Raw genomic sequence first — 115,343 nt, forward strand, 5'->3', positions numbered from 1 at the left:
ATTCAACATTGATGTGACTGGTACACCGCTATCGTCGGAACGCCGCCCGCAGCAAGCCGGCTCCTACAGGGGGTCAGTGACCGGCGACGATGCGGGTCGAGCCTTCAGCCGGTTCGGCGTACACCGGGCCGAGGCGATCGAGGCGACCGCTCCATGCGGTCAGCGCCAGCGCCACCAACACCACCAGACCACCGATCCATGCGGTATGGATCAGACCCATGTGAGCAACGATCAAGCCACCGCCCCACGCGCCACCGGCAATGCCGAGGTTGAACGCCGCGATGTTCAGGCCGGAAGCCACGTCCACCGCATTCGGCGTGTGATGTTCGGCCTGGCGCACCACATACACCTGCAAGCCCGGCACGTTGCCGAAAGCGACCGCGCCCCAGACCAGTACGGTGGCCAGCGCCAGCCACGGATTGCCGGCGGTGAAGGTCAACACGAACAACACAGCAGCGAGCAGGGCGAAGATGATTTTCAGGGCTTTGATCGGGCCGCGTTTGTCGGCCAGTTTGCCGCCCCAGATGTTACCGACGGCCACCGAGATGCCGTACACCAGCAACACCAGGCTGACGGTGCCGGCGCTGAAACCAGAGATGTCTTGAAGAATCGGTGCAAGGAACGTGAAGGCGATGAACGAACCGCCGTAACCGACCGCCGTCATGGCATATACCAGCAGCAGGCGCGGTTGCTTGAGGACCTGCAACTGTTCCAGCAGCGAAGCCGGTTTGCTGTGGGTGATGTTTTTCGGCACGTAGAGCAGGCTGCCGATGAACGCAATCACACCCAAAGCAGACACAGCGAGGAAGGTTTCACGCCAGCCGAAATGCTGACCGATGAATGTCCCCAGCGGTACGCCGGTGACCAGCGCCACCGTCAGGCCGGTGAACATGATCGCAATCGCGCTGGCGGCTTTTTCCTTCGGCACCAGGCTGGTGGCGATGGTCGAGCCAATCGAGAAAAATACCCCGTGGGCCAGGCCGGTGACGATTCGCGCAATGATCAGCGATTCGTAACTCGGTGCTTTCCATGCCAGCAGGTTGCCAAGGGTGAACAGCACCATCAGCGACAACAGCAGCATTTTGCGCGGGACTTTGCCGGTGAGGGCGGTCAGCACCGGGGCACCGATGGCAACGCCCAGGGCATAGAGGCTGACCAGCAGACCGGCGGACGGCAGGCTGACGCCGAGGTCGGCGCCGATAGTGGGTAACAGGCCAACGATGACGAACTCGGTCGTCCCGATGGCGAAGGCGCTGAGGGTCAGCGCGAGCAAGGCAATGGGCATGGCTGCAACTCCGGTGGGTTGATTGATGGAGCGCAGTGTCGGGGATTGGGTTGTGCGGAAAAATAGAGGTATTGGCATTTGATATTTGCCCTGAACGCAAATATCACCTCGATGGAAACACACAGCCCCTTGTAGGAGCCGGCTTGCTGGCGAAGGCGGCCTCATATACGCCGCCGTTTTTGAGGGCCTCATCGCCAGCAAGCCGGCTCCTACAAGGGTTGCGTGTAATCCAGGGGTTTTATGTGGCACCGGACCTGTAGGAGCTGGCTTGCCAGCGATGGCGGCCTCAAATACGTCGCCGTTTTTGAGGGCCTCATCGCCAGCAAGCCGGCTCCTACAAGGGTTGCGTGTAATCCAGGGTTTTCATGGGGCACCGGACCTGTAGGAGCCGGCTTGCCGGCGAAGAGGCCGGCCCGGACAGCATCAGTGCCGGATCAGCTTGTTGCGTATTTCACTCGTCGATTCCACCCAGAAAACCTGCTGGCCAGCGATCTCGGCAGCCACCGGCAATCCATCGCGGTACACCAACCGATTACTCGCCAGTGCCGGTACTTTCGCACCGGGTAGCAGCGTGCCGGCGAGGTTCAGCGGATCAACCCCGCACACGGCAATCAGACTCCCGTCATGCGCCCGCCGTCGCACTTCGCGCAGCAACGGAATCGCCTCGGGCAAGGCGAACTGTTCACCGGCCAAACCACTGACAAACCGCCCGCCGCGAATCTCGCCGCGAGCCTCCAGCCGATGGAACGTGCGCAGCAATTCGCGCCAGCTCGGCAACCAGTCTGCTTCGCGTTCCAGCAGGCGCCAGAACACCACGCCGTAGCGGCGCAGCAAGGTCATGGCGATGTGTTCCAGGGTGGCGCTCGGCGTTGGATGTTTGTTATCCGCCACCGGCGCTGGCGCCCCGCGTCGAAGCAAGGCCCAGCGTCCGGCGTCATCCATGCCACCGATATACGCCCCGCGCCCGCGTCGGCTGCTGCGATTCTGCCGTTTACTGGCCGGCGTGATCAGCGCCCGTAAACCGGCAAAACTGTCGGCGTTCACCAGCCCGGCGCCGACCAGTTCCTGCAAGGCGATTTCCAGCTCCGAGCGCAGCAGATGAGCCTCGTGAATCAGCTCATCGAAAAACAGCGCGCCGTGTTGGCTGAGGGCTTGGTAAACCTTTTGGGTTTTGGGGGACAGTTCGCTGACCGGTGTCTGTTCGGTCAGACCGCTCCACAACCCGACCTGACTGCGCGGCAGCAACACAATCGGCGTGCTGCGCAGCGCCGTGCTGGCGCTTTTGTTGTGCGCGGTCAGGCGGGTCCAGACCAGTTTGCCGCTGCGGCACAGGTCATCCAGCCAACTCGCCGAATAGCCTTTGATCCGTGCCGCAAGAATGTCGCTGTCCCAGGCTGAAGCGGCGGCGGGATAGCCTTCGAACTGAGCGACGATGGCGGGCAACACCGCACTGCCCTGGCCTTGAGTCGAGGCAGAAAGATGCTGCCAGTCGAACAGGAATCGCATGAAATCCTGCAACGCCACCGGCTCGATTTCTCGCCGCAGACGCTTGACCGTGTAGCGATGAATTCGCGCCAGCAGATGCCGCTCGCACCATTCTTCCTGACCGGTGCCGGGGGTGAAGTGGCCGCGCAACACATACCCTTCGCGTTCCAGTTGCGCGAGTGACTGGGTGACGTGAGTCGCAGGTAATCCCAGAGGTTTGGCAATCGCGCTCAGCGGCAACGGACCAAAAGCGCTGAGCCGTGCGCGGATGACTTCCAGCACCGCTTCGCCTGCTTCCCAGGCGTCATCGAACCCCGGCAGCGCCTTCAGCGGTGGCGACAAATTTGCCTGTGGATAAATGGCGCGCAGGCACGTCAGCCGCTCCACCGCCAGCCACAGCGATTGCCCGGCATCGATCTGCAAACGACTGGCGCGACCGCTCTCGGCAAGGGCATTCAACCAATCAATCCACTGCGCATTGGCCTGCGCCTCGGCATCGGCAATGCACGCGAGGCTCATCAACGTCTCGTGCATTTCATCGGCATTGGTCGGCGTTGGCCAGGCCTCTTCGCGCACCGCTTGAATCGCCTCGGCATCCAGCGCGCCGAGGTCGTCGGTGGACTGCGGATCGGTCCAGCGCCGGTTGAGCACGGCTTGGGTGCGGCGCTCTTCCAGGGGCGCATCGTCGAGAAAGGTGTAAGGCCGGGCGCTGAGAATTTCGGCGGCCAGTGGCGAGGGCGCCGGCAGGTCGCGGCTGATCAGGCGAACGTCGCCGCGTTCCATGCGCCGCAACAACGTCAGCCAGCCTTCGCAGTCCATGGCTTCGTGGAGGCAGTCGTCGAGGGTCTGTTCCACCAGTGGATGATCGGGAATCTCCCGTTCGCCGGCGAGGTTTTCCACGCAGGCGATCTGGTCGGGAAACACGCTGGCGATCAGGTCTTCGCTTTTCATCCGCTGAATCTGCGGGGGGACCTTGCGCCCGCCGCTGTAGCGCGGCAACGCCAATGCAACGCCGGCATTCCAGCGCCAGCGCACGCCGAACAGCGGCGCATCGAGCACCGCTTGAATCAGCAGGTGTTCGGCGCTGTTGCTGTGCAGGTAGCGCCAGACCTCATCGAGCTCAAAGCTGTGGCTGGTGGACAGCGACAGCACAATCGCATCTTCGCTGGCGGCGGCCTGCAATTCGAAGTTGAAGGTACGGCAGAAACGCTTGCGCAGGGCCAGGCCCCAGGCGCGGTTGATGCGGCTGCCGAAGGGCGTGTGGATGATCAGTTGCGTGCCGCCGGATTCATCGAAAAAACGCTCCATCAGCAGCGTGTCCTGCGAGGGCAGGGCGCCCAATGTCAGGCGTGCGCGGGCGAGGTAATCCACCAGTTGTCCGGCGCTGTCGAGGTTCATTCCGAGGGTCTCGGTCAGCCAGTCGAGGGCCGGCTGCAAGTTGCCGGGCGTGGCGCCGAGCAGGTCGTCGAGTTGCGCTTGCAGGCGCGCCACGGCGAAGGACAATTCTGCGCTGCGCCCCGGCGCTTCACCGAGCCAGAACGGAATGGTCGGCGGCTGGCCCTGCGCGTCTTCGACCCGGACCTTGCCGGTTTCGACCCGCAGGATTCGGTACGAAGTGTTGCCCAACTGAAAGACATCACCGGCGATGCTTTCCACGGCGAAGTCTTCGTTGACGCTGCCGATGTTCAGCCCTTGCGGTTCCAGCAGCACGCTGTAGTCGGCGTTGTCCGGGATGGTGCCGCCGCTGGTCACGGCGGTCAATTTGCTGCCGCGCCGACCGCGCAACGTCCGCGTCACGGCGTCGCGGTGCAGGTACGCGCTGCGGATGCCCTGGCGACCGTTGTAGCCTTCGGCGAGCATCTGCAGCAGCGCCTGATAATGTGTTTCGTCGAGGTCAGCGTAGGGCGAGGCATTGCGGAACATCTGCAGCAGCGCGTGCTCCGGCCATTCCTGGCAACTGACCTCGGCGATGATCTGCTGGGCCAGCACGTCCAGCGGCGCTTGAGGAATCTGCAAGGTGTCGAGTTCACCCCGGCGCACGCAGTCGAGCAGGGCGGTGCATTCGATCAAATCGTCGGGGGTGGTGGCAAACAATCGGCCCTTGGGCGTGCCGCCGACCTGGTGGCCGGAGCGGCCGACACGTTGTAGGAATCCGGCAATCGAACGCGGCGACGATATCTGACAGACCAGATCGACATCACCGATATCGATCCCCAGTTCCAGCGACGCCGTGGCGATCAGCACTTGCAGGTCGCCGCACTTGAGTCGTTGTTCGGCATCGAGGCGAAACTCCTTGGCCAGGCTGCCGTGGTGGGCGGCGACTGCTTGCTTGCCGAGGCGTTCGCTCAAATGCCGGCTCAGGCGTTCGGCCAGCCGCCGGGTGTTGACGAAAATCAGTGTGGTGCGGTGTTCGCGAGCGAGGACGGCGAGGCGGTCGTAGACCAATTCCCACACATCGTTGGCCATTACCGCCGACAGCGGCACCGGCGGTACTTCGATGCCTAGATCCCTTGGACGGGCATGGCCGATGTCGATGATCTCGCATGCGCGATCACGACCGACCAGAAAGCGTGAAACCGCTTCGATGGGTTTTTGCGTGGCCGACAGGCCGATGCGCATCAACGGTGCTGCGCATAACGCCTGCAAACGCTCCAGGCTCAGGGCCAGATGGCTGCCGCGTTTGCTGGCGGCGATGGCGTGGATCTCATCGACGATCACCGTGCGCGTGGTGCCGAGCATTTGCCGGCCAGAGTCGGAGCCGAGCAGCACGTAAAGGGATTCCGGGGTGGTCACCAGAATGTGCGGCGCGGTCTTGCGCATCGCCGAGCGTTCTTTTTGCGGCGTGTCGCCGGTGCGCACGGCGGTGTTGATCTGCAACTCGGGCAGGCCCAGTGCGCGTAACTGTTCAGTGATGCCGGCCAGCGGGTTTTGCAGGTTGATCTGGATGTCGTTGGACAAGGCTTTGAGCGGCGAGACGTAGACCACCAGTGTTTCGTTGGGCAGCCCGTCTGCGGTTTCCAGGCCACGGTGGACCAGATCGTCGATGACGGCGAGAAACGCGGTGAGGGTTTTGCCGGAGCCGGTGGGCGCGGCGATCAGGGTCGAACGGCGCTGACGGATCAGCGGCCACGCCCGGGCCTGGGCGGCGGTGACCGTCGGGAAGGTGTTGCTGAACCAGGCGCTGACGGCGGGGTGGAAGCCTGCCATGGCCGCGTCCGTGGGGATGGGCAGATTCATGGAGTAATTTATGCGGGCGGGGTGAGGAAGATGCAAGTACCGCTCGGGATCTCTGCTGGCCTTCAGGGCCTCTTCGCGGGCAAGCCTCGCTCCTACAGGGGCGTGCGCGAGTTCTGTAGGAGCGAGGCGCTTGCCCGCGAAGAGGCCCGAAGCAGCACCACAAATCCCGGAGATCTACACTTTACGGATGACGGTTGCGCACTAAACCCGCAAAATGCAACGATTCCGGCAACTATCGACGGCACCGCCCGCGAGCGGTGCCGATAAAGCCATTGATCCAATCAGACTGGGCCTGCTGACTCTATGCGAATGCGCCTTATGTTACTGGGCGGCGGAAATGCCCTTGGGCAGGCGCTGATTCGCCTCGGTGCGGAGGAAGACATCGGTTTCCTCGCCCCCCGCCCACCGCAAGACGGCTGGGATGCCGCGAGCCTGACGCAACTGCTCGACGACACGCGTCCGGACGCGTTGATCAACCTCGCCTACTACTTCGACTGGTTCCAGGCGGAGACGGTCAGCGAATCGCGTCTGGCCGGGCAAGAGCGTGCAATCGAGCGTCTGGCCGAACTGTGCCAGCATCACAACATCGTTCTGCTGCAACCCTCGAGCTATCGGGTGTTCGACGGCTCGCGGGCGACCGCCTACAGCGAAAAAGACGAGCCGGTGCCGCTGGGCCTGCGTGGTCAGGCCTTGTGGCGCATCGAGCAAAGCGTGCGCGCGACCTGCCCGCAGCATGTGCTGCTGCGGTTCGGCTGGCTGCTCGACGACAGCCCCGACGGCACCCTCGGGCGTTTCCTGTCCCGTGCCGAAAAACCGGAAGAACTGTTGATGGCCGATGATCGTCGCGGCAACCCGACGCCGGTCGACGACGCGGCCCGGGTGATCATTTCGGTGCTCAAGCAACTCGATTGCGCGGCGCCACTGTGGGGCACCTACCACTACGCCGGGCACGAGGCGACCACGCCGCTGGCGCTGGGGCAGGCGATTCTCACCGAAGCCCGCGCACTGCATCCGCTGGCCATCGAAACGCCGACCGCCCAGGCTCACGCCGCACGCCCGGACGCTGCCGAAGAGCCGCAACACGCGGTGCTGGCCTGCAAGAAAATCCTTCACACCTTCGGGATCAAGCCCCGCGCCTGGCGTGCGGCACTCCCTGGCTTACTGGACAGGTTCTATCGCCATGGCTGACGGCCCTGTTTTAATCACCGGCGGCGCGGGTTTCATCGGCTCGCACCTGACCGACGCCTTGCTCGCCAAGGGCCATTCGGTACGGATACTCGACGACCTGTCCACCGGCAAGCGCAGCAACCTGGCGCTGGATAATCCTCGTGTCGAGCTGATAGTCGGCGACGTCGCCGATGCCGCCCTGGTCGCTCGCGCAATGGCCGGTTGCAGTGCGGTCGCGCATCTGGCGGCCGTGGCGTCGGTGCAGGCTTCGGTGGATGATCCGGTGAAGACTCACCAGAGCAATTTCATCGGCTCGCTGAATGTCTGCGAAGCCATGCGCCAGAGCGGCGTCAAACGTGTGCTGTTTGCCTCCAGCGCAGCGGTCTACGGCAACAATGGCGAAGGCCAGTCGATCGACGAAGACACGCCCAAGGAACCGCTGACGCCGTATGCGTCGGACAAGTTGGCCAGTGAACATTACTTCGATTTCTACCGTCGCCAGCATGCGCTGGAACCGGTGATTTTCCGCTTCTTCAACATCTTCGGCCCGCGCCAGGATCCGTCCTCGCCGTACTCCGGGGTGATCAGCATTTTCAGCGAGCGCGCGCAAAACGGCCTGCCGATCACGGTGTTTGGCGATGGCGAGCAGACGCGGGATTTTGTTTACGTCGAAGATCTGGTCGACGTGCTGGTGCAAGCCATCGAAAAACCGCAGGTTGAAGTCGGTGCGGTCAATGTCGGCTGGAACCAGGCAACCACGCTCAAGCAAATGCTGGAAGCGTTGAAAGTGGCGGTCGGTGAACTGCCGCCAGTGAGCTACGGCCCGGCGCGTTCGGGTGATATCCGCCATTCGCGGGCGAACAATCAGCGACTGCTGGAGCGGTTTTCCTGCCCGGCTCAGACGCCGATGAGTGTCGGTCTGGCGCGGTTGCTCGGTCGTTAGAACACTGTGATCAGCTAAGACTTTTGAACACCGCAAACTACTGTGGGAGCGAGCCTGCTCGCGATAACGGCAGATCAGTCAACATCTATGTCGACTGATAGACCGTAATCGCGAGCAGGCTCGCTCCCACAGGTTTTTCACCTTCATTGCCAGCGTTCAAACACCACCACATGTTTGCTCGTTAGAACTTGTAACCCAGGCCCACCATGTAGATGAACGGGTCCACGTCGACATCGACCTTGGCACGGGTGCCTTGTGCCACGGCGTTGTTTTCCACGGTGGCGGTGGTATCGATGTCGATGTAACGCACTTGGGCGTTGAGCATGATGTTGTCGGTGATCATGTAGTCGGCACCGACCTGAAACGCCATGCCCCAGGAGTTATCCGCCTTGAAGTTGCTGAAGCCGTTGGCGCTGGCCTCGCTGCCGACGTGCTCGTCGTAGATCCAGGTGTAGTTGATACCGGCGCCAACGTACGGTTGGAATGCAGACTTGCCGTCCAGTGGGTAGTAGACAACGCTCAAGGTCGGCGGCAGGTGTTTCAGGCTGCCGAGTTTGCCGTTGGCCGCGCCCAGGACGGTGCCTTTGAGCTTCACGTCATGTTCGAATGGCGTGGCCGCGAGCAGCTCGATGCCCCAGTGGCTGTTGAGCATGTAAGCGAAGTTCAGACCCAGTTGGGTGTCGCTGCTCATGGTGGCCTTGCCACCCAGATTGGTGCCTGCCAGTGGGCCTTGATCGACTTTGACGTCGGAGCTGTCGGCTTTCGGGTTGACGGTGATTGCACCGGCACGAAGGAGGATGTCGCCGGCTTCGTGGGCGTGGGCGAGCGGGGCTGCGAGCGCGAGGGCAAACAGCGAGGCGCTGAGCAAGGACTTGTGCATGGAGGCTCCAGAGGACGTTAAAAATGTTCGATGTCCAATGGTACGGAGCGGTCTGGTCCGGTCTTTTGACTCAGCTCAATGAAACAGTGATGGCACTAATTTTTGCGGAGCTTCGAGGGCCTCATCGCGAGCAGGCTCGCTCCCACAGGGGTTAGGTGATCCCTTGTGGGAGTGAGCCTGCTCGCGATTGCTATCGATCAAACAGCACAGAAGCGTCAGATTCACTCCGGCAATTCATAGATATAAATCTTGTCCGCCTCCATCTGATACCCGGCATCCGCCAACTCACTGGTCGACGCTTTAACCTGCAACGCCCCCTCGATCCAATAAGGCTGATACAGCTCGTCCAGCTTCACGCCGACTTCGCTTTTCACATGCACGATCTGGTTCGACGGCGGTGGCGGCACATGGATGCAGGCTCCGAAATACGGCACCAGCAGAAACTCCGTAGTGCGGCCTTCTTCACTCACTTCCAGCGGCACGATGTAGCCCGGCAGGCGGATGCTCTGACCGTCGAGGCTCTTCACCACCGGCGCATTGGGCATGTCCTGTTTCGCGGCTGGCGCCGACTCGGCGGACAGCGCGCTGCCCATCTGCGAGAGGTCGTGCAGGGGCGTCATGTTCGGCACTTCCGGCGCGGCGTCCGGCGGGATCATTTCCGACCAGGTCAGTTCTTTCGGCTCGGCGGCCCACAGCGGCAAGGCGACCAGCATCAACAGCGCAAGCAGAGCGCGGGGCATCATTAACGTCCTCATAGTCGGATCGACAGGCCATCGGCCAGGGATTGGCGATACGCGCGCCACGCCGGCACGCTGCCCATCAGCAGCGCGGCGATCAGGATGCCACCGAGCAGCGTCCATTCATATTCGCTGGGCCACGCCAGCGGCAGAAACAGGCCGTAATTGGCCTGCACGTAACCTTGCGCAGCGGCGATGCCCACATAAAGCAGGGCCACGCCGGCGATCACGCCCGACAGCGCCAGGGCGAACGCCTCCAGCACCAGCAACGTCGCGATGTGCCATGGCCGTGCGCCCACTGAACGCAGAATCGCCATCTCGCGCCGACGTTCATTGAGGCTGGTGAGAATCGCCGTGAGCATGCCGATCAACCCGGTCAGCACCACAAACAGCGAGACCACGAACAAGGCTTTTTCTGCGGTGCTCATCAAACTCCACAACTCTTGCAGCGCCACGCCCGGCAGGATCGCCAGCATCGGTTCGCCACGGAATTCGTTGATTTCGCGCTGCAGGGCAAAGGTCGAAATCTTGCTGTTGAGGCCCAGCATGAATGCGGTGATCGCTTGCGGCGTCAGGTCCATGTTGCGTGCCTGATCAGCACTGATCCGACCGTTGCCGCGCGCCGGCACGCCGTTGTGCCAGTCGATGTGAATCGCTTCCATGCCGCCGAGGCTGATGTGCAGCGTGCGGTCCACCGGTGTGCCGGTGCGTTTGAGAATGCCGACCACGGTGAACGGTTTGTCGTCGTGCTTGACCAGGCTGATCACCGCCACGCCGTGGGCCAGCACCAGTTTGTCGCCGAGTTTGTAGTGCAGTGCATCGGCCACTTCGGCGCCGAGCACCACTTCGAACGGATCGGTGGCGAAGGCGCGACCGTCAGCCAGTTCCAGGTGTTGTTGATGACCGTACTGGTAATGCTCGAAGTACGCCTCGGTGGTGCCCATCACCCGATACCCGCGATGGGAATCGCCCAGCGACATCGGGATTGCCCACTTCACTTTCGGGTTGTTGGCGAAGTGCTCGAAGCTTTCCCAGCGGATGTTGTTGGTGGCATTACCGATGCGGAACACCGAGTACAGCAGCAGGTTCACTGAACCGGAGCGGGCGCCGACGATCAGGTCGGTGCCGCTGATGGTGCTGGCAAAACTGGCCTTGGCTTCGGTGCGCACGCGTTCCACGGCCAACAGCAGGCAGACCGACAGGGCGATGGCGAATGCGGTGAGGATCGCGGTGAAGCGACGGTTAGCCAGGCTGGCCATGGCTAGACGAAACAAATACATCTCAAACCTCTGCAGGCGTGGCGGCGCGATTGAGTTCGGCCAGCGACAGGTTGCGATCGAACAACGGCGCGAGGCTTTGGTCGTGACTGACGAACAACAGGCTCGACCCCGCTTCGCGGCATTCGGCGAACAGCAGGCGAATGAAGTTTTCGCGGGCGTCGTAATCCAGCGCGGAAGTCGGTTCGTCGGCGATCACCAGTTCCGGCTGACCGATCAACGCACGGGCGGCGGCGACGCGTTGCTGTTGGCCGATGGACAGCGAGTCGGCGCGGCGACCGAGGATGCTTTCATCCTTCAAACCCAAATGAGCGAGCAAGGTTGCCGCCGCCTGATCGACGCTGCCATGGCGCTGGATCGCCCGTTCGGCGCGCAGGCTGGAGAAGTGGCAGGGCAGTTCGACGTTCTCGCGCACCGAGAGAAACGGCAGCAGGTTGAACTGCTGGAAGATGTAGCCGGTGTGATCGACGCGAAAGCGATCACGTGCGCCGGCACCGAGTTCGGTCAGTTCCTGGCCGAGCAGGCGAATGCTGCCACGATCGGGCTTTTGCACGCCACCGAGCAGGCCGAGCAGGGTGGTCTTGCCGCTGCCGCTGGGGCCTTTGAGGAACAGGGTTTCACCCGGTTCCAGGCGAAAGGCCGGGATGTCCAGCAGCGGCGGGTGACCGGGCCAGCTGAAGCCCAGGTCGGACAGTTCGATGAGTGCTTGGGTCATAACACCGGTTTCATGAATGCAGATGACCTGTAGGAGCCGGCTTGCTGGCGATTGCGTTTTATCATTCAACAAATGTGTTGGCTGATACACCGCAATCGCCAGCAAGCCGGCTCCTGCAGGGGGCGGTGGTGGGTTCAGAATTTCAGGGCGGCCGCCTTGGCCGTCACTTCTACCCCTTGCTGCCCGCTCGGGCTGATCAGTTGTACCTGAATTTTCTGGGTCGCCGGGAACGTGTTGAAAAGGTTTGCCAGATCCAGGGTTTTCAGTGCGCCCGGCGTTGCGCAGGTGAACTGGTAATGAGCGTGGATTTCGCTGTGGTCGTGGTGATGCTCGTCTTTGGCATCGTCGTCATGATCATCATCGGCATCCGGCTTGTCACCGAACAGCGGGCTTTCCAGTTCCTGAGTCGCGACCACGCAACCCGCCGCTTTCGGCAGGTTGAACAGGGCCAGCGGTTTTTCAAGTTGCGCACGGGCGGCGGCGATTTTGGCTTTGTCGGCGTCGCTGGTGGCCGCGTGTTCGAAACCCACCAGGTTCATCGCCGGGCTTTCCAGTTCCAGTTCCAGGGTCTGACCGTCCAGCGCTGCGTTCAGGCGACCGACACCGTGTTCGTGGGCACCGAGGCTGCCGTGTTCATGGTCGTGGTCATGCTCATCGGCGGCATGGGCGATGGCCAGCGGCAACAGGGCAAACGGCAAAGCGAGCAGCAGACGGCGCATGGCGGGTCTCCGAAAAGTAAAATGAAGAATTTGTTATGTAATCTTATAACGTAAGTGCGAGGAGTTTGACCGGCTACTTGGCGTTGCACAAGTCCCATGGGAGCATGCAGGTCAGAAATGTGCGGGAGCGAAACCATGTTGCGTATACGCGGAAGCATCGGCGACTGGCCGGTGGATTTGACCCTGGAGATGGATGACGCTGACTGGGCGCGGCTCGGCGCGCAGGTGCAGGTGGTCAAGCCAGAGGCCATCGCGACGCCGGCCAAACCGGTGAATCAGGATGATGCGCAGTGGCAGGTCGCAAAGGATCTGCTGCGCAATGCCGGGCAACTGAGCGGGCCGGATTTGCTGGAGCAATTGGAAGGTTTGACTGGCAGCGCAGCGTCGGGCAAGCGTCTGCTGGTGCGGTTGCGGCATAGCGCGGAAGTGAAAGTGTCGAGCGGCGGGGATACGCCGCTCTACAGCTGGATCGAATCGTAGGATCGGGTGTTCGGAAATTTTGTGATGATCTCGATCCTGTAGGAGCCGGCTTGCTGGCGATGAACGATGACGCGGTTTGTCAGTGACACCGCGTCGGGGCCATCGCCAGCAAGCCGGCTCCTACAGATCAATAAAGCGCAGCAAACAGTTTGCGGCGATACGTTGTCACCAACGGGTGATCATTGCCCAGCAACTCGAACACTTGCAGCAACGTCTTGTGCGGCAAGCCTTCGCTGTAGCTGCGGTTACGCACGAACAGCTTGAGCAACGCATCCAGCGCCGCGTCGTACTGCTGACGGGCCAGTTGCTGGATCGCCAGTTGATACACCGCTTCATCGTCCTGCGGATTCTTTGCCAGGCGCGCCTTCAGGTCGGCGGCATCCGGCAAGTCCTTGGCCTGGCCGAGAAACTGGATCTGCGCTTTTGCACCGGCCAATGCAGCCTTGTGTTCATCGCTTTTCACCGCGTCGAGCACGGTTTGCGCTTCACCCAGCTCACCCCGTTCAGTCAGGCAGCGGGCATATAGAATCAGCGCTTTGGCGTTGGTGTTGTCTTCGCCCAGCAGCACTTTGAGAATGGCTTCTGCGTCAGCGAAACGGCTTTCGTCAAACAGTGCCTGAGCCTGTTCGAACGGATCAGCCGCCGTCGGTGGCGGCATTTGTACATGAGGTTCCAGCAGGGCGCGAACGGCGGATTCCGGCTGCGCACCGGCAAAACCGTCCACCGGCTGGCCATCCTTGAACAACACCACGGTCGGCAAGCTGCGGATGCCGAAGCGGGCGACGATGTCTTGTTCCAGATCGCAGTTGACCTTGGCCAGCAGCAACTCGCCCTGATAGCTCTCGGCGATGGTTTGCAGCATCGGCATCAGCACTTTGCAGGGCGCACACCATTCGGCCCAGAAATCCACCAGCACCGGTTTGTGGAAAGAGTTCTCGATCACCGACTGGTCGAAATCGGTAGTCGTGGCGTCGAAGATGTACGGCGTTTGCTGACTCATGGGGGATCTCTTGGAAGCATGAATGGGGCAACTATACGGCTTGGTGGGGTGTGGCCGGAAGCGGGGTAGAGGTCGAGAGGTGTATCGCCTGTCAGGACGCCTTCGCGGGCAAGCCTCGCTCCCACAGGTTCAGCGTCGGCCTTCAGAGCACCGTTGAACCTGTGGGAGCGAGGCTTGCCCGCGAAGCTTTTAAGCGCGCCGCGCGTGATACAGGCTCACATACCGAAACTCTTCCGGCTCGGCCAGATCCGGCAAGGTCATCGCTTCGAGCATTTCGATGCGTTGATACAACGGATGACGAAAATCCCTCACCCGCGAATCCGCCACCAGCGCTTCCCGGCCGCGACTCAAAAATTCATCGAGCAGCGGCAGATTCTCCCGGTCGTACAGCACGTCGGCCACCAGGATCAGATCAAAGCGATCCTCCTCGGCGAAAAAATCCGTCGAGTAACTCAGCTCTACTTCATTGAGTTCGGCATTCGCCCGACAGGCGGCAATCGCCAGCGGGTCCAGGTCACACGCCACCACTTCCAGCGCCCCGGCCTTCACCGCGGCAATCCCCGCGACGCCGGAACCGGCACCAAAATCCAGCACGCGCTTGCCTTTGACCCACTCGGGGAATTCAGCGAGGTAGCGGGCCATCGACAACCCGCTGGCCCAGCAGAAACTCCAGTACGGCGGTTCATGCAGAATCCGCCGGGTTTCTTCCGGGCTGAAGGCGCGGTCCATGTTGTCGCCGTCGATCAGCCAGAGTTTCAGGGCGGTATCGGGCAAGGCGACCGGGACAAGTTGTGCATCGCCCAGCAACTCCCCCAACGCCTGTTGCAGGTCGAGCGGTGCAATCATGGCGCTTTGACGAATTGCAGTTGACCCAGGGCCTGGGTCGTCGGTTGGGTGATGACTTGCGACGGCAGGTGCAGAATCAGCTGGCCGGACTGGCTGGCGCGGCCCCGCAGTTCCACGCGGGCACCGGCCGGAAACGAATCCGGGTTGAAGCGCAGGTGGAACGGCAATACCTGATTGGTGCCGATCAGGCTGGAGCTGGCGAGCAATTGTTGCGGGCGATCCTTGTCATCGATCACCAGCAGCGCCAATTCGACTTCGGCACCGGCCGGCACGCCTTGCAAGGTGCCGCTCAATTCACGCTGATAAGCGGGCAACGGACCGAGGTTGGCGGACTCGCGGGCTTTTTTCTGCGCCGCTTGTGGCGCGGGGCCGGGCGTTGGCGGCTGGGGCTTGGGTGCATCGCTGCTGCAGGCCACCAACAGGCTGAAAAGGCTGAGCAATACGAGCGGTCTGAGTGACATTTGCGGCTCCAGCAAGGTGAAATCCATGGATCATTCTCTATAGCCAGTCTGTATACCGCAAACCCTATGGCTTGTCTTGCCACCGGGATGCGCTACCATGGCCCTCCCTTTTTTTGTTGCCTGCCACCATGCACTGTCCCTTCTGCGGTGCCAACGACACCAAGGTCATCGACTCGCGTCTGGTCGCCGAGGGCGAACAGGTGCGCCGCCGGCGCGAATGCCTGGCCTGCGGCGAGCGTTTCACGACGTTCGAAACCGCTGAACTGGTGTTGCCGCGCCTGATCAAAACCGACGGCAGCCGCCAGCCGTTCGACGAAGAAAAACTCCGCGCCGGCATGCAGCGCGCGCTGGAGAAGCGCCCGGTGAGTGTCGAGCGTCTCGAATCGTCGCTGGTGCACATCAAGCACAAGCTGCGCGCCACCGGCGAGCGCGAGGTCAAGTCCCTCGTGGTCGGTGAACTGGTGATGGCCGAGCTGCAAAAGCTCGATGAAGTCGCCTACATTCGTTTCGCCTCCGTGTATCGGCGCTTCCAGGACCTCAACGAGTTCCGCGAAGAGATCGATCGCCTGGCCCGTGAGCCGGTGAAAGAATGACCACCTCCACAGAGCTTGCCATCCTCGACGCCCATTACATGGCGCGCGCCCTGGAACTGGCGCGCAAAGGCCATTACACGACGCATCCCAACCCGCGTGTCGGCTGCGTGATCGTGAAGGACGGGCAGATTGTCGGCGAAGGCTGGCACGAGCGCACCGGCGAACCCCACGCCGAAGTCCACGCGCTGCGCGCTGCGGGCGACAAGGCCCGTGGTGCCACCGCTTACGTGACCCTCGAACCGTGCAGCCACCACGGCCGCACGCCGCCTTGCGCCGATGCGCTGGTGAATGCCGGCCTCGCACGCGTCGTCGCGGCGATGCAGGACCCGAACCCGTCGGTGGCCGGTCGTGGCATGCAGCGTCTGGCTCAGGCCGGCATTGCCATCGAAAGCGGTGTGCTGGAGGGCGAGGCACGCAAGCTCAATCAAGGCTTCCTTAAGCGCATGGAACATGGCTTGCCGTTCGTGCGGGTCAAGTTGGCCATGAGCCTCGACGGTCGCACGGCGATGGAAAGCGGCGAAAGCCAATGGATCACCGGCCCGGCTGCACGTTCGGCGGTACAACGCCTGCGCGCCCAGGCCAGCGTGGTGTTGACCGGCGCCGACACGGTGCTGGCGGACAACGCCCGTTTGACCGTGCGCGCTGACGAGTTGGGGCTGGACGCCGAGCAAACCGCGCTGGCAATGAGTCGTCCGCCGCTGCGCGTTTTAATCGATGGCCGCCTGCGCGTGCCGCTCGATGCGCCATTCTTCAAGGCCGGTCCGGCGCTGGTCGCCACCTGCATGGCGATCGAAGAGCAATACGCCAACGGCCCGGAATGCCTGATCGTGGCCGGCGACGATGGCTTGGTTGACCTGCGCAAGTTGCTGGTCGAACTCGCCAATCGCGGCGTCAACGAAGTGCTGGTCGAGGCCGGCCCGCGTCTGGCCGGGGCCTTTGCCCAGCAAGGTCTGGTGGACGAATTCCAGATTTTCATCGCCGGCAAGTTCCTTGGCTCTTCGGCCCGACCATTGCTCGACTGGCCGCTGGCGCAGATGAAAGACGCGCCCGAGCTCAAAATCACTGAAATCCGCGCGGTTGGCGATGACTGGCGAGTCATTGCCATTCCTGCGCCATCGGCGAGCGTATAATTCCGGGCCTGCGCCACGCGACGGCCCTGTTCTCGAGGAGGACTTCATGTTTACCGGCATCATCGAATCCATCGGCAGTATTCGTGCATTGACCCCAAAAGGCGGAGATGTGCGGGTCCATGTAGAAACCGGCAAGCTCGATCTGAGCGACGTCAAACTGGGCGACAGCATCGCAGTCAACGGCGTTTGCCTGACGGCCGTTGAGTTGCCAGGCAACGGCTTTGCCGCGGACGTCAGTCGCGAAACCCTCGACTGCACCGCCATGAACGACCTGAAAAGCGGCAGCCCGGTCAATCTGGAAAAAGCCCTGACCCCGACCACTCGCCTCGGCGGGCACCTGGTCAGCGGTCACGTCGATGGCGTGGGCGAAGTGGTTGCCCGCACCGAGAACGCACGTGCCGTGGAATTCCGCATCCGTGCACCGAAAGAACTGGCCAAGTACATTGCCCACAAAGGCTCGATCACCGTCGACGGCACCAGCCTGACCGTGAACGCGGTCGATGGCGCCGAGTTCCTGCTGACGATCATTCCGCACACCCTGAGCGAAACCATCATGGCGTCGTACCAGCCGGGTCGCCGGGTGAATCTGGAAGTGGACTTGCTGGCCCGTTACCTGGAGCGTCTGCTGCTGGGCGACAAGGCCGCAGAGCCAACCTCCAGTAACATTACCGAAAGCTTTCTGGCCGCCAACGGCTACCTCAAATCCTGACCCAAGGGGGTGCCTTGTGGCGCTCAATAGCATCGAAGAACTGGTTGAAGACATCCGCCAAGGCAAGATGGTCATCCTCATGGATGACGAAGACCGCGAGAACGAAGGCGACCTGATCATGGCCGCCGAGTGCTGCCAGGCCGAACACATCAATTTCATGGCCAAGCACGCCCGTGGCCTGATCTGCATGCCGATGAGCCGCGAGCGCTGCGAAACGCTGAAGCTGCCGCTGATGGCGCCACGTAACGGTTCCGGTTTCGGCACCAAGTTCACCGTGTCCATCGAAGCCGCCACCGGCGTGACCACCGGCATTTCCGCCGCCGACCGTGCGCGCACCGTGCAGGCCGCTGCCGCGAAAGACGCCAAGGCTGAAGACATCGTCAGCCCCGGCCACATCTTCCCGTTGATGGCCCAGGCCGGTGGCACCCTGGCTCGCGCCGGCCACACTGAAGCCGCCTGCGACCTCGCGCGCATGGCCGGTTTCGAGCCGAGCGGCGTGATCTGCGAAGTGATGAACGACGACGGCACCATGTCCCGTCGCGCCGAACTGGAAGCTTTCGCCGCCGAGCACAACATCAAGATCGGCACCATCGCCGACCTGATTCACTACCGGATGATCCACGAACGTACCGTTCAGCGGATTGCCGAGCAGCCGCTGGACAGCGAACTGGGCCAATTCAACCTGGTGACCTATCGTGATTCCGTGGAAGGCGACGTGCACATGGCCCTGACCCTGGGCACCGTGTGCGCCGAAGAACCGACCCTGGTTCGCGTGCACAACATGGACCCGCTGCGCGACCTGTTGATGGTCAAGCAACCGGGCCGCTGGAGCCTGCGCGCCGCCATGGCCGCGGTTGCCGAGGCTGGCAGCGGCGTGGTGCTGTTGCTCGGTCACCCGCTCGATGGCGACGTGTTGCTGGCGCACATCCGCGAAACCGCCGATCACGCCGCGGTGAAAAAACCGACCACCTACAGCATCGTCGGTGCCGGTTCGCAGATCCTTCGGGACCTGGGCGTGCGAAAAATGCGTTTGATGAGCGCGCCAATGAAATTTAATGCGATATCCGGTTTCGATCTGGAAGTTGTAGAATACGTGCCCTCCGAATAATGACCGGTTGTTCCCGGCCCTGTATTCGCGGTTCAAATATCACTGAGGGACGCGTAGAAGACGCGTCCCGGCTCTTTAAGAGAACTAACGAATGACCCTGAAGACCATCGAAGGTACCTTCATCGCCCCTAAAGGCCGCTACGCTTTGGTAGTGGGCCGTTTCAACAGCTTCGTTGTTGAAAGCCTGGTCAGCGGTGCAGTTGATGCCCTGGTTCGCCATGGCGTGAGCGAAAGCGACATCACCATCATCCGCGCACCTGGCGCCTTCGAAATCCCGCTGGTTGCGCAGAAAGTCGCTCAGAAGGGCGAGTTCGCAGCCATCATCGCTCTGGGCGCGGTCATTCGTGGCGGTACTCCGCACTTCGAATACGTGGCGGGCGAATGCACCAAGGGCCTGGCCCAGGTGTCCATGGAGTTCGGCGTTCCGGTTGCCTTCGGCGTCCTGACCGTTGATTCCATCGAGCAAGCCATCGAACGTTCCGGCACCAAGGCCGGTAACAAAGGTGCCGAAGCTGCCCTGTCCGCTCTGGAAATGGTCAGCCTGCTGGCGCAGTTGGAGGCCAAGTGATTAGCGACGAAAGCGATCGTTTCAACCCGCGCGATCCAAAGCCTGCGGATGCCGGCAAGCCATCGAAAAGCGTCAAGCGTCGCGAAGCCCGTCAGCTCGCGACTCAGGCGCTGTACCAATGGCACATGGCCAAGCAATCGCTGAACGAGATCGAAGCGCAGTTCCGGGTCGATAACGATTTCAGCGATGTCGACGGCGCCTACTTCCGTGAAATCCTGCATGGGGTTCCCGCGCAGAAAGACCGTATCGACGCAGCACTGACACCTTGCCTGGACCTGACCATCGAAGAGCTGGACCCGGTTGAACTGGCGGTATTGCGCCTGTCCACCTGGGAACTGCTCGAGCGCGTCGACGTGCCTTACCGCGTTGTGATCAACGAAGGTATCGAACTGGCGAAAGTCTTCGGTTCCACCGACGGCCACAAGTTCGTCAACGGTGTACTCGACAAGCTGGCCCCGCGTCTGCGTGAAGCTGAAGTGAAGGCGTTCAAGCGCTGATCCGCGCTTGTAACTGCTATGGGCGAGTTTGAGCTGATCCGCAATTTCTTCGCCGCCGCGCCTTGTGCGCAGGGCGGCGAAGGCGTTGCCCTGGGGATCGGCGATGACTGCGCCTTGCTCGCTGTTCCTCCCGGGGAGCAGCTGGCGATTTCCACCGACACGCTCGTGGCCGGTGTGCATTTCGCAGACCCCTGCGACCCGTTTCTGCTCGGTCAGCGTTCGCTGGCCGTGGCCGTCAGCGATCTGGCGGCCATGGGTGCCACCCCCGTTGCCTTTACCCTTGCCCTGACCTTGCCGACGGTAACCGCCGATTGGCTGGACGCCTATGCCCGTGGTTTGAACCGCATGGCGCAGAACTGCGGCATCGCGCTGGTGGGAGGCGACACTACCCGTGGGCCGCTGAGCCTGACCATGACCGTGTTCGGGCGTGTGCCAAGTGGTTTGGCGTTGACCCGCAGCGGTGCGCAACCAGGCGACCTGCTGTGTGTCGGCGGTGAGCTGGGCAACGCCGCCGGTGCCTTGCCGCTGGTGCTCGGTCAGCGCACGGCTGAAGCCGCCATCGCCGATCCGCTGCTGGCGCATTACTGGTCGCCACAGCCGCAACTCGCGCTGGGCCAGGCGTTGCGCGGTAAGGCCACCTCGGCGCTGGACATCTCCGATGGCTTGCTCGCCGACTGCGGGCACATCGCGCTCGCGTCGAGGGTCGGCATTCAGGTTGAGCGGGACCGCTTGCCGCTGTCGAAGGCCCTAGTGGCTTTCCTCGGTCAATCGGGCGCCGAAAACGCCGCCCAGAGCGGTGGTGACGATTACGTACTGGCCTTCACCTTACCGTCCGTCGAGTTGCCGGGGTTGCTGGCAGATGGTTGGCCAATCCATGTGATCGGGCGCGTGGTCACGGGGCAGGGCGTTGTGCTGCTGGATGCCGCCGGACAAGACATCACCCCGCAAGCACGGGGCTATCAACATTTTCGGGAGACACCGTGACAGATCATCCCAAACAGGTTCCGGCGGAATTCGTACCGCCGTCGGTCTGGCGCAATCCCTGGCATTTCCTGGCGTTCGGCTTCGGCTCGGGCACCTTGCCAAAGGCACCGGGCACCTGGGGTTCGTTAGTTGCGCTACCCTTTATTCCGTTGTGGCAGATGCTGCCCGACTGGGGTTACTGGCTGATGCTGGGCATCACCATGCTGTTCGGCTTCTGGCTGTGCGGCAAAGTGGCCGACGATCTGCGGGTGCACGACCACGAAGGCATCGTCTGGGACGAAATGGTCGGGATGTGGATCACCCTGTGGCTGGTGCCGGAAGGCTGGTACTGGTTGCTCGCGGGTTTTCTGGTGTTCCGCTTCTTCGACATCCTCAAGCCGTGGCCGATTCACTGGATTGACCGGCATGTGCATGGCGGCGTCGGGATCATGCTCGATGACGTATTGGCCGGAGTGTTCGCGTGGTTGGCGATGCAGGGGCTGGTATGGATTTTCGCCTGAGTGGCGGAACAGGGAACTAGGATGGCTCGACGCTGGTTGGCTGTGATGGGTTTCGCACTGTTTGCTTCGCTCGCCCTGGCGGGGGAGGCAGTGACAACGCCATCGGTGATTCATCTGGCCAGCGAAGACTGGGAGGACTACACCGCCGCCGATGGCCATGGCCTGGGTTGGGACGTGTTGCGCGAAGTCTTCGAACCGGTCGGCGTCAAACTGGACATCAGGACCGAACCCTACATTCGCGCCATCGGCCTGGCGCAGCGTGGCGAAGTGGACGCCTGTGTCGGTGGTTATCGGGATGACGTCAGCGACCTGCTGTATCCGCGCTGGAATTACGACACCGATCACATCTACGCCTTGGGGCTTGCCAGCAGTCCGGTGCCGACGCCGCAGACGCTGGGCAATTATCGACTGGCCTGGGTCCGGGGTTACACCTTCCAGGACTACCTGCCCAATGTACGTCGCTATAACGAGGTGATGCGGCGCACCGGCATTCTGTCGATGCTGACCCACAACCGTGCCGACTACTACATCGACGCGCTGGCCGAGGTGGATTACGTGCTCCGCTGGACCAAGGATCCGTCCCAGTTCCGGCGCACGCACATCGCGGAATTGCCGCTGTACCTGTGCTTTGCCAATACGCCCAAGGCGCGAAAACTGATGGCGCTGTTCGACCAGCGAATGGACGTGCTGGTCAAAAACGGCCAGTTGAAACCGATTTTCGAACGCTGGAAACAGCCGTATCCGTTCGACCCGAATTGAACACAAATTCCGCGGCACACCGCGAACATTGTAGGAGCCGGCTTGCTGGCGATGGCGTCCATTCAGGCGATAAATATGCAGGCTGAGCCTCCGCTATCGCCAGCAAGCCGGCTCCTACAGGTGTTGTAGCGCATTCGGTGATCAAACTTTTAGATCGTTATGCTCCATAATTCAGCCTAAGCGTCTGTAGGAACCTGCTGTTACAATGCCGCGTCTGCGAATCTCCAGTACTTATTGATCAGGAGCACACCGGTGCCTGTCGTTTTTGTCGCCGCTTCCAAGCTGCCAACGCCTTTTGCGCAATTCACCATGCATGGCTTTCTCGATGAAGAGAACGGGCGCGAGCACGTTGTACTGAGCCTCGGTGAGTTCGACGATGGTGCCCCGGTACTCGGCCGCTTGCACTCTGAATGCCTGACCGGCGATGCCTTGTTCAGCCAGCGCTGCGACTGCGGCTCGCAACTCGAGGCAGCCTTGCAGGCCATCGCCCGCGAAGGCCGTGGCGTATTGCTGTATTTGCGCCAGGAAGGCCGTGGCATTGGCCTGCTGAACAAAATCCGCGCCTATGAATTGCAGGACGGCGGCGCCGACACCGTTGAGGCCAACGAACGTCTGGGCTTCGCCGCCGATCAGCGCGACTACGCCATGTGCCTGCCGATGCTCGAGCACCTGGGGGTGAAATCCCTGCGCCTGATGACCAACAACCCGCGCAAGGTCAAAGCCTTGACCGACATGGGTATCGTCGTCGCCGAGCGCGTGCCGCTGCACACTGGCCACAATCCGCACAACAAACTCTACCTGGCCACCAAGGCCAGCAAGCTCGACCACATGATGGGCAACGAGCATCAGGGTGAGGTAGACCGGGCGTGACCCGCGGTCAAGTGCGGCGCCGACTGTCTGTCAGCTGGTGGCAATACCTGGCGCTGGCCCTGCTGCCGCTGTTCGTGATCAACGGCGTGTTTGGCCAAGGCGAGGCCATCCTGCCGGTGCTGGCGATGCCGCTGTTCATCGCCGGTGTGGCCTCGATGTTTGTCAGCCTGAAGTTTTTCGGTGGCTACAAACACGCACTGATCGCCACCCAGAAAGCCCTCGATACCCCTGAAGAGCCCGCCGCGTGGATTGTCCTGGCTGCCAAGCGCCGTACTGCGTTTCTGGCCGCCGGTTTACCGGCCTGGATCGGTGCGTTGGCTGTATTCGTCGGTCTTGAAGCGGTGCCGTTGGTGCTGTTGGCGCTGTCGACCACGGTGCTGTTCTACCTCTACCGTATCCCGCGTCAACTCGGCTGATGCGCCGCATCGGGCTGGCGGTTTTGCTGCTGGTCGTCAGCAACCTGACCTCTGCGGTCGAGCGCGTCGTCAGCCTCGCGCCGTCTCTCTCTGAAATCGTCGTTGAGCTGGGTTCTGCTGATCTTCTGGTCGGCGTACTGGATGCCGGCGATCGTCCTGCTGAACTCAAAGACCTGCCTTCCGTTGGCCGTTACGGCCAGTTGGACATGGAGCGGTTGCTCAGCCTCAAACCCGATTTGTTGCTGCTCTGGCCCGGCAGTGTCGGCTCGGCCCAGCGTGAACAACTCAAGCGCCTGAACATCCCCACGTACGTCGCCGACCCCCACACTCTTGACCAACTGACCGCGCAAATCGAGGCAATTGCCACGCAGCTTGGCCGGCCCGAGCGAGGCGTATCATTGGCCAGCGACCTGTGTCAGCGCCTCGATGCACTGCGCCAGCGCTATCGGCGGGATGAACCGCTGCGGGTGTTTTATCAGGTCTGGGATCGTCCGCTGTACACCGTGGGTGGCGGGCAGATCATCAGCGATGCGCTGGACGTGTGCGGCGCGCGCAATGTGTTTGCCGACCTGACATTGCCGGCGCCGCAAGTCAGCGTGGAGGCGGTGTTGCAGCGTAATCCCGAGATGATTCTGGCCAGTGATCAGGCGCAGCTGGAGGCGTGGAAGGCCTGGCCGCAAGTGGCGGCAGTGGCGCAGGGGCGATTGCGGATGGTGACGGATAAAGGGCTGGAGCGGCCGAGTGGGCAGATGATCGAAGCGACGGCCAAGCTCTGCCAATTGATAGCGCCCGATCGTTAAACCGCGGCGCGGCCTTCGCGGGCAAGCCTCGCTCCTACAGAGGATCACGGTGCTTTGTAGGAGCGAGGCTTGCCCGCGAAGAGGCCCGCCCGAACACCGCCAATGTCAGATCAGATCTCCGGCGTCCAGGTCACCCCAAACATCCACGCCCGACCTTCCTCGCGATACCCATACTGACTGCCGTCATGGCTGTACAACGCCCGGCTGTAACCCTTGTCCAGCAGGTTATCGACCTTCAGCTCAAGCTTGATCTCACGATTCAGCTCCCAACTGCTGCGCAGCCCCAGCAGCGCATACCCGCCTAACGGCTGCCGATTGTCCTCATCGTCAAAGCTGCTGCTCACCGCTTGCCAACTGGCGCCGAGACCCAGTCGATCAAACTGTCGATCCAGATCCAGGCTCAACGTCCGCCGTGCACGACGCGCCAGGGTGTGCCCACTGTCGCGATCCCGCGGGTCGATGAACGCCACGCCAAGGTTGCTCTGCCAACCGAACAGCTCCTGCTTCAACGCCGCTTCAAACCCGTTGATCCGCGCCGAGGCGACGTTTTGCGGGCGGTCGTTGCTGCCGAAGATAATCGCGTCCTTGAGATCGGTGCGATACAGCGAGGCTTCGAGGCGGCTGTTTTCGGTCAGTTGACTGCGCCATTGCAGCTCGTAGCTTTTCGAGGTTTCAGGCTTCAGGTCCGGATTGCTGAAATCCGGGTAATACAAGTCATTGAACGTCGGTGCGCGAAAGCCTTCGCTGTAGCTCAGCAGCACATCGTTGTCCGGGTTCAACGGCAGGGTGAAGGTGCCGCTCCAGCTGTTCTGGCTGCCGAACTGCTGGTTCTGGTCACGGCGCAGGCCCAGTTCCGTGGAGAAGCTGTCGGCCTGATAGCGATGCTGGATAAACGCCGCGCGGTTCCAGCGGCTGTCCTCGTCGAATGCGGTGCTGCTGTTGATGCGGTCTTCGTACCAATCACCGCCGAGGATCAGGCTGTTGCGTGCGTCGAGCGTCAGGTCGTTCTGCCAGTTCACCGAGTCTCGGTAGGTGTTGAACACGCTGCGTTCATCGCTGAGTTTGTCGAAGGTCTGTTCGCGGTTTTCGCTGTGGCCGAACTCAACGCGGGTTTTCCACCGGTCGTTGATGCGCGCATCGAGGTAACTGCTGAGGCTGCTCACCGTGAATTCGTTGTAAGGCTGCTGTTGGTAGAACGCTTTTGTCATTTCGTCGTAGCGCCCGAACGGACTATCGAACGCGCTTTTGCCTCGGTTATCCAGCAGGTTGGCGCCGATTTCGAGGTCATCGGTGAGGGCGTGACTCAGGCTCAGGCTCACCGACTTGTTGCGATACTCATCGTGATCACCATCGCTGGGGTACGACGCGTGGGTGCGATTGATCCCGGCGGTCTCATCGAGGCTGGCGCCCAGGTTGAAGCGGGTTTGCTCATCGCCACCGGACACGCCAAGGCTGCGCTCCCACGTCTGGTTGCTGCCAAAACCCATGTGCAGACGCGGTTGCAGACCTTGTTCGGCACCACGACGGGTGAAAATCTGGATCACCCCGCCAATCGCATCGCTGCCATAAATCACCGAGCGGGAGCCGCGCAGCACTTCCACGCGCTCGACTTGCTCGATGTTGATGTGTTGCAGGTTGCTGTCGCCGGAAGTCGAGTTGCCGATGCGTTGACCGTCCACCAGCACCAGGCTCTGAGCGGATTTGGTGCCGCGAATGTAAACCCCCGGCAAGCTGCCGCGCCCACCAGTCTGCCCGACTTGTACGCCCGGCACGCGACGCAGCAGGTCGGTGACGCTGCCCGGTTGCAGGCGGTCGATGTCGTCGCGGGTGAACACGGTGTTGGCGGCGCTGCTGTCGTTGCGCGCTTCGACCTGGCGGTTGGCGCTGATCAGCACGTCGGGCAGCTTCAGGGCTTGATCGCGTTCGAAGGTGTCGGCCAGGAGCGGGCCGGACGGCAGAAGGGTCAGCGTCAGGGCGAGGCGGAAGAGTTTCATGGGTAATCCGGGCGAACACACATTTTGAAAGACACAGAAAACCAATGTGGGAGCGAGCCTGCTCGCGATGACGGTGTGTCAGTCAATGAATAAGTTGACTGTCAGTCCGCTATCGCGAGCAGGCTCGCTCCCACAGGGTGTTGCATGCATCCAGAGATTTAGCTGTTGAGCAGTTGCAGGCGTTCGCGGATCGAGGCTTCGATCCCTGCCTCATCCAGTCCACACTCGGCCAGCATTTGCGCGGGCTTGGCGTGTTCGACGTAAAGGTCCGGCAAGCCCAGATGCAGCACCGACTTGAGGATGTTCTCGCGGGCGAGGAATTCGCTGACCGCGCCACCGGCACCGCCCATGATCGCGTTCTCTTCGATGGTCACCAGCAACTCGTGGCTGCCGGCGATTTCGCGAACCAGCTCTTCATCCAGCGGTTTGACGAAACGCATGTCGACCACGGTGGCATCCAGCGTCTCGGCGACTTTCAGCGCCTCGGCCAATTGCACGCCGAACACCAGCAGGGCGACTTTGCTGCCCTGACGGCGAACCACGCCTTTGCCGATTTCGATTGGTTGCAGGTCTTTCTCGATCGTTGCGTTCGGGCCGTTGCCGCGCGGGTAACGCACCGCCGCCGGGCCGTTGTACAGATGGCCCGTGGTGAGCATTTTGCGCAGTTCGTTTTCGTCGCTCGGGGTCATCACCAGCATGCCGGGGATGCAGCGCAGGAACGACAGGTCGAAACTGCCTGCGTGCGTAGGGCCGTCTTCGCCGACCAGACCGGCGCGGTCGATGGCGAACAAGACGTCGAGGTTTTGCACCGCCACATCGTGAACAAGCTGATCGTAGCCGCGTTGCAGGAACGTCGAGTAGATCGCCACCACCGGTTTCGCGCCTTCACAGGCCATGCCCGCCGCGAAGGTGACGGCGTGCTGTTCGGCAATCGCCACGTCGAAATAGCGCAGCGGGAAACGCTCGCTGAAGGCCACCAGGTCGGAGCCTTCTTTCATCGCCGGGGTAATGCCCACCAAGCGTGGATCGGTCGCGGCCATGTCGCACAGCCATTCGCCGAACACACCGGAATACTTCGGACCGCTGGCTTTTTTCGGCGCAGCGGCCGGAGCGTCCAGGGGTTCGAGTTTGGTGATGGCGTGGTAACCGATCGGGTCGACTTCCGCCGGGGCGAAGCCTTTGCCTTTCTTGGTGACGATGTGCAGGAACTGCGGGCCCTTGAGATCGCGCATGTTGCGCAGGGTGGCGATCAGGGTCGGCAGGTCGTGGCCATCGATCGGGCCGATGTAGTTCCAGCCCAGCTCTTCGAACAGCGTGCCGGGAACCAGCATGCCTTTGGCGTACTCTTCGGTGCGACGGGCGATTTCCCAGGCGCCGGGCAGGCGCGACAGGACCTTTTTGCTGCCTTCACGCATGCTCGCGTAGGTGCGGCTGGAAAGGATTTTCGCCAGATAGTTCGACAAACCGCCGACGTTGCGCGAGATCGACATGTCGTTGTCGTTGAGGATCACCAGCATGTTGGCGTCCACTTCCGGCGCGTGGTTCAGGGCTTCGAACGCCATGCCGGCGGTCAGTGCGCCGTCGCCGATCACGGCAATCGCCTTGCGATCACTGTTTTGCAGGCGGGCGGCAATGGCCATGCCCAGCGCTGCGCTGATCGACGTGCTGGAGTGGCCGACGCCAAAGGTGTCGTACTCGCTTTCGGAGCGGCGCGGGAAGGCGGCGACGCCATCCTTCTGGCGCAGGGTGCCCATGCGCTCGCGACGGCCGGTGAGGATTTTGTGCGGATAGGCCTGATGACCCACGTCCCACACCAGCCGGTCGTCCGGGGTGTCGAAGACGTAATGCAACGCGATGGTCAGCTCGATGACGCCCAGGCCGGCACCGAAATGCCCGCCGGTCTGACCGACCGTGTAGAGCAATTCCAGGCGCAACTCATCGGCCAGGGTTTCCAGCTCGGCTTCGCCTAACCGGCGCAGGCCGTCCGGCGTGTTGGCACGGTCGAGCAGGGGCGTGGTCGGGCGCTTGCGGGGAATCTCATGAAACGTCGTGGGCATCAGGCGAATCGTTATAGGTATAGAAGAGGCGGCAGTTTACCTGATGCATCGGCCCCTGCCCACGCGTTGCTCTTTTTTGGCGGATACGCTGTCAGCTGCGCCGTTCGACGATATACCGGGCCAAATCGCGCAATGGCTCGGCGGCCGCGTCAAACGGTCGCAGCGCATGCAGGGCCTGATCGCGCAGTTCCAGCGCGTAGGCTTTGGCCGCATCGAGGCCGAGCAGGGCCGGGTAGGTCGGTTTGTCGCGCGCGATGTCGGCGCCCTGGCGTTTGCCGAGGGTTTCGGTATCGCTTTCGACGTCGAGAATGTCGTCCTGCACCTGGAAGGCCAGGCCGATGGCCTGTGCATAAGTCTGCAAGGACTTCAGTTCGTCTTTCTCGGCCCGGCCGCTGGCGAGGGCGCCGAGTTTGACGCTGGCCTCGATCAGCGCGCCGGTCTTGTGCCGGTGCATGTATTCGAGGGCTTTCTGATCGAGCTTCAAGCCGACCGAACCGAGGTCGATAGCTTGACCGCCGACCATGCCGGCCGGTCCTGCCGCCAACGCCAGCGCGCTGACCATTTGCAGGCGGATCTCAGCGTCCGACGAGCTCAGGCGCGGGTCGAGCAGGGCGCTGAAGGCCAGGCTCTGCAAGCCGTCACCGGCGAGAATCGCGCAGGCTTCATCGAATTTTTTGTGGGTGGTCGGCTGGCCGCGACGCAGATCGTCGTCGTCCATCGCCGGCAAATCGTCGTGCACCAGCGAATAAGCGTGGATCAGTTCCACCGCGCAGGCAGCGCCGTTGGCTTGCTCGGGCTTGCCGCCCAGCGCTTCGCACGCTGCGTAGGCCAGCAGAGGGCGCACGCGCTTGCCGCCGTTCATCACGCTGTAGCGCATGGCTTCGTAGAGCCGCGCGAGTTCCGGGCTTGGTGCGTTGAACAGGGTTTCCAGTGCCGCGTTGACGCGGGCCTGGCTCGTCGCCGAATACGCTGCAATCATTCTGGTTGATCCGCGTCGAAGGGTTCCTCGGCGAGTTCGCCATCACGTTCGAGCAGCACTTGAACCTTCTGCTCGGCCTGGGCCAGCGCTGCCTGGCAATCACGGGTCAGACCGATGCCTTGCTCGAAAGCTGTCAGCGAGTCTTCCAGCGACAGTTCGCCGTTCTCCAGTCGCTCTACCAGCGTTTGCAGGTCGGCGAGGGATTGTTCGAAATCCAGTGCAGCTTTTTTGCGGGCCATGGCGGCGATTTCCGGTTGACGTTAAACCGGCGCGACACTAGCAGACATGGGGGTTATGGGCAAATGAGGGCATTGTCTGGTGTGCGGTTGGTTGGGGGGATATCCGTTTTTGCGGTAACGGCGGCTGACGGTTTCGCCCTTACGGCGAGTCACTTGGAAGAGCCCCAAGTAACCAAGGGCTTTTGCCCCTTTCGTTCGGTGCCTCGCCTAGGCTCGGCATGCCCTCGCTCCGGTCCTGCTCCGTGGGCCCGCCGCGATCGGCCATCCATGGCCGTGCGCGGCTAACCCGGCATCCATGCCGGGTTGCCCACTGCGCAGAACCTCCACTCGGCCTCTCGAGGGGGCGTGTACCTCAAGATCAAAAGCGGAAGGCGAGCTAACGCTCGGCCTGAAGAGTGGTGAGAATCAAAAGCGTACACGCCCCCTGTAGGAGCCGGCTTGCTGGCGATGGCGGTGGGTCAGGCAATGAGTGCGTGACTGAACGGACGCCATCGCCAGCAAGCCGGCTCCTACAGTAGTTGATCGTATTTATCCAAACGCATGTGCATTTCCCTTGTAGGAGCCAGCTTGCTGGCGATGGCGGTGGGTCAGGCAATGAATGCGTGACTGAATGGACGCCATCGCCGGCAAGCCGGCTCCTACAGGGGGATGCGTACGAACAAAGAGCCAGGTCGGCTGGCAGGCCGCCTCGCTTTGGCTTTTGCTTGGCTTTTGATCTTGATCTGCCCCGTCGGAAGGCCGAGTGGAGGTTCTGCGCAGTGGGCAACCCGGCATGGATGCCGGGTTAGCCGCCCCCGGCCAGGGATGGCCGATGGCGGCGGGCCCACGGAGCAGGACCGGAGCGAGGGTATGCCGAGCATTAGCGAGGCACCGTACGTCAGGGGCGCGGGCGCTTGGTTACTTGGCGCTCTTCCAAGTGACCCGCCGTAAGGGCGGAACCAATAGCCGCCGTTACCCCGGTAATGGATATGTTCACCATCAAAACCTAAATCGCCTGACGCAACGCCATCGCCGGTAAGCCGGTCTCGCTCCCACATTGGTCCGCAGGATTATTCGGCTCATTGTGTGAGCCGAATAAGGCCACTATTCGGCCCACACCCAACAATCATCGTGATCCCCCCCGCAATTCAAGATGTATCCGATTGTTAAAAACCCGCCAAATGGCTAACCTTCGCGCCTTCTACGACCCAATAGTCACGGGTCTTTCTGACGAAACGCAGTATTTGGATCTGTAACGCGCCGAGGATCAGGCGCAAGGTTTCGTTATGCATGGCAGGAGGCATCACATGCGTTCATTTCTTCTATTGCTGATGGGGTGGGTCTGCGCGACCGCCGCCTGGGCCGAGCCGGCAGCCGAACTGTCGGAACCGGTGGGCGGCTGGCGCTACAACGGCCTGCTCGATCGCAGCGAAAACCCGCAAGTCGCCTACCCGACGCCGCCCATCGACCGGGGCGTACAGCGCAATCGCACGATGATCGAAGGCCAACTCAAGGCCATCGGCACTCAGCGCGGGCCACACACGCTGGCGGTCAACGGCAATCCTCTGAACCTGTACACCGACGTCCAAGGGCGTTTCGCCCGGCCGTATGCGTTTGGCGCGGGCTCCAACAGTGTCGAAGTGCGCAGCGTCGAAGGCCAATCCCTCAAGCGCGTCCAATTCTATGAAGCCAACAACCTGCGTACCCCGGCGCGGATTCGTGTGGTGCTGGGTTGGGACGATCCGAAAGCCGAACTCGACCTGCACATCATTACCCCCGACGGCCAACATGCGTTCTGGGCTCGCCCGGCGATGAGCAACGGCGGCGGCCTCGACCCGGACGGCGTCGACGGTCCCGGCCCGGAAATGTTCACCATGACCGCGCCGCTGCATGGCACCTATCTGGTTTACGTGAACTATTGGGGCAACTTCGGCAGCGGCGGCTATAACTTCGATGAGACCAGCAACCAGAACGAGGTGATCACCTCGCAGATCAACCTGGTGCTGAACGAAAACACCGTCGACGAAAAACGCGAGACCTTCATCGTGCCCCTGCGCGCGATCGGTGACCTGCTGCTGGTCAAGACTTTCAACTATTAAGCATCCCGCTCCACGGATGAACTGGGCTTTGTGAACATGAGCGATAACACTGTTACCCCGGCTGCTGACGCACCTGCTGCCAAACCTTCCCGGCGTTGGCCGTTGCTGTTAGGCGGGCTGATCCTGGTGGCCGGCGTGGCGGGTGGATTGGGCTGGTTCATGCACAAACCCAAGGCGCCGGCGGCGGAGTTGGCCAGCGACAAACTGGGCATGAGCCGCCCGGACGGTCTGCTTGAAACCCGTTCCTTGAGTCAATTGCCCAAGGACTTGCTGGCGGTGCCGTTCCTCAAGGAAACCCTGACCGAAGATTTCGTCTTCTATTACGAAGCCCATGCCGATCGCCTCGGCTTGATCGGCAGTCTGCGACGGATCATCTATGAACATGACCTGAAGCTGCAGGACAGCCTGATCGAGCAGCTTTTCGATCAACCGGCGGATGTCGCGTTGTGGCGCGGGGCGGATGGTCGCCTGAAAGACTTTTTGTTGGTGATGGATCGCGGTGGTCTGGCCAAGGTGCTGGAGCCGCTGGCCAAAGTGGCGCTGGATGATTCGCAGCTGACGCAACTCGGTGACATCAAGGTCGCCGGCGATACGGTGCCGCTGTTTCAGCTCACCTACAACAACAGCAAGGCACTGCTGTTTGCTTCTCATGGCGACAAGCTGGTGGTGCTGTCCAATCCTTCGAAACTGTACGACAACAGTAATGGCCCGATCGATGAGCCTGGGATGGTTTCGACTCAATCGCTGGAAGCGCTGCTCGGTGGTCAGAAACTCTTCCCCGAAGCCTTCGGCCTGCCACTGCGCGCGCCGGAAGTGAAACAACGCCTGTCGGTCAATTCCAGCGTGCTGGCCATGGGTTACCAGCGGTTCATCCCGAACTTCGCCGGCCTGCGTTTCGACATGGACGACAAGGGCTGGCACAGCTTCCTCGCCATGGACGAACTGGAAAACCAGCCAGACTTCGATTTCAAACCGATCTGGCAAGCCATGCCGATGGGCGCCAGCGCTTGCGTGGCCTTGCCGCTCGCCGCCGAACAACAGAAACCGCTGCTGGTGAAACTCGGTGCCGAAGAAACCGTGGCCCAGGCGCTGACCGAACACATGGCCGGTGCCGCAGGCCTGTGCTGGTACGCCGATTCGCGGCTGTACACGCCACTGCTGGTGGCCAGTCTGAATGACGACGACAGCGCCAAACTCGACGGTGACCTGGGCAACTTGTTCAGCTCGATGGTCGGCGCCTACGAAGGCAACGTCGAAGAGCACGCGTTCCCGGTGGTCGAGAAGCAGGAAGGTGAAAACCACCAGTGGCAGCGTCAGGTCAGTTCCAATTTCGGTCCTTACAAAGCCAAGGACGCCGAGGACCCGAACGCCATCACCGGCAAGGCCTTCATGCGCGTGAGCCTGGCGCGCCACGGTTCGACGCTGCTGTTCTCCCTCGATGACAAGCTCGTGGACAAAGCCCTCGGCACCCTCGACAAACGCTTCCCGCCGATGGCCGACGTGGTGCCGAAAGACCTGCTGATGCCGGTCTACTTCGGCCCGGACTCCATGGCGCAGCTGATGCAACAGGAAACCCTCGACAGCCTGCCGCAGGACATGGAGCCGGTGTTCTACAACGCCGCGCAAACTTACCTGATCCCGAAACTGCGCAAGCTCGGCGGCTACGGCAAATACGCGCTGACGTTGCCGGAAGGCAGCGAGCCCGACGGCCATTGGCAATGGCTGCCGTTGGAATGGAAAGCCCTGTGACCGCACTTATCCGAGGCCTCGGCCTGCTGGCGATGTTGCTGGGCAGTCGGGTATTTGCCAGTGACGCCGCGCCGCTCGACGTGCAGCAATCCCAGGTGTTCCGCGCCTGGTTCGTGCGCATCGCCCAAGAACAACTGACCCAAGGTCCGAGCCCGCGCTGGTATCAGCAGGACTGCGCGGGGCTGGTGCGCTTTGCCGCCAACGAAGCGCTGAAAGTCCATGACGACAAATGGCTGCGCAGCAATGGCCTGTCCAACCGCTACCTGCCGCCGGAACTGCAATTGAGCGAGGCGCAACGCGGCCTCGCCCAGCAATGGCAGCAGGGCGGCGGCAAGGTCGGGCCGTACGTCAACGCGATCAAACTGATTCAGTTCAACAGCCATCTGGTTGGCCGCGACCTGGCGCAGGCCCGGCCCGGCGACCTGATGTTTTTCGATCAGGGCGACGACCAGCACCTGATGATCTGGATGGGCCGCTACATCGCCTATCACACCGGCACCACCACCCCCACTGACAACGGCATGCGTTCCGCGAGCCTGCAGCAACTCATGACATGGAAGGACACCCGATGGATACCCGACGCAGCCAACCCCAACTTCATCGGCGTCTATCGACTGAACTTTCTCTCCCAATGACCGGTGCCCGCATGCTGCGCTTTCTGTCTCTACTGTTGGTATTGGTCCTGCCTTTTTCGGCAGTGAATGCCGAAGACACCGTCGAACCGAGCGGCTACACGCCGGTGGCCGGTGAAAGCTTTTTCCTGCTGGCGGACAGCAGTTTTGCCAGCGACGAACAGGCAATGGTGCGCCTCGAAGCACCGGGCCGTGACTATCGTCGTTTCCGCATGGAGCCTTACGGCGGTGCGGACATTCGTGTGTACCGCATCGACAAACCGCTGGATTTCCTCAAGCGCCAGAAGAACCTGCACCGCGTGGTCAGCGACGGCCAGTTCAAGGGTGAAGGCCTGTCGAACACCCTCGCGTACCTGTGGGACAACTGGTATCGCAAATCCCGTCGGGTGATGCAGCGGGCGTTTTCCTACGAGTCGCGTAAACAAGTCACCGAGGAAGTGCCGGAACTGAAGATGGGCACTGCCATCGCCGCGCCAACGCCTTACGACGCGCAGCCGCAATTCGCACTGATCCCGGGCCTGCCGGTGGTCAGTCAGTTCCGTTATCCACTGTGGCAAGCCAAACCGATCCAGCCGCCTGAGGGCGTGAACCTCGCCGGTTCGTCCAGCGAGTTCGTCACTGTCGCGCCGGGCAACGTGTACATCCCGTTGGGCAATCTGAAGCCGGGCCTGTATCTGGTGGAAGCGCTGATCGGCAAGTACCGCGCGACCACCATGGTCTTCGTTTCCAACACCGTGGCCGTGAGCAAGATTGCCGGTGATGAACTGCTGGTCTGGGCGGCGCGTAAACACGAAGGCAGTTCGGTGCCGAAGGTCAATGTGTTGTGGACCGATGGCCTTGGCGTGATGAGCAGTGGCGCCACCGATGCCGATGGTTTGCTACGCCTGAAACACGTCAGCCCGGAGCGTTCGTTCGTGATCGGCGAGGACGAAGAGGGCGGGGTGTTTGTCTCCGAGAACTTCTATTACGACAGCGAAATCTACGACACCAAACTCTATGCGTTTACGGACCGGCCGCTGTATCGGCCGGGGGATTGGGTGTCGCTGAAAATCGTCGGTCGCGAGTTCAAGAACGCCCGTGACTCGGTGTTGCCGACGGCGGCTGATGTGAATGTCACGGTGCTCGATGCCACCGGCACCGCGCTGCAAACGCTGGCGCTGAAACTCGATTCCAAGGCCGGCACTCAAGGTCGTTTCCAGCTGCCGGACAACGCGGTCGCGGGTGGTTATGAACTGCGTTTCAGCTACAAGGATCAGGCCTACAGCAGCGCCTTCCGCGTGGCTGAATACATCAAGCCGCACTTCGAGATTTCGCTGAACCTGGCCAAGCAGGATTACCGCACCGGCGAACCGGTGAAAGGCAGTCTCGTGCTGTTGTACCCGGACGGCAAACCCGTCGCGAATGCCAAGTTGAGCCTGAGCCTGCGCGCCCAGCAACTGTCGATGGTCGATAACGAGCTGCAATACCTCGGGCAATTCCCGGTGGAGCTGACCAGCACCGAACTGACCACCGATTCCAAAGGCAACGCGACCCTCGACCTGCCCGCCGCCGAGAAACCGAGCCGTTACATGCTCACCGTTTTCGCCAGCGATGGCGCGGCGTATCGGGTCAAGACCACCAAGGAAATCCTCATCGACCGTGGCGCCGCGAGTTTCCGCTTGAACGCGCCGCAGCGCTTCAGTGCGGTGGGCGACAAGGTTGCGTTCAGCTACCTGAATGAAGGCGGCAGCGAGCAGAGCAAGGCGGTCACGCCGAGCGGCTACAGCTGGGTGCGTCTGGAAGATCAGACCACGGGCGAAGGCAAACTGGCGGCAAGCGATAAAGGCTTCACATTGGCCTTCGAACGTCCGGGGACTTACAACCTGACGTTGAAGGATGACCATGGTCGCGTGGTCGGTGCCACGGGGCATTCGGTCACTGGCGATGGCGTCAAAGCCGTGCCCGGCACCGTGGAAATCGTCCTCGATAAACCCGAGTACAAGGCAGGTGACGAAGCCCTCGCGCTGATCACTTTCCCCGAGCCTGTCAGCGATGCCTTGCTGTCGCTGGAACGCGACAAGGTCGAGGCCACGGCGTTGATGTCGAAGGGCGGCGACTGGCTGAAAATGGAAAAACTCAGCGACACCCAGTACCGCGCGCGCATTCCGGTGAAGGATAATTTCGCGCCGAACCTGACCTTCTCTGTGCTCTATACCAAGGGCGGTCAGTACAGCTTCCAGAACGCCGGCATCAAGGTGGTTGCGCCGCAAATCGACGTCGCCATCGTCACCGATAAAGAGGTGTATCAGCCGGGCGATACGGTGTCCGTGGACCTGACAACGCAGTTCGCCGGCAAGCCGATTCCGGCGCACCTGGCGGTCAGCGTCGTCGACGAAATGGTCTACGCGCTGCAACCGGAAGTGGCGCCGACCATCGACCAGTTTTTCTACCACCCGCGCCGCAACAACGTGCTCACCAGCGCCAGTCTGTCGTTCATCAGCTACGACGTCGCGTTGCCGGGCAGCCCCGGTGCACCGGGCAAAGCCAACCGCAGCGAGCGCGGTGTGAAAGTGCTGGAGCGGCCGCGTCGTGAAGACGTCGACACCGCCGCGTGGCAGCCGGAATTGATCACTGACGCCAATGGCAAAACCCGCTTCACCTTCAAGATGCCGGACTCGCTGACCCGCTGGCGCATCACTGCGCGTGCCATCGCCGATGACGGTCAGGTCGGGCAGAAAAAGCAATTCCTGCGCTCGGAAAAACCGCTGTACCTGAAGTGGAGCGGCCCGACCAAATTCCGCACCGGCGACAAACCGGCCCTCGGCGTGTTCGCCTTCAGTCAGGCGGAAAAACCGGTCAAGGCTGAGCTGGTGATTCATTTCGCCGGCGCCGAACAACGGGTGCCGGTGACGCTGAACAACGGCATCAACTACATCGCGCTGCCGGCGTTCGACTTGGCCAGTGGCGAGTGGACCGCCGAGCTGGTGCAGGACGGCAAAACCGCTGACGCTCTGGCCGTGCGTCTGACCGCGACCGGCGAAGGTTGGCTCGTTACGCAGACCCAAAGCCTGGACGTGGCCAGCGGTGATACGCCGCTGACCCTGCCGGCAGACGCAACGGACATTCGCTTGCGCCTGGATGACAGCCCGCAAGCGCTGTTCCGTTCGGCACTGGATGATTTGCTCAGCTATCCGTACGGCGGCGTCGAGCAGACGGCCAGTCGTTTGTTGCCGTTGAGCATTGCGTACCCGGCCTTGTCGTCGAACCCGCAGATCCGCGATCGCTTGCGCCTGATCATGCAAAATAGCCGTCTGCGCCTGGTGCAAATGGCCGGACCTTCGGCGAGCTTCACCTGGTGGGGCATGGACGGTGAGCCGGACGCGTTCCTCACCGCGTACGCCTATTACGCCGACTGGCACGCCAGCAAAGCGCTGGAACTGAGCCTGCCGCCGGAGCATTGGCAGCGGGTGCTGGAGGTGTATTCGAAGCAGGCGAAAAATACGCCGCTGTTGCAGCGTGCGTTGATCCTGTCGTTCGCCAAACAGATGCAATTGCCGGTCAACACGTTGCTCAGTGGTCTGATGGATGATCTGGCGAAAGCGGGCGAGGGCAATGCCGCGACGCTGATGGAGGATGGCGAAGACAGCATTGTCATGAGCGATCCGGATTCGGCGTTGGGTCTGGCGGCGGCGCGTGCGTTGACTGCTTCTTTGGCGAAGCAGTCGAAGGTCAATCTGCCGGATGCTTTCAACCGACAACTGGCCGACGCGCAACAGCGTCTGGCCGTCAGTTCGCAGCCGTTTGCCGAAGCCTTGAACCTGTCGCTGCAAAGCTTCGATCAGGCTCATGCGCAAGCGTTGTTGCGACGTTTGTTGCCACAGCAATCGACCCTGGAGCGCGCATTGGCGCTGACCTGGTTGCAACGCAGCATCGAGCAGGCTTCGCCCACCATCGCACTGGCACCGGGTGAAGGCTGGAAGAAAAATTACGGGGATACCGGTGAGATGTATTGGATGTGGCAGGGCACTTCGCTGGTGCCGGCAGTGCTGGCGCTGAGCGGGACGCAAGAGCGTCCGTTGCGTGCCGCGTTGAGTTTCCAGACCAAACAACCGCCGGTTGATCCGATGGCTGTGACCATCACCCGTCGCTTGTCGCGTCTGGTGCCGGGTGATGAAGCCTTCACCTTCAAACTGGAAGCGGTGGGCACCAAACCGTTATCCAGCGACAGCCTGTATCTGGACGAAGTGATCATCACCAGCAAAGCCGCGAAACCGCTGCGCTACGGCATGATCGAAGTGCCGCTGCCGCCGGGCGCGGATGTCGAGCGCACCACGTGGGGCATCAAGTTGATGGGCAAGGCGGGCACAGAACCGACGGCACTGGAGAAGGCGCGCTTCGAACCGGGGCAGATGGCTTACGCAATTCCGGTGGATGCCTTGAGCGGCGAATTGCGCCTGCGTCACCTGGTGCGCTTCTCACAGAAAGGCCAGTTCAACCTGCCGCCAGTGCGTTTCACTCAGGTCTACGCGCCGCAGCATCAGGCTCAGGAACAGAAACCGGCGCTTGGTCAGGTCACGGTCAACTGACATGACCCGGCGTTGGTTCTGGTGGCTGCTGTGTTTGATTCCTGCGCTGGCGACGGCGCAGGACGAGCCGCTGCGTCTGGGCTTCAAGGGTGAATTGCTGTCGCTGAGCCGGACTCAGGTGATTGCTCGCGAGCCGTTGCCTTCGGATTTGCAAACGCCATTGGGCAGTCTGTGGAAGTTGTTTGTGTACGGCTGGCTGGTGGATACCGGCGCCCGTGAGCCAGCGTATGAGTGTCGCGGGCAGTCGAAAGAAGAAGTCTATTGCTGCACCGCAGGCGGCAAGATTGAGCGTGATCAGGCGCTGGTGAAGTCCTGCGGCTTGTACTTCGAGCCTGCGCGGTTGGGCATTGCTGGCGCTGATTGGCGCACGTATTGGCAGGCACGGCAGGCGCCGGAGTGGTTGCTGGATTTGCCTTCATTGCAGCCATCCACGCGAGTGTCGGTGGTTGAATTGCTTAAAGTGCTGGCCGTGATGCCCGCGCAGGATCAGGCACGGCGAGTGTTGCTGGATGTGGTGTTGAATGCCGCCGACGGCAATGTCGTGGGTGAACTCGGAGGCCGGTTGCGGGTGAAAACCTGGAGCTGGTTGGGTGATCAGGACCCATCGTCGCGCCAAGGTGGGTTTGCCGGTTGGCTGGCCGATGGCACACCGATCTGGGCGGGTGGGCGCGGGACCAGTCAAATGGTGCTGCGCAATTATGGTGAGGCGTTGGCTTCGGTGTTGCCGGTTGATTGGCCTCTGGATGCGGGACGCTGCGTCGAAGTCGGTCTGTTTTCTCGTTATCCGATCGGGCGGGTTCTGGAGGGGGATCGTGTTGTTTCTTCCGGACCACTGCAGGGCGATTTTCGCGTCGAGTTTTCTAATGGCAACCAACTCGATATCCACAGCGACGGAGAACTGTTTTTGGTGGGCGATAAATTGATCGCCCGTCTGGATCGCGAAGAATATGTCGCTCGCGTCCTGCAACGAGAAGCCAAACCCGAACCTGCTGAAGCCGCCAAAGCGTTGGCCATCGCCATCCGCACCTACCTGCTGCAAAACGCCACCCGCAACGGCGACTGCCTGAGCATCGACGACAGCAGCAGCCGCCAACGCGTCGCCCCGCGCCCGGCCACCGCCGAATCACGCAACATCGCCGCATGGACCAGCGACCTGGTACTCGCCGGCAGCACCGTCACCTATCACTCCGACCAACCCGGCCCGGACAAACTCTCCTGGCAGCACGCCGTCGAACAAGCCAATGCCGGACAGCGCTACGACGCCATCCTGCTGCACGCCTACCCGCGCGCGAGCCTCAGCCGCTGGGACAACCCGGTCGCCTCCTGCGAAGCACTGCCCGCCGCCCAAGACTGGCTGCAAACCCAACGACGCGGCTGGCGCCAACGCCTCGAAAACGAAACCGGCTACAACGAAGTCAGCACTTTCGCCGTCTGCCGCCTGGCCTTCGGCCGTCCTTTTGTGGACCGCGAGCGTCAGCGCATTTACGTGCGCGGCGTGCTGTCGCTGCAAGACCGCCTCGACCTGACCCACGAATACCTGCACCTGGCCTTCGAAGCACACCCCAACGGCCAGGATGAAACCTACATCGAAGGGCTCGCCCGCCACCTCTTGCTGGAATAGGCCATGAAACTCCGTTATCCACAGGTCTTCCTGTTCCTTTGTTCTTTCTGCGTGTTGCCGACGGTTTTTGCGGCTGAAAGCGCCGTCAAACTCGACACCCCCGTCGGCGGCTGGCGCACGGGCGCGGCCGAGGGCGAAGGCGAAAACTTCCGCCAGACCGTCAACTACCCGGCCTCCTCAGTGAACACTCCGGTAGGACAGGCCAACACCGCACGCATCACCGGCCAGATCAAAGCCACCCCCAAGTCCACTGAACCGGGCCGGTTGATCGTCAACGGCGTCAGCATGCCGCTGAAGATCGATCCCGCTGGCCGCTTTGACCGACCGTTCTCCTTCCCCAACGGCAACAACAGCGTCGAAGTCCGCAGCCCCGATGGCCAGCAACGCCACCGCACACAGTTCCTCAACGCCAGCGGCGGAGCGACACCGGCGAAATTGCGGGTGTTGTTGGCGTGGGACAGCGACGGCACGGATCTGGATTTACACCTCATCACGCCCGATGGCGCGCACATCTGGTACGGCGATCGTGTTGCGCCCAATGGCGCGGCGCTGGATGTGGACGTCACCACCGGTTACGGCCCGGAAATCTTCGCCATGCCGGCGCCGATCAAAGGGCAGTATTTGGTGTATGTGAATTACTTTGGGGGCGGATATCGGAGTGATGAAGACGGGCAGGAGGATGCGGTTCAGCCGCTGACGACGGCGCAGGTGACGGTGATTACGGAGGAGGGGACGCCGAACGAGAAGATGGAGACTTTTCTGGTGCCGATGCGGGCGGTGGGGGAGTTGACGTTGGTTAAGGGGTTTAGTTATCCGTGAGGCTCAAACACCGCATTCGCAGTGTTTGTTCCCTCATTGCGCATCGTCCTCGAAGGATGAGCCCTCACTTGCCAGCTCGCGCTCGATCTGTTCAATGCTAGGCAGGCTGGTTTTCAACTCTGCCGGCAGGGATTCCACCAATTGGTATTCGGCCACGCCGATGGGGCGGGCGTTGTCACGCAAGGCGTATTCGGCCACTACCTTATTCTTGCTCTTGCATAGCAGAAGGCCGATGGTTGGGCCGTCCTGCGGGTGCTTGAGTTGAGCATCCACTGCGGTGAGGTAAAAACTCAGTTGACCCAGATGTTCGGGCTTGAACTTGCCGGACTTCAGCTCGATTACCACATAGCAACGTAGCTTGAGGTGATAAAACAGCAAGTCGACGAAAAATTCGTCACCACCTACATCCAGCAGCACTTGCTTGCCGACGAAGGCAAAGCCTGCACCCAGTTCCAGCAAGAAGTCGGTGACATGCTTAACCAGAGCGTTTTCGATCTCGCGCTCTTGGGCATCAAGAGTCAGGCCGAGGAAATCGAAACGGTAAGGGTCTTTCAATGATTCGCGAGCCAGATCGGACTGCGGTTTGGGCAAATGGCTATCGAAGTTACTGACTGCGTTGCCGCTGCGCTCCAGCAGACCCGTCTCGATCTGCATCACCAAAATATTGCGCGACCAGTTGTGCTTGATGGCCTGTGCGGCATACCAGTAGCGGGTTTTCTGGCTAGACAGTTTGTCCAGCAGTGCTATCTGGTGATACCAAGGCAATTGTGCAAGCACCTCTTGCACAAATTTTTCGTCCGGCCACGCTTCTGCAAAGGCGCGCATGTATTTGAGATTGCGTGGAGAAAACCCCTTCATGTCAGGAAAGGTTGCACGCAAATCCTGAGCCAAGCGGTCGATCACCTTGGCCCCCCAACCCTGCTGTGCTTGCCGGGACAAAATATCGTGACCGAGCTGCCAGTAGAGCAGCACCAGTTCGCGGTTCACCGCTAGAGTGGCGCGCTGTTGGGCGTAATGGATTCGGACTTTGAGGTCGGCCAGCCAATCACCATAACCTTCGGGTGGCATGCTCAGGCTGTCAGGGGTGTCGCTCATGCTTTTGTCCCCTGGTAATTTTTTCGGAGCGGCCTTCGTCGCGTGTGCCGCTATGTCGGTTTAGAGGTCAGTAGTGACGGTCGAAGATTAGTCAGCCCATTTGTCAGGCACAAGCAGGTTGGGCTTCCAAGGATCTTTCCTTCAAAAGAAAGCGAAGCTGCTTACTTTTAGGCCGTTATTGCTCAATGAACGGAAAAAAGGCTGGCAAAAGCAGAGAGATTAAGAAGTGCGAGTGATTTCCAGCAGGCATTAAAAAGCCGGCTTGTGGCCGGCTTCTCGGGGACTGGCTTGGTTCATTTTTGGTAAACCGCGCCAGCCTTCAAAACGTACATCCGGATCTTGCGTCCGGCTGTGGGACTCGGCGAGAAAATCATCTGCCTTGTCGGTGCGATCGGAGCCGCGGGGCGGGTCGATGCGCAAATGTGGGGCGCAGCATACTGATTTTTTTGGGGAATTCCCAGTGTGGTGTGCGGGGTAGAGCTGTTAGTTGCTTGGGATCGGATAGCTGATCCGGGTTTTGAGGTGAATGTTCCACCGCCTTCGCGGGCAAGCCCGCTCCCACAGGTTCTACGCAATCCCTGTGGGAGCGGGCTTGCTCGCGAAGGGGGCGGCGCGGTGTTACAGGAACGGAATGGGCGGGCGACGCTTGTTTAGCGTCGACCACCAAAACACCCAACCCAACACCCGGATGTTCTGCTCTTCTATTTGCGCGGCCCTGAAAGTCTCATCCGGGTACTCGGCGCTGTTGTGGCTGCGCATTCGCAATCCATTGCCCGGCATTCGGTGCAGGTACTTGATGCGCAGCATCCCGTCGTGTTCGATCGCGTAAATTTCTCCATCGACAATCTGGGTCAGGCCGCGATCGATGGCGATGGTTGAGCCGTCTTCAATTTTCTCGGCCATGCTGTTGCCGATCATGTAGGCGCAGATGGCATCCGCGTGGTTGATTTCCAGGGAATCGAGGTGGCTGCGGGGTAGGCGGATGGGGTGGCTGGTGTCCTCGACCACGTGGGTTTTGCTGGAGCCGGGAGCGACGGGCGTTTCTTTGTAAAAGGGCAATTCGACATCGGTGGGTTCGATGACGGTGTAGATGCCGCGGAGGGCCTGGGCGTCGAAGGTGTTGCCGGTGTCGCTGACCAGACGCAGGTGTTTGGCGTCTTTCGAGCCTTCGAGATATTTGAGCCACTCGCTGTTGACCGAGAGTTTTCTGGCGACGGCTTCCATGCAGTGATCGGGCACACCGCGGGTGTACCAGTTGTGGACGTTTTGCGGCGCCGTGCCGAGGTATTCGGCGAATCCGGTCGTCGTGATGTTCGCTACTTTGAGGAGCGCTTTAAACCGTGGACCGCTAGTGTTTTTTTTCTTCATGGGCACGAGTTTACGGGCGTATGGCGAGGCTTTGAATAAACGAACCGTTCAAAATACGAGGGAAATTTAAGACCGGATGTAAGACGTATCGAGTAAAAATTAAACAAGAAAAAACCGATTCACCGGATGGTTAAACGGCACGTTTAAAAGCTTATCTGCGGGCACAAAAAACCCCGGATAAACCGGGGTTTTTTCAAGTCGTCAGTGGCGCAAGGCCAGTGGCGTCTCAGCCTTTGTAGGCAGCAACCGACTTGGTGATCGCTTCGCGGGCGGCGTCTGCACCGGCCCAGCCTTCGATTTTCACCCATTTGCCTTTTTCGAGATCTTTGTAGTTCGCGAAGAAGTGCTCGATCTGCTGAATCAGCAGGGCTGGCAGGTCGGTGTATTCCTTCACGTCGACGTACAGCTGGGACAGCTTGTCGTGTGGGACTGCGATGACTTTGGCATCGCCGCCGCCGTCGTCGGTCATGTTCAGGATGCCGACCGGACGAGCGCGGATCACGGAACCTGGGGCAACCGGGTAAGGGGTCACGACCAGCACGTCGAGGGGATCACCGTCGTCAGCCAGAGTGTTCGGGATGTAACCGTAGTTGGCCGGGTAGAACATCGGGGTGGCCATGAAACGGTCAACGAACAGGCAATCGCTGTCTTTGTCGATTTCGTATTTGATCGGCGCGTGGTTGGCCGGAATCTCGATCGCGACGTAGATGTCGTTCGGCAGGTCTTTGCCAGCCGGAATCTTGCTGTAGCTCATTGGGCGGTGCCCCCGTTAGTTGACCAAAAACACTTGGCCGGATTGACCAAAAAGTGGCGGCGATTATAGGCATATTCCGCCGATCACGCTACGGATCAGAGGTCGTGTAGACCTTAGTCTCGTGCCTGATAGACCGGGTCTTCGGCCAGAAGTTGCCGCAGCCGGGTCAACGGGTCCTGCCGGTAAAACAGCTTCAACTGCTCATACACCTGTGGATAAGCCTCATGCAGCAAATCCGGGGCGCTGAAGAAGTATTCGCTGGTGACCGCGAAGAACTCGGCGGGGTTTTCCGCGGCGTAGGGGTCGATGGCGGTTTCGGCGTCCGGGTTGCGTTCCAGTTGCCGGTCGAGGTCGTCGTAGGCCTCTTGCATGACCCTGGCCCAGTCGCTGACGCGCATGTCGGCGTGCAGCGGTGGCAGGCCGTTGGCGTCGCCGTTGAGCATGTCGAGCTTGTGCGCGAGTTCGTGGATCACCAGGTTGTAGCCTTCCCAGCCACCACTGGCCATCACGCCGGGCCAGGCCAGAATGATCGGGCCTTGCTGCCAGGCTTCGCCGCTGTGTTCGCCGTCCCACTCGTGTTCAACGCCACTGGCGTCGCGATGGCGCTGCGGGCTGAGGAAGTCGTCGGGGTAGAGGACGATTTCGTGAAAACCCTGATACCAGTTCAGATCGCCCAGCTTCAGCAACGGTAATTGCGCCTGGGCGGCGAGCAGCAAACGCTGCTCCTGATGGAGTTCGACGCCGGGCAGGGCGGTCAGGTGTTTTTCGTCGAGAAACAGCACGCAGGCTTCGCGCAACCACTGGTCTTCAGCCGCGCTGATGCCGTCGAGAAAACTCAGGTGATGGCGCACCCGCTGCCACATATCGTCGGCAATCGGGTGCCTGGCCAGGATGCGCCGGCGACGCCAGGCGCTGAGCGACCACATCGTTCAGTGTGGTTCGGCTTTGGACGCGGCGCTGCCGAAGCGGCTGCGAATCACGCCGATGATCATCGGCACCAGTGACAGCAGAATGATGCCCACTACCAGCAGCGAGAGGTTTTTCTTGATGAACGGCACGTTGCCGAAGAAGTAACCGAGGGTCACCAGGCCGCCAACCCAGAGGATGGTGCCGAGGACGCTGAAAAAGAAGAAACGCGGGTAAGGCATTTTCGCCACGCCGGCGACGAACGGTGCAAAGGTGCGAATGATCGGCAGGAAGCGCGCCAGGGTCACGGTTTTGCCGCCGTGCTTGTCATAGAAGTCGTGGGTTTGTTGCAGGTAATCGCGGCGGAAAATTTTCGAGTTCGGGTTGCTGAACAGTCGCTCGCCCACCGTTCGTCCGATGATGTAGTTGGTGCTGTCCCCGAGGATCGCCGCCAGCATCAGCAGGCCACCGAGCAATACCGGGTCCATGCCGCCACCGGCCGCCACGGCGCCGGCGATGAAAAGAAGGGAATCGCCCGGCAGGAAAGGCATCACCACCAGGCCGGTCTCGCAGAAGATCACCAGAAACAGGATGGCGTAGATCCATGGCCCGTAGTTGTTTACCAGCAAGTCGAGGTAAACATCGAGATGCAGGATAAGGTCGAGCGGGTTGAAATCCATGGAGGCACCTGTGGTGACGGCCCGACTCGGCAGGCCTGTGCGGATGACTTCGCGTAAGCCTACAGACGGGTGTAGTTTTTCTTACAAGCCGGAAAGGACGGCATTATACGGGCTGAGAAGTGAAAAGCGCGTCGAGTTTGTAGCGAGGAGTGTCGCGCAAGACCGGCGGTGAGCGCGGTCTGTTTTTGTAGGAGCAGCCGGTCGACGCTCGATTGCTCGCGAAAGCGGTTTGTCATTCAGCATATTCGCCAGATGTCCGACCGCTTTCGCGAGCAAGCTTCGCTCCTACGAGGGCTCGGTGCGGATCAAAGCTCGTCGCTGATCGGCAGCACGTAGTTTTTGAACTCTGTGTCTTCCTTGAATCCGATGGATTCGTAGGTTTTCTGTGCGATTTTGTTGTCGCTGCTGGTGGAGACGCGCATGCGCACGGCATTGGTTTCCTTGGCCATTTTTTTCGCGGTGCGCATCAGGTTGTCAGCCACTAACTGCCGGCGGGCGTCTTCGGCGACATAAATGTCGTTGAGGATCCACACGCGTTTAAGTGAAAGCGACGAAAAGCTCGGGTACAGCTGACAGAAACCCATCAGCTTTTTGTCGTCGTCATCGGCCAGGGCCAGGTAGATCACCGACTCCTTGCGACGCAGGCGTTTCTCGAGGAACGCCCGGGACGAGTCCGGATACGGCAGGGAACCATAAAACTCGCGATATTTGACGAACAACGGGGTCAGCAGGTCCAGGTGTTCAAGGGTCGCTTGAATAATCCGCATCGATAAGTCTCGTCTTCAAGTGGCTGTCTTCACATGCTCTGACGGCGAACGGTTCTTCACTCGGGCAGCCGTGTTTCGATCCTGCCTGAAATTGAATCAGAAACGCAATGCGGAAACGGTTCAGGCATCCGGCAGGTTCAGTAGGAAATTACCTTTCATGTCTGCACCTGCGTCCGACTCCAGCGTCTGAAGTTGCGCTTCGTCCTTCAGGTTGACCCCCGACAACTGCCGCCGGCAGGCTTCGCGCATCAGATAAAGCAAGCGATGTGCCGCCATGCCATAACTCAAGCCTTCCAGTCGCACATTGGAGATGCAGTTGCGGTAAGCATCCGTCAGGCCGACCTTTGGATTGTAGGTGAAATATAATCCCAGACTGTCTGGCGAGCTGAGTCCAGGGCGTTCGCCGATCAGGATTACCACCATTTTTGCGCCCAGCAACTCGCCGATTTCGTCGCTTATCGCGACCCGGCCTTGTTCTACCAGAATCACCGGCGAAACCGTCCAGCCATCGACTTCGATCTGCTCTCGCATGCGCGAAAGGAAGGGCACGGTGTGACGGTGCACAGCCAGTGCCGACAAACCATCGGCCACGACAATCACCAGATCGACGCCGCCGGGATAGGCTGAAGCATGGTTGCGCAGGATTTGCGCGGACTCATCGCTCAATTTCCGCCCCAAGTCAGGGCGCTGCAAATAACTGTCGCGGTTTGTGGCGGCGCTGTGCAGGAGCACACTTTCGTATCCGCATTCGGCCAATTGCGCACTGAGCCCGGCATGGTCGAAGGGCAGGTGCACCGCGTCCCGAGCCTGGGCGTGGGCGTATTGGAAATCCAGCTGCGCGCTGGTCGGCATGCTGGTGCCGGTGCGGCCCAGGGCAATCCGTGCCGGGGTCAGACGCCGCAGTTCCAGCAATGGATTTTCTGAATCAACAGGCGGTTTATCTATCTCGACACTCATCCCAGTTGCCCCATCGCCTGGCGGAAGGCTGGCGGCAGGCGCTCGCCGAAATGAATCTTGCCATCGGCCTGAGTGAAAATGCCCATTTTGGCCAGCCACTGTTCGAACTCCGGCGCCGGTTTCAAGCCCAGGGTTTGTCGGGCGTAGAGCGCGTCGTGGAACGAAGTGGTCTGGTAGTTGAGCATGATGTCGTCGGAACCGGGGATGCCCATGATGAAGTTGATCCCGGCCACGCCCAGCAGGGTCAGCAGGGTGTCCATGTCGTCCTGGTCGGCCTCGGCGTGGTTGGTGTAACAGATGTCGCAGCCCATCGGCACGCCCAGCAATTTGCCGCAGAAGTGGTCTTCCAGACCGGCGCGGATGATCTGTTTGCCGTTATAGAGGTATTCCGGGCCGATAAATCCTACGACGGTGTTCACCAAGAACGGTTTGAAATGTCGGGCAACTGCGTAGGCGCGGGTTTCGCAGGTTTGTTGATCGATGCCGTGGTGGGCGTTGGCCGACAGGGCGCTGCCCTGGCCGGTCTCGAAATACATCAGATTTTGCCCAAGCGTGCCGCGATTCAGGCTCAAACCGGCGTCGTAACCTTCCTGCAACACGTTCAGGTTGATGCCGAAACTGGCATTGGCCGCTTCGGTGCCGGCGATCGACTGGAACACCAGGTCCAGCGGAACGCCGCGATTGATCGCTTCGATGGACGTGGTGACGTGGGTCAGCACGCAGGCTTGTGTAGGAATTTCGTAGCGCTGGATGATCGCGTCGAGCATTTCCAGCATCGCGCAAATCGAGGCAATGCTGTCGGTGGCCGGGTTGATGCCGATCATCGCGTCGCCGTTGCCGTACAGCAGGCCGTCGAGAATGCTCGCGGCGATACCGGCCGGTTCGTCGGTGGGGTGGTTGGGTTGCAGGCGGGTGGATAAGCGTCCCCGCAGGCCCATGGTGCCGCGAAAGTGCGTGATCACGCGGATTTTCTGTGCGACCAGCACCAGGTCCTGCACGCGCATGATTTTTGACACGGCCGCGGCCATTTCCGGCGTCAGGCCTGGTGCGAGGGCGCGCAGGCTCTGTTCGTCGGCGGCATCGCTGAGCAGCCAGTCGCGAAATCCGCCAACGGTGAGATGGCTGACCACGGCGAAGGCTTGTTTGTCGTGAGTGTCGATGATCAGTCGGGTGACTTCATCGGCCTCGTAAGGAATCAGCACTTCCTGCAGGAAGTGAGTCAGCGGGATGTCAGCCAGGGCCATTTGCGCGGCGACGCGCTCGCCATCGTTAAGGGCGGCGACGCCGGCCAGGAAATCGCCGGAGCGCGCCGGGCTGGCCTTGGCCATGACCTCTTTGAGGCTGGCAAAGCGGTAGGTCTGGGCGCCGATGGAATGGGCAAATGTGGCCACGGTGTCCTCCTGATGTGTAGAAGTCTTGATTACCCTGACATTCCCTTGTGGGAGCGGTGTGCACTTCAATAAAGCAGGCGCCGGGAAGTTAGCCCGGCGCCGGTGCAGTTCAGACGCCTTCAAGCATCGCATCCGCCGGCGCATCGAAGCGCTGTTTGGCGGTCAGTTGGAAATACAGATACCCGGCCGCCATGAAACCGAGGAACACACAGCCGATCAGCGGGTTGAACCACGCCATCGCCACCAGGCAGACCACCGCCAGGAGCAGCGCAATCCCCGGCACGATCGGGTAACCCGGCGCGCGGAAGCTGCGTTCCAGGTTCGGCTCGGTCTTACGCAGCTTGAACAGGCTCAGCATACTGATGATGTACATCACGATGGCACCGAATACCGACATGGTGATCATCGCTGCCGTCAGCGTCATGCCTTGCAGGTTGACCAGCCCGTCGCTGTAGATTGCCGCGATGCCGATCACGCCGCCGGCCAGGATGGCCCGGTGTGGGGTCTGGAAACGTGACAGTTTGGCCAGCGAACGTGGCAGGTAGCCGGCCCGGGCCAAGGCGAAGAACTGACGCGAGTAGCCGAGAATGATCCCGTGGAAACTCGCCACCAGCCCGAACAGGCCGATCCAGACCAGCATGTGCATCCAGGTCGAATTGTTGCCGACCACGGCTTTCATCGCCTGAGGCAGCGGGTCGTTGATGTTCGACAATTGGCGCCAGTCGCCCACGCCGCCGGCCATCACCATCACGCCGATCGCGAGGAACACCAACGTCAGAATGCCGCTGACGTACGCCTTGGGAATCGTGCGTTTCGGGTCCTTGGCTTCTTCAGCCGCCATCGCCGCACCTTCAATGGCGAGGAAAAACCAGATCGCGAACGGGATCGCCGCAAAGATGCCGGGGATTGAGGCGATGGTGAACTCGTTCGAGCCCGACCAGCCGTTGAGCACGAAATTGCTGAAACTGAAGCCCGGCGCGACCACGCCCATGAACACCAGCAACTCGGCGACGGCCAGCACGGTCACCACGAGTTCAAACGTGGCGGCGATGCTGACGCCGAGGATGTTGAGCGTCATGAACACGAAATAGGCGCCAACGGCGGCAATCTTGGGGTCAAGTTCCGGGTATTGAACGTTCAGGTAAGCGCCAATGGCCATGGCAATTGCCGGCGGCGCAAAGACGAATTCAATCAGCGTGGCAATGCCGGCAATCAAGCCGCCTTTCTCGCCGAAGGCCCGTCGGCTGTAGGCAAAGGGCCCGCCAGCGTGGGGAATGGCGGTAGTCAATTCGGTGAAACTGAAGATGAAACAGGTGTACATCGTCGCCACCATCAGGGCGGTGACGAGGAAACCCAGAGTGCCTGCGGTGCCCCAGCCGTAACTCCAGCCGAAGTACTCGCCGGAAATCACCAGGCCGACGGCAATGCCCCATAAGTGCAGGGTGCCGAGTGTGGGTTTGAGCTGTGTGGAAGAAGTCATAAGTCCTCGCTGTCTTTTTTATTGTTTGATCTGTTGGACTTTCGGAAACTGGTTTTTGGTGTGGAGCGGGCACGCAAAGCCCGTGCCAGAGCGGCAGGGCAGTGATTTACGGTGTGTTTGGGGGCGCCATCGCCAGCAAGCTGGCTCCTACAGGTCGTGCGTGATCCTGTAGGAGCGAAGCTTGCTCGCGAAGGCCGTTACGCGGTTTCGCGCGGGGTTAGAAGAAGCCCAACGGATTGATGTCGTAGCTCACCAGCAGGTTTTTGGTCTGCTGATAGTGATCGAGCATCATTTTGTGGGTTTCACGACCGACGCCGGACTTTTTGTAGCCACCGAACGCGGCGTGCGCCGGGTACAGGTGATAGCAGTTGGTCCACACGCGACCGGCCTTGATGGCGCGGCCCATGCGATAGGCGCGGTTGATGTCGCGGGTCCAGAGGCCGGCGCCGAGGCCGAACTCGGTGTCGTTGGCGATGGCCAGGGCTTCGGCTTCGTCCTTGAACGTGGTGATGCTCACCACCGGGCCAAAGATTTCTTCCTGGAACACACGCATTTTGTTGGTGCCCTTGAGCAGGGTTGGCTGGATGTAATAACCCGTCGCCAGACTGCCTTCGAGTTTTTCCACCTTGCCGCCGGTCAGCAGCTCGGCGCCTTCGCCCTTGGCGATTTCCAGGTACGAAAGGATTTTGTCGAATTGCTGCTCGGACGCCTGGGCGCCGACCATGGTGTCGGTGTCCAGCGGGTCGCCGCGTTTGATCGACAGGACTTTTTTCATCACCTCTTTCATGAAGTCGTCGTAGATCGATTCCTGAACCAGCGCGCGGGACGGGCAGGTGCAGACTTCGCCCTGGTTGAAGAATGCCAGCACGAGGCCTTCAGCGGCTTTCTCGATGAAGGACGGTTCGGCTTTCATGATGTCTTCGAAGAAGATGTTCGGCGATTTGCCACCCAGCTCCACGGTGGACGGGATGATGTTTTCGGCGGCGCATTTCATGATGTGCGAGCCGACCGGGGTCGAGCCAGTGAAGGCAATCTTGGCGATGCGTTTGCTGGTGGCGAGCGCTTCGCCGGCTTCTTTGCCGAAGCCTTGCACAATGTTGAGCACGCCCGGTGGCAACAGGTCGCCAATCAGCTCGACCAGAACGGTAATGCCCAGCGGCGTTTGTTCTGCTGGCTTGAGCACCACGCAGTTACCCGCCGCCAGCGCCGGGGCGAGTTTCCACGCGGCCATCAGGATCGGGAAGTTCCACGGGATGATCTGCCCGACCACGCCCAGCGGTTCATGGATGTGATAGGCCACGGTGTTGCCGTCGATCTCGGCAGCGCTGCCTTCCTGCGCACGGATGCAACCGGCGAAATAACGGAAGTGGTCGGCGGCCAGCGGGATGTCGGCGTTGAGGGTTTCGCGAACGGCTTTGCCGTTGTCCCAGGATTCGGTGATCGCCAGCAGTTCCAGGTTCTGCTCGATGCGGTCGGCGATTTTCAGCAGCACCAGCGAGCGCGCCTGGGCGGACGTGGCGCCCCAGGCATCGGCAGCGGCGTGGGCAGCGTCCAGGGCTTTGTCGATGTCTTCGGCCGTGGAGCGCGGGAATTCGGCAATCGGTTGGCCATTCACTGGCGAGGTATTGGTGAAGTACTGACCTTTGACAGGCGCGACGAACTCGCCGCCGATGTAGTTACCGTATTTGGCTTTGAACGAAACGATAGCGCCTTCAGTACCTGGGTGAGCGTAACGCATGGTGTTTTCTCCTTGGCTTTTGTACTTATTAGAGAGGCGCATGTGCGCTTGCTATAAGCGTAGAGCAAAGGTCGGGCCACTGCCCTGTGAGCTAGGCAAATCAAGGTCTTGCGCGTTTTTTGTCGGACGGATGGATGGCGGCTGTGACGCTTTCGGTACAGCCCCCGTGACAGTTTGTACCGCTTGTGGCACAAGCTGTGACTGACCGGTCTTGCCAGCATTGCAATGCGGGCCAGGCTGGAGGATGCTCGGGCATCACCTCAATACGGGTCACCGAGCCCCGGGGAGAATAATAAGAAATGCACGACAACCATTTGAGTCGCCATGCCCAGCAAGTGCTGACCGTGACCCAGGGGAAATCTCACCTGCACGGTCCCGGCAGCGATCCGTCCATCGCCCGTTCCTGGCTGCGTTGTCTTGAGGACTATCACCTCGACCCGGCCCTGACCATGGCGCCGACGGTGCTGGAGCACGGTCGTGTCCTCGAAAGCCGCGAACGCTTGCAGCAAGTGCTGCACATCGCCGGCAACGAAATGAGCAGTCTTCATCAGCAGCTGTCCGGCGCCGGTCATGCGGTGCTGCTGACGGATGCGCGCGGGGTGATCCTCAATTGTGTGACGGCACCCGCCGAGCGGAAGATTTTTGAACGCGCCGGCCTCTGGCTCGGTGCCGACTGGAGCGAAGCCTGCGAAGGCACCAACGGCATCGGCACCTGCCTGGTGGAGCGTCAGTCGCTGACCATTCACCAGGACGAACATTTTCGTGGTCGTCACACTGGCCTGACTTGCTCGGCGAGTCCGGTGTTCGATCCGCATGGCGAACTGCTGGCGGTGCTCGACGTGTCCTCGGCGCGGCACGAGGTGTCGCGGCAGAGTCAGTTCCACACCATGGCCCTGGTCAATCTGTCGGCGAAGATGATCGAGAGCTGCTATTTCCTGCGTTACTTCGACAATCAATGGTTGCTGCGTTTTCACCTGCAGGCGGAATCCGTCGGGCTGTTCAGCGAAGGGCTGCTGGCGTTCGACGGCGAAGGTCGGATCAGCGCGGTCAATCAGAGCGCGCTGAACCTGCTGGGGCATAGTCGTGGCGGGCTGTTGGGCAAACCGGTCGAGGCGTTTTTCGATTGCTCGCTGGATGAGTTGCTGGGCCGCGCTAGTGTGAATGCCAGCGCCAGTTGGCCGTTGCGCGCACGTGACGGGCGCGGCCTGTTTGCCGTGTTGCGCGGTCAGCCGCGCAGCATTCCGGTGCCGGTAGTGACCAGTCGGGTCGTTGCCGAACCTGCGCGCCTGTCGGGCATTTGTCTGGGCGATGCGGGTTTGCAGGAAGATTTCCGCAAATCCCTACGCGTGTTCGAACGGGATGTGCCGCTGTTGATCAACGGCGAAACCGGGTCCGGCAAGGAGGCCTTCGCCAAAGCGGTGCATCAGGCCAGTCAGCGGGCCGAAAAAGCCTTCGTCGCGCTCAACTGCGCGGCCATCCCGGAAAGCCTGATCGAGAGCGAGTTGTTCGGCTATCGCGGCGGCAGCTTTACCGGCGCACGCAAGGAAGGCATGCGCGGCAAGTTGCAGCAGGCGGATGGCGGGACCCTGTTTCTCGATGAAATCGGCGACATGCCGCTGGCGTTACAGACCCGGCTATTAAGAGTGCTGGAAGATCGGCAAGTGGTGCCGATTGGCGGCGAGCCGGAGGCGGTCAACGTGCGGATTATCAGCGCGACTCACCGTAATCTTCTGGAGCGGGTGCAGGACGGAAGCTTCCGCGAGGATTTGTATTACCGGCTCAATGGGTTGGAGATTGCGTTGCCGGCGTTGCGTGACCGCAGTGACAAATCGCAGTTGCTCGACTTTCTGCTGGCGGAAGAGGCGGGCGGGGAGACGGTGCTGATTGATGAGCCCGCCCGCCAGGCGTTGCTGGGGTTCGCCTGGCCGGGGAACGTGCGGCAGTTGCGTAACGTGCTGCGCACCTTGGCCGCGTTGTGTGATGGCGGGCGGATCGGGCTGGAGGATTTGCCGGCGATGATTCGACAGGCCAGGCCGGTGCCGGTTGTTGCCGTCGAACCGCCTTGCGAACATCCGCTGGATGATGCCGAGCGCCTGGCGTTGCTGAATGCGCTGGAGCAAACCCGTTGGCACATGACCCATACCGCCGAGCAGTTGGGTGTCAGCCGTAACACGCTCTATAGAAAGCTGCGTAAACACGGCATCGCCCGGTGAATGCAAACCTGTAGGAGCCGGCTTGCCGGCGATGGCGTCCTTGAAACCGCCATCGCCAGCAAGCCGGCTCCTACAAGAATGGGGGCGTTTCCCATTCTTCGGTTAAAACGCCGGACCTGTAAGAGCCCGGCTTGCCGGCGATAGCGGTTTCAAGGATGCCATCGCCAGCAAGCCGGGCTCCTACAGAGGCTGACACGAAACAAAGGTGCGATTTTCGCCTCCCTACGCTAACCTGCGGCCATGTTTTACGAGGTCGACTAATGCACATTCATATTCTTGGTATCTGCGGCACTTTCATGGGTTCGATGGCGGTTCTGGCCAAAGAGCTGGGCCATCACGTGACCGGCTCCGATGCCAACGTCTATCCGCCGATGAGCACTCAGCTCGAGGCGCAGGGCATTGAACTGACCCAAGGTTATGACCCCGCGCAGCTCGATCCGGCGCCGGACCTGGTGGTCATCGGCAACGCCATGTCCCGCGGCAACCCGGCTGTTGAATACGTACTGAACAAAGGCCTGCCTTACGTCTCCGGTCCGCAATGGCTGGCCGATCACGTGTTGCAAGGCCGCTGGGTGCTGGCCGTTGCCGGTACGCATGGCAAAACCACCACCAGCAGCATGCTGGCCTGGGTGCTGGAACACGCGGGCATGAGCCCCGGTTTCCTGATCGGCGGCGTGCCGCAGAATTTCTCGGTGTCGGCGCGTCTGGGCGGCACGCCGTTCTTCGTGATCGAAGCCGACGAGTACGACAGTGCGTTCTTCGACAAACGCTCCAAGTTCGTTCACTACCGCCCGCGCACGGCGATCCTGAACAACCTGGAGTTCGATCACGCTGACATCTTCCCCGATCTGCCGGCCATCGAGCGGCAGTTCCACCATTTGGTGCGGACCATCCCGAGCGAAGGCCTGGTGATCCATCCGACCACCGAGCCGGCGTTGCAGCGCGTGATCGAGATGGGCTGCTGGACCCCGGTGCAAACCACCGGTGCCGGTGGTCAGTGGCAGGTCAAGTTGCTGAGCGAAGACGGTTCGAAATTCGAAGTGATGTTCGAAGGCGTCGCTCAAGGCGTGGTCGAGTGGGACATGACCGGCCAGCATAACGTTGCCAACGCACTGGCCACCCTGGCAGCCGCGCGGCATGTCGGTGTTGTGCCGTCGATGGGCATTGCCGCGTTGAGCGCGTTCAAAAGCGTGAAGCGCCGGATGGAAAAGGTCGCCGAGGTCCGCGGCATTACCATCTATGACGACTTTGCCCATCACCCGACGGCCATCGCCACGACCCTCGACGGTCTGCGCAAACGCATCGGCGACGCGCCGCTGATCGCCATCATCGAGCCGCGCTCCAACTCCATGAAACTTGGCGCGCACCGCGACGGTTTGCCGGAAAGCGTGGTCGATGCCGATCAGGTGATCTGGTACGCACCGGCCAACCTCGGTTGGGATTTGGGCGCGACCGCCGCGCTGTGCAGTGTGCCGTCGATCGTCAGCGAGTCACTGGAAGGCATCATCGAGCGCGTGAAGAGCCAGGCGCAGCCCGGCACTCACGTGGTGATCATGAGCAACGGCGGCTTCGGCGGCCTGCACGGCAAACTCGCCGAGGCGCTGCAATGAACAACGGCCCGGAACGCATCACGCTGGCGATGACCGGTGCTTCGGGCGCCCAGTACGGTTTGCGCCTGCTGGACTGCCTGATCCGCGAAGACCGCGAGGTGCACTTCCTGATTTCCAAGGCTGCGCAACTGGTGATGGCCACCGAGACTGACGTCACGCTGCCGCCGAAAACCCAAATGATGCAGGCCTTCCTCACCGAGTACACCGGCGCTGCCGCCGGGCAGATTCGGGTGTACGGCAAGGAAGACTGGATGTCGCCGGTGGCCTCGGGCTCCGGTGCGCCGTCGGCGATGGTGGTCGTGCCGTGTTCGACCGGTACGCTGTCGGCCATTGCCACCGGTGCCTGCAACAACCTGATCGAGCGCGCCGCCGATGTCACGCTGAAGGAGCGTCGCCAGCTGATTCTGGTGCCGCGTGAAGCGCCGTATTCGAGTATTCATCTGGAACACATGCTCAAGTTGTCGAACATGGGCGTGACCATTTTGCCTGCGTCGCCGGGTTTCTATCATCAGCCGCAGACCATTGATGACCTGATCGACTTCGTGGTGGCGCGGATTCTCAACCTGCTGAACATTCCACAAGACATGCTGCCGCGATGGGGCGAACACCATCTGACCAGCGATGAATAAGCTGCTGACGATTGTGCTGGCGCTGCAACTGGCGGGTTGCGCCACGGCACGCACGCTGGATGCTGCCAAGCCGGGGGCACCAGTGGTGTATGCGGGGACACGCCTGGATTTGTACGCCCTGAATGGCGGTTGCTGTGCGATGGATCGTTTCGGGGCAGAGGCGCCGAGCTATCCGGGTGTCGATCTGCCGGCCAGCGCGTTGCTTGATACGCTGCTGTTGCCGTTGTCGGTGTTGACGGTGATCGGCGTGAGTTTTCAGGCGACGGGTGGGTTGTAGGAGAGCGCTTCGCGCTCTATCGCGAGCAGGCTCGCTCCCACATTGGATTTGTGAGCGACACAGATCAAATGTGGGAGCGAGCCTGCTCGCGATGGTTCATCCCTGACTCAACAAATTACTTGCCTAGCTTACGCAACTCATCCGATTCGACAATCCGTATCCCATCCTGTTCTTCCAGCGCCAGTCGCCACATCGCCCGGGCCAGCTGGCAAGCTTCGATGCCGCGGTATTTGCCGGGGATCAAGCGGGACAACGGACCGGCGACCTGCTCGGCCAGGCGCGGTTCGAGGCGCTCACCCAGCAACACCGAAGGTCGACAAATGGTCAGTTGTGGCCAGTTTTGTGCGCGCAATGCGTACTCCATCTCGCCTTTGACCCGGTTGTAGAAAACCGAGGACCTGCGATCGGCCCCCAGGGCGCTGATCACGATCAAGTGTCGAGCACCCATCTCCCGCGCCCGTTTGGCGAAGGCCACTACCATGTCGAGGTCGACCGCGCGGAACGCCGCTTCCGAGCCGGCCTGTTTGATCGTGGTGCCGAGGCAGCAGTAGGCGATGTCGACGCGACCGCTAAGTTGCGGCAGGAACATCGCCGGGTCGCCGACCGGGTTTTCAAGATGCGGATGCTCGGCCAGCGGCCGGCGTGAGGGGGCCAATACGCGCGTGATCGTGGGCTCGTTGAGCAGGCGATCAAGCAAGTGTTCACCGGTTAACCCGGTAGCTCCGGCAAGCAATACGTGCTGAGGCGTCAAGTACATAATATGTCCCCCTTGATACTGATCAGCTTAGTTGCTCTTTGCGTCCTTGCTGTCGATAGAGACACTTTGTAGCGCTTTTCGTGCCTGTTGTTTGCGTAACAGCTGCCAATGGGAGAGAACGGTTTTCGGCGCCCAGATTTGCGGTTCAGAGGCTTCGAAGCTGTCAGCCAGTTCACGCTCGGCCACGGAGGCCTTGGCCAGCTTGAAGGCTTGTTCCAGGTCGTCGGTCTGGTTCAGTGCCTGGGCGAACAGCGCGTCGCCGAAGTAGGTGAAGTTGGCTTCTTCCGAGCACCCGAAGGACACGCGATCGGCGCGCGACGCGGTCATGATCAGGGTGCGTTCGTCCTTGAGGGCGGGGATGAAACCACCGGAGTAGCAAGACGAAATCACGATGATCTTGTCGCGGTTTTTCAGCGGGGCGAGCACGGCGCCGAGTTCGTTGGCCGGCAGGTCGGACAGTTCCATGCGTGGCTGGTCGAGCACCAGTTCGTGTTCGCTGGTGCCGTGGCTGGTCAGGTAGATGAAGATCAGGTCTTCCGGGCCGCTGCGCTCGGCCAGCGTCAGCGCCGCACGGCGCAGGTTTTCCCGGGTGGCCATCGGCCGGTCGACGAGGTGGTCGCGATGGTTCACCAGGCGGATCTGGCCAAACGCACCGAAACGGCTGGTGAGCATGTTGCTGACGTAATCGGATTCACGCAGGAACACGCTTTGCTTGCCATCACCGCCGACGGTCAAGGTGTACAACTCGATCGCCGGGGTCGAAGCCGGCACATTGGCCAGCGCGTCTTCGAGCAAGCGGCCCTGGGCCAGCAAGCCGAGTTCAAGGCTGTCGGGCAACAGCTTGCCGTCGGCATCGCGTACTCGCTGGCCATTGGCCCACGTGCCGCTCTGCACGGTGCCATCGGTCAGCACCAGCGTGCCGCGCCCCTGATAACTGTCGCCGTCGAACTGGCCGATGTAGAAGCTGCCATCTGAAAGGTTCAGTCGGCCCTGACCGGTGAAGCGCCAGTCGCTGAACTGGCCGATGTAGTGGCTGCCATCCGCGCCGATCAACTCGCCTTTGCCATTCAGCGAGCCTTCCTTGAACTGGCCGAGCCAGACATCACCGTCGGCGTTCTCGTAGCGGCCCTTGCCGTGCAGTTGGTTGTTCTTGAAGCTGCCGACGTAAATGTCGCCTTCAGCGCTGTTGAATGTCCCGTTGCCTTCCAGCTGACCGTCCTTGAAATGCCCGGTGAACTGATTGCCGCTGGCGTCGCCACGCTGGCCTTCGCCGTTGGGTTTGCCATGGGCGAACAGGCCTTGATACGAGCTGCCGTCATCGAGTTCCAGACGGCCGAGCCCCGAATATTGATCGGCCTTGAATTCGCCGCGGTAGGTCATGCCGTTTTCTTTGAGGGTGCCTTCGCCTTCGCGCCGACCTGCCTTGAAGCCGCCGGTGTAGCTGCTGCCGCTGGTGGTCAGCGTGCCCTGGCCGTCGAACAGCCCCTGGTTGAAATTACCGCGATACAGCTCGCCGTTGCTGCCGTGCCATTCGCCCTGGCCGTGCCACTGGCCCTTGTCGAAACTGCCGGCGTACCAGCTGCCGTTCGGGTAATCGACGCGACCCTGGCCTTGCAGCAATCCGTTGACCAGGTCTCCGCGATAGCGGCCGCCGTCCGGCAGGCGCGCATCGGGCGGCAACAGCGATTCGCTGTCGCCGCAAGCGGTGAGCATCAGGGTCAAGGCAATGAGTGCAAATGAGCGCATAGCGGGATCCGGGCAATTAGGCGACCGAGTATGCCGCAGCTCTATGACTGAGATATAGAGAGAGGTCGCGAAACAGCGTGAGCTGCTTCGCATCCGGGAGCGTTTACACGAAGCAGAGCGACAGTGGCTCGGCGATATAGGCCGGTTTTTCCGAACCTTCGATCTCGAGCGTGGCGGTGGCCTTGAGCAACCATTGGCCGGGCTTCTTCTCGGTGACTTCGGTCAGATCGACCTTGAGGCGCACTTTCGAATTGACCTTGACCGGCTGAATGAACCGCACGCTGTCGAGGCCGTAATTGACCACCATCTTCAAGCCTTCAGGCAGGATGAGGATGTCTTCCATCAGTTTCGGGATCAGCGACAGCGACAGGAAACCGTGGGCAATGGTGCTGCCAAATGGCGTTTGCGCGGCTTTGACCGGGTCGACGTGGATGAACTGATAGTCTCCAGTGGCTTCGGCGAACAGGTTGATGCGCTCCTGATCGATAGTTAGCCATTCGGAACGTCCAAGTTCCTTGCCGACATAATCTTTGAGCTCTGCAACTGGAACATAGGGCATTGAGACTCTCCTTGGGTTCATCGGTTTTATAGTTTTGAGGTGGGGGGATTTGACCTCCCGGATTACCACTTTAGATCAACATGGCAAATTGCTCCGGTCAACTGACCATGCTTTTGGCGAATGCCGGTCTATAGCGTTGGCATGCTTATAATGCCGGGCGCGATTTTTCGGGGGAGAGGACGGATGTTGTTACGTGGCCTGACCTGGCTGGTGTTGTTCCAATTGCTGGGCACCGCCATCAACCATTTGTTTTTGCCGGTGCTGCCGGGGCCGATCATTGGCCTGCTGCTTCTGCTGGTGTTCCTGATCAGCCGTGGCCAGGTCGGCGAGCCGTTGAGCCTGGCGGCCGGCAGCCTGCTGCGTTACCTGCCATTGCTGCTGGTGCCGCCGGCCGTGGGCGTGATGGTTTACGCCAAGGACATTGCTGCGGACTTCTGGGCCATCGTCGGCGCACTGGTGTTGTCGCTGCTGCTGTCCATGGCGTTCGCCGGTGTGCTGATGCAGCGCATGGTCAAACGCCACGCGCACCGCGAGGACTCGCAATGATCTTCGACTGGCAGGGCGCCTGGGTGTCGGTGATTCATCATCCATTGTTCGGCATCGGCATCACCCTCGGCGCCTATCAGCTGGTGTTGGCGGCGTTCGAGAAAACCCGCTGGATTTTTCTGCAGCCGGTGCTGGTCTCCATGCTGTTGGTCATTGGCGTGCTGGTCGGCTGCGGCCTGACCTACGCCGAATACCGCAAGAGCACCGAGATTCTCAGTATTTTGCTCGGCCCGGCCACCGTTGCGCTGGCCGTGCCGCTTTACCTCAACCTGCGGCGGATTCGGCAGTTGTTCTGGCCGATATTTACTACGCTGGTGATAGGTGGCGTGATTGCCACCGGCATGGGCGTGTTGCTGGGGTGGTCGTTTGGTGCCGAGCACATGATCCTGATGACCATGGCGCCGAAGTCGGTGACCTCGCCGATTGCCATGCTGGTGGCCGAGCAGATCGGCGGTGTCGCGGCGCTGGCGGCGGTTTTTGTGTTGATCACCGGCGTGATCGGGGCGATCTTTGGGCCGAGCTTGCTGAACCGGCTCGGCGTCCACAGCCCCGAGGCGCGCGGCATGGCGCTGGGCATGACCGCCCATGCGGTGGGCACGGCCGTGGCGATGCAGGAAAGTGAAGAATGCGGCGCCTTCGCGGCGCTGGCGATGAGTCTGATGGGCGTGGCCACGGCGGTGTTCCTGCCGCTGGCGGTGTCGATGGTGGTGTAAGGAAATGTCTATGAGCCTGCCGCTTTTTCCGCTGAATACGGTGCTGTTTCCGGGCTGCATCCTCGACTTGCAGATCTTCGAGGCGCGCTACCTGGACATGATTGGTCGCTGCATGAAACAGGGCGGCGGCTTCGGCGTGGTGTGCATCCTTGAGGGTGAAGAGGTCGGCATCGCCCCGTCAGGTTATGCGCTGGTCGGGTGTGAGGCGCTGATCACCGATTTCAAGCAGCAGGACAATGGCCTGCTGGGCATTCGGGTGCAGGGCGGACGGCGCTTTCACGTGTTGCGCACCGAGGTTCAGCGCGATCAGTTGACCGTCGCCGAGGTCGAGTGGCTGGAGGACGAACCGGAGCAACCCTTGCAGGATGAGGATGCCGACCTCGTCGCACTGCTCAAGGCCCTGGCCGAACACCCGATGGTCGAAGCGCTGAACATGGGCACCGAAGCGACCGGGCAACAATCGTTGGCCAATCAGTTGGCATACCTGCTGCCATTCGCCGAGGTGGACAAGATCGACCTGCTGCAACTCGACGATCCGCAGCAACGACTGGATGCGATCCAGGCGCTGCTCGATGAATTGCAGGGTGAGTTGTTCGCCTGACGCTCGCAAAAAGATCGCAGCCTGCGGCAGCTCCTATTCGGAACGGCGTACTTCTGTAGGAGCTGCCGCAGGCTGCGATCTTTTGATCTTCAATAGGCATACCGCAACATCGCGTGCGGTAAATGCCGCAACGCAAAGAAGCCGAATAACACCACCATCGCCGGCAATACCAGCCACCAGACTTTGGGTGGCATGGCGTTGAGCGGTGTCTGGCGCTGACTCAACCCCAGGCTCGCCGCACACACGCACGCCGCCAGCATGGCGCCGGCCAGCACATCCGTTGGCCAGTGCGCGCCCAGGTACACGCGTGACAAGGCAATCGCCAGCGCCGGCAGGCAGCCCAGCAGCAACCAGGTCAGGCGCATCCTTGGCGGTTGTCCGCGACCGGCCAGCACGGCGAGGGTCAGAAACAGCGCGAAAGAGCCCGAGGCATGGCCGCTGGGCATGCTGTAGCTGGTAAGCGGGTCGCTCAGGACTTCCGGGCGCAACCGGGCGAAAAAGTGTTTGGTGAGCGTATTGCCGAGTGCGGTGACGAGCAGCGTGCTGCCGGCGAAAATCGCCTGGCGCCATTGCCGGGTCAGCAGCAGCAAAACGGTCAGCAGGGCGCTGAACAGCAGCATGTTGCGGAACTCGCCGATCAGCGTGAAAGTCACGGCGACTTCATCGAGCATCGGGCTGCGGTGTTCCTGCACCAGTGTCATCAAACCCTGGTCGAGAGCGGTGAGGTGCGGGTAGCCGATAAACAATCCGGCCAGAATCAACAAGCTCATGCTGGCGATCAGTATCGTTGCCTTGCGATGACGGCGCAGGCTGCTGGTTGCGCTCAGGCCGATCATCACGGCGATGCTGCCGGCGACGATCCCGGCCTCAGGCCAGAAACCTTCCGGTAATGGCAAGCGAATCGCCGCGCCCGTGGCCCAGCCGGGCAGCAGGTAGGCGACGCTCCAGCCGGCAGTGGCCAGCAGGCTGACGGCGACGAAGCGCGGGAACGGCATGTCGAACATCCCGGCGACCATCGGCAGCATCGGCCTTAGTGGCCCGATGAATCGTCCGACCAGCAGGCTGGCGATGCCATAGCGCTGGAAGTAAGCCTCGGCACCGGCGATCCACTCCGGGTGATGGCGCAGGCCGGGCAGGCGCCGGATGTTCTGATGGAAATGTCGCCCAACAAAGTAGGAAACGATATCGCCCAACACGCCGGCGACGAATCCCAGCAGCAAGGTTTCGCTCAACGACAGTGCACCGCTGCCGGCCAGTACGGCGACGGCAAACAGCAACACCGTGCCGGGTACGATCAGTCCGGCAATCGCCAGGCATTCCACGAAGGCCACGATGAACACCGCCGCAGCCAGCCATTGCGGGTTGACCGTCAGCCATCCGGTCACGCTATCGAGCCATGGGCCCATAAAAACAACTCCATTGAATAATCAATTGGCCCCAAAGGCCGAACGCAATCTTCAAAACACTACAGCCCCTTGTAGGAGCAAGCTTGCTCGCGATGGCGGAGTGTCAGGCCACATCTGCTTCGACTGTCAGACCGCTATCGCGAGCAGGCTCGCTCCTACAGGGGGGGCTCTATTATTCAGGTCAGCAAAAAATAATCGCGACCTTCGACTTGCCCCCGTCGCAGCGGGTTCCGCGTGCAATACGGCGCGTAAGCCGCATCGACGAAGCGGTACATCAGATGCTCATCGCGCCCATGGGGAATACCCAGGCGTGTGGTTTGAATAATGTGGCCCGGTGCCGGGCCGACATCCTCCACCAGCAACACTTCATGATCAAAACGCTTGGCGTCCCAGACCGGCACCTTCAAACCCAGCGCCTTGCACAACAGCGTTTGCCCGGCACAGAGTTTTTGCGACGGGCGAGGGCGGCCCTGGGCGTCGGGATTGTTCAGCAGCATCTGCGCCAGGCTTGCCGGGCCGCTCAATTCATCGACCCACGGATAAGCGGATTTGATCAAAACCGCATTGCCCGGACCTTGAGCGCTGAAATTCAGGGAGTCGCCGCCCCGGGCGTAATACATATAAATGTGGCCGCCATCCAGAAACAAAGCCTTACGCTTTTCTGTGTAGCCGAGAGAGGCATGGCTGCCTTTTTCTTCGAAGTAATAGGCTTCGGTCTCGATGATCCGGGCGCTGAGCCACAGTTCACCGACCCGATGCCGGATGACTTTGCCAAGTAAATCCCGGGCCAGCGTTTGCGCATCCCGGTCGAAAAATGCGTCCGGGAGCCCGATGGGCAGGCCCGCAGCGGTCGCACGAACAGTCAGGTTGGACATGATGAACGGCATTTATCAAAGCTGATTGAGTCGTGATGATAACAATTTGCAGCTTAATCACGGCTGAACGTCGGCAAATTGCCCTCCATTTCGACCATCCGCCCGTCACCGCTGTTAGTCAGGGGACGCGACAGCTATAATCTGCCGCTTTCATCTTTGCCAAGATCACAGCAGACAATGACTGAGTCCGTTCTCGACTACATGACCCGCCTGGGTCGCGCCGCCCGTGAAGCGTCGCGCATCATCGGCCGTGCCAGCACCGCGCAGAAAAACCGCGCCTTGCAGGCGGCTGCCAATGCGCTGGATGCCGCGCGTGCCGAGCTGACGGCCGCCAATGAGCTGGATCTGGCGGCTGGTCGAGCCAATGGTCTGAAACCTGCGTTGCTGGAACGTCTGGCGCTGACCCCGGAGCGTATCGACGGCATGATCGTTGGTTTGCGCCAGGTTGCAGCGTTGCCGGACCCGGTCGGCGCCATTCGCGACATGAGTTTCCGTCCGTCGGGGATTCAGGTCGGCAAGATGCGTGTGCCGCTGGGCGTAATCGGGATCATTTACGAATCCCGGCCCAACGTGACCATCGACGCCGCCAGCCTGTGCCTGAAGTCCGGCAACGCGACCATCCTGCGCGGCGGTTCCGAAGCGATTCATTCCAACCGTGCCATCGCCGCCTGCATCCAGCGCGGCCTGGCCGAAGCCGATCTGCCGGCCGCCGTGGTGCAAGTGGTCGAAACCACCGACCGTGCCGCCGTTGGCGCGCTGATCACCATGCCTGAATACGTCGACGTCATCGTGCCCCGTGGCGGCCGTGGCCTGATCGAACGCGTCAGCCGTGATGCGCGCGTGCCGGTGATCAAGCATCTGGACGGTATCTGCCACGTCTACGTCAGTGCCCACGCCGATCTGCCGAAGGCCCAGCGTATTGCCTTCAATGCCAAGACTTACCGTTATGGCATTTGCGGTGCGATGGAGACGCTGTTGGTGGATCAAACCGTTGCCAAAGATTTCCTGCCATCGATGGCTGCCCAGTTCCGCGAAAAAGGCGTTGAACTGCGGGGGTGCGAGCGCACTCGGGCGATCATTGATGCCGCAGTGGCCACAGAAGAAGACTGGCACACCGAGTACCTGGCACCGATCCTCTCGATCCGCGTGGTCGACGGGCTGGACCAGGCCATCGAGCACATTAATAAGTACGGCTCCCATCACACCGATTCGATCGTCAGCGAAAACCTTGCGGACACCCGGCGTTTCGTCGCGGAAGTCGATTCGTCGTCGGTGATGATCAACACTCCGACCTGCTTCGCTGATGGCTTCGAATACGGATTGGGTGCCGAGATTGGCATTTCTACTGATAAGCTGCACGCCCGCGGCCCGGTGGGTCTCGAAGGTCTGACCTGCGAGAAGTACATCGTGGTCGGTGATGGCCAGTTGCGCGGCCAGGCGTCGGTCTGACTTGGGCGACCTTAATCCGTCGGCCCCGGTAACCACCAGCGAACCTGCGCCTCGACGTATCGGCATGCTGGGCGGGACGTTCGACCCGGTGCACATCGGCCATTTGCGCGGTGCGCTGGAAGTCGCCGAAGCGCTGGCGCTCGACGAGTTACGCCTGACACCCAGTGCCAGGCCGCCGCATCGCGGTACGCCGCAGGTGTCGGCGAAGGACCGTCTGGCGATGGTCAAGTGCGCGGTGGCCGGTGTGGCGCCGTTGGTGGTGGATGCCCGCGAATTGCAGCGGGACAAGCCGTCCTACACCATCGACACCCTGGAACTGATGCGTGCCGAACTGGCCGCTGAAGACCAGGTTTTTCTACTTTTGGGCTGGGACGCATTTTGCGGCCTGCCCACTTGGCACCGCTGGGAAGAGTTGCTCCAGCATTGCCACATCCTGGTGCTGCAACGCCCGGATGCCGACAGCGAACCGCCGGATGCCTTGCGCAACCTGCTGGCAGCGCGCTCGGTGAGCGACCCGCTGGCCCTTAAAGGGCCGAGCGGACAGATTGCATTCGTCTGGCAGACGCCGCTCGCGGTATCCGCCACCCAGATCCGTCAACTGCTGGCCAGCGGTAAGTCGGTACGTTTCCTGGTGCCCGACGCGGTCCTGGCCTACATCGATGCGCACGGACTTTACCGTGCGTCGAACTGAAAAAGGGTGCGCTTCAAGGCACGTGAATGCGTGTAGCGAAGCGCCCGAACATACGAGCAAAACGAGTTTTATATGACTGACAAAGACGTAGCTAAAGTAAAGCGCAAAGGCACATTCAAGAGCGCCCCGCTGCCAGTAGAAGCTCCAACCGGCCCTGAGCTGGCTGGCGAAGCGCTGGTCAAGGTTGCCGTGGCAGCCCTGGAAGACGTGAAGGCCCAGGACATCCAGGTCATCGACGTTCGTGAAAAGCAGAGCATCACTGACTTCATGATCATCGCTACCGGTACGTCCAACCGCCAGATCGGCGCCATGCTGGACAAGGTCCGCGAGGCCGTCAAAGCCCAGGGCGTCAAGCCTTTGGGTGAAGAAGGCAAGGGCGACAGCGACTGGGTCCTGCTGGATATGGACGACGTCATCGTGCACATGATGACCGCCTCGGCTCGCCAGTTCTACGACCTGGAGCGCCTGTGGGCCGGTGCAGAGCAGAGCCGTTCGGCCAGCGCTGCGCATCACAGCCCGGAAAACACCCACGAGCATTTCACCAAGCTCAACAAAGACCAGCTGTAAGGGATTGCTGTGCGACTGCGACTGATCGCCGTCGGTTCACGCATGCCCAAGTGGGTGGAAGAAGGCTGGCATGAATATGCCAAGCGTCTTCCGTCCGAGCTGGCGCTGGAACTGGTGGAAATACCGCTCAACACCCGTGGCAAGAACGCCGACGTGGCACGCTTCATCCGTCAGGAAGGCGAAGCCATGCTGGCCAAGGTCGGGCCGAACGAGCGCGTTGTCACCCTCGAAGTCCATGGCAAGCCCTGGAGTACCGAGCAGTTGGCGGTCGAGCTCGATCGCTGGCGGCTGGACTCGCGCACGGTGAATTTCATGGTCGGCGGCCCCGAAGGGCTGGCGCCGGAAGTGTGTGCGCGGGCCGATCAGCGCTGGTCGTTGTCACCGTTGACGTTGCCGCACCCGCTGGTGCGGATTCTGATCGGCGAACAGCTGTACCGTGCCTGGACAGTTCTGTCCGGTCACCCTTACCACAAGTAGTTCTGCCTCATGTCCCAGCCGATCCGCATCAAGGACCACGAAAAAGACGCCCGTCTGGTGCGTGGCCGCGTCGTGTTCGGGGCTATTGCAGTGGTGGTGCTGATCGGCGTGCTGATCGCTCGCCTGTATTTCCTCCAGGTGATCCAGTACGAGTACCACTCGACCCTGTCGGAAAACAACCGCGTCCATGTGCAGCCGATTCCGCCGACCCGCGGATTGATCTTCGACCGCAATGGCGTGGTGGTGGCCGACAACCGGCCCAGCTTCAGCCTGAGCATGACCCGCGAGCGTTCCGGCGACTGGCAGCAAGTGCTCGACGTGATCGTCGAAGTGCTGGAGCTGACGCCCGAGGATAGGGTGATCTTCGAGAAACGCATGCGCCAGGGGCGTCGGCCATTCGAGCCGGTGCCGATTCTGTTCGAGCTGACCGAAGAGCAGATCGCCCGCATCGCCGTGAACCAGTTCCGCCTCCCGGGTGTGGAAGTGGTTGCGCAGCTGGTGCGGCATTACCCGCAGGGCGCGCACTTTGCGCACTCCGTGGGTTACATGGGGCGGATCAACGAGAAAGAGCTGAAGTCTCTCGATCCGGTCAATTACAGCGGCACCCACCACATCGGCAAGACCGGCATCGAGCGTTTCTATGAGCCCGAACTGCATGGCCAGGTGGGTTACGAAGAAGTCGAAACCAACGCACGAGGCCGCGTTCTGCGGGTGCTCAAGCGTACCGATCCGATTCCCGGCAAGGACATTGTCCTGAGCCTGGACATCAAATTGCAGGAAGCGGCCGAAGCGGCACTCGGCGGTCGCCGTGGTGCGGTGGTCGCGCTGGACCCGAAAACCGGTGAAGTGCTGGCAATGGTCAGTCAGCCGAGTTTCGACCCGAATCTGTTTGTGACCGGCATCAGCTTCAAGGCTTATTCCGAACTGCGTGATTCCATCGACCGGCCGCTGTTCAACCGCGTGCTGCGTGGTCTTTATCCACCGGGTTCGACCATCAAGCCTGCGGTGGCCATTGCGGGACTGGACTCGGGGGTTGTCACCGCGTCGACCCGGGTCTTCGACCCCGGCTACTACATGCTGCCCAATTACGATCACAAGTATCGCAACTGGAACCGTACCGGTGACGGCTACGTCGATCTGGACACGGCGATCATGCGGTCCAACGACACCTACTTCTATGACCTGGCCCACAAGCTGGGGATTGATCGCTTGTCGGCCTACATGGGCAAGTTCGGCATCGGCCAAAAGGTCTCGCTGGACATGTTCGAAGAGTCGCCGGGGTTGATGCCGTCCCGTGAGTGGAAGCGCGCGACCCGTCGCCAGGCCTGGTTCCCGGGTGAAACGCTGATTCTCGGGATCGGTCAGGGCTACATGCAATCCACGCCGCTGCAACTGGCCCAGGCCACGGCGCTGGTGGCCAACAAAGGTGTGTGGAACCGTCCGCACCTGGCCAAGACCGTCGAAGGCGAGCGGCCGAAGGATGACAATCCGATGCCGGACATCATCCTGCGCGATCCGTCCGACTGGACCCGGGTCAACCACGGCATGCAGCAAGTGATGCACGGAGCGCGCGGTACGGCGCGCAAGGCTTCGATCGGCGCGCAATACCGGATCGCCGGTAAAAGTGGTACCGCCCAGGTGGTCGCGATCAAGCAGGGCGAGAAGTACGACCGCTCGAAGGTTCAGGAACGTCATCGCGACCACGCCTTGTTTGTCGGCTTCGCGCCGGCCGACGCCCCGAAAATCGTGGTGTCGGTGATGGTCGAGAACGGCGAGTCCGGTTCCGGTGTCGCCGCACCTGTGGTGCGTCAAGTCATGGACGCCTGGCTCCTCGACCAGGACGGCCGACTGAAAGCCGAATACGCCAGCCCTATCAGTGCGGAGGCTACGGCCCGTGAAGAGTAATTTCGATCGCATCCTCTCCAGCGAGGATGTGATGCGTCGCCGTGCGACGCTGTTGCAACGCATGCACATCGACGGACCGCTGCTGATCCTGCTGCTGACCCTCGCCGCCGGCAGCCTGTTCGTGCTGTATTCGGCCAGCGGCAAGAGCTGGGACCTGCTGGCCAAGCAAGCCACTTCGTTCGGCATCGGCCTGGTGTCGATGATCGTCATCGCCCAGTTCGAGCCTCGCTTCATGGCCCGTTGGGTGCCGGTCGCTTATGTCGTCGGTGTTCTGTTGCTGGTGGTGGTGGACGTCATGGGCCACAACGCCATGGGCGCCACGCGCTGGATCAACATTCCGGGGGTGATCCGCTTCCAGCCTTCGGAGTTCATGAAGATCCTGATGCCGGCGACCATCGCCTGGTATTTGTCCAAGCGCACCTTGCCGCCGCAGCTCAAGCATGTGGGCGTCAGTCTGTTCCTGATCGGTTTGCCGTTCATTCTGATCGTGCGTCAGCCCGACCTCGGCACTTCGCTGCTGATCCTGGCGGGTGGCGCATTCGTTTTGTTCATGGGCGGGCTGCGCTGGCGCTGGATCATCAGCGTGCTGGCCGCCGCTGTGCCGGTGGCCGTGGCGATGTGGTTTTTCATCATGCACGACTACCAGAAGCAACGAATCCTGACGTTCCTCGACCCGGAAAGCGATCCGCTGGGTACCGGCTGGAACATCATTCAGTCAAAAGCCGCCATCGGTTCCGGCGGCGTGTTCGGCAAGGGTTGGCTGCTGGGCACGCAATCGCACCTCGACTTTCTGCCGGAAAGCCACACCGACTTCATTATTGCGGTGATGGGTGAAGAGTTCGGCCTGGTGGGCATCTGCGCACTGCTGCTGATTTACCTGTTGTTGATCGGTCGCGGGCTGGTGATTACCGCCCAGGCTCAGACATTGTTCGGCAAACTGCTCGCGGGCGCCCTGACCATGACGTTTTTTGTTTACGTTTTCGTCAACATCGGTATGGTCAGTGGCCTGTTGCCGGTTGTAGGGGTGCCGTTGCCGTTCATTAGCTACGGAGGAACTTCGCTGGTAACGCTGCTGTCAGCGTTTGGGGTTTTGATGTCGATCCATACCCATCGCAAGTGGATCGCACAGGTTTGAATAAGGTGAAGATTTCAATGCAAGTAATGCGTGGCTGGGCGACTCGATACGCGCCATGGGTCGGCCTGGTAAGCATCCTTGGCACAGCGCAGGACGCGTTGGCCGGCGATTACGAAGGCTCACCCCAGGTGGCCGGCTTCGTCGGTGAAATGACCCGCGACTACGGTTTTGCCGGTGAACAGCTGATGGGCGTGTTCCGCGAAGCCGAGCGCAAGCAGTCGATTCTGGACGCTATCTCCAAGCCCGCCGAACGGGTCAAGCAATGGAAAGAATATCGCCCGATGTTCATCACCGACGCGCGCATCGCACGCGGCGTGGATTTCTGGCGGCAGCACGAGGCGGTACTCGCCCGTGCCGAGCAGGAATATGGCGTGCCGGCCCAGGTGATTGTCTCGATCATCGGCGTTGAGACGTTTTTCGGTCGAAATACCGGCAATTACCGGGTTATCGACGCCTTGTCGACCCTGGGTTTCGACTATCCTCCCCGTGCTGAATTCTTCCGCAAGGAATTGCGTGAATTCCTGTTGCTGGCCCGGGAAGAGCAGGTCGATCCATTGACCCTTAAAGGCTCCTACGCCGGGGCGATGGGCTTGCCGCAGTTCATGCCGAGCAGCTTTCGCGCCTATGCGGTGGATTTCGACGGTGACGGCCACATTAATATCTGGACCAATCCGGACGATGCCATCGGCAGCGTCGCCAGTTACTTCAAGCGTCACGGCTGGGTGGCCGGCGAACCGGTGGTCAGCCGCGCCGATGTGCGTGGCGATCAGGTCGACGAAGGTTTGACCACCGGCATCGAACCGACTAAAACCGTCGGGGAGTTGCGGGCTCTAGGGTGGTCAAGTCATGATGCGCTGCGCGATGATATGCCGGTCACGGCATTCCGCCTGGAAGGTGACAATGGCCCTGAATACTGGATGGGCCTGACGAATTTTTACGCAATCACGCGTTATAACCGCAGCGTGATGTACGCCATGGCAGTACATCAACTGTCTGAACAGCTGGTCCAAGCACGGGGCGTCAAGTAATGCGGGCATTGCCTATGAATAAACCCCTGAAGCTGATGGCATTCGCCGCGTTGGCAGTGCTGGTCGCCAGTTGTTCGACCAGCCGCGCACCGTCACAGAAATCATCCACCGCCGTGCGCTCGGCGCCGGGGCTGGACATCAACCGCGCCCACAAAGATGGCGCACCGTGGTGGGACGTCGACGTATCGCGCATCCCGGATGCCACGCCGACCCTGCACACCGGCCCTTACAAGGCCAACCCGTACACTGTGCTGGGCAAGACTTACTTCCCGCTGCAAGAATCCAAGACCTACGTCGCCTCGGGCACGGCGTCCTGGTACGGCACCAAGTTCCACGGTCAGAACACCGCCAATGGCGAGGTTTACGACCTGTATGGCATGAGCGCCGCTCACAAGACCTTGCCACTGCCAAGTTACGTTCGGGTGACCAACCTCGACAACAACAAGTCAGTGATTTTGCGGGTCAACGATCGCGGGCCGTTTTACTCGGATCGCATCATCGACTTGTCCTACGCTGCCGCGAAGAAACTCGGCTACGCCGAAACCGGCACCGCACGGGTCAAGGTCGAAGGCATCGACCCGCAGCAATGGTGGGCGGCCAAAGGCCGTCCGGCGCCTTTGATGCTCAACGAGCCGCAAGTAGCGCAAAATGCCGCGCCGACGATTACCGCATCGGCCGGCACGGTCGAGCAATGGACGCCTCCGCCGCAGCAACACGCCGCGGCCGTTGTGCCCGTGCAGATCGATGCAAAAAAAAACGCTTCTGTACCAGCCTCTGGCCAGTATCTGCAGGTGGGCGCGTTCGCCAACCCGGACGCTGCAGAACTCCTGAGATCGAAGCTCAGCGGGATGGTGAGCGCTCCGGTGTTCATCAGCTCGATCGTGCGCAATCAACAGACACTGCATCGGGTGCGCCTGGGGCCGATCGGCTCGCCGGGTGAAATCCAGCAAGTGCAGAACAGCGTGCGCCTGGCCAATCTCGGTTCGCCGAGCGTGGTCACCGCCGAGTAATACGTAGTACTTGATTGACGGTTCACTTGCGGTTTTGAGGGGTGGACCAGGTTGTTGGCTCGTTGAAGAACAAAAGCCCGGCAAGGGTACTGAGTGAACGACTGAACACGCGATGGCCCGTCAGAAGGTCATCTAGATTAGTTTTGCCTTCGGGCAGTTTCCATTAGCGATTTCGAGAGACGGATGAACATCACCACCTTTGCCAAACGCCTGTGCCTTCTAGTCCCGCTGCTCCTCTCGCCTGCCGCTTTCGCGGTCGAGATGATGCCGTCGCCGCCACAACTGGCCGCCAAAGCCTATGTGCTCATGGATGCCAGCAGCGGCAACGTGCTGGTCGAGAACAACGGTGACCAGCGCCTGCCGCCTGCCAGCCTGACCAAGCTGATGACCGCGTACATCGCGACCCTGGAAATCCGTCGCGGCCAGATCGGCGAAAACGACCCGGTGACCGTCAGCGAAAACGCCTGGCGCACCGGCGGTTCGCGGATGTTCATCAAGGTCGGTTCGCAAGTGACCGTCAGCGACCTGCTGCACGGCATCATCATTCAGTCGGGTAACGACGCCAGTGTTGCGCTCTCCGAGCACATCGCCGGCAGCGAAGACGCGTTCGCCGACATGATGAACAAAACCGTGGCCGACCTGGGCATGACCAACAGCCACTTCATGAACCCGACCGGTCTGCCGAACCCTGAGCACTACTCGTCGGCTCACGACATGGCTGTGCTGGCTCGCGCGATCATCCACGAAGACCCGGCTCACTACGCGATCTACTCGCAGAAAGAGTTCTTCTGGAACGGCATCAAGCAACCTAACCGTAACCTGCTGCTGTGGCGCGACAAGACTGTCGACGGTCTGAAAACTGGCCACACCGACGAAGCCGGCTACTGCATGGTGTCTTCGGCCGTACGTGATGGCATGCGCCTGATCGCCGTGGTGTTCGGCACCAACAGCGAAGTGGCACGTGCGTCGGAAACCCAGAAGCTGCTGACCTACGGTTTCCGTTTCTTCGAAACCCAGACCTTCTATCAGAAAGGCGCCGAGCTGGCTCAGGCCCCTGTCTGGAAAGGCTCTACCAATCAAGTCAAGGCCGGCCTGGCTGAAGACCTGACCATGACCCTGCCAAAAGGCCAGCTGAAAAAGCTCGCTGCCAGCATGACCATGAACCCGCAACTGGTTGCGCCAATCGCCAAGGGCGACGTGATCGGTAAAGTCGAAGTCAAACTGGACGACAAGGTGGTGCACAGCGCTGACCTGATCGCTCTGGATGGCGTCGAAGAGGGTGGTATCTTCCGTCGCATGTGGGATAGCATCCGTCTATTCTTCTACGGCTTGTTCAACTGAATTAGTGTGCACCTGCAGGGTCCCGCGCTCATCCGGCGCGGGGTCATGCCCGTCGCCACGGCTTACGCTTACGAGGCCGTTACGCCATGACCGATACTGAAGTAAAGGCGCCCAAGATCGAATTCCCCAACGTTGATTACCCGGTTAAGGTGATCAGCGATACCGGTGTTGGCAACAAAGACAAGATCATCGAGATCGTCAAGAAACACGCGACGATCAACCATGACCGTGTGGATGAACGCCAAAGCACCAACGGCAAATACACCACGATTCAATTGCACATCGTCGCCACCGACCAGGACCAGCTGTACAACATCAACAGCGAACTGCGGGCTACCGGCTTCGTGCACATGGTGCTGTGATGTCTGGCACGCTGGGCTTTCGCGAGCTCGGCCAGATGGCGTACGAGCCGGTCTGGCATGCCATGCAACGCTTCACCAACGAACGCGGCAGCGATGCCGCGGACGAGATCTGGCTGGTTGAGCACCCACCGGTGTTCACCCAGGGCCAGGCCGGCAAGGCCGAGCACTTGTTGCTGCCGGGGGATATTCCGGTGGTGCAGGTCGATCGCGGTGGGCAGGTGACTTATCACGGTCCCGGCCAGTTGGTCGCCTATCTGTTGCTCGATGTACGCAAGCTGGGTTTTGGCGTGCGTGACCTGGTCACCCGCATGGAACTCTGCCTGATCGAGCTGCTGGCCAGCTACGGCGTGACGGCTGCGGCCAAGCCGGATGCACCGGGTGTCTACGTCGATGGGGCGAAAATCGCTTCCCTGGGTCTGCGGATCCGCCACGGTTGTTCCTTTCATGGCCTGGCCCTGAACGTGGACATGAACCTGGAACCGTTTCGACGGATTAATCCCTGCGGCTACGCCGGGCTGGCGATGACCCAGCTGAGCGATCACGCAGGATCGATTGAATTTGCCGAGGTAAGTGCCCGGCTGCGCGCGCAGCTCGTCAAACACCTCGACTATGCTGAGCAGACGACCCTAACGGGCGGAATCGACTGATATGACTACTGATGCAGTGCAAACCATGATCCCGACGCTGGATGTCACCGAGCGTCCGGCCCCGCGTGCCAAGGTTGAAGCCGGCGTCAAGCTGCGCGGCGCCGAGAAGGTTGCACGCATCCCGGTAAAGATCATTCCTACCACCGAACTGCCGAAGAAACCTGACTGGATCCGCGTGCGCATCCCGGTTTCCCCGGAAGTCGACCGCATCAAGGCGTTGCTGCGCAAACACAAGCTGCACAGCGTGTGCGAAGAAGCGTCCTGCCCGAACCTGGGCGAGTGCTTCTCCGGCGGCACCGCGACCTTCATGATCATGGGTGACATCTGCACCCGTCGCTGCCCGTTCTGCGACGTTGGCCACGGCCGTCCGAAACCACTGGACGTGAATGAGCCGGAAAGCCTGGCCATTGCCATCGCCGACCTGAAACTGAAATACGTAGTGATCACTTCGGTTGACCGCGATGACCTGCGTGACGGCGGTGCCCAGCACTTTGCCGACTGCATCCGCGAAATCCGCAAGCTGTCGCCGAACGTGCAGCTCGAAACCCTGGTCCCGGATTACCGTGGGCGCATGGACGTGGCGCTGGAAATCACCGCCGCCGAGCCACCAGATGTGTTCAACCACAACCTGGAAACCGTGCCGCGCCTGTACAAGGCTGCGCGTCCGGGTTCGGACTACCAGTGGTCGCTGACCCTGCTGCAACGCTTCAAGCAGATGATGCCGCACATTCCGACCAAGTCCGGCCTGATGCTGGGTCTGGGCGAGACCGACGAAGAAGTCATCGAAGTCATGAAGCGCATGCGCGAGCACGACATCGACATGCTGACCCTCGGCCAGTACCTGCAACCGTCCCGCAGCCATTTGCCGGTGCAACGTTTCGTGCACCCGGACACCTTCGCCTGGTTCGCCGAGGAAGGTTACAAGATGGGCTTCAAGAACGTCGCTTCCGGTCCGTTGGTACGTTCCTCGTACCACGCCGATGAGCAGGCGAAGCTGGTTAAAGCTGAACTGATCTCTTCGTTGTAACAAAACGCCCGCAAGGCTTTTCAGCCTTGCGGGCATTTTTTTGGCCGTGCTTACGGCAACTACAGTCTTTTCCTGCAAGCTGTGGGGCGACTGTCCCTCTTCTGTTTATTCCCGTTCCTGACTACTGTGTGCAGAAGCTTTCGCGCAGGGAGATTCATGGATGACCGTTCGACCGACTCACACTCTTTTTCCCCACAAACCCGTTCCGGCCTTGCCATCGCAAGGGCTGATCGGCATCATTGCGCCCGCAGGCCCCGCGGCACTGGACACCGATAAGGCCATCAGCTGGATGCGCGCGCGCGGTTACGCGTTGCGGATTTTCCCTGGTGTGTATGAGCAGGATGGCTATCTGGCCGGCAGTGACGACGTGCGGCTCAATGACCTGCACGCCGCGTTCGCGGACAGCGAGGTCGATGCGATCATTTGCCTGCGCGGTGGTTACGGCACGCCGCGGTTGCTCGATCGTATTGATTTCGAACTATTGCAGAACAACGCCAAGCCGTTCATCGGCTACAGCGACATCACCGCGTTGCACTTGGCGATCAGCCGTTATGCCGGGTTCGTGACTTTTCATGGCCCGCTGCTCAACGCTGATTTGTTGGGGGACAAGCAAAAGCCTACCGAGTCCTCGTTTTTCAACATGCTCAGGGGGCAGGTGAAGGCGGGCAGTGTGCTGACGCACCCGGTGGCTTACCCGTTGACCACAATCGAGCCTGGCATCGCTCACGGGCGCTTGCTGGGCGGTAACCTGTCGATGATTGCCGCGACCATGGGCACGCCTTATGAAATCGAGGCAGAGGGCGTCATCCTGTTTATCGAGGACATCAACGAGCCGTTGTACCGCATTGATCGGCTGCTGACTCATCTGCGTCTGGCCGGCACGCTGGGCAAGTTGCGCGGGGTTCTGGTGGGGGATGTGGCGGGGGTCGATTCGATTGCGCTGGAGCGGTTGCTCAAGCAGACGTTCGAGCCGTTGCGGATTCCGGTGTTGTCGGGGTGGCGTAGCGGGCATTGCGATCCGAACCTGACGTTGCCGATGGGGGCGTTGGTCCGGCTGGATGCGGGCAATAAGGAATTGGTGTTGGAGCAGGATGTAGTCATCAAGCGATAGTTCTACAGCGCCTGATAGTCAGTCTTCGCGGGCGAGCCTCGCTCCTACAGGGAACATGTAACTCCTGTAGGAGCGAGCGGTGCGGCGATCCGACTTGCCCGCGAAGCTTTTAGCGGTTACGCAGGCCTTCGAGCAGCTTATGCGTCGGATACCCGTCCGCCGGCCAGCCAAACGACTGCTGGGCGCTGCGGATCGCTTTGCGGGTGTTGGCGCCGATGATGCCGTCGGCGGTGCCCGCGTCATACTTCTGCGCGCTCAGCAGGTTTTGCAGCTCGATCCGTTCGGTACGGCTCAGCGGCAAATCATCCTTGGGCCAGGTGCCATTGATGAACCCCGCGCCGTTGAAGCGCTCGGACAACAAACTGACGGCCAGCGCATAGGACGACGAGTTGTTGTACTTGAGGATCGCACGGAAGTTGTCGAGCACCAGGAATGCCGGGCCACGATAGCCCGCCGGCAGCAGCAGGGCCGCCGACAGGTGTTCCGAGCCGGCCGGAACCTGGCCGCCGTTAGGCAGCGTGACGCCCAATTGCTGCCATTCGGCGACGCTCTTGCGAATCGAGCCATCGGCCAGCACGTAATTGAAGCTGCCCGGCAGCTGCACTTCAAAGCCCCATGGCTGGCCTTTCTGCCAGCCAGAGCTTTGCAGGTAGTGCGCGGTCGATGCCAGGGCGTCGGCGGAGCTGCCCCAGATGTCGCGACGGCCGTCGCCATCAAAGTCCACGGCGTGGGTGTTGTAGGTGGTCGGGATGAACTGGGTCTGGCCCATGGCGCCGGCCCAGGAACCGAGCATTTTCTCCGGCGCGATGTCGCCTTGTTGCAGGATCTGCAGGGCCGCGATCAATTGCGCGTGGGCGAAACCAGGGCGCCGGCCTTCGTAGGCCAGCGTCGCCAGGGAGTTGATCACCGACTTGCTGCCCTGAAACTGGCCGAAGTTACTTTCCATGCCCCACACCGCGACCAGTGCCTGACGATCGACGCCGTAGCGTTGTTCGATGCTTTGCAGGATGTCGGCGTATTGGCCGACCAGTGCCTGACCTTTGCGCACGCGCAACGGCGACAGGGCTCCATCGAGGTATTCCCACACCGGGCGGGAAAACTCCGGTTGGCTGCGGTCGGCACGAATCACGCTGGTGTCCAGGCTGACATTGGCGAAGGCGCGGTCGAACAGGTCGGCGCGGATGCCGGCGGCCAGCGCATCCTTGCGGAAACCCGCCTGCCATTCGGCGAAGGTCTGGGTCGGCTGGATGTCGAGATTTTCACCGGTCGGCACCACGGGCGGGATCACCGCTGGGGCTGTCGCGACGGGAAGGGTCTGAAGCGGTTGGGCGTCGGCGGCGGTCGGTTTTTCCGCGCAGGCGACAAGCAGAACGAGGCTGGAGGCAGCAATCAATTGGCGCAAATGCCAACGACGGGAAATACAAAGGGGCATGCACGGGTCCAGGGAATACGGATCAGGTGCAGACCTTAACATGTTGAGCGATGGCTTGCCTTTCAGGCCGCCAGAAAGTAAGAAGCCTCCCAGTTGTCAGACTGGAAGGCTTCGCGGCGGTAGCTGCCTTTACCCTTGCCGGCTCGTTCCTGACGGCTGCGGAACAGTGGCTGGGCGATGATGGATTTGGCCTTGTTGGGGCCATGTTTAGATGGCTTTTTGCTCATGATCGGATCTCTCGATTGAGTGGGGTTTTGCGGGGGGAAATAATCTGCCGAAGTTGGGGGTCTGTCTAGTCCCTACAATGTGCAAGATCTTACGACCGCCATCGCGAGCAGGCTCGCTCCCACAGGGTTGACGCCATCCCTGTGGGAGCGAGCCTGCTCGCGATGGCCGTGATGCGGTCGAACGCCTTACTCGGCAGGCAATGTCAGCCGCTGCCCGGCCATCAACAACGACAACCGACTCAAACTCATCCACGGCGAACCCGCCGCCTGACCTTTGATCTGTGCGTCGATGCGCTGCGCTTCCAACAACAACTGTGCCCAGCGTTGCGCCGAGTAGCGTTGCAAGGCTTTGCTCATCAGCGGTTTGCGTTTGTCCCAGACCGGCGGTCGGGCAGAGCTGAAAGCTTTGTCCAGCGGCACGCCCTGGCTGTATTGCAGCGAGAGGTTGGCCAGCAAGCGCAGTTCCCGGGCCAGCGCCCAGAGAATCACCGGCGGTTCGACGCCTTCACCGCGCAGCCCTTCGAGCATGCGCAGGGCGTGAGCGGCTTCGCCGTTGAGAATCGCGTCGGTCAGGCCGAAGACATCGAAGCGCGCGCTGTCGGCTACTGCGGCTTGCACGGTTTCGACGGTAATCTGCCCGCCTTCGGCCATCAGCTTGAGCTTTTCGATCTCTTGCGCGGCCGCCAGCAAGTTGCCCTCGACTCGCGCGGCGATCAGTTCCACGGCGTCCTGGCTGGCGGACAGGCCGGCCTGGGACAAGCGCTGCCGGATCCAGCCCGGCAACTGGCTGGCGTCCACCGGCCAGATTTGCACGAACTGAGTGTGCTGACCTTCAACCAGCGCCTTGCCCCACTTGGTTTTCTGCGCGCTGCCGTCGAGCTTCGGCAGGCTGATCAGCAGCACGGTGTCTTCGGCCGGTCGCGAGCAGTACTCGATGAATGCGGCTGCACCTTTGTCACCGGGTTTGCCGGACGGCAGACGCAGTTCCAGCAGGCGTTTTTCAGCGAACAACGACATGCTTGCGCCGGCTTGCAGCAGCGTTCCCCAGTCGAAACTGGCTTCGGCGGCGAACACCTGGCGTTCATCGAAGCCCTGTTGACGGGCGGCTGCGCGAATGGCGTCGGCGGCTTCCTGACACAGCAGTGGATCGTCGCCACTGATGATGTAGACCGGCGCGAGCGTACCTTGCAGGTGTTTGGCGAGTTGGGCGGGGGCGAGTTTCATAGGCGAGGGCAAACGGGGCGCCTGAGCGCCCCGTAAGTCTTATTGCTGCGGGATTTCGACAGGCGACTGACGCGGCGTTTCCGCTTCAGCCTTTTGCGCTGCTTCCAGTGCCGCGGCTTCAGCCTTGGCCCTGGCTTCGGCAGTCTCTTGCAACTGATCCAGCTGAGATGGCGTGAGCTGTTGCATGCGGATCATCATGCGTTGAACCATTTCACGACGCGTGTCCCTGCGGGCATCGGCGGCTTCCTGGTCGGAACCCACCAGGTTGTTGCCGTCGTGAATGAAGACTCGCTGCGTTTCAATCTTGTCGCTCACCAGCAGCAGGTCGTTCCGACCCAGGATGACGTAGTCGAGCACGGTATTCAGCTCATACTCGCCAGTACGGCCGGCGCCTGCGTAGCTGAGAATGCGCTGGGTTTCTTTTTCGTCGGCCAGCACCAGTTTGTAAGGTGCGCCGCTGTGGACCTTGATGCCGCTGTTTTCCATCACCTGACGCATGAGCGTCACGGTTTCACCGTAGGAATTGCGCGCGCTCAGGTCGATTTCCTTGATCGCCATTTCATAGGTGCCGGTGCCGCGCAGCTGGAAACCGCAGGCGCTCAACAGGACCGCGAGGCCTATCACCAGCAAATTGCGTTTGATCATCTTGTTGCTCCCCTTGAAACCATGTGGGCCGATCATGCGGCCCGAAAGGTTTTACTCGGCGCCAGGCTCACCTGGCGCCTGATCCAATTAGCTGGCGACGATATTGACCAGTTTCCCGGGCACTACGATCACTTTACGAATAGTCAGGCCGTCGACAAAACGCAGCACGTTTTCGTTGATGCGGGCAGCGGCTTCGATCTCTTCACGCGTCGCGCTGGCCGGCATTTCGATCTGGCCGCGCAGCTTGCCGTTGACCTGGATAACCAGTGTCAGGCTGTCCTGCACCAGTGCGCTGTCGTCCAGCACTGGCCAACCGGCGTCGATCACCGGATCGGCGTGACCCAGGCGATGCCACAGCTCATGGCTGATGTGCGGGGTGATCGGAGCCAGCAGCAGCGTCACGGTTTCCAGACCTTCGTGAACCAGCGCGCGATCCTGTTCGGTCGCTTGCGGGGCTTTTTCCAACACGTTCATCAGCGTCATCACCTGGGCGATGGCGGTGTTGAATTTGTGGTTCTGGCCAACGTCGTGGCTGGCCTGTTTGATGGCCTGGTGGATCGAACGGCGAATGACTTTCTGCTCGTCGTTCAGGCTGGCGATGTCCAGTTTGCCCGGCAGGCCCTGAGTCACGTGTGCTTGAGCCAGACGCCAGACGCGCTTGAGGAAGCGGTGCGAACCTTCTACCCCGGAGTCGGACCATTCCGCGCTCATGTCAGGCGGCGAGGCGAACATCATGAACAGGCGGCAGGTGTCTGCGCCGAACTGGTCAATCATCGACTGTGGGTCAACGCCGTTGTTCTTCGACTTGGCCATCTTCTCGGTGCCGCCGATTTCCACCGGCAGGCCGTCGGCGATCAACTTGGCGCTGATGACCTTGGCCTTGATGTCGCGTTCGAGTTCGACGTCCGCCGGGTTGAACCAGGTGTAAGCACCATTGGCTTCGCGACGATAGTAAGTCTCGGCGATCACCATGCCCTGGGTCAGCAGGTTCTTGAACGGCTCGTTGGAGCTCACCAGGCCTTCGTCGCGCATCAGCTTGTGGAAGAAGCGCGCGTAGAGCAGGTGAAGAATCGCGTGTTCGATACCGCCGATGTACTGATCCACCGGCAGCCAATGGTCGGCCGCGGATTTCTCCACCAGGCCGCCTTCATAGTGCGGCGAGGCGTAACGGGCGTAGTACCACGAGGACTCGACGAAGGTGTCCATGGTGTCGGTTTCACGCTTGGCCGGTGCGCCGCATTTCGGGCAAGTGCACTCGTAGAACTCGGGCATGCGGGCCAATGGCGAACCGGCGCCGTCCGGAACCACGTCTTCCGGCAGTACGACAGGCAGCTGATCTTCCGGGACCGGCACGTCACCGCAAGTGCCGCAGTGGATGATCGGGATCGGGCAGCCCCAGTAACGCTGACGACTGATGCCCCAGTCGCGCAGGCGGAACTGGGTACGCGAGGCGCCGAGGTTTTTCTTGATCAGCGCGACTTCGATGGCGTCGAAAGCGCCTGCGAAGTCGAGGCCGTCAAATTCGCCGGAGTTGATCAGCGTGCCGTGTTCGCCGTAGGCGTCTTGCCACGGCGCCGGGTTGGTGTCACCTGAACTGGTGCGCACCACCGATTTGACCGGCAGGTTGTACTTGTGGGCGAACTCGAAATCACGCTCGTCGTGCGCTGGAACCGCCATGACGGCGCCGTCGCCGTAGTGCATCAGCACATAGTTGGCGACCCACACCGGCAGTTTCTCGCCGGTCAGCGGGTGCTCGACGAACAGGCCGGTCGGCAGGCCTTTTTTCTCTTGGGTGGCGACGTCGGCTTCAGCGACGCTGCCGCCCTTGCATTCAGCGATGAACGCTTGCAGCTCGGGGTTGTTCTGTGCGGCCAGGGTGGCCAGGTGGTGTTCGGCGGCCACGGCGACGTAGGTCGCGCCCATCAGGGTGTCCGGACGGGTAGTGAAGACTTTCAGTGCGCCAGCTTCGCCGATGGAATCGACGTTGTACGGGAACTGCACTTCCATGCCGCGGGACTTGCCGATCCAGTTGCGCTGCATGGTCTTGACCTGTTCAGGCCAGCCCGGCAGATCGTCGAGACTCTCCAGCAGTTCATCCGCGTACGCGGTGATCTTGAAGTAGTACATCGGGATTTCGCGTTTTTCGATCAGCGCGCCGGAACGCCAGCCGCGACCGTCGATCACTTGCTCGTTGGCCAGGACGGTCTGGTCGACCGGGTCCCAGTTCACGGTGCCGCTCTTTTTGTAGATCACGCCTTTTTCGAACAGGCGAGTGAACAGCCATTGTTCCCAGCGGTAGTAATCGGGCTTGCAGGTGGTCACTTCACGCGACCAGTCCACCGCCAGGCCCAGGCTGCGCAGCTGGTTTTTCATGTAGGCGATGTTTTCGTAGGTCCACTTGGCGGGTGCTACGTTGTTCTTCATCGCGGCGTTTTCCGCCGGCATGCCGAAGGCGTCCCAACCCATGGGTTGCAGGACGTTCTTGCCTTGCATGCGCTGGTAGCGGGAGATCACGTCGCCGATGGTGTAGTTGCGCACATGCCCCATGTGTAGCTTGCCGCTGGGGTAAGGGAACATCGACAGGCAATAGAAAGTCTCCTTGCCTGGCTGTTCACTGACTTCAAAGGACTTTTGCTCGTCCCAGAACGACTGGGCGGCGGCTTCGATTTCACGGGGCTGATATTGTTCGTGCATGGCTACTTTTGAACTGAATAGGGGTGGCCTAATCCTCTTCAATGCGACGCTGGACGGTGATCACGCCAAATCGGCGTTTCGGTGCCCAGACGAGCTGGAAGTGGAGTTACAGGAAGCGCCGTAGCATACATGACCGCACTCTACCGAGGGAAACCCTGATTACTGCCGCGCGTCTCGCAGAAATGGCTGCGAGGGCCGTTGGTCGCGGCGTTCAGCCGGTTTGTTCATGGAAGCTAAGCTCTAAATGGGGAGTGAGTCTTATCTTCAATGAGGTGAGGGATGGTTGAGTCACAGCAAAAAGGTACAAAACCGGAGTTGTACGAAAGACTGATCGATCGTCTGGGATTGGCCTTGGACGCGGCAAAAACCGCTGGCCGGTTGCGCGATGAACGTCCCCAGGAGCTGGAACTGCGTGGCCTGAGCCCCGCAGAGTTTGCACTGGTCAAGGCGTATCTGGACCGCAGTGAACGTGAAACACACGGATGCTTGTCAGAAGCAGTGAAGCAACTCGACGCACCACGTTCGGCCAAGATCATCTGGCTCAAGGACAAGGCACCCGGCAAAGACGCGGTAAAGGTCCGGTCTCTGCAATTCAAGTAAGGGCACTTGAACCCATGGCGTATGGTTTTTTAAAGCTTAGTCCTTTCGCATTTGTTGTCGCATTGCGTCAACCCACTTAGGCTTCGGGCATCTTCAGGAGATGCTCGATGCCTTTTCGTTACTTCGTTAAACACCTTCTCATGCCGCCCGGCATTTTGTTGCTGTTGCTGGTGCTTGCCTGGTGGTTTCGCCGCTCAAGGCCGCGCCTTGCCGGTGTGTGCTTTGCGCTGGGGGCGGGCGGCTTCTGGCTGATGAGCCTGCCGGTGGCTGTGCAATGGGGCGCCAAAGCCCTGGAGCGCGAGCCGCCGCTGGTTCGCGAGGAGTGGGCAACCCTGGCTCAGCGCGCCGACGCGATCATCGTGCTCGGTGCGGGGCGCGAACGTGGCGACCTGGCCTGGGGCGCCGACCAGCCGACCGGTGTCGCGCTGGAGCGTGAGCGCTATGCGGCGCGGCTGGCGAAGGCGTCGGGCTTGCCGATCCTGACCAGCGGCGGATTGCATTACGGGACACCGCCGAGCGAAGCCAGGTTGATGGCCGATTCGTTGCGCGATGATTTCGGCGTGACCGTGCGCTGGCAGGAAGATCGCAGCCGCACCACGTGGGAGAACGCTCAATTCAGTGCTGAGGTGTTGTTACCGGAAGGGGTCAAGCGCGTGGTCGTTGTCACTCAGGCCTGGCACATGCCGCGAGCGGTCTGGAGTTTTCAGAAGGCGGGTTTTGAGGTGGTGGCCGCGCCGATGGGGTTTCTCGGGGTGGATAATGCCCGGCCGTTGGCTGGCTGGATCCCGGAATTCAAGTCGGTGTGGCAAAGCGGGATGTTGTTGAATGAGGCGGCGGGGCAGATCGGGTATTCGTTGTTTTACCGCTAAAAATCAAAAGATCGCAGCCTGCGGCAGCTCCTACAGGGTGTACACAATCCCATGTAGGAGCTGCCGCAGGCTGCGATCTCTTTGCAGGCTCCGCGATTAAACGGTTTTGGCCATCCGGTTCGCGACCAGCGCCCAGCCGAACAACAGCACGCACACGATGATCAGCGGCCACGAACGCCATTCAAGATACGGCGTCAGGTTGTGCATTGGCACCACTTCGCCATACAGAATGCCGCGTTCGAACTGTGGGATCTGGACAGTGATCTGCCCAAACGGGTTGATGAGGCCGGTGACGCCGTTGTTGGTGGCGCGGATCATCCAGCGACCGGCCTCAAGTGCGCGCATCTGCGCCATCTGCAAGTGTTGCAGCGGGCCGATGGAGGTGCCAAACCAAGTGTCGTTGCTGATGGTCAGCAACAGATCGCTGCGAGCGGCAAGGCTGGCGGCGAATTCCGGGTAAACCACCTCGTAGCAGATGAACGGCGCAATCTGATAACCCTTGGCTTGCAGCATCGCCTGATCGGCGGGGCCGCGGGCAAAGTCCGACATCGGCAAATCGAAGAAGGCGATCAGCCCGCGCAGCACTTCCTGCAACGGTACGTACTCGCCGAACGGCACCAGTTTTTGCTTGAGGTACGTGCCATCGCCTTCACCCACTACGGTAATGCCGTTGTAGAAGCGCTTCTGGTGGTGAACTTCTTCACGGATCGGTACGCCGGTAATCAGCGCGCTCTTACGTTCCGCAGCGAAGTTTCCCATCATGTTCAGGTAGCCCTGGGCGGACTCCTTGAGCACCGGGACGGCGGTTTCCGGCCAGATCAGCAGGTCGACCGGCTTGGAGCTGAAGCTCATGTCGCGGTACAGCGCCAGTTGTGCATTGAGCTGCGTCGGGTCCCACTTCATGCTTTGTTCGATATTGCCTTGAATCGCCGCGACGCTCAGCGGCTCGCCAGCCGGAGTGGTCCAGGCATGGCCCTTGAGTGCGATGCCGACGACCCAAGGGCCGAGCAACAGCAATACGCCGGCGGCGATGAAGGCTTTACGACCCGCTTTCACCAGGCGCAAGGCGTTGTAGATCAGTGCGGCGGTCAGGGCCAGGGTGAAGGAAATCAGCCACATCCCGCCCACAGGCGCGAGCCCGGCCAACGGGCCGTCGAGCTGGCTGTAACCGGAGTAGAGCCACGGGAAACCGGTCAGGAACCAGCCACGAAACGCTTCCTGGCCGACCCACAACGCCGCAAATGCCAGGGCATCGGCCAGCGGCGCCTCGTTGCGTCGCAGCCAGCGCGCCCAGATCCAGGCGGGCAGGGCGAAAAACCAGGCGATCGCTGCGGTGAAGAGCAGCATCAGGAACCCGGCCAGCAGCACGGAAGCGCCACCGAAGTTGTGAATGCTGTAGTAGATCCAGCTGGTGCCCGCGCCAAACAGACCAAAACCGAAACACCAGCCACGGCCCAGGGCCTGACGTGGGTTCAGTTCGCGCAAACCGGCATAAAAGAACCCGACCGCCAGCAGTGCCAGCGGCCAGATATCGAACGGCGCCAAGGCCAGGGTGGTGAGTGCACCGGCCGCCACGGCCAGCAGGTTACCGGGCCAGCCGGGGCGGGTTACGCGGAGCATGTCAGTCCTTAACGGGCAATAGGTGTCAGGCGCAGCAAATGAATCCGACGGCTGTCGGCGTTCAGGATGCGGAAGCGGTAAGGGCCGATTTCAGTGATTTCGTTGCGTTTTGGCAAGTGCCCGAACGCGCTCATCACCAGGCCGCCAACGGTGTCGAATTCGTCGTCGGAGAACTCGCTGTCGAAGAATTCGTTGAAGTTCTCGATCGGCGTCAGGGCCTTGACCAGGAAATCACCGCTGGGCAGCGGCTTGATGTAGCTGTCTTCCTCGACGTCATGCTCGTCTTCGATGTCGCCGACGATCTGTTCCAGCACGTCTTCGATGGTCACCAGGCCTGCCACGCCGCCGTATTCGTCGATGACGATGGCCATGTGGTTGTGGTTGGCGCGGAACTCGCGCAGCAGCACATTCAGGCGCTTGGACTCGGGCACGAAGGTGGCCGGGCGCAGCAGGTCCTTGATGTTGAAGCTGTCACCGTTCTCCCTGAGGATCAACGGCAGCAAGTCCTTGGCCAGCAACACGCCCATCACGTCATCGTGGCTTTCGCCAATGACCGGGTAACGGGAGTGGGCCGAGTCGACCACGGCGGGCAAAAACTCGCGGGGTGTCTGGGTCGCCTTGATGCTGATCATCTGCGAACGCGGGACCATGATGTCCCGTACTTGCAGGTCTGCAACCTGGATGGCGCCTTCGACAATGGCCAGCGCTTCGCTGTCCAGCAACTTGTTTTGATGTGCATCGCGCAGGAGCTCCAGCAGCTCCTGACGGTTCTTCGGCTCGTGGGCAAAAGCCTGGGTGAGCTTACCCAGCCATGACTTCTGCCCGTTGCTCGATCGATCTTCGCTCATAGCGATTACTCTGAATCCTTTGTTGTAACGATAGGGGATGTTTCTGTTTCGTCGTCCGCGTACGGGTCGGGGTAGCCCAACTCAGCAAGCAACGTTCGTTCCAGTGCTTCCATTTCTTCGGCTTCGTCGTCATCTATATGGTCGTAACCCAGCAGATGCAAGCAGCCGTGAATGACCAGATGTGCCCAGTGGGCCTTGGGTTCCTTGCCTTGTTCGGCGGCTTCGCGCTCGACCACCGCCACGCAGATCACCAGATCGCCCAGCAGCGGGATGTCGAGAAACTCGTCAGGCACATCGGCAGGAAACGACAGCACGTTGGTGGCGTAGTCCTTTTGCCGCCAGGTGTGATTCAGCTCGCGGCCTTCCGCTTCGTCGACCAGGCGAATGGTCATTTCGGAGTCGGCGGTGCGCTGGCGCAGGGCCAGTTCACACCATTGGCGGAACTCGGCTTCACTTGGCGCAGATGCTTCGGTGGCCAGTTGCAGATCAAGCTCAAGCATCGCGGCGGCTGTCCTTTGGTGTTTCGTCTGCCCCGCGATTCTCGAAGCGCTCGTAGGCTTCGACAATCCGCTGCACCAGTGGATGGCGCACGACGTCCTTGGGCATGAAATGGGTGAAGCTGATGCCCGGCACGTCTTTCAGCACTTCGATCACGTGGTGCAGCCCGGACTTGGTGCCTTTCGGCAGGTCGACCTGGGTGATGTCACCGGTGATGACCGCTGTGGAACCGAAGCCGATCCGGGTCAGGAACATCTTCATCTGCTCGACGGTGGTGTTCTGGCTTTCGTCGAGGATGATGAAGCTGTTGTTCAGCGTGCGACCGCGCATGTAGGCCAGCGGCGCGACTTCGATCACCTGGCGCTCGATCAGCTTGGCGACGTATTCGAAGCCGAGCATTTCGTAGAGTGCGTCGTAGAGCGGACGCAGGTACGGGTCGATCTTCTGCGACAGGTCGCCGGGCAGGAAACCGAGTTTTTCGCCCGCTTCAACCGCCGGGCGCACCAGCAGGATGCGGCGGATCTGCTCGCGCTCCAGCGCATCTACCGCGCAGGCAACGGCCAGGTAGGTCTTGCCGGTACCGGCCGGACCGATGCCGAAGTTGATGTCGTTGCCGAGGATTTCCTTCACGTAGCGCAGCTGATTCAAGCCGCGAGGGCGAATCATGCCTTTTTTGGTGCGCAGGGCCACGGAAGGTTCGGCCGGCGAAACGTTGTCCAGCTCTTCGACGGCCGATTCCTGCAGGAACAGGTGAACCATGTCCGGCGACAGCTCGGTACCCTTGGTTTCCCGGTACAGGCGGCGCAGGAGGTTTTCCGCGGAGGTGGTGTGTTTGGGGTCGCCGATCAGCTCGAACTGATTTCCGCGGTTGCGGATTTCGATGGTCAGGCGTTGCTCGATCAAGCGCAGGTGCTCGTCGAACATCCCGCACAGATTGGCAAAGCGGCGAGCCTCAAAGGGCTCGAGGATAAAACGATGTGGTTCTATGGGTGCGTTCAAGGTCGTATTTAGCCGCCCTGGGGCAATTAAGATGAAATCAAGGATAACGCCAGTGAGGCGGGTGCGAAAGCTCTTAAATATCTCGACCTGACACACCTCGATTCTGTAGGAGCCGGCTTGCTGGCGATGAACGATAACGCGGTCTCGCTGATCTACCGCGGTGTCCCCATCGCCAGCAAGCCGGCTCCTACAGTTAGATGATCAGCGAGCCGCGCAGCGAGTGCGGTTGTGCCGCATCGATATGCACGTCGGCAAACTGACCTATCAGGGTTGGATTGTCGCAGCGGAAGTTGACGATCCGGTTATTTTCGGTCCGGCCCTGCAGCTCGCCGGGGTCTTTTTTCGAGTAATCGGTCACCAGGATCCGCTGGACCGAACCGACCATTTGTCGGCTGATCTCGAAACCTTGCTGGTTCAGGCGATGTTGCAAGGCGTTCAAGCGTTCTTTTTTCAGTTCTTCCGGCGTTTCGTCGGCCAGATCGGCCGCCGGCGTGCCTGGGCGCTGGCTATAGACGAACGAATAGGAGAAGTCGAAACCGACGTCTTCGATCAGCTTCATGGTCTGTTCGAAGTCTTTTTCGGTCTCACCCGGGAAGCCGACGATGAAGTCCGAGCTGATGCAGATCCCCGGAACGGCGGCGCGCAGCTTGCGCAGTTTGGATTTGTATTCCAGCGCCGTGTGGTTGCGTTTCATCGCCGACAGAATGCGGTCCGAACCCGATTGCACCGGCAAGTGCAGGTGTTTCACCAGTTCCGGTACTTCAGCGTGGGCCTGGATCAGGCTGTCGGAGAACTCCAGCGGGTGGGAGGTGGTGTAACGAATCCGGTCGATGCCATCGACAGCGGCGACCACGCGGATCAGCTCGGCGAGGTCCGCCAGGCGACCATCGTGAGTGGTCCCGCGATAGCCGTTGACGTTCTGGCCCAGCAACGTCACTTCACGCACGCCGTTCTCGGCGAGGTGGATGATCTCGGCAATCACGTCATCGAACGGGCGGCTGACTTCTTCGCCGCGGGTGTAGGGCACCACGCAGAATGTGCAGTACTTGCTGCAACCTTCCATCACCGACACATAAGCGCTCGGGCCATCGATGCGCGGCTCGGGCAGGTGGTCGAATTTTTCGATTTCCGGGAACGAGACGTCGACTTGCGGCAGCTTGGTGGCACGTGCGGCGTCGATCATTTCTGGCAAACGGTGCAGGGTTTGTGGGCCGAACACCACGTCGACGTACGGTGCGCGATCGCGGATGGCGGCGCCTTCCTGGCTGGCGACGCAACCGCCGACGGCGATCACCATCTCCGGGTTCGCCAGTTTCAGTTCGCGCCAGCGGCCGAGCTGGGAATACACCCGGTCCTGGGCGCGTTCGCGGATCGAGCAGGTGTTGAGCAGGATCACGTCGGCGTCTTCAGCGCGAGCGGTGACTTCCAGGGCCTGATGTTCACCCAGCAGATCAACCATGCGCGAGCTGTCGTACTCGTTCATCTGGCAACCGTGGGTTTCGATGTATAGCTTCTTGGCCATGGATACAGTCATCACGTGATTCAAAGAACCGCGCATTATAGGGAACATGTCCCAAGGTTCCTACCGTTGCGCGTCCGGTGGCTATGCTATAGTTCGCGCCCTCATTTTTATCCCCCGATGTGTTGCTCGCCCACCATGACCAAACGTGAAGCTCCAATCTACAAGGTGATTTTCCTCAATCAGGGCCAGGTGTACGAAATGTACGCCAAGCAGATCTATCAAAGTGATCTGTGGGGCTTCCTGGAAGTGGAAGAGTTCGTCTTTGGCGAGCGCACGCAAGTGGTCGTCGACCCGAGCGAAGAGAAGCTCAAGGCTCAGTTCGAGGGCGTGGTGCGCAGTTTTGTGCCGATGCATTCGATCGTGCGCATCGACGAAGTCGAGCGTCTGGGCACCCCGAAAATCAGCGAAGCCCGTGGCGCGGTCGGCAATGTGATGCCGTTTCCGATGCCGATGCCTGAGAAGTAAGCCCCGAGACCGCGTTGCCCCCATCGCGAGCAGGCTCGCTCCCACAGTTAATCTCAAGTGTTCACAGATATTGTGTTCACTGAAGATCCAATGTGGGAGCGAGCCTGCTCGCGATGGGGCCAGTCAGAACAACGCAGAAATCAGGGAAGCGGCGAGAAAGGCGTACGCCCATCGGCGCTCTGCAATTCCATCAGGTACTTGCGGAAGATCTGCCCAAGCACCTGAGTCGCCACTTCAAGCTCTTCACGCGGCATCTTCTCGGCGACTTCATCCGCCGTATCCAGCGCTTCTTCCGCACCATTGACCGCCGCCATTTTCAGCACGATGTATGCCTGAACGTTATTGGCCGGTACACCTTCGCCGTGGAAAAACATGGTGCCGAGTTTGAATTGCGCCTGGGCATGGCCTTGCAGCGAGGCCTTTTCGAAGTAATCCAGGGCTTTCTTGAGATCGCGCGGGGTGTTTTTGCCGTCGTAGTAGAACTCACCCAACTCGTATTGCGCTTGCGCATCCCCTTCATCCGACGCTTTCTGACAGGCGGCGAGCGCCTGTGCCAGGTCTTGCGGCTGGGTATTGAGGGTGCAGCGACCCATCGCTGGGATTAACAACGAGTTGCCGCCTGCTTGTGCGAGCGCGAGCAGGGGCTGAAGGAGCAACAGGCAGCCCATTGCAAGGGCGCGGCCGGTGCGGTTCATGGGAATCGACTTACCTCTGAAGGGCGCGCGGACCCAACGAGGGGATCCAATAAGCGCGCATTATGAAATAAGCAGGGCCAACCTTACAAAGTCTTTACTCGTTTTTCTGCTGCACGGGGAATATATCGTCCACTTTGCGGGGGATTATCGGCAGATGAGTAGGAAAAGAGGCGGGAATGTAGGTGAAAGCTGACGCTGGCAATCGCCAACGTCAGCGGCACAGGGTTATTTCAATGCAGCGAAGGCGCGCTCGGCGGCATCCAGGGTCAGTTTCAACTCGGCTTCGCCGTGGGCGATCGAGGTGAAGCCGGCTTCGAATGCACTTGGCGCCAGGTACACGCCACCTTCGAGCATCAGGTGGAAGAAGCGGCCGAACAGTTTCGCGTCGCTGGCCATCACGTCATCGAAGGTGACGATGTCGTCGGCGCCGCTGAAGTACAAGCCGAACATGCCACCGGCCTGGGTGGTCACGAACGGAATGCCGGCAGCGTCGGCGCGCTGTTGCAGGCCATCGAGCAAGCGGCTGGTGTAGTCGCTCAGTTCGGCGTGGAAGCCTGGGCGGCTGATCAGGCGCAAGGTCGTCAGGCCGGCCGCCATTGCCAGCGGGTTACCCGACAAGGTGCCCGCTTGGTACACCGGGCCCAGTGGCGCGATGTGCGACATGATTGCGCGTTTGCCGCCGAAGCAGCCAACCGGCATGCCACCACCGATGATCTTGCCGAACGTGGTCAGGTCTGGCGTAACGCCGTAATGCGCTTGAGCACCGCCGAGGGCAACGCGGAAACCGGTCATCACTTCGTCGAAAATCAGCACCACGCCGTGCTTGTCGCACAGGGTCCGCAGGCCTTCGAGAAAGCCCGGTGCCGGCGGTACGCAGTTCATGTTGCCGGCCACCGGCTCGACAATGATGCAGGCCACGTCCTTGCCCACTTCAGCGAGCATGGTTTCCAGGGCGTCGATGTCGTTGAACGGCAGGGTCAGGGTGTGTTTGGCGAAGGCCGCCGGTACACCGGCCGAGCTCGGCACGCCTTGGGTCAGGGCGCCGGAACCTGCTTTAACCAGCAGGCTGTCGGAGTGACCGTGGTAGCAGCCTTCGAACTTGATGATGCTGTCGCGACCGGTGAAACCACGGGCCAGGCGAATCGCGCTCATGGTCGCTTCGGTGCCGGAGCTGACCATGCGCACCATTTCCATCGATGGCACGATCGAGCAGACCAGGTCCGCCATCTCGGTTTCCATCTCGGTCGGGGCGCCGTAGGACAAGCCGTGTTCCAGCTGCTTGCGCACCGCGTCCAGCACGTCCGGATGGCTGTGGCCGAGGATCATCGGCCCCCAGGAACCGACGTAATCCACATAACGCTTGTCGTCTTCGTCGGTGACGTAGGCGCCTTCCGCGTGTTTGAAAAACAGGGGGGTGCCGCCAACGCTCTTGAACGCGCGAACAGGCGAATTCACGCCACCGGGAATGTGTTTCTGGGCATTGGCAAACAGCGTTTCGGAACGAGACATGATGGGGCTCTCAAATCAGATTTTTAGTAATTCGTTGAATGCGCGGGCACGGCGGGTCACTTCAGCCGTGCTTTCGGCGCCAAACAGGCCTTGGACCACCGCCAGCAGATCGACCCCGTGGGCCACCAGCGGGGCGGCGTTTTCCAGGGTGATGCCGCCGATCGCGCAGATCGGCAGGTGCAATGTGCTGCGGGCCTGGTCGAGCAGTTCGAGGCTGCAAGTCGGTGCGCCGGGTTTGGTGCTGGAATTGAAGAAGCGGCCGAAGGCGACATAACTGGCGCCTTCCCTGGCCGCTTGTTCGGCGAGCTCGATTTGCGCGTGACAGGTCGAACCGATGATCGCCTGGCGACCGAGCAACGCGCGGGCCGGGGTCAGCGGGCCGTCGGTCTGGCCCAGGTGCACGCCGACGTTCAGGCGTGCGGCCAGTTCGGCATCGTCATTGATGATCAGATGGGTCTTGTAGCGTTCGCACAGATCGCGCAGGGCTTCGGCCTCGCGCAAGCGGCGGGCCTCGTCGCTGCTCTTGTCGCGGTATTGCAGCAGGGTGACGCCGCCTTCCAGCGCCGCCTCCACGTACGAAAGAAATTTACCGGCCAGCAGCTGGCTGTCGGTAATGGCGTACAGGCCACGTAGTTTCATCGGACAAGCCTCATGGCGTTACGAACAGAAATCCAGTGGCAGACGGCGCGGCACGAACTGGCCTTTGCCCAACTGCTCGGCATCGCGCAGGGTGCGCCACGTGTAGTTAAGCGCGCTCTGCACGGCGCTGACGAGGTTTTCACCCCGGGCCAGACGACCGGCGAGGGCGCTCGCCAATGTGCAACCCGAACCGTGGTAACTGCCGGGCAAGCGCTGGCAGGTATAGGTTTCGCGCAGACCGTCGCGGCCGTACAGGCGATTGTGTATCTCGTGTTCATCACCGTGGCCACCGGTGATCAGCAGGTGTTTGACGAACGGCAGGAGTTTTTCAGCGCACTCGTCGGCGGTGCCTTCTGGCAGTTCAGCGAGGATGCGGGCTTCGGGAAGGTTAGGGGTGGCGATGATGGCCAGGGGCAGCAGGCGTTCGCGCATGGCGTAGCCGACTTCGTCCTTGCCCAGTCGTCCGCCACCGCCGGCGCGCAGCACCGGGTCGCAGACCATCGGCAAATGCGGGTGCGCCTGAAGCAGTTCGACGACGGTGTCGACCATTTCCAGGGAACCGAGCATGCCCAGCTTGACGGCGGCGACTTCGGAGTCGTTGAGCACGGCGTTGGCCTGAGCCAGCACCCACTCACGGTCGAGGACGCGGAAATCCGTGACGTTGACCGTGTCTTGCACGGTCAGGGCGGTGACGGCCGGAGCCGCATGACATCCCTGGGCAAGCAGGGCTTCGATATCTGCCTGCAAGCCGGCGCCACCACTTGGGTCGTGGCCGGAGAGACAGAGGACAACGGGGCGAGAGCTGTAGATATTCATGGTGCGCGAGCTTACCACCAAACATCGATTTTCGGGTGCAGTGCCCGCCAGGTCTGCCGATAGAGTGTCATGGGCTGGAAATGCAGTCGTCCGGGATTGTCACAATCTGACCGAGCAAACAGCTCTGGCTCTATATTCTTCTCTGGAACACCCGTTCTAGAGCCTTTCCAAGAAAAATTTCAATGGTGTTCAATGGCCATCAACGGCTATGCTAGAGTGGATCCAAACCAATAACAGGTAATGCCGGTTTTACGTCTACTCAAAAGGAATGAGGGGCTTCCTGAGATAACCGGACAGGCCACGCTGGGGCTTAAATGCGCTATTTGCTGATGTTGCTGTTTTGCTTGCCCCTCATGGCAAGCGCAGTCGAGTTCGATGAGTTCACTCAAAGCCTGCCCTTGGGCCGAACCCTGCAAGTGTTCGAAGACACCGATGGTCAGGCGAGCATTGCCGATATCCGCGCGCAAGCCGCTGCCGGACATTTCAAGCCCCATGACAAGGCCACGCTCAACGCCGGTTACTCGCGTTCGGTGTTCTGGCTGAAAATCGACCTGCATTATCGCCCGACCAATCCCGCTGCACAGCGAACGTGGCTGCTGGAACTGGCCTATCCGCCCCTCGATCACCTTGATCTGTATTTGCCTGATGCCGGCGGTGGCTATCAATTGGCTCGTCAGACCGGCGACGCCTTGCCGTTCAGCAGCCGCGAGATTCGCCAGAACAACTACCTGTTCGATCTGAACTTCACGCCTGACCAAACGCAAACCGTGTACTTGCGCCTGCAAAGCGAAGGGTCGATCCAGGCGCCGGTCACGTTGTGGTCGAGCACTGCGTTCCTCGAAGAACAGCCGGTGCGGCTTTATGTGTTGGGCCTGATTTACGGCGTGTTGCTGGGGATGCTGGTCTACAACCTGTTCATCTACCTCAGCGTGCGCGACACCAGCTACCTCTATTACATCTTTTATATTGCCTCGTTCGGCCTGTATCAGCTGTCGGTGAATGGCGCGGCCGTAGAGTATTTCTGGCCAGACAACCCGTGGTGGGCCAACGCCGCAACGCCGTTCTTCATTGGTTGCGCTGGGTTGTTCGGCAGCCAGTTCGCCCGTAGCTTCCTGCAAACGGCGACCCTCAGCCGCTGGCTCGATCGCTTGCTGCTGGCGTTGATTGCGTTCAGTGCGGTCGTCGTCGGGTTGTCATTGATGACCAGTTACGCCCTGGCCCTGCGCCTGGCGACGACGCTGGCCCTGTCGTTCACCGTGGTGATTTTCGCCGCAGGGTTTTTCGCCTGGTGGCGCGGCTTGCGTGTGGCGCGCTATTTCATCATCGCCTGGTCGGCGTTTTTGCTCGGCGGCATCATCAATACGATGATGGTGCTGGGTTACCTGCCGAACGTATTCCTGACCATGTATTCCAGCCAGATCGGTTCGGCCATCGAGGTGGCGCTGCTGTCCCTGGCCCTGGCCGACCGCATCAACGCCATGCGCGAGCAACAGGCGCAAACCTTGTTTGATGCAGGGCAGAAGCTTGAAGTGCTCAACCAGCAACTGGCGCACAGTAACAAGCTCAAGGATGAATTCCTCGCCACGCTGACCCACGAATTGCGCACCCCCATGAACGGCGTGATCGGTTCGCTGGAATTGATGCAAACCGTCGAGATGGACCCGGAGCTGGAGCAATACCAGCAAACCGCCGCCGGTTCTGCACGCGACATGATGCGCATGGTCAACGGCATTCTTACCCTGACCGAATTGCAGGCCGGCAAGCTCAAGGCTTCGGCGTCCACCTTCAGTTTGCGCAGCGTGGTCGATACCTTGCGCGTGCAGTTCGAAGGCAACGCGTCGGGCAAGTCGCTGGACTTCAAGGTCGAGGTGACACCGGGCCTGCCAGACCGCTTGTACGGCGATAACGTCAAGTTGGCGCAATGCCTGGAATGCCTGCTGGATAACGCGATCAAGTTCACGCGAGTGGGCGGGGTGGCGCTGCGGGTCTCGGGTAAAAACGTGGAGCCCGGCAAACTGGCATTGTCCTTTGCGGTCATCGATACCGGCATCGGTTTCACCGATCTGGGCGAGGCGACGCTGTATCAGCGGTTCTTCCAGCTCGACGGCTCGATGACCCGTGAATATGGCGGCCTCGGTGTCGGCCTGGCGATCTGTCGACAACTGGTCGACCTGCTCGGCGGGAAACTCACGCACCGCTCCGAGCCAGGTCGCGGCAGCCGCTTCCAGCTTGACGTCGAGTTTGAATTGCCGGTGGTCGAGCGCGTGACAACGCCATTGATGACCCGGGAATTCCCGCGCCTGCGCTTGCCTCAGGACTGCACGGTGCTGCTGGTGGACGACAACAGCATCAATCAATTGGTGATGCGCGGCATGTTGCTCAAGCTCGGATTTCGGGTCCGCACGGCAGACAACGCAGTGACCGCGCTGGAAGTCCTGCAGCGTGAAACCTTCGACGCTGTACTCCTCGATTGTCAGCTACCGCCCCTCGACGGGGAGTCTGTCTGCTGCCAGATCCGGGACTTGCCGGGTTGTGCCGAATTGCCGGTGTTCATGATTGCCTTGAGCGCTGATCGGGAGCGCTGCCCAACCAGTGCCTTGATCGATTACCTGAGCAAACCGGTGAAATTCGAAGACTTGCAGGCCGCGTTGTATCGACGCGTGCTTTGTCCAAAACAAGGCGAAAGCGCCGACAGTTAGGCGGATATGCCACTTTGTTCGGCCTCGGGGCAGTGCTTAACTGAACTCCTTGGCTGACCTAAGGAGCCCCGTCATGAACCTGCATCAGTTCGCCGAAACCCACGAAGTCACCAACCAGCCGCCGTCGCTGGACGGCGCCAACCTGTATCGCATCGACCTGCCTTTGCAGGAGTGGTCGCGGCGTTTCGGGGCCGGGTGGGCCGAGTCGCGGATCGACACTTACGGCGCGTTGGCCGGCGGGCCGCTGATGGAAGCGGGGTTCCTGGCCAACCAGAACAAACCGGTGTTCAGCAGCCACGACCGTTACGGTCACCGCATCGATCTGGTGGAATTTCACCCGGCGTATCACGAGCTGATGCGCACGGCGATCGAGCACGGGTTGACCTCGCTGCCCTGGGCGCATCCACAGGACGGCGCCCATGTCGCCCGCGCTTCCATGACCTACCTGCACAGCCAGGCCGAAGCCGGCAGCGGTTGCCCGCTGACCATGACCTTCGCCAGTGTGCCGGCGATGCGCTTGCAAGCGGATCTGGCCAAACAGTGGCTGCCGAAAATCCTCGCCACCGAATACGACCCGCGCAATGTTGGCATGGCCCATAAGACCGGTGTCACCATTGGCATGGCGATGACCGAGAAACAGGGCGGCACCGATGTGCGGGCCAACACCACCAAGGCGTATCCGGTGGGTGCCAGCGGGCCGGGCCAGGCCTACGAACTGGTGGGCCACAAATGGTTCTGTTCTGCGCCGATGTGCGATGCCTTCCTCACGCTGGCCCAGACTGACAAAGGATTGACCTGCTTCCTGTTGCCACGCCATCGCCCCGACGACACACGCAATCAGTTCTACATCCAGCGCCTGAAAAACAAACTCGGCAATTGCTCCAACGCCTCCAGCGAAGTCGAGTTTCGCGGTGCACTGGCGTGGATGGTCGGTGAGGAGGGGCGCGGCGTTCCGACCATTATCGAAATGGTTGCCATGACCCGCTTCGATTGTATGGTCGGTTCCAGCGCCTTGATGCGTCAGGCGCTGACCCAGGCCAGTCATCACTGCGCCCATCGCAGCGTCGGCGGCAAGCTGCTCAGCGAACAACCGTTGATGCAGAACGTCCTCGCCGATCTGGCCCTGGAGAGCGAAGCCGCGCTGGCGTTGAGCCTGCGCATGGGCAAGGCGCTGGATCATCTGGATGACGGGCACGAAGCGAAATTCGCCCGCCTGGTGACCGCCGTGGGCAAGTACTGGATCTGCAAGCGCGCACCCGCGATGATCAACGAAGCCGCCGAATGCATGGGCGGTGCCGGGTATGTCGAAGACAGCATCCTGCCGCGCTTGTACCGCGAGGCACCGGTCAATTCGACGTGGGAAGGTTCCGGCAACGTGCAATGCCTGGATGTGTTGCGGGCGCTGTCGAAAGAGCCGGGCGTGCTGGATGTGCTGTTCAGCGAGTTGGGCGATGGTCACGGCGACAAGCGGCTAGCCGCGCACATCAGCCAATTGCAGGCGGCGTTCAAGGACACCAGCGATATTCAGTATCGTGCTCGGCAACTCACAGAGGACATTGCGTTGGGGCTGCAAGCCAAGCTGTTGCTGGAGGCCGGCAATTCGGCGGTCAGCGATGCGTTCATCGCCAGCCGTCTCGGCGACGCCGGTCGCGTATACGGTGCGTTGCCGCGTGGGCTGGATGTCGAAGCGATCGTCGCCCGCTCGACCCCATCTATGTAACCAACACCGAACCCCTGTGGGAGCGAGCCTGCTCGCGATAGCGGTTCAACATTCAGCAATTTTGTTGGCTGACAGTCCGTCATCGCCGGCAAGCCGGTCTCGCTCCCACATTGGATCTACTGTGGACTTGGCATTTGTGTAGCCACCACTGTTCCCGTGAAGCGACGATGCAGGCAAGATGAAGGCCTGCAAGTCAGAACACAGGATGCTGATCGTGACCGAAGCTTTTATTATCGTTCAAACCGCCGAGCAAGCCGTGGACCGGCTTGCTCACTTGCACAATCGCGCAACCACCGCACTGAGCCAGGCGCTCAAGCGTTACCTCAAGGATCGAGTTGAACCGGACGCCGAACAGCGTGCGATGTTTCGTTATCCTGAACTGCGTCTGACCTACCACTGCCAGGGCGAAGTCCCGCAAACCACCCGCGCCTACGCCAAGGTGCAGTTGCCGGGGACCTACAGCGTCACCGTCACCCATCCGGCAGCTTTCCGTAAATACCTGCTGGAACAGCTCGTGCCGTTGATGCACGACTTCACCGTGACCGTGGAAGTCGGCATCAGCCAGCAGAATATTCCTTATCCGTACGTGGTCGAGCAGGGCGATGAACTGGCCGGCTCCGGCGTCACCGCGGCCGTGCTGGCGCGGGTGTTCCCGAGTACCGATCTGTCCGCCGCCACCGATGGCATCGCCGACGGTTTGTACGATTGGGAAAACACCGACCCGCTGCCTCTGGCCCTGTTCGATGCCGCGCGGGTGGATTTCTCCCTGCGCCGCCTCGTGCACTACACCGGCAGCGACTGGCGTCATGTGCAGCCGTGGATTCTGCTGACCAACTACCACCGCTACGTTGACCAGTTCATTGTTCATGGCCTTGAGCAGTTGCGCAGTGATCCGCGTTTCGTGCGCATGGTGTTGCCGGGCAACGTGATCATCGAAAAGAGCATGGATCACGGCGAAGCGTCGGCGATTGCGGCCGGCGTGGTCTGGCATCGCTATCAAATGCCGGCCTATCACCTGATCGCCAGCGACGGTCATGGCGTGACTTTGGTGAACATCGGCGTCGGCCCGTCCAACGCCAAGAACATCACCGACCATTTGGCGGTATTGCGTCCGCATTGCTGGCTGATGATCGGTCACTGCGGCGGTCTGCGTCAGTCGCAGACCATTGGCGATTACGTGTTGGCTCACGCCTACATGCGCCGCGACGGGATTCTCGACCGGGTCGTGCCGCCGAACATTCCGATTCCGGCCCTGGCCGAAGTGCAGATGGCGTTGCAGCAAGCGGCGGCCAACATCACTGGCGAAAAGGGCGACGAGCTGAAGAAACGCCTGCGCACCGGCACCGTGCTGACTTACGACGACCGTAACTGGGAATTGCGCTGGGCCCAGGAACGCCCGCTGATCAACCTGTCCCGCGCTGTGGCGGTGGACATGGAAAGCGGCACCATCGCCGCGCAAGGTTATCGCTTGCGGGTGCCGTACGGCACATTGCTTTGCGTCTCGGACAAACCGCTGCACAGCGAAATCAAACTGCCGGGTTCGGCCAACGCCTTTTATGAGCGCGCGGTCAGCCAGCACTTGAAGATCGGTATCGAGGCGGTGGACTTGTTGCGCACCGAACTCAACTCGTTGCACTCGCGCAAACTGCGCAGCTTCGACGAGCCGCCGTTCCGCTGATTGAGAGTTGTCATGGTCATTTGGCGGTCAGGGCACTAGCATTAGCAGCCCTGACCGTTAGATGTTCTCTTCGCCATGTCCCGTCCCCAACGTCCTGTGTCCCGCCGCCCTGGCGCGAACACCCCGTCATCAGCCCTGCGCCGTGTCGCCAAAGCGCCCCCGGCCGAGCCGAAACTGATCCTGTTCAACAAACCGTTCGATGTGCTGACGCAATTCAGCGACGGCGAAGGGCGGGCGACGCTCAAGGATTTCATCGAGATTCCCGGGATTTACCCGGCAGGCCGTCTGGATCGCGACAGCGAAGGGTTGTTGCTGCTGACCAACGACGGCCAGCTCCAGGCGCGGATTGCCGACCCCAAGCACAAACTGGCCAAGACGTATTGGGTGCAAGTGGAAGGCGAGCCGAGTGCCGAGCAGTTACAGCGTTTGCGTGATGGCGTCGAGCTGAATGATGGCATGACCTTGCCCGCGCAAGCGCGGCAACTGGATGAGCCGCAACTGTGGCCCCGCAACCCGCCGGTGCGCTTTCGCAAAAGCGTGCCGACCAGTTGGCTGGAACTGGTGATTCGCGAGGGGCGTAACCGTCAGGTCCGGCGCATGACCGCAGCGGTCGGCTTGCCGACGTTGCGCCTGGTGCGGGTCAGGATCGGCGACTGGTCGATCGAAGGGCTCGATCAGGGCCAGTGGAAAGAAGTGCCGGCGCGCTTATAACGTGCCGGATTCGATCAGGCCGATCACCACGCTTTTGATCACGAACGCGGCCACGCCCAGGCCGAGCACGAAGAACAGGATGAACGAGCCGAAGCGCCCGGCCTTGGATTTCTTTGCCAGATCCCAGACGATGAAACCCATGAAAATGATCAGAATGCTGACCAGTCCGGTCATCATCCACTCTTCGAATACTGCAGGATCCATCGGACATCTCCAGCGGGGGCGGGGCTAAAAGGCGCTGGAGTATACGGCATGGGGGATTGGTGCGGCATTGACCTGCGGCAGCGTGTCGCAGCTATTCGTCGCCTTCGCGGGCCCTATCGCGGGCAAGCCTCGCTCCTACAGGTCCAAGTTGATCGAACGACGTGGACCTGTAGGAGCGAGGCTTGCCCGCGAAGGCGTCGTCAGCTACGCAGATGAGTCAGCGGCAACTCGGTGCTGTTGAGCACCTGGTTCAACACAAAACTCGATCGCACACTCGTCACCCCTTCAATCCTTGTCAGGTGCCCCAGCAGCAACTTCTGATAGTGATCCATGTCCGGCACCACCACCTTGAGCTGATAGTCCGCATCCATCCCCGTCACCAGGCTGCATTCAAGCACTTGCGGCAAGGTGCGAATCGCCGCTTCGAAATTCTCGAATCGCTCCGGTGTATGCCGGTCCATGCCGATCAGCACGTAAGCAGTCAGGCTCAGGCCAAGCATTTTGCGATCCAGCAGGGCCACCTGGCGGGTGATGTAGCCGTCGTCTTCCAGTTGCTTGACCCGGCGCGAGCACGGTGAAGGTGACAGGCCGATGCGTTCGGCCAGCTCCTGGTTGGAGATGCGCGCGTCGCGCTGCAATTCCGCCAAAATGCTCAGGTCGTATCGGTCGAGTTTGCTCATCAATCAGGCCTTTGTCATATCGATTGCGGCAGATTATCTATCCAGGGTTAAAAATTGCGCAAGTCATGTTTATTTGAGCAATCTTCGCAATCCTCTGCCGGCGCCCCAGGCCTATTCTTATCACCAGAATCACTGCTCGGACAAACAGTCCACAGCGGCTCGCCCAATCAGGCCAGTCGCGGCCGCCACCCCCACCGGGGATGTGCCGGCCCCCGAGCTGCACACTGTCCAGAAGACGGCGTGAGGTGAGCCGACGTCATAAGCGTCGAGCACGGACGAAGTTCTCAAAGGGAGGCCGACGGGTCTCCCTTTTCTTTTGCCCGCAATTTTTCACCCGCCCTCAATAAATAAGTTGCGCGACTGATAACCTGTTGCAGAACCGGCCTGTGCTTTCCCAGTCTTACGTACAGGCCCTAACCCGCAGTGAGGAAAAGCATGAAGTCGCGCATCTGGCGTTTGGCCGGTGTTGGTTTGCTGTGTGTCAGTGTCACTGCGCAATCGCTGGCCGATGAGCCGCAGAACCGGGGTCCCGACAATGGACAACGCGGTGACGGTCATCAGGGCAACAATCAGGGCCGTGGCGGCAACAATCAGCCGCGCCCGCAAAACAACGACATCATTCGTGGCGACAACAGCCGTCAGTTCGAGAACAACGGCCAGTCGCGCAATGGCGGGCAGTGGCAAAACAATCAGCCGCGAGACAACCCGCCGCGCGACTTCAACAGTCCCGTCCGGCCGCCACCGCCGCCGCCACAATTGCCGGCCAACGACTTGCCGATCCAGGGCCGGCCCGACACCGTGCGCCAGACCCAGCAGCCGCAACGTGGTTACTATCAGGACATCCCGCGAAACAATGGTTACAACCAGCAATGGCAGACCGGCGGGCCAGGCTCACGTCCCGATGATCATCATTGGGCCGGTCGCCCGAATGGCCACGGTAACGGCTGGGGCCCTGGCCCGCAGTACCGTCCGGGGCATGTGATCGACCGCTTCCCGGACCGCGACTACCGCGTGCCGTATCGTGGGCAGGATTATTTCTTCTCCGGCGGCTACTGGTATCGCCCGCTCGGCCCGCGTTATGTGGTGGTGCAGCCACCGCGCGGGATTCGCGTCAGCTACCTGCCTGATTACGCCCGTGAAGTGTGGATCGGCGGCGCGCTGTTGTTCCTGGCGGCGGGCTCGTACTACGCCTATCAGGAAAGCACTCAGGATTACGTGGTGGTCGAGCCGCCCGTGCAACCGCAACCGACCGGCAATGGCTATGACGTGGTGGCGTATCCCGCCAACGGGCAGTCGCCGCAGCAGGTCAATCAGGACGGCTACGAGTGTTATCAATACGCGGTGCAGCAGAGTGGCTTCGATCCGCGCACGGCCACCTACCAGCCGGATCCGTCGGTGGTGCAAGCCTACCGCCAGGCCCAGGGCAACTGCCTGAGCAGTCGCGGGTATCAGGTGAGTTTCTGATTTGCCCTGGCGGCCTTCACCACTTCCTGCGGGTCGGCGTGCACCAGCACCTCGGCTCGCGGGTACGCCGCATGAATTGCATCGGCCGCCTGATCGCTGATGCCGTGAGCGACTGACAGGGTCAGCTCCCCCGGCAATTCCAGGTGCAATTGCACGAACCACTGGTTGCCGGACACCCGTGTGCGCAGGTCATGCGCGCCCAGCACACCCGGTACGCTGCAGGCCAGTTCGAGCATGTGTTGGCTGACGTCTGGCGGCAGCTCCTCGTCCATCAGCACCTTAAAACTTTCCCGGGCGATTTGGATGGCGCTCCAGAAGATGTAAGCGGCGATCCCCAAGCCAAACCACGCGTCCATCTGATGCCAGCCAAACCCGGCCAGCACCAGCGCAACCAGAATGCTGCCATTGAGCAGCAAGTCCGAACGGTAATGCAGGGAATCGGCACGCACCGCGTTGGAGCTGGTGGCCTTGACGACCCGATGCTGCAACATCAGCAGGACCAATGTCAGCGCCAGGGAAAACACGATCACGCCGATGCTGATCCACGGAGCACCCACCGGTTCCGGATGCTTGAGCCGATCAAACGCCTGCAACGCAATCAGTACCGCACTGCCACCAATGAACAACGCCTGCGCCATGCCCGCCAGCGATTCGGCCTTGCCGTGCCCGTAACGGTGATCTTCATCGGCGGGGCGCAAGGCGTAATGCACTGCCAGCAGGTTGAGCAGCGAGGCGATACCGTCGAGGGCCGAGTCGGTCAACCCGGCGAGCATGCTCACCGAACCGCTCAACCACCACGCGATGGCTTTGGCGACGATCAACGTGCACGCCACCGCCACCGAGGCACGGGTCGCCAGCCGCAGCAGGCGGGCGTGTTCGGAGCTGGAAATCATAAGTGCGGCTATTCCTTTATGTGCACGGATTACGCGGCAGGTTGCAGGCCGAGCAAGGCCAGTTGCTGAGTGCTGCCTTTGTGTTGAATCAAACGTGGATCGTCCAGCGGGAAGCTGCGGCCCAGTTCGGTTTCAAGAATAGTCTGCAATTTGTGGGTATCGACCTTGCCATCGGCACCGATCGCTTCCTTGAGTTTTTCCGGTGCCACCTGCGCGGTCTCGCCCGGTGCGTAATAGATCGCGCCGGTGGCGAAGTCCACGGCAAACGCGATCAGGCCGGGGATGATGTAGAACAGCAGGCCCACGGCATCCAGCGCGGCGATAGCCGGGTCAATCTTGCCTTCGATCTGCCCGCGGCGATCAGGGTAGAAGATCGATCCGCAAGCGGTAATCTGGGTCAGCAGGGTTGCAATCAATACACCGCCAATCAGGCGAAAGGGAACACGCATATGAAATCTCCTGAGTCATCTGGAAAACGAAGCGTCGTCGATATGAATTAGGACCGCGACAAAGGTCCGGCAGTTCGCCGTTATACTCGGCCCTCTGTTTGGGAGCCAGCATGATTTCTTTGCCAATTGATGAAGTTTTACCCGCCCTGCGTGAAGCCTTGGCGACACGCCACGAAGCCGTGCTCGAAGCACCGCCCGGCGCCGGTAAAACCACCCGTGTTCCATTGGCCCTGCTCAATGAGCCGTGGCTGGCCGGGCAGACCATTCTGATGCTTGAGCCACGTCGGTTGGCTGCACGTGCGGCGGCGGAGCGCTTGGCCAGTGAGCTGGGCGAGAAGGTCGGTGAAACCGTCGGCTATCGCATTCGGCTGGACAGCAAAGTCGGGCCCAGGACGCGGATTGAAGTGGTCACCGAAGGCATTCTCACCCGGCGCTTGCAGGATGATCCGGCGCTGGAAGGCGTGGGCTTGCTGATCTTCGACGAATTTCATGAGCGCAGTCTTGATGCCGATCTGGCCTTGGCCCTCAGCCTGAATGGCCGGGAACTGTTCCGCGATGATCAGCCGCTGAAGATTCTTTTGATGTCGGCCACCCTTGAAGGCGAACGCCTGGCCGGGTTGCTCGATGACGCGCCGATCCTGCGCAGTGAAGGGCGCATGTACCCGGTGGCGATGCGCTGGGGCCGACCGTTCCAGCCCGGTGAATTCATCGAGCCGCGCCTGGTGCAAACCATCCTCGAAGCCTTGAACGATGAAACCGGCAGCCTCCTGGTGTTCCTGCCGGGGCAAGCGGAAATCCGCCGGGTGCATCAACAACTGGCCGATGCGCTGGGCGAAAACACACAGGTGTTGCTCTGCCCGTTGCACGGTGAACTGGACCTCGCCGCGCAACGCGCCGCGATTGATCCAGCCCCGGCGGGCAAACGCAAAGTGGTGCTGGCGACCAACATCGCCGAAACCAGCCTGACCATCGACGGCGTGCGTGTGGTGATCGATGCCGGGTTGGCACGAGTGCCGCGTTTCGATCCGGGCAGCGGCATGACTCGTCTCGACACGCAGCGCATCTCTCGCGCCAGCGCCACGCAACGTGCGGGGCGGGCAGGGCGGCTGGAGCCGGGCGTGTGTTATCGCTTGTGGTCGCAGGATCAACACGAGCAACTGGCGGCGTATGCCAGTGCGGAAATTCTTTCGGCGGACCTTGCCGGTCTGGCGTTGCAGCTCGGTCGCTGGGGTGTGACACCGACGCAACTGGTGTGGCTCGACGTGCCGCCCGCCGCCGCGTATGCCCAGGCTCAGGACTTGCTTGATCGCCTCGGCGCACTGGATGGCGAAGCGCTGACCCGCCACGGTCAGGCCATGGCCGAACTGCCGGCGCATCCGCGCATCGCTCATTTGCTGCTGCGCGGTCAGGCGCTGGGCTTGGCGGACATGGCGTGCGATGTCGCGGCGTTGCTCGGCGAGCGGGATATCTTGCGCGGTGCCGGCGCCGATCTGCACAGTCGACTGGTGCTGTTGTCCGGCGAAGAGCGTGCCGCACGCGGTGCTCAGGGCGGTGTTCAGCGAGCGCGGCAACTGGCGCGTCAATACCGTGGTTATCTGCGTGGCAAGGCGTCGGAACCGGTCAGCGATCCGGAGCACCCGCGCTGGCTCGGCGCCTTGCTGGCGCTGGCCTATCCCGACCGTGTTGCGCAACAACGTCGAGCGGGTGGCGCGGAATATCGCCTGGCCAACGGTCGTGCGGCGTTGTTCGCCGAAGCCGACAGCTTGATGAAACAACCGTGGCTGGTGATCGCCGATCTCGGCAGCCGTCAGGGGCAGCGCGAGGAACGGATTTATCTGGCGGCGGATTTCGATCCGGCGTTGTTCGATTCGGTGCTCGCCGAACAGGTGCGGGTGGTCGATCAGCTGGATTGGGACGAGCGCGAAGGCGTGTTACGCGCCGAGCGTCAGCGCAAGGTTGGCGAGTTGATCCTCAGCCGTGAACCGTTGACCGGGCTCGATGAAACAGCGCGCAGTCAGGCGTTGGTGAATCTGGTGCGGCGCAAGGGGCTGGAGCTGTTGCCGTGGACGCCGGAGTTGCGTCAGTGGCAGGCGCGGGTGGCGTTGTTGCGGCAGTTGGACCTTGGTAGCAAAGGCGAGAGTGAGTGGCCGGATGTCAGTGATGCTGCGCTGCTCAAAAGCCTTGAGCACTGGTTGATGCCGTATCTGGGGAAGGTCTCGCGGCTCAGTCATTTTGCCAATCTGGATCTCTCAAGCATTGTTCATAACCTATTGCCGTGGCCGCTGCCGCAACGGCTCGATGAGCTGGCGCCGCATCATTTGAGCGTGCCGTCGGGGTCGTCGATTCGTCTGGATTACAGCGAGCAGCCGCCGATTCTTGCGGTGCGGTTGCAGGAGTTGTTCGGCTTGGCCGAAACCCCGCGCATTGCCGGTGGCCGGCAGGTGGTCAAACTGCATTTGCTGTCCCCGGCGCGGCGGCCGGTGCAGGTGACGCAGGATCTGGCGAACTTCTGGCGCAGCACGTATGCCGAGGTGAAAAAGGATCTGAAGGGGCGGTATCCGAAGCATTACTGGCCGGATGATCCGTTGGTGGCTGAAGCCACCGCACGAATCAAACCCCGCAAGTAAGGACGTACGTGCCCGGCCTCAGCCGGGCGACATGTCGTCCGAGATTTGCAATCGTTCAGGCCTCCCCGTAGAGAGCCTGCGAAACACTGCGTTTGTGCTTGATGCCATGGCAGATCCACATCAACGCAACCCATATCGGTATCGCATACACCGCCATCTGATAGATGGGGTCCAGCAGCATGACGCCCAATATGAACACCACGAATGCCAGGCAAACATAGTTGCCGTAGGGGTACCACAGCGCCTTGAACCGCGATGTCTGTCGGGTGTTGTTCATGTGTTGGCGAAATTTGATGTGGGACAGGCTGATCATCGCCCAATTGATCACCAGCGTCGCAACTACCAGAGACAACAGCAATTCCAGGGCATGCTGCGGGATCATGTAGTTCATCAGCACCGCGATCAGGGTCACGGCCGCCGACGCGAGGATGGAGCGCACGGGGACGCCGCGCCTGTCGATCCTGACCAGGCTTTGCGGGGCGTCACCTTGCTCGGCCAGGCCCAGCAATATGCGGCTGTTGCAGTAGGTGCCGCTGTTATAGACCGACAGGGCGGCGGTCAGAACCACGAAGTTGAGAATATGCGCAGCGATGGCACTGTCGAGCATCGAGGCCGCCTGGACGAATGGGCTTGCACTGTAGCTATCGCCCGACGCATTGAGTGATATCAACAGACTGTCCCACGGCGTCAGCGACAGCAGCACCACGAGCACTCCGATGTAGAAAATCAGAATGCGGTAGATCACCTGGTTGATGGCTTTGGGGATCACTGTGCGAGGTTTTTCCGCCTCGGCAGCGGTGAAACCGAGCATTTCCAGGCCGCCAAAAGACAGCATGATGATTGCCATGGACATCGCCAGCCCGCCCAGCCCATGGGGGAAAAAACCGCCGTGTTGCCACAGGTTGCTCACCGAGGCTTGTGGCCCTGCGTTGCCGCTGACCAGGAGATAGCTGCCCATGGCAATCATGCCGATCACGGCCAGGACCTTGATGATTGCAAACCAGAATTCGGCCTCGCCAAATATTTTGACGTTTGTCAGGTTGATTGCATTGATCAGCACGAAGAAGACTGCGGCCGATACCCAGGTCGGAATCTCTGGCCACCAGTAGTGCACGTATTTGCCGACGGCTGTCAGTTCGGACATGCCAACCAGGATGTACAAGATCCAGCAGTTCCATCCCGACAGGAAGCCGGCAAACCCGCCCCAGTACTTGTGGGCGAAATGGCTGAAAGAGCCGGCAACGGGTTCTTCAACAATCATTTCGCCCAGTTGTCGCATGATCATGAAGGCGATGAAACCGCAAATCGCGTATCCCAGGATGATTGAGGGGCCGGCGGACTTGAGTGCTCCCGCCGAGCCCAGGAACAGGCCGGTACCCACTGCCCCACCCAGGGCGATCAGTTGAATGTGTCGATTTTTCAGGCTGCGCTTCAGCTCGCCCGGGCGCGCATTGGGTCCACTCATGAGAAGGGGCTCACGTAAGGTTTGATGGGGAGCGTTGCAGGGGGCTTGTGGCGGCAATCACTCAGTAGCGATGAAGTGCCTGCGTATGCAGCGAGTGATTGCGGCTTTTCCATGGTCATACAGTCTTCGAATCCTTGAATTATTTTCATATATATCAACCAGTTGGGTTGTTTTTGCGGCACGAGCTGCGGCGAGTTCGCGCGTGCAGCTGCAAAACATCTAGCGGAAGAAACATATTTCTATTTGTTGAATTTGTAAATGGGGAGTGGTATTCAATGCATCGCAGACGGAGATGCCGACGATTCCAGGGAAGTGAGGAGTGATGAAAGTGAAGGGCAGTGATACACAAGGGACATTCGATTTCGTGGCCAGCGGATACGCTGATCCGCACCGCTATTTTTCAGATGCCGCGAACGACATCCATGCACACCTGCTGAATGACGGGGCCGTTGTCATTCGCGGCGCCGGTCAGTGTCGTGACCCTGGCGTGTTTGAAAAGGCCATTGGCGCACTGGGCTTCCAGACCCGGGATTACGTCGGCGGGAGCTCTCCACGCTCGACTATTCAGGGCAAGGTCATGGAAGCGACCCGCACACCTCCCGCGTGGTCAGTCATCCTCCATCAGGAAATGGCCTATGTGAAAAGTCCGCCCGAGATCATCGCTTTCGTATGCGTTGAGCCTGCCGGGAAGGGCGGCGAATCTGTCATCGGGGACATGCGCAAGCTGGAGCATCTGGTTGATCAAGTGACATTGAAACGACTGACCGATCGCGGCCTTAAATTGCGCAGGACCTTACCCTGCGAGGCGCGGGTCAATCTCAAGCCCGGGGTCAAGAAGAGCTGGCAGGAGACGTTCTCCACCAACTGCGAGGCCGAAGCAGAAGTGCTCTGCCGAGCGCGGGGTTGGGACTTCGAATGGAGCGACAAAGACTTGGTCCTTTGGCAGGACTGTATCGCTCCGATGCGTCAGCATCCTCGTAAAACGGCAAGCATCTGGTGCAATCAAGCGCACTTCTGGGGTGCTGCAGCCATGATCGAATGGGCGCGTATCGATGGTCGAGAGCAGGACGCCAGTGAACTGATAAACGCGCGCAGCAAGAGCCCGGAACTGCTGGAAGCCATGTGTTTTGGCGATGGTGAACCGCTACCGGAAGATCTCACCCTCGAGCTGTTCCACACCGTCAGAGGGTTGGAACGAGATGTCGATCTGGGGGAGGGCGATCTTTTATTGCTCGATAATCTTCAGTTCGCTCACGGCCGGCGCGCATTTTCGGGCAATCGAAAAATCAACGTGATCATCGCCGATTGGGCTGATGGTCAGTCACATGTAGCTCAGGGATGAAAAGATGACGATTCAGGAAAAAAACTTCACGTCGGATAGCACGTTTGTACTGACTCCCGGCGTCGATGTCTGCCTCAAGGACCTGATCAGGTTTGCCGCGCCCGGAAAAAAAGTGGTCGCGTCGCTAGCCACCCGGCAAAGGGTCCAGGCGTCGAGAGAAGCCTTGGAAAACCTCGTCGCGCAAGGGGCGGTCATCTATGGTGTGAATACTGGAATGGGGGGCTTCGTTGACCACCTTGTGCCAATCGAGAAAGCCCATGAACTCCAGTCCAATCTGATTCAGGGTGTCTCGACAAACGTCGGCGAGCGCTTTCCGGACAGCGTCGCCCGCGCAACGATGTTTGCGCGAATCGTATCCTTGTCGCGCGGAAACTCGGCGATCTCGCTGGAGAATTTTGATCGCTACATTGCCATCTATAACGCCGGTCTCATTCCCGAAATTCCGAGCAAGGGCTCTCTCGGTACCAGCGGCGACCTGGGGCCGCTGGCGGCTGTCGCGCGGATGCTGACCGGGGACGGATATGCCTATCTCGAGGGTGCCCGCATCCCTGCGGCGCAGGCGCTTGAGCAGTTGGGCCTGGCACCGCTTCACCTGAGTTACAAAGAAGGGCTGGCGCTGATCAACGGCACTTCCTGCATGGTCGCGGTCGCAGCGATGAATGTGGTCGAGTCCAGGGACTTGCTTGAGCAATACACCTCGATTTCCGCTTTCTCTTTCGAAGCGTTGCAGGCTCGCGTGCGTCCGTTCCACCCTGACGTTCATCAGTTGAAACCGCATCTGGGCCAGCAAAAGATTGCCCAGGCCATCTGGGACGATCTTCAAGGGTCGGAACTGGCGATCGACGATATTGAATTGTCGTCGCAACTGAGCGCGCTGCGTACAGACCAGGTTCGCCAGGAAGATATGCCCATCGAGGATGCATACTCCATTCGCTGCACCCCGCAGATTCTGGGTCCGGTTCTGGAGACCATCGAATTCGTCGAACGCGTGGTCACCAACGAACTGAACTCATCGAACGACAATCCATTGATCACGCCCGAGAATGGCCAGGTTTTTCACAATGGCCACTTTCACGGGCAGTACATCGCCTCGGTCATGGACTATCTGACGATCTCCATGATCACGATGTGCAACCTCTCCGATCGCCGAATCGATCGCTTCCTGAAGAAAGCAAACAGCAACGGTCTCCCGTCATTCCTGTGTGCGGAAAATGGCGGCCTGCGTTTCGGCCTCATGGGGGGGCAATTCATGTCCGCTTCCCTGACGGCAGAAAACCGTTCCCTGGCTACGCCGGTCTCGATCCAGACCTTGACCACCACGGGGGATTTCCAGGACGTGGTTTCATTCGGCCTTGTGGCTGCGCGGCGTGTGGCCGAGGTGCTTCAGAACACGCGCTATGTCATTGCCTTCGAGTTGATATGTGCTGCCCAGGCCGCGGATATCAGAGGTTGCACGAAACTGGGACCCCAGGGCCGCTCCTGGCACGGGCGAGTGCGTGAACTTATCCCTTATCTGGATCGGGATGTCGCCTTGACCGGGTATCTGGAAAAAATTGTCGCCCAGGTTTTGGGAGGGCAGGGCCGATGAGTTCGTCAGTCAAGGAGTCTGTGCTCGCGGGCAGGGAGCCGTCGGCAGTGGGCGCCAATAGTGTCCGACTGCATGCCAACGAAAATCCGCTGGGCGCGTCTGGCCTGGCACTGCATCTGTGCGTGTCGATGCCGTCGTTGTTGAGCGAATACCCTGAGGTGACTTACAAGTCTCTTCGCTCGGCAATCGGAGAGCGCTGGAGTGTTGATTCCGAGCGGGTGGTTGTAGGGGCAGGTTCTGATGAATTGATCGATATTTCTTTGCGTGGCTTGTTGAAACCAGGCAGCCGCATCGTGGCTCTGCACCACAGTTTCAAAATGTACAAAATCAGATCAGCGTTACTGGGGGCCGAATACAGTGAGATTTTTCCAGCCGCTGGTCAGGGCTATGAAACAGCGCTGAAAATCGCCCTTGAGAAAAAGCCGGATGTGGTTGTGCTGGTAAATCCATCCAACCCTCTGGGTGACTATTTACCGCCATCTGAACTGTTGGCGCTTGTGGCCGCCATTCCGAAAAGTACCACGGTCATTATCGATGAAGCGTACGCGGAGTTCGCGCCGGATCGGGAAAACTCCGCAGGCGTTCAGATAGTGAACACTCGGGAAAACTCGATATGCCTGCGGACGTTTTCAAAAGCGTACGGCATTGCGGGATTACGTCTTGGTTGGGCTTTTGCCAGCGCGGACCTGGTCCCGGTACTTCAATCGCGGCGCGCGCCCTACAACGTCAGCTCGTTTTCTGCCCTTGCGGGAGAATACGTGCTCCAGGACTCTGATCATCTGGACAAGACTGCGGCGCATTGTCTTGCCTGGGGGCAGGAAATTGTGAGCCTGTTCAAGGCCTATGGCATTCAAGCCAGAAGCCAGTACGTCAACTTTGTATTCGTGGAGTGCGTCAGCCAACACAACTGCCAGGATTTGCATGGCTATCTGGAAGGCGAAGGCTTCCTGACTTCGCAGTTGACCGATTATGGCCTGGATACATGCCTCAGGATCTCGTTCGGGAGTGAGGAACAGATGACAAGACTGTGTAATGTCCTGAGGAAAAAACTGGAAACCCATGAGCGCCACTGAGGCCAACAGGCCATGGAAGCCCTCGATGATTCGCGAGGGCTTCCAGCGCAACCCGGTAAGACTTTACTCGAGGTAAAAATGAGCGAAACGCAGCCTTTATTTCACGAAAAACCGTATCTGAAGCAACTGGAATGTCGAGTCGACTTGCTTGAACGCGACGACGCGGGTCTTCCTTTTGCGCTCCTTGGCGAGACAGTTTTCTACCCGCAAGGAGGCGGACAGCTCGGAGATCGAGGCGTGTTGAATATCCCGGGCCCAGGGAAGGATGAGGCATTGCGCGCGTTGGAGATTGTGTCGACCAAGAAAAGGGATGATCAGATCAGGCATTACTTGAGCGTTGACGATGAGGCGTTCACGCTGCTGAGAGAGCGCGCGATTGGCCAGCAGGCTACGGCAACGCTTGATTGGCCATTGCGATATCATCAGATGCGTCTTCATTCGGCCATGCATTTGATGCACTGCATGCTGGAGCAGACGCTTGGGCGGTCGATTCCACACCCGGTACGTTCTCCGTTGAGTGACGACGGTGGGGAGAATCAATACGAGTTTATCGCAGAGTTCGACGAAGATAGTCTGAGGCGGGCGACGGATGCCTTGAACGAGTTTTGCTCTGCAAGTCATGAGATTCGTACGGAAGCGGATACGAGCAAAGGACATGGATTTCGTTGGTGGCAATGCGAAGACTGGTCAATTCCCTGTGGGGGAGTTCATGTGCGTAATACGCAGGAAATAGGCGTGGTAACTTCCAGTATGAAAATCAAGAAAAACACGACCAGAGTGGTTGTCACTCTGTCGGCAGAGGCTGAAGAGCTTGGATAGTAAACGAGCGTTTGGTGCGTTTCTCATGCAGTTGCGGATCGAAAAGGGACATCTGAAGGTTTCAACGTTTCTCGATGAGGTCAATATTCCATTTTCGGCCAATTACTATCGTGACGTTGAGGCAGGAAGGAAATACCTGAGTATTGATGCCGCAGTGGAGTTGCATGACCATCTTGGTATCGACGCCTCAAGCAAAGTCAGTTTTGATTATTTTTGGCATTACTTCAGAGACTTGCTGCCCGCTAACGTCCACGAGATGTTGTTTGGCAAAGGTGTCGAAGTCACGGATCTTTCCTCCAGGCTTGAGCTGAGAGAGCATGATTCGAAAATTTTACGTCGGGCGCTGAGTTTAAGTCGGTATGAGCGTGAGTTCATCATCACCGAAGAGGTGATCGCAGCATTCGAAGCGAACTTTGAACTGCTGCCATTGATGACTTATCTCTATATGGTGGACAGTGCCTCCGTTGCTGAAATCCAGTTGGTGTGCCAGCAAATTGGCCTTGCCTACGATCAACAGACGGAAGCTTTCTTGAGCCTTGTCTCAAAAGAACGAACAGCACCTGAAGATCCCTTTGTTCGTCATGCACCAACGCTGAGGATGCCCAGAACAGTTGATGCGTTGAGGTTAAAGGATCAGTTCCTGCGCCATGAAGTGGAAAGGTCGCTGCTCAAGCCTGAAAAAAGTGAATACTTTGATGTTTCAGGTTCTTTCAAATACAGCTCGATGGTGACACTGAAAGACGCGGAAATAGAACAGATTCAAGACCGTCTTGTGGATCTTTTCTCTCTCATTGAAGTGCATAACAAGTCAGGGCATCAGCTCGAGGACTCAGGCGCCCAGCCTTATTTCTTCGGGTTAATTGTTTCTGGCCGTTCGGAGTACGACGGGCGTGCGGCCCGAAAGACCAAAAGTACCAAGGAATGAACATACAGGAGGCGGGTGTCATCGCCTTCTTTGTTCGCTGATTCGCGACCGTCGACCGCTCACAGGAGTGCGCGGGATAGCGCGGTGATCCGGCAGATAAAAAGAAACCTGGCAGTGATCAGTCAGAACAGGGATGAGACTAATGAATACTCTGGTTGTTGAAAAACTCCGTCAGCTGTTTGGCGAACGTTTAAGGCTACAACAAGGCATCAGGCAACAATTCTGTCAGGCCCCCCCTGGTATCGATCTGAGCCCTCCCGATGCCGTCGTTACCGTGCGCAGCGAGGAGGAAATCGTTCAGGTTGTACGGCTCTGTCGTGAATATGGCGTTGCGGTGATCCCGGTGGGCGCCCGCTCATCCCTCGAGGGGCAAATCAACGCGCCATGTGGTGGCGTATGTGTCGATTGTTCAGAGATGAACGCGATCCTCGGCGTAAACGTTACCGACATGAGCGCAACTGTTCAGCCGGGTGTCACCCGTGAACAGCTGAACAGCTATTTGCGTGATACGGGGCTGTTCTTTTCAGTCGATCCCGGCGCCAACGCTTCCATGGGGGGAATGGCGGCGACACGTGCGTCGGGTACCAACTCCGTTCGTTACGGGACGATGGCTGCCAATGTCAAAGCCGCACGCTGGATCATGGCGGATGGGGCAGTGGCTGAAATTGGCTCCAGAGCGCCCAAGTCAGCCATGGGATTGGACCTGCTGGCGATCGCTGTGGGATCGGAGGGAACCCTTGGCGTATTCAGTGAGCTGGAAGTCAGGTTACATCCATTGCCGGAGGCCATCGTCGCAGGCGTCTGTTCGTTTGACTCTGTCGACAGCGCGGTACAGACGGTGGCAAGTGCGCTCGGGCAAGGCCTCTTGATTGCACGGATCGAGTTGTTGGATGTCACCGCTGTTCGCGCGTGCAACGCCTATTCCCCCTCTTTGTGCTTGCCACAAACACCCCATCTTTTCCTGGAGTTCCACGGGGATAAGTCCTC

Annotated in this window: 104 protein-coding genes (1 of these 104 running past the window's edge); 56 read left to right on the forward strand and 48 right to left on the reverse strand. The window is 60.7% G+C overall.

The window, feature by feature from the left end:
• Positions 1-73: 73 nt before the first annotated feature.
• Entirely contained in the window at positions 74-1,285 is a 1,212-nt protein-coding gene (locus tag IB254_RS18865; RefSeq protein WP_008044054.1) for an MFS transporter, read from the reverse strand.
• Positions 1,286-1,708: 423 nt separating this feature from the next.
• A complete protein-coding gene (locus IB254_RS18870; RefSeq protein ID WP_192418761.1) occupies positions 1,709-6,007 on the reverse strand; it encodes a DEAD/DEAH box helicase in 4,299 nt (1,432 codons plus the stop codon).
• A gap of 303 nt (positions 6,008-6,310) precedes the next feature.
• Between IB254_RS18870 and IB254_RS18875 the strand changes: the two genes are divergently transcribed.
• Positions 6,311-7,195 carry a sugar nucleotide-binding protein gene (locus IB254_RS18875; protein WP_192418763.1) on the forward strand — a complete coding sequence of 295 codons (885 nt, stop codon included), beginning with the start codon at positions 6,311-6,313 and terminating at the stop codon, positions 7,193-7,195.
• Complete coding sequence (locus IB254_RS18880) at positions 7,188-8,117, forward strand: NAD-dependent epimerase/dehydratase family protein (RefSeq protein WP_008042931.1); 930 nt, start codon at positions 7,188-7,190, stop codon at positions 8,115-8,117. The genes IB254_RS18875 and IB254_RS18880 overlap by 8 nt, the downstream gene beginning before the upstream one ends.
• A gap of 181 nt (positions 8,118-8,298) precedes the next feature.
• Here the strand turns inward: IB254_RS18880 and IB254_RS18885 are convergent, their stop codons facing one another.
• From IB254_RS18885 to IB254_RS18905, 5 genes are all read right to left on the reverse strand, one after another.
• A complete protein-coding gene (locus IB254_RS18885) occupies positions 8,299-8,997 on the reverse strand; it encodes an OmpW/AlkL family protein (RefSeq protein ID WP_008042936.1) in 699 nt (232 codons plus the stop codon).
• A 221-nt stretch (positions 8,998-9,218) separates the two neighbouring features.
• Positions 9,219-9,737, reverse strand: a complete 519-nt coding sequence (locus IB254_RS18890) for a DUF3299 domain-containing protein (RefSeq protein WP_032829112.1) — start codon at positions 9,735-9,737, stop codon at positions 9,219-9,221.
• An 11-nt stretch (positions 9,738-9,748) separates the two neighbouring features.
• On the reverse strand, positions 9,749-11,014 hold the full coding sequence (locus IB254_RS18895; protein WP_192418765.1) for an ABC transporter permease: 1,266 nt from the start codon (positions 11,012-11,014) through the stop codon (positions 9,749-9,751).
• Between the two features lies 1 nt (position 11,015).
• A complete protein-coding gene (locus tag IB254_RS18900) occupies positions 11,016-11,726 on the reverse strand; it encodes an ABC transporter ATP-binding protein (protein ID WP_192418767.1) in 711 nt (236 codons plus the stop codon).
• A 134-nt stretch (positions 11,727-11,860) separates the two neighbouring features.
• Entirely contained in the window at positions 11,861-12,445 is a 585-nt protein-coding gene (locus tag IB254_RS18905; RefSeq protein WP_192418769.1) for a DUF2796 domain-containing protein, read from the reverse strand.
• A gap of 135 nt (positions 12,446-12,580) precedes the next feature.
• On the opposite strand from IB254_RS18905, the gene IB254_RS18910 reads away from it, so the two are divergent.
• Positions 12,581-12,925 (forward strand): hypothetical protein, encoded by a 345-nt coding sequence (locus IB254_RS18910; RefSeq protein WP_192418771.1) that lies wholly within the window; start codon positions 12,581-12,583, stop codon positions 12,923-12,925.
• 127 nt (positions 12,926-13,052) lie between these two features.
• On the opposite strand, the gene trxA is transcribed toward IB254_RS18910, so the two are convergent.
• From trxA to IB254_RS18925, 3 genes are all read right to left on the reverse strand, one after another.
• Entirely contained in the window at positions 13,053-13,925 is an 873-nt protein-coding gene (gene trxA / locus IB254_RS18915; protein ID WP_192418773.1) for a thioredoxin, read from the reverse strand.
• Positions 13,926-14,114: 189 nt separating this feature from the next.
• A complete protein-coding gene (locus tag IB254_RS18920; protein ID WP_192418775.1) occupies positions 14,115-14,771 on the reverse strand; it encodes a class I SAM-dependent methyltransferase in 657 nt (218 codons plus the stop codon).
• Positions 14,768-15,232 (reverse strand): YbaY family lipoprotein, encoded by a 465-nt coding sequence (locus tag IB254_RS18925; RefSeq protein ID WP_032829111.1) that lies wholly within the window; start codon positions 15,230-15,232, stop codon positions 14,768-14,770. Before IB254_RS18925 ends, IB254_RS18920 begins: the two co-directional genes overlap by 4 nt.
• A 128-nt stretch (positions 15,233-15,360) precedes the next feature.
• Between IB254_RS18925 and nrdR the strand changes: the two genes are divergently transcribed.
• The 12 genes from nrdR (at position 15,361) to IB254_RS18985 (ending at position 24,166) form a co-directional block, all read left to right on the forward strand.
• Entirely contained in the window at positions 15,361-15,825 is a 465-nt protein-coding gene (gene nrdR, locus IB254_RS18930) for a transcriptional regulator NrdR (RefSeq protein ID WP_003228656.1), read from the forward strand.
• On the forward strand, positions 15,822-16,955 hold the full coding sequence (ribD, locus tag IB254_RS18935) for a bifunctional diaminohydroxyphosphoribosylaminopyrimidine deaminase/5-amino-6-(5-phosphoribosylamino)uracil reductase RibD (RefSeq protein WP_008033747.1): 1,134 nt from the start codon (positions 15,822-15,824) through the stop codon (positions 16,953-16,955). Before nrdR ends, ribD begins: the two co-directional genes overlap by 4 nt.
• A 46-nt stretch (positions 16,956-17,001) precedes the next feature.
• Positions 17,002-17,664 carry a riboflavin synthase gene (locus IB254_RS18940; protein ID WP_008033746.1) on the forward strand — a complete coding sequence of 221 codons (663 nt, stop codon included), beginning with the start codon at positions 17,002-17,004 and terminating at the stop codon, positions 17,662-17,664.
• A 16-nt stretch (positions 17,665-17,680) separates the two neighbouring features.
• Positions 17,681-18,772 carry a bifunctional 3,4-dihydroxy-2-butanone-4-phosphate synthase/GTP cyclohydrolase II gene (gene ribBA / locus IB254_RS18945; protein WP_008033745.1) on the forward strand — a complete coding sequence of 364 codons (1,092 nt, stop codon included), beginning with the start codon at positions 17,681-17,683 and terminating at the stop codon, positions 18,770-18,772.
• Between the two features lie 91 nt (positions 18,773-18,863).
• Complete coding sequence (gene ribE, locus IB254_RS18950; protein WP_003228649.1) at positions 18,864-19,340, forward strand: 6,7-dimethyl-8-ribityllumazine synthase; 477 nt, start codon at positions 18,864-18,866, stop codon at positions 19,338-19,340.
• Complete coding sequence (gene nusB, locus IB254_RS18955; RefSeq protein ID WP_145318911.1) at positions 19,337-19,837, forward strand: transcription antitermination factor NusB; 501 nt, start codon at positions 19,337-19,339, stop codon at positions 19,835-19,837. Before ribE ends, nusB begins: the two co-directional genes overlap by 4 nt.
• Positions 19,838-19,855: 18 nt before the next feature.
• Positions 19,856-20,821 (forward strand): thiamine-phosphate kinase, encoded by a 966-nt coding sequence (thiL, locus tag IB254_RS18960; protein WP_192418777.1) that lies wholly within the window; start codon positions 19,856-19,858, stop codon positions 20,819-20,821.
• Entirely contained in the window at positions 20,818-21,321 is a 504-nt protein-coding gene (locus IB254_RS18965; RefSeq protein WP_008033735.1) for a phosphatidylglycerophosphatase A, read from the forward strand. The genes thiL and IB254_RS18965 overlap by 4 nt, the downstream gene beginning before the upstream one ends.
• Before the next feature lie 21 nt (positions 21,322-21,342).
• Positions 21,343-22,080, forward strand: a complete 738-nt coding sequence (locus IB254_RS18970; RefSeq protein ID WP_192418779.1) for a substrate-binding periplasmic protein — start codon at positions 21,343-21,345, stop codon at positions 22,078-22,080.
• 252 nt (positions 22,081-22,332) lie between these two features.
• Positions 22,333-22,950, forward strand: a complete 618-nt coding sequence (ribA, locus tag IB254_RS18975) for a GTP cyclohydrolase II (RefSeq protein WP_008033730.1) — start codon at positions 22,333-22,335, stop codon at positions 22,948-22,950.
• Positions 22,947-23,366, forward strand: a complete 420-nt coding sequence (locus IB254_RS18980) for a hypothetical protein (RefSeq protein ID WP_008033728.1) — start codon at positions 22,947-22,949, stop codon at positions 23,364-23,366. Before ribA ends, IB254_RS18980 begins: the two co-directional genes overlap by 4 nt.
• A complete protein-coding gene (locus tag IB254_RS18985) occupies positions 23,366-24,166 on the forward strand; it encodes a cobalamin-binding protein (protein ID WP_192418781.1) in 801 nt (266 codons plus the stop codon). The genes IB254_RS18980 and IB254_RS18985 overlap by 1 nt, the downstream gene beginning before the upstream one ends.
• 110 nt (positions 24,167-24,276) lie before the next feature.
• Here the strand turns inward: IB254_RS18985 and IB254_RS18990 are convergent, their stop codons facing one another.
• The 4 genes from IB254_RS18990 to IB254_RS19005 all read right to left on the reverse strand — a co-directional run bounded on the left by IB254_RS18990 (position 24,277) and on the right by IB254_RS19005 (position 29,435).
• A complete protein-coding gene (locus IB254_RS18990) occupies positions 24,277-26,160 on the reverse strand; it encodes a TonB-dependent receptor domain-containing protein (RefSeq protein ID WP_192418783.1) in 1,884 nt (627 codons plus the stop codon).
• Between the two features lie 158 nt (positions 26,161-26,318).
• On the reverse strand, positions 26,319-28,217 hold the full coding sequence (gene dxs / locus IB254_RS18995) for a 1-deoxy-D-xylulose-5-phosphate synthase (protein WP_192418785.1): 1,899 nt from the start codon (positions 28,215-28,217) through the stop codon (positions 26,319-26,321).
• A 91-nt stretch (positions 28,218-28,308) separates the two neighbouring features.
• The gene (ispA, locus tag IB254_RS19000; RefSeq protein ID WP_008042967.1) at positions 28,309-29,196 is read right to left on the reverse strand and encodes a (2E,6E)-farnesyl diphosphate synthase; all 888 of its coding nucleotides are present in this window, start codon (positions 29,194-29,196) and stop codon (positions 28,309-28,311) included.
• Complete coding sequence (locus IB254_RS19005; RefSeq protein WP_007894317.1) at positions 29,193-29,435, reverse strand: exodeoxyribonuclease VII small subunit; 243 nt, start codon at positions 29,433-29,435, stop codon at positions 29,193-29,195. The genes ispA and IB254_RS19005 overlap by 4 nt, the downstream gene beginning before the upstream one ends.
• A 1,286-nt stretch (positions 29,436-30,721) precedes the next feature.
• Here IB254_RS19005 and IB254_RS19010 point away from each other — a divergent pair.
• Genes IB254_RS19010 through IB254_RS19035 form a run of 6 tightly spaced genes read left to right on the forward strand, consistent with a single transcriptional unit; the run spans position 30,722 to position 40,899 of the window.
• The gene (locus tag IB254_RS19010; protein WP_192418787.1) at positions 30,722-31,513 is read left to right on the forward strand and encodes a YfaP family protein; all 792 of its coding nucleotides are present in this window, start codon (positions 30,722-30,724) and stop codon (positions 31,511-31,513) included.
• 36 nt (positions 31,514-31,549) lie between these two features.
• Entirely contained in the window at positions 31,550-33,262 is a 1,713-nt protein-coding gene (locus IB254_RS19015) for a DUF2138 domain-containing protein (protein ID WP_192418789.1), read from the forward strand.
• Complete coding sequence (locus IB254_RS19020) at positions 33,247-33,897, forward strand: DUF1175 family protein (RefSeq protein WP_192418791.1); 651 nt, start codon at positions 33,247-33,249, stop codon at positions 33,895-33,897. The genes IB254_RS19015 and IB254_RS19020 overlap by 16 nt, the downstream gene beginning before the upstream one ends.
• Positions 33,894-38,459 (forward strand): alpha-2-macroglobulin family protein, encoded by a 4,566-nt coding sequence (locus IB254_RS19025; RefSeq protein WP_192418951.1) that lies wholly within the window; start codon positions 33,894-33,896, stop codon positions 38,457-38,459. The genes IB254_RS19020 and IB254_RS19025 overlap by 4 nt, the downstream gene beginning before the upstream one ends.
• A gap of 1 nt (position 38,460) precedes the next feature.
• Positions 38,461-40,080 carry a DUF2300 domain-containing protein gene (locus tag IB254_RS19030; RefSeq protein WP_192418793.1) on the forward strand — a complete coding sequence of 540 codons (1,620 nt, stop codon included), beginning with the start codon at positions 38,461-38,463 and terminating at the stop codon, positions 40,078-40,080.
• A 3-nt stretch (positions 40,081-40,083) separates the two neighbouring features.
• Entirely contained in the window at positions 40,084-40,899 is an 816-nt protein-coding gene (locus IB254_RS19035; protein WP_192418795.1) for a YfaP family protein, read from the forward strand.
• A gap of 33 nt (positions 40,900-40,932) precedes the next feature.
• Here the strand turns inward: IB254_RS19035 and IB254_RS19040 are convergent, their stop codons facing one another.
• From IB254_RS19040 to IB254_RS19085, 10 genes are all read right to left on the reverse strand, one after another.
• Positions 40,933-41,994, reverse strand: coding sequence for a PDDEXK nuclease domain-containing protein (locus tag IB254_RS19040; protein ID WP_192418811.1), 1,062 nt, complete (start codon positions 41,992-41,994; stop codon positions 40,933-40,935).
• A 618-nt stretch (positions 41,995-42,612) separates the two neighbouring features.
• Positions 42,613-43,362, reverse strand: coding sequence for a helix-turn-helix transcriptional regulator (locus tag IB254_RS19045; RefSeq protein WP_192418813.1), 750 nt, complete (start codon positions 43,360-43,362; stop codon positions 42,613-42,615).
• A gap of 226 nt (positions 43,363-43,588) precedes the next feature.
• Entirely contained in the window at positions 43,589-44,116 is a 528-nt protein-coding gene (gene ppa, locus IB254_RS19050) for an inorganic diphosphatase (RefSeq protein ID WP_007990564.1), read from the reverse strand.
• Positions 44,117-44,229: 113 nt separating this feature from the next.
• The gene (locus tag IB254_RS19055; protein WP_192418815.1) at positions 44,230-45,042 is read right to left on the reverse strand and encodes a zinc-dependent peptidase; all 813 of its coding nucleotides are present in this window, start codon (positions 45,040-45,042) and stop codon (positions 44,230-44,232) included.
• Between the two features lie 3 nt (positions 45,043-45,045).
• Entirely contained in the window at positions 45,046-45,702 is a 657-nt protein-coding gene (locus tag IB254_RS19060) for a DedA family protein (RefSeq protein ID WP_008042985.1), read from the reverse strand.
• Between the two features lie 305 nt (positions 45,703-46,007).
• Positions 46,008-46,469, reverse strand: a complete 462-nt coding sequence (locus tag IB254_RS19065) for a GNAT family N-acetyltransferase (RefSeq protein WP_008042983.1) — start codon at positions 46,467-46,469, stop codon at positions 46,008-46,010.
• Positions 46,470-46,589: 120 nt separating this feature from the next.
• A complete protein-coding gene (gene eutC / locus IB254_RS19070; protein ID WP_192418817.1) occupies positions 46,590-47,426 on the reverse strand; it encodes an ethanolamine ammonia-lyase subunit EutC in 837 nt (278 codons plus the stop codon).
• Entirely contained in the window at positions 47,423-48,817 is a 1,395-nt protein-coding gene (locus tag IB254_RS19075) for an ethanolamine ammonia-lyase subunit EutB (protein WP_192228058.1), read from the reverse strand. The genes eutC and IB254_RS19075 overlap by 4 nt, the downstream gene beginning before the upstream one ends.
• Before the next feature lie 109 nt (positions 48,818-48,926).
• On the reverse strand, positions 48,927-50,297 hold the full coding sequence (eat, locus tag IB254_RS19080; RefSeq protein WP_192418819.1) for an ethanolamine permease: 1,371 nt from the start codon (positions 50,295-50,297) through the stop codon (positions 48,927-48,929).
• Between the two features lie 217 nt (positions 50,298-50,514).
• Positions 50,515-52,035, reverse strand: coding sequence for an aldehyde dehydrogenase family protein (locus tag IB254_RS19085; RefSeq protein ID WP_008035766.1), 1,521 nt, complete (start codon positions 52,033-52,035; stop codon positions 50,515-50,517).
• Between the two features lie 299 nt (positions 52,036-52,334).
• Here IB254_RS19085 and IB254_RS19090 point away from each other — a divergent pair, with 299 nt between their 5' ends.
• From IB254_RS19090 to IB254_RS19105, 4 genes are all read left to right on the forward strand, one after another.
• A complete protein-coding gene (locus IB254_RS19090; RefSeq protein WP_192418821.1) occupies positions 52,335-54,248 on the forward strand; it encodes a sigma-54-dependent Fis family transcriptional regulator in 1,914 nt (637 codons plus the stop codon).
• 260 nt (positions 54,249-54,508) lie between these two features.
• A complete protein-coding gene (gene mpl / locus IB254_RS19095; protein WP_192418823.1) occupies positions 54,509-55,858 on the forward strand; it encodes a UDP-N-acetylmuramate:L-alanyl-gamma-D-glutamyl-meso-diaminopimelate ligase in 1,350 nt (449 codons plus the stop codon).
• Positions 55,855-56,487, forward strand: a complete 633-nt coding sequence (gene ubiX / locus IB254_RS19100) for a flavin prenyltransferase UbiX (RefSeq protein ID WP_008035761.1) — start codon at positions 55,855-55,857, stop codon at positions 56,485-56,487. Before mpl ends, ubiX begins: the two co-directional genes overlap by 4 nt.
• Complete coding sequence (locus IB254_RS19105) at positions 56,480-56,764, forward strand: YceK/YidQ family lipoprotein (RefSeq protein WP_008035760.1); 285 nt, start codon at positions 56,480-56,482, stop codon at positions 56,762-56,764. Before ubiX ends, IB254_RS19105 begins: the two co-directional genes overlap by 8 nt.
• 115 nt (positions 56,765-56,879) lie before the next feature.
• On the opposite strand, the gene IB254_RS19110 is transcribed toward IB254_RS19105, so the two are convergent.
• The 3 genes from IB254_RS19110 to IB254_RS19120 all read right to left on the reverse strand — a co-directional run bounded on the left by IB254_RS19110 (position 56,880) and on the right by IB254_RS19120 (position 59,826).
• Positions 56,880-57,521 carry an oxidoreductase gene (locus tag IB254_RS19110; protein ID WP_008042977.1) on the reverse strand — a complete coding sequence of 214 codons (642 nt, stop codon included), beginning with the start codon at positions 57,519-57,521 and terminating at the stop codon, positions 56,880-56,882.
• Positions 57,522-57,548: 27 nt separating this feature from the next.
• The gene (locus IB254_RS19115) at positions 57,549-59,267 is read right to left on the reverse strand and encodes a C13 family peptidase (RefSeq protein ID WP_192418825.1); all 1,719 of its coding nucleotides are present in this window, start codon (positions 59,265-59,267) and stop codon (positions 57,549-57,551) included.
• Between the two features lie 103 nt (positions 59,268-59,370).
• Entirely contained in the window at positions 59,371-59,826 is a 456-nt protein-coding gene (locus tag IB254_RS19120) for a MaoC family dehydratase (protein ID WP_017341009.1), read from the reverse strand.
• 183 nt (positions 59,827-60,009) lie between these two features.
• Here IB254_RS19120 and IB254_RS19125 point away from each other — a divergent pair, with 183 nt between their 5' ends.
• The 3 genes from IB254_RS19125 to IB254_RS19135 are packed head-to-tail and all read left to right on the forward strand — an operon-like array spanning position 60,010 to position 61,686.
• Positions 60,010-60,372 (forward strand): CidA/LrgA family protein, encoded by a 363-nt coding sequence (locus IB254_RS19125; protein WP_008044533.1) that lies wholly within the window; start codon positions 60,010-60,012, stop codon positions 60,370-60,372.
• Positions 60,369-61,085, forward strand: a complete 717-nt coding sequence (locus IB254_RS19130; RefSeq protein WP_008035079.1) for an LrgB family protein — start codon at positions 60,369-60,371, stop codon at positions 61,083-61,085. Before IB254_RS19125 ends, IB254_RS19130 begins: the two co-directional genes overlap by 4 nt.
• A 10-nt stretch (positions 61,086-61,095) precedes the next feature.
• Complete coding sequence (locus tag IB254_RS19135; protein ID WP_008035081.1) at positions 61,096-61,686, forward strand: LON peptidase substrate-binding domain-containing protein; 591 nt, start codon at positions 61,096-61,098, stop codon at positions 61,684-61,686.
• Positions 61,687-61,775: 89 nt separating this feature from the next.
• Here the strand turns inward: IB254_RS19135 and IB254_RS19140 are convergent, their stop codons facing one another.
• Together IB254_RS19140 and IB254_RS19145 are read right to left on the reverse strand one after the other, a co-directional pair.
• Entirely contained in the window at positions 61,776-63,092 is a 1,317-nt protein-coding gene (locus IB254_RS19140; RefSeq protein WP_008044540.1) for a bifunctional DedA family/phosphatase PAP2 family protein, read from the reverse strand.
• A 176-nt stretch (positions 63,093-63,268) separates the two neighbouring features.
• On the reverse strand, positions 63,269-63,967 hold the full coding sequence (locus IB254_RS19145) for a DNA-3-methyladenine glycosylase (protein WP_192418827.1): 699 nt from the start codon (positions 63,965-63,967) through the stop codon (positions 63,269-63,271).
• A gap of 177 nt (positions 63,968-64,144) precedes the next feature.
• On the opposite strand from IB254_RS19145, the gene IB254_RS19150 reads away from it, so the two are divergent.
• From IB254_RS19150 to IB254_RS19210, 13 genes are all read left to right on the forward strand, one after another.
• The gene (locus tag IB254_RS19150; RefSeq protein ID WP_192418829.1) at positions 64,145-65,416 is read left to right on the forward strand and encodes a glutamate-5-semialdehyde dehydrogenase; all 1,272 of its coding nucleotides are present in this window, start codon (positions 64,145-64,147) and stop codon (positions 65,414-65,416) included.
• Between the two features lies 1 nt (position 65,417).
• The gene (gene nadD, locus IB254_RS19155; protein WP_263863992.1) at positions 65,418-66,107 is read left to right on the forward strand and encodes a nicotinate-nucleotide adenylyltransferase; all 690 of its coding nucleotides are present in this window, start codon (positions 65,418-65,420) and stop codon (positions 66,105-66,107) included.
• Positions 66,108-66,179: 72 nt separating this feature from the next.
• The gene (rsfS, locus tag IB254_RS19160; RefSeq protein WP_008035092.1) at positions 66,180-66,674 is read left to right on the forward strand and encodes a ribosome silencing factor; all 495 of its coding nucleotides are present in this window, start codon (positions 66,180-66,182) and stop codon (positions 66,672-66,674) included.
• Between the two features lie 9 nt (positions 66,675-66,683).
• Positions 66,684-67,151, forward strand: a complete 468-nt coding sequence (rlmH, locus tag IB254_RS19165) for a 23S rRNA (pseudouridine(1915)-N(3))-methyltransferase RlmH (protein WP_007937439.1) — start codon at positions 66,684-66,686, stop codon at positions 67,149-67,151.
• Between the two features lie 9 nt (positions 67,152-67,160).
• Positions 67,161-69,056, forward strand: a complete 1,896-nt coding sequence (gene mrdA, locus IB254_RS19170; RefSeq protein WP_192418831.1) for a penicillin-binding protein 2 — start codon at positions 67,161-67,163, stop codon at positions 69,054-69,056.
• Between the two features lie 31 nt (positions 69,057-69,087).
• Entirely contained in the window at positions 69,088-70,191 is a 1,104-nt protein-coding gene (gene rodA / locus IB254_RS19175) for a rod shape-determining protein RodA (RefSeq protein WP_192418955.1), read from the forward strand.
• Between the two features lie 17 nt (positions 70,192-70,208).
• Entirely contained in the window at positions 70,209-71,219 is a 1,011-nt protein-coding gene (mltB, locus tag IB254_RS19180; RefSeq protein WP_008035098.1) for a lytic murein transglycosylase B, read from the forward strand.
• Complete coding sequence (locus tag IB254_RS19185) at positions 71,219-72,229, forward strand: septal ring lytic transglycosylase RlpA family protein (RefSeq protein WP_008044546.1); 1,011 nt, start codon at positions 71,219-71,221, stop codon at positions 72,227-72,229. The genes mltB and IB254_RS19185 overlap by 1 nt, the downstream gene beginning before the upstream one ends.
• Before the next feature lie 183 nt (positions 72,230-72,412).
• Positions 72,413-73,570 carry a D-alanyl-D-alanine carboxypeptidase family protein gene (locus IB254_RS19190; RefSeq protein ID WP_008035100.1) on the forward strand — a complete coding sequence of 386 codons (1,158 nt, stop codon included), beginning with the start codon at positions 72,413-72,415 and terminating at the stop codon, positions 73,568-73,570.
• Positions 73,571-73,656: 86 nt separating this feature from the next.
• Positions 73,657-73,932 carry a DUF493 domain-containing protein gene (locus tag IB254_RS19195; protein WP_003215438.1) on the forward strand — a complete coding sequence of 92 codons (276 nt, stop codon included), beginning with the start codon at positions 73,657-73,659 and terminating at the stop codon, positions 73,930-73,932.
• Positions 73,932-74,579: a lipoyl(octanoyl) transferase LipB gene (gene lipB / locus IB254_RS19200; RefSeq protein WP_008044547.1), complete on the forward strand. Its 648-nt coding sequence runs from the start codon at positions 73,932-73,934 to the stop codon at positions 74,577-74,579. The genes IB254_RS19195 and lipB overlap by 1 nt, the downstream gene beginning before the upstream one ends.
• Position 74,580: 1 nt before the next feature.
• A complete protein-coding gene (gene lipA, locus IB254_RS19205; RefSeq protein ID WP_008035102.1) occupies positions 74,581-75,606 on the forward strand; it encodes a lipoyl synthase in 1,026 nt (341 codons plus the stop codon).
• A 160-nt stretch (positions 75,607-75,766) separates the two neighbouring features.
• Entirely contained in the window at positions 75,767-76,717 is a 951-nt protein-coding gene (locus IB254_RS19210) for a S66 peptidase family protein (protein WP_192418833.1), read from the forward strand.
• 109 nt (positions 76,718-76,826) lie between these two features.
• On the opposite strand, the gene IB254_RS19215 is transcribed toward IB254_RS19210, so the two are convergent.
• The 5 genes from IB254_RS19215 to leuS form a co-directional block, all read right to left on the reverse strand.
• Positions 76,827-78,149, reverse strand: a complete 1,323-nt coding sequence (locus IB254_RS19215) for a lytic murein transglycosylase (protein WP_192418835.1) — start codon at positions 78,147-78,149, stop codon at positions 76,827-76,829.
• Between the two features lie 62 nt (positions 78,150-78,211).
• Entirely contained in the window at positions 78,212-78,376 is a 165-nt protein-coding gene (gene arfA, locus IB254_RS19220) for an alternative ribosome rescue factor ArfA (RefSeq protein WP_008035105.1), read from the reverse strand.
• Between the two features lie 186 nt (positions 78,377-78,562).
• On the reverse strand, positions 78,563-79,600 hold the full coding sequence (holA, locus tag IB254_RS19225; protein WP_008035107.1) for a DNA polymerase III subunit delta: 1,038 nt from the start codon (positions 79,598-79,600) through the stop codon (positions 78,563-78,565).
• Positions 79,601-79,639: 39 nt separating this feature from the next.
• On the reverse strand, positions 79,640-80,245 hold the full coding sequence (gene lptE / locus IB254_RS19230) for an LPS assembly lipoprotein LptE (RefSeq protein WP_192418837.1): 606 nt from the start codon (positions 80,243-80,245) through the stop codon (positions 79,640-79,642).
• An 87-nt stretch (positions 80,246-80,332) separates the two neighbouring features.
• Complete coding sequence (leuS, locus tag IB254_RS19235) at positions 80,333-82,939, reverse strand: leucine--tRNA ligase (protein WP_192418846.1); 2,607 nt, start codon at positions 82,937-82,939, stop codon at positions 80,333-80,335.
• Between the two features lie 279 nt (positions 82,940-83,218).
• Here leuS and IB254_RS19240 point away from each other — a divergent pair, with 279 nt between their 5' ends.
• Positions 83,219-83,539 carry a hypothetical protein gene (locus IB254_RS19240; RefSeq protein ID WP_192418848.1) on the forward strand — a complete coding sequence of 107 codons (321 nt, stop codon included), beginning with the start codon at positions 83,219-83,221 and terminating at the stop codon, positions 83,537-83,539.
• Between the two features lie 107 nt (positions 83,540-83,646).
• The gene (locus IB254_RS19245; protein ID WP_192418850.1) at positions 83,647-84,408 is read left to right on the forward strand and encodes a YdcF family protein; all 762 of its coding nucleotides are present in this window, start codon (positions 83,647-83,649) and stop codon (positions 84,406-84,408) included.
• A gap of 96 nt (positions 84,409-84,504) precedes the next feature.
• On the opposite strand, the gene lnt is transcribed toward IB254_RS19245, so the two are convergent.
• The 5 genes from lnt to miaB form a co-directional block, all read right to left on the reverse strand.
• Complete coding sequence (lnt, locus tag IB254_RS19250; protein ID WP_192418852.1) at positions 84,505-86,028, reverse strand: apolipoprotein N-acyltransferase; 1,524 nt, start codon at positions 86,026-86,028, stop codon at positions 84,505-84,507.
• A gap of 8 nt (positions 86,029-86,036) precedes the next feature.
• On the reverse strand, positions 86,037-86,876 hold the full coding sequence (locus IB254_RS19255) for an HlyC/CorC family transporter (RefSeq protein ID WP_008035118.1): 840 nt from the start codon (positions 86,874-86,876) through the stop codon (positions 86,037-86,039).
• Positions 86,877-86,881: 5 nt separating this feature from the next.
• Positions 86,882-87,376, reverse strand: coding sequence for an rRNA maturation RNase YbeY (ybeY, locus tag IB254_RS19260; protein WP_008035119.1), 495 nt, complete (start codon positions 87,374-87,376; stop codon positions 86,882-86,884).
• On the reverse strand, positions 87,369-88,373 hold the full coding sequence (locus IB254_RS19265; RefSeq protein ID WP_192418854.1) for a PhoH family protein: 1,005 nt from the start codon (positions 88,371-88,373) through the stop codon (positions 87,369-87,371). Before IB254_RS19265 ends, ybeY begins: the two co-directional genes overlap by 8 nt.
• Before the next feature lie 193 nt (positions 88,374-88,566).
• The gene (miaB, locus tag IB254_RS19270) at positions 88,567-89,895 is read right to left on the reverse strand and encodes a tRNA (N6-isopentenyl adenosine(37)-C2)-methylthiotransferase MiaB (protein ID WP_032829224.1); all 1,329 of its coding nucleotides are present in this window, start codon (positions 89,893-89,895) and stop codon (positions 88,567-88,569) included.
• Positions 89,896-90,030: 135 nt separating this feature from the next.
• On the opposite strand from miaB, the gene IB254_RS19275 reads away from it, so the two are divergent.
• A complete protein-coding gene (locus IB254_RS19275) occupies positions 90,031-90,360 on the forward strand; it encodes a DUF1820 family protein (protein ID WP_007894425.1) in 330 nt (109 codons plus the stop codon).
• A gap of 140 nt (positions 90,361-90,500) precedes the next feature.
• Here the strand turns inward: IB254_RS19275 and IB254_RS19280 are convergent, their stop codons facing one another.
• The 4 genes from IB254_RS19280 to IB254_RS19295 all read right to left on the reverse strand — a co-directional run bounded on the left by IB254_RS19280 (position 90,501) and on the right by IB254_RS19295 (position 94,019).
• On the reverse strand, positions 90,501-91,055 hold the full coding sequence (locus IB254_RS19280) for a tetratricopeptide repeat protein (RefSeq protein WP_008035122.1): 555 nt from the start codon (positions 91,053-91,055) through the stop codon (positions 90,501-90,503).
• Between the two features lie 225 nt (positions 91,056-91,280).
• Positions 91,281-92,564 carry a glutamate-1-semialdehyde 2,1-aminomutase gene (gene hemL / locus IB254_RS19285; RefSeq protein ID WP_192418856.1) on the reverse strand — a complete coding sequence of 428 codons (1,284 nt, stop codon included), beginning with the start codon at positions 92,562-92,564 and terminating at the stop codon, positions 91,281-91,283.
• 15 nt (positions 92,565-92,579) lie between these two features.
• Positions 92,580-93,203, reverse strand: a complete 624-nt coding sequence (thiE, locus tag IB254_RS19290; RefSeq protein WP_192418858.1) for a thiamine phosphate synthase — start codon at positions 93,201-93,203, stop codon at positions 92,580-92,582.
• An 18-nt stretch (positions 93,204-93,221) separates the two neighbouring features.
• On the reverse strand, positions 93,222-94,019 hold the full coding sequence (locus tag IB254_RS19295) for a hydroxymethylpyrimidine/phosphomethylpyrimidine kinase (protein ID WP_192418860.1): 798 nt from the start codon (positions 94,017-94,019) through the stop codon (positions 93,222-93,224).
• Positions 94,020-94,333: 314 nt separating this feature from the next.
• Here IB254_RS19295 and IB254_RS19300 point away from each other — a divergent pair, with 314 nt between their 5' ends.
• The 4 genes from IB254_RS19300 to IB254_RS19315 all read left to right on the forward strand — a co-directional run bounded on the left by IB254_RS19300 (position 94,334) and on the right by IB254_RS19315 (position 100,827).
• A complete protein-coding gene (locus tag IB254_RS19300; RefSeq protein ID WP_192418862.1) occupies positions 94,334-96,718 on the forward strand; it encodes a hybrid sensor histidine kinase/response regulator in 2,385 nt (794 codons plus the stop codon).
• A 73-nt stretch (positions 96,719-96,791) separates the two neighbouring features.
• The gene (locus IB254_RS19305; RefSeq protein ID WP_192418864.1) at positions 96,792-98,438 is read left to right on the forward strand and encodes an acyl-CoA dehydrogenase family protein; all 1,647 of its coding nucleotides are present in this window, start codon (positions 96,792-96,794) and stop codon (positions 98,436-98,438) included.
• A gap of 178 nt (positions 98,439-98,616) precedes the next feature.
• Positions 98,617-100,116, forward strand: a complete 1,500-nt coding sequence (gene amn, locus IB254_RS19310; RefSeq protein WP_177318196.1) for an AMP nucleosidase — start codon at positions 98,617-98,619, stop codon at positions 100,114-100,116.
• Between the two features lie 75 nt (positions 100,117-100,191).
• Positions 100,192-100,827, forward strand: coding sequence for a pseudouridine synthase (locus IB254_RS19315; RefSeq protein ID WP_225602419.1), 636 nt, complete (start codon positions 100,192-100,194; stop codon positions 100,825-100,827).
• Here IB254_RS19315 and IB254_RS19320 read toward each other — a convergent pair.
• Both IB254_RS19320 and IB254_RS19325 read right to left on the reverse strand, forming a co-directional pair.
• Complete coding sequence (locus IB254_RS19320; protein ID WP_007937369.1) at positions 100,822-101,031, reverse strand: DUF2788 domain-containing protein; 210 nt, start codon at positions 101,029-101,031, stop codon at positions 100,822-100,824. The genes IB254_RS19315 and IB254_RS19320 overlap by 6 nt on opposite strands.
• A 200-nt stretch (positions 101,032-101,231) precedes the next feature.
• Positions 101,232-101,711, reverse strand: a complete 480-nt coding sequence (locus IB254_RS19325; RefSeq protein WP_007894448.1) for an Lrp/AsnC family transcriptional regulator — start codon at positions 101,709-101,711, stop codon at positions 101,232-101,234.
• A gap of 435 nt (positions 101,712-102,146) precedes the next feature.
• Between IB254_RS19325 and IB254_RS19330 the strand changes: the two genes are divergently transcribed.
• Positions 102,147-103,175: a DUF6515 family protein gene (locus tag IB254_RS19330; RefSeq protein ID WP_008044572.1), complete on the forward strand. Its 1,029-nt coding sequence runs from the start codon at positions 102,147-102,149 to the stop codon at positions 103,173-103,175.
• On the opposite strand, the gene IB254_RS19335 is transcribed toward IB254_RS19330, so the two are convergent.
• Positions 103,160-104,068 (reverse strand): cation diffusion facilitator family transporter, encoded by a 909-nt coding sequence (locus tag IB254_RS19335; protein ID WP_192418866.1) that lies wholly within the window; start codon positions 104,066-104,068, stop codon positions 103,160-103,162. The two genes, IB254_RS19330 and IB254_RS19335, sit on opposite strands and share 16 nt — an antisense overlap.
• 29 nt (positions 104,069-104,097) lie before the next feature.
• Positions 104,098-104,517 carry a polyribonucleotide nucleotidyltransferase gene (locus IB254_RS19340; protein ID WP_192418868.1) on the reverse strand — a complete coding sequence of 140 codons (420 nt, stop codon included), beginning with the start codon at positions 104,515-104,517 and terminating at the stop codon, positions 104,098-104,100.
• A 110-nt stretch (positions 104,518-104,627) separates the two neighbouring features.
• On the opposite strand from IB254_RS19340, the gene hrpB reads away from it, so the two are divergent.
• Positions 104,628-107,144, forward strand: coding sequence for an ATP-dependent helicase HrpB (gene hrpB, locus IB254_RS19345; RefSeq protein ID WP_192418870.1), 2,517 nt, complete (start codon positions 104,628-104,630; stop codon positions 107,142-107,144).
• A 55-nt stretch (positions 107,145-107,199) separates the two neighbouring features.
• Here the strand turns inward: hrpB and IB254_RS19350 are convergent, their stop codons facing one another.
• Positions 107,200-108,609, reverse strand: a complete 1,410-nt coding sequence (locus IB254_RS19350; protein ID WP_192418872.1) for an amino acid permease — start codon at positions 108,607-108,609, stop codon at positions 107,200-107,202.
• Between the two features lie 322 nt (positions 108,610-108,931).
• On the opposite strand from IB254_RS19350, the gene IB254_RS19355 reads away from it, so the two are divergent.
• The 6 genes from IB254_RS19355 to IB254_RS19380 all read left to right on the forward strand — a co-directional run.
• Complete coding sequence (locus IB254_RS19355; protein ID WP_192418961.1) at positions 108,932-109,951, forward strand: TauD/TfdA family dioxygenase; 1,020 nt, start codon at positions 108,932-108,934, stop codon at positions 109,949-109,951.
• A gap of 4 nt (positions 109,952-109,955) precedes the next feature.
• Positions 109,956-111,539 carry a phenylalanine aminomutase (D-beta-phenylalanine forming) gene (locus IB254_RS19360; RefSeq protein WP_192418874.1) on the forward strand — a complete coding sequence of 528 codons (1,584 nt, stop codon included), beginning with the start codon at positions 109,956-109,958 and terminating at the stop codon, positions 111,537-111,539.
• Entirely contained in the window at positions 111,536-112,612 is a 1,077-nt protein-coding gene (locus IB254_RS19365; protein ID WP_192418876.1) for a pyridoxal phosphate-dependent aminotransferase, read from the forward strand. Before IB254_RS19360 ends, IB254_RS19365 begins: the two co-directional genes overlap by 4 nt.
• Before the next feature lie 12 nt (positions 112,613-112,624).
• The gene (locus IB254_RS19370) at positions 112,625-113,431 is read left to right on the forward strand and encodes an alanyl-tRNA editing protein (RefSeq protein WP_225602420.1); all 807 of its coding nucleotides are present in this window, start codon (positions 112,625-112,627) and stop codon (positions 113,429-113,431) included.
• A 25-nt stretch (positions 113,432-113,456) separates the two neighbouring features.
• Complete coding sequence (locus IB254_RS19375) at positions 113,457-114,356, forward strand: hypothetical protein (protein ID WP_225602421.1); 900 nt, start codon at positions 113,457-113,459, stop codon at positions 114,354-114,356.
• Between the two features lie 142 nt (positions 114,357-114,498).
• A protein-coding gene (locus IB254_RS19380) for an FAD-binding oxidoreductase (RefSeq protein WP_192418878.1) crosses the window boundary here: on the forward strand, positions 114,499-115,343 show its 5' portion. It continues 538 nt past the right edge of the window; the window shows 845 of its 1,383 coding nt (coding positions 1-845); the start codon lies at positions 114,499-114,501; its stop codon lies off the right edge, out of view.

The organism is Pseudomonas sp. PDM03 (assembly GCF_014852385.1).
Classification (GTDB): Bacteria; Pseudomonadota; Gammaproteobacteria; order Pseudomonadales; family Pseudomonadaceae; genus Aquipseudomonas; species Aquipseudomonas migulae.

Coding starts and splice junctions, on each gene's coding strand:
- IB254_RS18865 (WP_008044054.1), bottom strand. CDS start 1,285: ATGCCCATTGCCTTGCTCGCGCTGACCCTCAGCGCCTTCGCCATCGGG.
- IB254_RS18870 (WP_192418761.1), bottom strand. CDS start 6,007: ATGAATCTGCCCATCCCCACGGACGCGGCCATGGCAGGCTTCCACCCC.
- IB254_RS18875 (WP_192418763.1), top strand. CDS start 6,311: ATGCGAATGCGCCTTATGTTACTGGGCGGCGGAAATGCCCTTGGGCAG.
- IB254_RS18880 (WP_008042931.1), top strand. CDS start 7,188: ATGGCTGACGGCCCTGTTTTAATCACCGGCGGCGCGGGTTTCATCGGC.
- IB254_RS18885 (WP_008042936.1), bottom strand. CDS start 8,997: ATGCACAAGTCCTTGCTCAGCGCCTCGCTGTTTGCCCTCGCGCTCGCA.
- IB254_RS18890 (WP_032829112.1), bottom strand. CDS start 9,737: ATGCCCCGCGCTCTGCTTGCGCTGTTGATGCTGGTCGCCTTGCCGCTG.
- IB254_RS18895 (WP_192418765.1), bottom strand. CDS start 11,014: ATGTATTTGTTTCGTCTAGCCATGGCCAGCCTGGCTAACCGTCGCTTC.
- IB254_RS18900 (WP_192418767.1), bottom strand. CDS start 11,726: ATGACCCAAGCACTCATCGAACTGTCCGACCTGGGCTTCAGCTGGCCC.
- IB254_RS18905 (WP_192418769.1), bottom strand. CDS start 12,445: ATGCGCCGTCTGCTGCTCGCTTTGCCGTTTGCCCTGTTGCCGCTGGCC.
- IB254_RS18910 (WP_192418771.1), top strand. CDS start 12,581: ATGTTGCGTATACGCGGAAGCATCGGCGACTGGCCGGTGGATTTGACC.
- trxA (WP_192418773.1), bottom strand. CDS start 13,925: ATGAGTCAGCAAACGCCGTACATCTTCGACGCCACGACTACCGATTTC.
- IB254_RS18920 (WP_192418775.1), bottom strand. CDS start 14,771: ATGATTGCACCGCTCGACCTGCAACAGGCGTTGGGGGAGTTGCTGGGC.
- IB254_RS18925 (WP_032829111.1), bottom strand. CDS start 15,232: ATGTCACTCAGACCGCTCGTATTGCTCAGCCTTTTCAGCCTGTTGGTG.
- nrdR (WP_003228656.1), top strand. CDS start 15,361: ATGCACTGTCCCTTCTGCGGTGCCAACGACACCAAGGTCATCGACTCG.
- ribD (WP_008033747.1), top strand. CDS start 15,822: ATGACCACCTCCACAGAGCTTGCCATCCTCGACGCCCATTACATGGCG.
- IB254_RS18940 (WP_008033746.1), top strand. CDS start 17,002: ATGTTTACCGGCATCATCGAATCCATCGGCAGTATTCGTGCATTGACC.
- ribE (WP_003228649.1), top strand. CDS start 18,864: ATGACCCTGAAGACCATCGAAGGTACCTTCATCGCCCCTAAAGGCCGC.
- thiL (WP_192418777.1), top strand. CDS start 19,856: ATGGGCGAGTTTGAGCTGATCCGCAATTTCTTCGCCGCCGCGCCTTGT.
- IB254_RS18970 (WP_192418779.1), top strand. CDS start 21,343: ATGGCTCGACGCTGGTTGGCTGTGATGGGTTTCGCACTGTTTGCTTCG.
- IB254_RS18985 (WP_192418781.1), top strand. CDS start 23,366: ATGCGCCGCATCGGGCTGGCGGTTTTGCTGCTGGTCGTCAGCAACCTG.
- IB254_RS18990 (WP_192418783.1), bottom strand. CDS start 26,160: ATGAAACTCTTCCGCCTCGCCCTGACGCTGACCCTTCTGCCGTCCGGC.
- dxs (WP_192418785.1), bottom strand. CDS start 28,217: ATGCCCACGACGTTTCATGAGATTCCCCGCAAGCGCCCGACCACGCCC.
- ispA (WP_008042967.1), bottom strand. CDS start 29,196: ATGATTGCAGCGTATTCGGCGACGAGCCAGGCCCGCGTCAACGCGGCA.
- IB254_RS19005 (WP_007894317.1), bottom strand. CDS start 29,435: ATGGCCCGCAAAAAAGCTGCACTGGATTTCGAACAATCCCTCGCCGAC.
- IB254_RS19010 (WP_192418787.1), top strand. CDS start 30,722: ATGCGTTCATTTCTTCTATTGCTGATGGGGTGGGTCTGCGCGACCGCC.
- IB254_RS19015 (WP_192418789.1), top strand. CDS start 31,550: ATGAGCGATAACACTGTTACCCCGGCTGCTGACGCACCTGCTGCCAAA.
- IB254_RS19020 (WP_192418791.1), top strand. CDS start 33,247: ATGGAAAGCCCTGTGACCGCACTTATCCGAGGCCTCGGCCTGCTGGCG.
- IB254_RS19025 (WP_192418951.1), top strand. CDS start 33,894: ATGACCGGTGCCCGCATGCTGCGCTTTCTGTCTCTACTGTTGGTATTG.
- IB254_RS19030 (WP_192418793.1), top strand. CDS start 38,461: ATGACCCGGCGTTGGTTCTGGTGGCTGCTGTGTTTGATTCCTGCGCTG.
- IB254_RS19035 (WP_192418795.1), top strand. CDS start 40,084: ATGAAACTCCGTTATCCACAGGTCTTCCTGTTCCTTTGTTCTTTCTGC.
- IB254_RS19040 (WP_192418811.1), bottom strand. CDS start 41,994: ATGAGCGACACCCCTGACAGCCTGAGCATGCCACCCGAAGGTTATGGT.
- IB254_RS19045 (WP_192418813.1), bottom strand. CDS start 43,362: ATGAAGAAAAAAAACACTAGCGGTCCACGGTTTAAAGCGCTCCTCAAA.
- ppa (WP_007990564.1), bottom strand. CDS start 44,116: ATGAGCTACAGCAAGATTCCGGCTGGCAAAGACCTGCCGAACGACATC.
- IB254_RS19055 (WP_192418815.1), bottom strand. CDS start 45,042: ATGTGGTCGCTCAGCGCCTGGCGTCGCCGGCGCATCCTGGCCAGGCAC.
- IB254_RS19060 (WP_008042985.1), bottom strand. CDS start 45,702: ATGGATTTCAACCCGCTCGACCTTATCCTGCATCTCGATGTTTACCTC.
- IB254_RS19065 (WP_008042983.1), bottom strand. CDS start 46,469: ATGCGGATTATTCAAGCGACCCTTGAACACCTGGACCTGCTGACCCCG.
- eutC (WP_192418817.1), bottom strand. CDS start 47,426: ATGAGTGTCGAGATAGATAAACCGCCTGTTGATTCAGAAAATCCATTG.
- eat (WP_192418819.1), bottom strand. CDS start 50,297: ATGACTTCTTCCACACAGCTCAAACCCACACTCGGCACCCTGCACTTA.
- IB254_RS19085 (WP_008035766.1), bottom strand. CDS start 52,035: ATGCGTTACGCTCACCCAGGTACTGAAGGCGCTATCGTTTCGTTCAAA.
- IB254_RS19090 (WP_192418821.1), top strand. CDS start 52,335: ATGCACGACAACCATTTGAGTCGCCATGCCCAGCAAGTGCTGACCGTG.
- mpl (WP_192418823.1), top strand. CDS start 54,509: ATGCACATTCATATTCTTGGTATCTGCGGCACTTTCATGGGTTCGATG.
- ubiX (WP_008035761.1), top strand. CDS start 55,855: ATGAACAACGGCCCGGAACGCATCACGCTGGCGATGACCGGTGCTTCG.
- IB254_RS19105 (WP_008035760.1), top strand. CDS start 56,480: ATGAATAAGCTGCTGACGATTGTGCTGGCGCTGCAACTGGCGGGTTGC.
- IB254_RS19110 (WP_008042977.1), bottom strand. CDS start 57,521: ATGTACTTGACGCCTCAGCACGTATTGCTTGCCGGAGCTACCGGGTTA.
- IB254_RS19115 (WP_192418825.1), bottom strand. CDS start 59,267: ATGCGCTCATTTGCACTCATTGCCTTGACCCTGATGCTCACCGCTTGC.
- IB254_RS19120 (WP_017341009.1), bottom strand. CDS start 59,826: ATGCCCTATGTTCCAGTTGCAGAGCTCAAAGATTATGTCGGCAAGGAA.
- IB254_RS19125 (WP_008044533.1), top strand. CDS start 60,010: ATGTTGTTACGTGGCCTGACCTGGCTGGTGTTGTTCCAATTGCTGGGC.
- IB254_RS19130 (WP_008035079.1), top strand. CDS start 60,369: ATGATCTTCGACTGGCAGGGCGCCTGGGTGTCGGTGATTCATCATCCA.
- IB254_RS19135 (WP_008035081.1), top strand. CDS start 61,096: ATGAGCCTGCCGCTTTTTCCGCTGAATACGGTGCTGTTTCCGGGCTGC.
- IB254_RS19140 (WP_008044540.1), bottom strand. CDS start 63,092: ATGGGCCCATGGCTCGATAGCGTGACCGGATGGCTGACGGTCAACCCG.
- IB254_RS19145 (WP_192418827.1), bottom strand. CDS start 63,967: ATGTCCAACCTGACTGTTCGTGCGACCGCTGCGGGCCTGCCCATCGGG.
- IB254_RS19150 (WP_192418829.1), top strand. CDS start 64,145: ATGACTGAGTCCGTTCTCGACTACATGACCCGCCTGGGTCGCGCCGCC.
- rsfS (WP_008035092.1), top strand. CDS start 66,180: ATGACTGACAAAGACGTAGCTAAAGTAAAGCGCAAAGGCACATTCAAG.
- mrdA (WP_192418831.1), top strand. CDS start 67,161: ATGTCCCAGCCGATCCGCATCAAGGACCACGAAAAAGACGCCCGTCTG.
- rodA (WP_192418955.1), top strand. CDS start 69,088: ATGCGTCGCCGTGCGACGCTGTTGCAACGCATGCACATCGACGGACCG.
- mltB (WP_008035098.1), top strand. CDS start 70,209: ATGCAAGTAATGCGTGGCTGGGCGACTCGATACGCGCCATGGGTCGGC.
- IB254_RS19185 (WP_008044546.1), top strand. CDS start 71,219: ATGCGGGCATTGCCTATGAATAAACCCCTGAAGCTGATGGCATTCGCC.
- IB254_RS19190 (WP_008035100.1), top strand. CDS start 72,413: ATGAACATCACCACCTTTGCCAAACGCCTGTGCCTTCTAGTCCCGCTG.
- IB254_RS19195 (WP_003215438.1), top strand. CDS start 73,657: ATGACCGATACTGAAGTAAAGGCGCCCAAGATCGAATTCCCCAACGTT.
- lipB (WP_008044547.1), top strand. CDS start 73,932: ATGTCTGGCACGCTGGGCTTTCGCGAGCTCGGCCAGATGGCGTACGAG.
- lipA (WP_008035102.1), top strand. CDS start 74,581: ATGACTACTGATGCAGTGCAAACCATGATCCCGACGCTGGATGTCACC.
- IB254_RS19210 (WP_192418833.1), top strand. CDS start 75,767: ATGACCGTTCGACCGACTCACACTCTTTTTCCCCACAAACCCGTTCCG.
- IB254_RS19215 (WP_192418835.1), bottom strand. CDS start 78,149: ATGCCCCTTTGTATTTCCCGTCGTTGGCATTTGCGCCAATTGATTGCT.
- arfA (WP_008035105.1), bottom strand. CDS start 78,376: ATGAGCAAAAAGCCATCTAAACATGGCCCCAACAAGGCCAAATCCATC.
- holA (WP_008035107.1), bottom strand. CDS start 79,600: ATGAAACTCGCCCCCGCCCAACTCGCCAAACACCTGCAAGGTACGCTC.
- lptE (WP_192418837.1), bottom strand. CDS start 80,245: ATGATCAAACGCAATTTGCTGGTGATAGGCCTCGCGGTCCTGTTGAGC.
- leuS (WP_192418846.1), bottom strand. CDS start 82,939: ATGCACGAACAATATCAGCCCCGTGAAATCGAAGCCGCCGCCCAGTCG.
- IB254_RS19240 (WP_192418848.1), top strand. CDS start 83,219: ATGGTTGAGTCACAGCAAAAAGGTACAAAACCGGAGTTGTACGAAAGA.
- IB254_RS19245 (WP_192418850.1), top strand. CDS start 83,647: ATGCCTTTTCGTTACTTCGTTAAACACCTTCTCATGCCGCCCGGCATT.
- lnt (WP_192418852.1), bottom strand. CDS start 86,028: ATGCTCCGCGTAACCCGCCCCGGCTGGCCCGGTAACCTGCTGGCCGTG.
- IB254_RS19255 (WP_008035118.1), bottom strand. CDS start 86,876: ATGAGCGAAGATCGATCGAGCAACGGGCAGAAGTCATGGCTGGGTAAG.
- ybeY (WP_008035119.1), bottom strand. CDS start 87,376: ATGCTTGAGCTTGATCTGCAACTGGCCACCGAAGCATCTGCGCCAAGT.
- miaB (WP_032829224.1), bottom strand. CDS start 89,895: ATGGCCAAGAAGCTATACATCGAAACCCACGGTTGCCAGATGAACGAG.
- IB254_RS19275 (WP_007894425.1), top strand. CDS start 90,031: ATGACCAAACGTGAAGCTCCAATCTACAAGGTGATTTTCCTCAATCAG.
- IB254_RS19280 (WP_008035122.1), bottom strand. CDS start 91,055: ATGAACCGCACCGGCCGCGCCCTTGCAATGGGCTGCCTGTTGCTCCTT.
- hemL (WP_192418856.1), bottom strand. CDS start 92,564: ATGTCTCGTTCCGAAACGCTGTTTGCCAATGCCCAGAAACACATTCCC.
- thiE (WP_192418858.1), bottom strand. CDS start 93,203: ATGAAACTACGTGGCCTGTACGCCATTACCGACAGCCAGCTGCTGGCC.
- IB254_RS19295 (WP_192418860.1), bottom strand. CDS start 94,019: ATGAATATCTACAGCTCTCGCCCCGTTGTCCTCTGTCTCTCCGGCCAC.
- IB254_RS19300 (WP_192418862.1), top strand. CDS start 94,334: ATGCGCTATTTGCTGATGTTGCTGTTTTGCTTGCCCCTCATGGCAAGC.
- IB254_RS19305 (WP_192418864.1), top strand. CDS start 96,792: ATGAACCTGCATCAGTTCGCCGAAACCCACGAAGTCACCAACCAGCCG.
- amn (WP_177318196.1), top strand. CDS start 98,617: ATGAAGGCCTGCAAGTCAGAACACAGGATGCTGATCGTGACCGAAGCT.
- IB254_RS19315 (WP_225602419.1), top strand. CDS start 100,192: ATGTCCCGTCCCCAACGTCCTGTGTCCCGCCGCCCTGGCGCGAACACC.
- IB254_RS19320 (WP_007937369.1), bottom strand. CDS start 101,031: ATGGATCCTGCAGTATTCGAAGAGTGGATGATGACCGGACTGGTCAGC.
- IB254_RS19325 (WP_007894448.1), bottom strand. CDS start 101,711: ATGAGCAAACTCGACCGATACGACCTGAGCATTTTGGCGGAATTGCAG.
- IB254_RS19330 (WP_008044572.1), top strand. CDS start 102,147: ATGAAGTCGCGCATCTGGCGTTTGGCCGGTGTTGGTTTGCTGTGTGTC.
- IB254_RS19335 (WP_192418866.1), bottom strand. CDS start 104,068: ATGATTTCCAGCTCCGAACACGCCCGCCTGCTGCGGCTGGCGACCCGT.
- IB254_RS19340 (WP_192418868.1), bottom strand. CDS start 104,517: ATGCGTGTTCCCTTTCGCCTGATTGGCGGTGTATTGATTGCAACCCTG.
- hrpB (WP_192418870.1), top strand. CDS start 104,628: ATGATTTCTTTGCCAATTGATGAAGTTTTACCCGCCCTGCGTGAAGCC.
- IB254_RS19350 (WP_192418872.1), bottom strand. CDS start 108,609: ATGAGTGGACCCAATGCGCGCCCGGGCGAGCTGAAGCGCAGCCTGAAA.
- IB254_RS19355 (WP_192418961.1), top strand. CDS start 108,932: ATGAAAGTGAAGGGCAGTGATACACAAGGGACATTCGATTTCGTGGCC.
- IB254_RS19360 (WP_192418874.1), top strand. CDS start 109,956: ATGACGATTCAGGAAAAAAACTTCACGTCGGATAGCACGTTTGTACTG.
- IB254_RS19365 (WP_192418876.1), top strand. CDS start 111,536: ATGAGTTCGTCAGTCAAGGAGTCTGTGCTCGCGGGCAGGGAGCCGTCG.
- IB254_RS19370 (WP_225602420.1), top strand. CDS start 112,625: ATGGAAGCCCTCGATGATTCGCGAGGGCTTCCAGCGCAACCCGGTAAG.
- IB254_RS19375 (WP_225602421.1), top strand. CDS start 113,457: ATGCAGTTGCGGATCGAAAAGGGACATCTGAAGGTTTCAACGTTTCTC.